Source organism: Streptomyces sp. NPDC007875 (assembly GCF_042868035.1).
GTDB lineage: Bacteria > Actinomycetota > Actinomycetes > Streptomycetales > Streptomycetaceae > Streptomyces > Streptomyces antimycoticus.
This window is the reverse complement of record NZ_JBIADZ010000020.1, coordinates 1-112,277: the sequence shown is the minus strand read 5'-3', so window position 1 is coordinate 112,277 and position 112,277 is coordinate 1. Positions and strand designations below refer to the sequence as shown.

103 protein-coding genes and 22 pseudogenes are annotated in these 112,277 nt (G+C 69.1%); 73 read left to right on the top strand and 52 right to left on the bottom strand.

Translation table 11 applies throughout. The annotated features are described in order from the left end of the window. The first annotated feature begins 108 nt into the window (after positions 1-108). Positions 109-1,152, top strand: coding sequence for a LacI family DNA-binding transcriptional regulator (locus tag ACFYOY_RS33580; RefSeq protein ID WP_351904876.1), 1,044 nt, complete (start codon positions 109-111; stop codon positions 1,150-1,152). A 196-nt stretch (positions 1,153-1,348) separates the two neighbouring features. On the opposite strand, the pseudogene ACFYOY_RS33575 reads toward ACFYOY_RS33580, so the two are convergent. Both ACFYOY_RS33575 and ACFYOY_RS33570 read right to left on the bottom strand, forming a co-directional pair. Next, a pseudogene (locus ACFYOY_RS33575) lies at positions 1,349-1,522 on the bottom strand (helix-turn-helix domain-containing protein); the annotation flags it as partial. A 79-nt stretch (positions 1,523-1,601) separates the two neighbouring features. After that, positions 1,602-2,087 (bottom strand): MSMEG_6728 family protein, encoded by a 486-nt coding sequence (locus ACFYOY_RS33570; protein WP_351904882.1) that lies wholly within the window; start codon positions 2,085-2,087, stop codon positions 1,602-1,604. A gap of 1,580 nt (positions 2,088-3,667) precedes the next feature. Between ACFYOY_RS33570 and ACFYOY_RS33565 the strand changes: the two genes are divergently transcribed. Beyond that, the gene (locus ACFYOY_RS33565; protein ID WP_388591245.1) at positions 3,668-4,099 is read left to right on the top strand and encodes an integrase core domain-containing protein; all 432 of its coding nucleotides are present in this window, start codon (positions 3,668-3,670) and stop codon (positions 4,097-4,099) included. A gap of 695 nt (positions 4,100-4,794) precedes the next feature. On the opposite strand, the gene ACFYOY_RS33560 is transcribed toward ACFYOY_RS33565, so the two are convergent. Continuing rightward, entirely contained in the window at positions 4,795-5,178 is a 384-nt protein-coding gene (locus tag ACFYOY_RS33560) for a MerR family transcriptional regulator (RefSeq protein ID WP_388591243.1), read from the bottom strand. Positions 5,179-5,241: 63 nt separating this feature from the next. On the opposite strand from ACFYOY_RS33560, the gene ACFYOY_RS33555 reads away from it, so the two are divergent. From ACFYOY_RS33555 to ACFYOY_RS33545, 3 genes are all read left to right on the top strand, one after another. Next, a complete protein-coding gene (locus ACFYOY_RS33555) occupies positions 5,242-6,030 on the top strand; it encodes an SDR family NAD(P)-dependent oxidoreductase (RefSeq protein WP_351901173.1) in 789 nt (262 codons plus the stop codon). A gap of 393 nt (positions 6,031-6,423) precedes the next feature. After that, complete coding sequence (locus ACFYOY_RS33550) at positions 6,424-7,533, top strand: MFS transporter (protein WP_388591335.1); 1,110 nt, start codon at positions 6,424-6,426, stop codon at positions 7,531-7,533. 201 nt (positions 7,534-7,734) lie between these two features. Beyond that, positions 7,735-8,601 carry a site-specific integrase gene (locus ACFYOY_RS33545; RefSeq protein ID WP_388591241.1) on the top strand — a complete coding sequence of 289 codons (867 nt, stop codon included), beginning with the start codon at positions 7,735-7,737 and terminating at the stop codon, positions 8,599-8,601. Here the strand turns inward: ACFYOY_RS33545 and ACFYOY_RS33540 are convergent, their stop codons facing one another. Genes ACFYOY_RS33540 through ACFYOY_RS33520 form a run of 5 tightly spaced genes read right to left on the bottom strand, consistent with a single transcriptional unit; the run spans position 8,602 to position 13,874 of the window. After that, positions 8,602-8,886 (bottom strand): hypothetical protein, encoded by a 285-nt coding sequence (locus ACFYOY_RS33540; RefSeq protein WP_388591239.1) that lies wholly within the window; start codon positions 8,884-8,886, stop codon positions 8,602-8,604. 33 nt (positions 8,887-8,919) lie between these two features. After that, positions 8,920-9,252: an ATP-binding protein gene (locus tag ACFYOY_RS33535; RefSeq protein WP_388591237.1), complete on the bottom strand. Its 333-nt coding sequence runs from the start codon at positions 9,250-9,252 to the stop codon at positions 8,920-8,922. 37 nt (positions 9,253-9,289) lie between these two features. Further along, positions 9,290-10,900 carry a D-aminoacylase gene (locus ACFYOY_RS33530; RefSeq protein WP_351901180.1) on the bottom strand — a complete coding sequence of 537 codons (1,611 nt, stop codon included), beginning with the start codon at positions 10,898-10,900 and terminating at the stop codon, positions 9,290-9,292. Positions 10,901-10,950: 50 nt separating this feature from the next. Continuing rightward, entirely contained in the window at positions 10,951-12,372 is a 1,422-nt protein-coding gene (locus ACFYOY_RS33525) for a Na+/H+ antiporter NhaC family protein (RefSeq protein WP_388591235.1), read from the bottom strand. Then, positions 12,369-13,874, bottom strand: a complete 1,506-nt coding sequence (locus tag ACFYOY_RS33520) for a diaminopimelate decarboxylase (RefSeq protein ID WP_388591334.1) — start codon at positions 13,872-13,874, stop codon at positions 12,369-12,371. Before ACFYOY_RS33520 ends, ACFYOY_RS33525 begins: the two co-directional genes overlap by 4 nt. A gap of 145 nt (positions 13,875-14,019) precedes the next feature. On the opposite strand from ACFYOY_RS33520, the gene ACFYOY_RS33515 reads away from it, so the two are divergent. Beyond that, positions 14,020-15,045: an Lrp/AsnC family transcriptional regulator gene (locus tag ACFYOY_RS33515; protein ID WP_351901186.1), complete on the top strand. Its 1,026-nt coding sequence runs from the start codon at positions 14,020-14,022 to the stop codon at positions 15,043-15,045. Positions 15,046-15,327: 282 nt separating this feature from the next. On the opposite strand, the gene ACFYOY_RS33510 is transcribed toward ACFYOY_RS33515, so the two are convergent. Beyond that, positions 15,328-15,738, bottom strand: coding sequence for a winged helix-turn-helix transcriptional regulator (locus ACFYOY_RS33510; protein ID WP_388591233.1), 411 nt, complete (start codon positions 15,736-15,738; stop codon positions 15,328-15,330). A gap of 119 nt (positions 15,739-15,857) precedes the next feature. On the opposite strand from ACFYOY_RS33510, the gene ACFYOY_RS33505 reads away from it, so the two are divergent. The 3 genes from ACFYOY_RS33505 (at position 15,858) to ACFYOY_RS33495 (ending at position 18,774) form a co-directional block, all read left to right on the top strand. Further along, positions 15,858-16,715: an SDR family oxidoreductase gene (locus ACFYOY_RS33505; protein WP_351901188.1), complete on the top strand. Its 858-nt coding sequence runs from the start codon at positions 15,858-15,860 to the stop codon at positions 16,713-16,715. Positions 16,716-16,789: 74 nt separating this feature from the next. Next, entirely contained in the window at positions 16,790-17,773 is a 984-nt protein-coding gene (locus ACFYOY_RS33500) for an SMP-30/gluconolactonase/LRE family protein (RefSeq protein WP_388591231.1), read from the top strand. Between the two features lie 854 nt (positions 17,774-18,627). Continuing rightward, positions 18,628-18,774 (top strand): hypothetical protein, encoded by a 147-nt coding sequence (locus ACFYOY_RS33495; protein WP_351901192.1) that lies wholly within the window; start codon positions 18,628-18,630, stop codon positions 18,772-18,774. 170 nt (positions 18,775-18,944) lie between these two features. Here the strand turns inward: ACFYOY_RS33495 and ACFYOY_RS33490 are convergent, their stop codons facing one another. Further along, complete coding sequence (locus ACFYOY_RS33490) at positions 18,945-20,087, bottom strand: FAD-dependent monooxygenase (protein ID WP_351901194.1); 1,143 nt, start codon at positions 20,085-20,087, stop codon at positions 18,945-18,947. A gap of 170 nt (positions 20,088-20,257) precedes the next feature. Here ACFYOY_RS33490 and ACFYOY_RS33485 point away from each other — a divergent pair, with 170 nt between their 5' ends. Next, positions 20,258-20,593 carry a winged helix-turn-helix domain-containing protein gene (locus tag ACFYOY_RS33485; RefSeq protein WP_351901196.1) on the top strand — a complete coding sequence of 112 codons (336 nt, stop codon included), beginning with the start codon at positions 20,258-20,260 and terminating at the stop codon, positions 20,591-20,593. A gap of 181 nt (positions 20,594-20,774) precedes the next feature. Further along, positions 20,775-22,386 (top strand): annotated as a pseudogene (locus ACFYOY_RS33480) (DUF4158 domain-containing protein); the annotation flags it as partial. A gap of 489 nt (positions 22,387-22,875) precedes the next feature. Here ACFYOY_RS33480 and ACFYOY_RS33475 read toward each other — a convergent pair. Next, the gene (locus ACFYOY_RS33475; RefSeq protein ID WP_388591228.1) at positions 22,876-23,676 is read right to left on the bottom strand and encodes an SDR family NAD(P)-dependent oxidoreductase; all 801 of its coding nucleotides are present in this window, start codon (positions 23,674-23,676) and stop codon (positions 22,876-22,878) included. A 68-nt stretch (positions 23,677-23,744) separates the two neighbouring features. Continuing rightward, the gene (locus tag ACFYOY_RS33470) at positions 23,745-25,202 is read right to left on the bottom strand and encodes an aldehyde dehydrogenase family protein (RefSeq protein WP_351901200.1); all 1,458 of its coding nucleotides are present in this window, start codon (positions 25,200-25,202) and stop codon (positions 23,745-23,747) included. A 98-nt stretch (positions 25,203-25,300) separates the two neighbouring features. On the opposite strand from ACFYOY_RS33470, the gene ACFYOY_RS33465 reads away from it, so the two are divergent. Continuing rightward, entirely contained in the window at positions 25,301-26,125 is an 825-nt protein-coding gene (locus ACFYOY_RS33465) for a helix-turn-helix transcriptional regulator (RefSeq protein ID WP_237510105.1), read from the top strand. A gap of 324 nt (positions 26,126-26,449) precedes the next feature. On the opposite strand, the pseudogene ACFYOY_RS33460 reads toward ACFYOY_RS33465, so the two are convergent. Further along, positions 26,450-26,503: pseudogene (locus tag ACFYOY_RS33460) on the bottom strand (hypothetical protein); the annotation flags it as partial. 118 nt (positions 26,504-26,621) lie between these two features. Between ACFYOY_RS33460 and ACFYOY_RS33455 the strand changes: the two are divergent. Next, positions 26,622-26,834 (top strand): annotated as a pseudogene (locus ACFYOY_RS33455) (transposase); the annotation flags it as partial. Between the two features lie 90 nt (positions 26,835-26,924). On the opposite strand, the gene ACFYOY_RS33450 reads toward ACFYOY_RS33455, so the two are convergent. From ACFYOY_RS33450 to ACFYOY_RS33420, 7 genes are read right to left on the bottom strand one after another with little or no spacing between them, the layout of a single operon-like run. Continuing rightward, positions 26,925-27,341: a PaaI family thioesterase gene (locus ACFYOY_RS33450; RefSeq protein ID WP_351901202.1), complete on the bottom strand. Its 417-nt coding sequence runs from the start codon at positions 27,339-27,341 to the stop codon at positions 26,925-26,927. Next, positions 27,338-27,832, bottom strand: a complete 495-nt coding sequence (locus ACFYOY_RS33445; protein WP_388591225.1) for a MaoC/PaaZ C-terminal domain-containing protein — start codon at positions 27,830-27,832, stop codon at positions 27,338-27,340. Before ACFYOY_RS33445 ends, ACFYOY_RS33450 begins: the two co-directional genes overlap by 4 nt. Further along, complete coding sequence (locus tag ACFYOY_RS33440; RefSeq protein ID WP_388591332.1) at positions 27,829-29,553, bottom strand: AMP-binding protein; 1,725 nt, start codon at positions 29,551-29,553, stop codon at positions 27,829-27,831. The genes ACFYOY_RS33445 and ACFYOY_RS33440 overlap by 4 nt, the downstream gene beginning before the upstream one ends. 2 nt (positions 29,554-29,555) lie before the next feature. Next, on the bottom strand, positions 29,556-30,515 hold the full coding sequence (locus ACFYOY_RS33435) for a 3-hydroxyacyl-CoA dehydrogenase NAD-binding domain-containing protein (RefSeq protein ID WP_351901206.1): 960 nt from the start codon (positions 30,513-30,515) through the stop codon (positions 29,556-29,558). A gap of 33 nt (positions 30,516-30,548) precedes the next feature. Continuing rightward, positions 30,549-32,033, bottom strand: a complete 1,485-nt coding sequence (locus ACFYOY_RS33430) for an aldehyde dehydrogenase family protein (protein ID WP_351901208.1) — start codon at positions 32,031-32,033, stop codon at positions 30,549-30,551. Next, entirely contained in the window at positions 32,030-32,929 is a 900-nt protein-coding gene (locus tag ACFYOY_RS33425) for an alpha/beta fold hydrolase (protein WP_388591222.1), read from the bottom strand. The genes ACFYOY_RS33430 and ACFYOY_RS33425 overlap by 4 nt, the downstream gene beginning before the upstream one ends. Next, a complete protein-coding gene (locus ACFYOY_RS33420) occupies positions 32,926-33,870 on the bottom strand; it encodes a 3-carboxyethylcatechol 2,3-dioxygenase (RefSeq protein ID WP_351901212.1) in 945 nt (314 codons plus the stop codon). The genes ACFYOY_RS33425 and ACFYOY_RS33420 overlap by 4 nt, the downstream gene beginning before the upstream one ends. A gap of 97 nt (positions 33,871-33,967) precedes the next feature. Between ACFYOY_RS33420 and ACFYOY_RS33415 the strand changes: the two genes are divergently transcribed. The 4 genes from ACFYOY_RS33415 (at position 33,968) to ACFYOY_RS33400 (ending at position 38,862) form a co-directional block, all read left to right on the top strand. Beyond that, on the top strand, positions 33,968-34,909 hold the full coding sequence (locus tag ACFYOY_RS33415) for a LysR family transcriptional regulator (protein ID WP_351901214.1): 942 nt from the start codon (positions 33,968-33,970) through the stop codon (positions 34,907-34,909). A gap of 154 nt (positions 34,910-35,063) precedes the next feature. Continuing rightward, the gene (locus ACFYOY_RS33410; protein WP_388591219.1) at positions 35,064-36,335 is read left to right on the top strand and encodes an MFS transporter; all 1,272 of its coding nucleotides are present in this window, start codon (positions 35,064-35,066) and stop codon (positions 36,333-36,335) included. Beyond that, positions 36,332-37,198, top strand: coding sequence for an amidohydrolase family protein (locus ACFYOY_RS33405; protein WP_351901218.1), 867 nt, complete (start codon positions 36,332-36,334; stop codon positions 37,196-37,198). Before ACFYOY_RS33410 ends, ACFYOY_RS33405 begins: the two co-directional genes overlap by 4 nt. Continuing rightward, complete coding sequence (locus tag ACFYOY_RS33400; protein ID WP_351901220.1) at positions 37,198-38,862, top strand: FAD-dependent monooxygenase; 1,665 nt, start codon at positions 37,198-37,200, stop codon at positions 38,860-38,862. Before ACFYOY_RS33405 ends, ACFYOY_RS33400 begins: the two co-directional genes overlap by 1 nt. A gap of 410 nt (positions 38,863-39,272) precedes the next feature. On the opposite strand, the gene ACFYOY_RS33395 is transcribed toward ACFYOY_RS33400, so the two are convergent. Further along, positions 39,273-39,815 (bottom strand): SDR family NAD(P)-dependent oxidoreductase, encoded by a 543-nt coding sequence (locus ACFYOY_RS33395; RefSeq protein ID WP_388591217.1) that lies wholly within the window; start codon positions 39,813-39,815, stop codon positions 39,273-39,275. A 279-nt stretch (positions 39,816-40,094) separates the two neighbouring features. Here ACFYOY_RS33395 and ACFYOY_RS33390 point away from each other — a divergent pair. From ACFYOY_RS33390 to ACFYOY_RS33350, 9 genes and pseudogenes are all read left to right on the top strand, one after another. Further along, positions 40,095-40,713: pseudogene (locus ACFYOY_RS33390) on the top strand (low temperature requirement protein A); the annotation flags it as partial. 685 nt (positions 40,714-41,398) lie between these two features. After that, on the top strand, positions 41,399-44,152 hold the full coding sequence (locus ACFYOY_RS33385) for an ATP-binding protein (protein WP_388591215.1): 2,754 nt from the start codon (positions 41,399-41,401) through the stop codon (positions 44,150-44,152). A gap of 157 nt (positions 44,153-44,309) precedes the next feature. After that, a complete protein-coding gene (locus ACFYOY_RS33380) occupies positions 44,310-45,134 on the top strand; it encodes an alpha/beta hydrolase (protein WP_351901228.1) in 825 nt (274 codons plus the stop codon). Between the two features lie 56 nt (positions 45,135-45,190). Next, positions 45,191-45,514, top strand: a complete 324-nt coding sequence (locus tag ACFYOY_RS33375; protein ID WP_351901229.1) for a putative quinol monooxygenase — start codon at positions 45,191-45,193, stop codon at positions 45,512-45,514. A 98-nt stretch (positions 45,515-45,612) separates the two neighbouring features. Next, positions 45,613-46,305, top strand: coding sequence for an SDR family NAD(P)-dependent oxidoreductase (locus tag ACFYOY_RS33370; RefSeq protein WP_351901230.1), 693 nt, complete (start codon positions 45,613-45,615; stop codon positions 46,303-46,305). A gap of 395 nt (positions 46,306-46,700) precedes the next feature. After that, on the top strand, positions 46,701-46,829 hold the full coding sequence (locus ACFYOY_RS33365; RefSeq protein WP_351901232.1) for a hypothetical protein: 129 nt from the start codon (positions 46,701-46,703) through the stop codon (positions 46,827-46,829). Positions 46,830-47,109: 280 nt separating this feature from the next. Continuing rightward, complete coding sequence (locus ACFYOY_RS33360; protein ID WP_351901234.1) at positions 47,110-48,309, top strand: class I SAM-dependent methyltransferase; 1,200 nt, start codon at positions 47,110-47,112, stop codon at positions 48,307-48,309. Positions 48,310-48,358: 49 nt separating this feature from the next. Beyond that, positions 48,359-48,556 (top strand): annotated as a pseudogene (locus ACFYOY_RS33355) (transposase); the annotation flags it as partial. 196 nt (positions 48,557-48,752) lie between these two features. Continuing rightward, positions 48,753-49,390: pseudogene (locus ACFYOY_RS33350) on the top strand (integrase core domain-containing protein); the annotation flags it as partial. 279 nt (positions 49,391-49,669) lie between these two features. Here ACFYOY_RS33350 and ACFYOY_RS33345 read toward each other — a convergent pair. Continuing rightward, positions 49,670-50,269, bottom strand: coding sequence for a TetR/AcrR family transcriptional regulator (locus ACFYOY_RS33345; protein ID WP_351901238.1), 600 nt, complete (start codon positions 50,267-50,269; stop codon positions 49,670-49,672). A gap of 119 nt (positions 50,270-50,388) precedes the next feature. Between ACFYOY_RS33345 and ACFYOY_RS33340 the strand changes: the two genes are divergently transcribed. Together ACFYOY_RS33340 and ACFYOY_RS33335 are read left to right on the top strand one after the other, a co-directional pair. After that, positions 50,389-51,138 (top strand): SDR family oxidoreductase, encoded by a 750-nt coding sequence (locus ACFYOY_RS33340; RefSeq protein WP_351901240.1) that lies wholly within the window; start codon positions 50,389-50,391, stop codon positions 51,136-51,138. A 14-nt stretch (positions 51,139-51,152) separates the two neighbouring features. Further along, positions 51,153-51,902 (top strand): annotated as a pseudogene (locus ACFYOY_RS33335) (SDR family oxidoreductase). A 90-nt stretch (positions 51,903-51,992) separates the two neighbouring features. On the opposite strand, the gene ACFYOY_RS33330 reads toward ACFYOY_RS33335, so the two are convergent. Next, positions 51,993-52,157 carry a hypothetical protein gene (locus tag ACFYOY_RS33330; RefSeq protein ID WP_351901244.1) on the bottom strand — a complete coding sequence of 55 codons (165 nt, stop codon included), beginning with the start codon at positions 52,155-52,157 and terminating at the stop codon, positions 51,993-51,995. 1,007 nt (positions 52,158-53,164) lie between these two features. Between ACFYOY_RS33330 and ACFYOY_RS33325 the strand changes: the two are divergent. Further along, positions 53,165-54,033 (top strand): annotated as a pseudogene (locus ACFYOY_RS33325) (IS701 family transposase). A 91-nt stretch (positions 54,034-54,124) separates the two neighbouring features. On the opposite strand, the gene ACFYOY_RS33320 reads toward ACFYOY_RS33325, so the two are convergent. The 4 genes from ACFYOY_RS33320 to ACFYOY_RS33305 form a co-directional block, all read right to left on the bottom strand. Next, positions 54,125-54,304: a transposase gene (locus ACFYOY_RS33320; protein ID WP_351901246.1), complete on the bottom strand. Its 180-nt coding sequence runs from the start codon at positions 54,302-54,304 to the stop codon at positions 54,125-54,127. Between the two features lie 194 nt (positions 54,305-54,498). Next, positions 54,499-54,885, bottom strand: coding sequence for a VOC family protein (locus tag ACFYOY_RS33315; RefSeq protein ID WP_351901248.1), 387 nt, complete (start codon positions 54,883-54,885; stop codon positions 54,499-54,501). 10 nt (positions 54,886-54,895) lie between these two features. Further along, a complete protein-coding gene (locus ACFYOY_RS33310; protein WP_351901250.1) occupies positions 54,896-55,804 on the bottom strand; it encodes an LLM class flavin-dependent oxidoreductase in 909 nt (302 codons plus the stop codon). Between the two features lie 141 nt (positions 55,805-55,945). Continuing rightward, positions 55,946-56,683 carry an SDR family NAD(P)-dependent oxidoreductase gene (locus ACFYOY_RS33305; protein ID WP_351901252.1) on the bottom strand — a complete coding sequence of 246 codons (738 nt, stop codon included), beginning with the start codon at positions 56,681-56,683 and terminating at the stop codon, positions 55,946-55,948. Positions 56,684-56,811: 128 nt separating this feature from the next. On the opposite strand from ACFYOY_RS33305, the gene ACFYOY_RS33300 reads away from it, so the two are divergent. From ACFYOY_RS33300 to ACFYOY_RS33290, 3 genes and pseudogenes are all read left to right on the top strand, one after another. Further along, complete coding sequence (locus tag ACFYOY_RS33300; protein ID WP_093468103.1) at positions 56,812-57,276, top strand: MarR family winged helix-turn-helix transcriptional regulator; 465 nt, start codon at positions 56,812-56,814, stop codon at positions 57,274-57,276. A gap of 122 nt (positions 57,277-57,398) precedes the next feature. Continuing rightward, a pseudogene (locus ACFYOY_RS33295) lies at positions 57,399-57,784 on the top strand (IS1380 family transposase); the annotation flags it as partial. A 47-nt stretch (positions 57,785-57,831) separates the two neighbouring features. Next, positions 57,832-58,032 (top strand): annotated as a pseudogene (locus ACFYOY_RS33290) (transposase); the annotation flags it as partial. Positions 58,033-58,426: 394 nt separating this feature from the next. Here ACFYOY_RS33290 and ACFYOY_RS33285 read toward each other — a convergent pair. Together ACFYOY_RS33285 and ACFYOY_RS33280 are read right to left on the bottom strand one after the other, a co-directional pair. Then, positions 58,427-58,681: pseudogene (locus ACFYOY_RS33285) on the bottom strand (transposase); the annotation flags it as partial. A gap of 1 nt (position 58,682) precedes the next feature. After that, positions 58,683-59,399: an SDR family NAD(P)-dependent oxidoreductase gene (locus ACFYOY_RS33280; protein ID WP_388591330.1), complete on the bottom strand. Its 717-nt coding sequence runs from the start codon at positions 59,397-59,399 to the stop codon at positions 58,683-58,685. On the opposite strand from ACFYOY_RS33280, the gene ACFYOY_RS33275 reads away from it, so the two are divergent. The 3 genes and pseudogenes from ACFYOY_RS33275 to ACFYOY_RS33265 form a co-directional block, all read left to right on the top strand. Beyond that, entirely contained in the window at positions 59,313-59,531 is a 219-nt protein-coding gene (locus ACFYOY_RS33275; RefSeq protein WP_388591209.1) for a hypothetical protein, read from the top strand. The two genes, ACFYOY_RS33280 and ACFYOY_RS33275, sit on opposite strands and share 87 nt — an antisense overlap. Beyond that, positions 59,519-59,929 carry an integrase gene (locus ACFYOY_RS33270; RefSeq protein ID WP_388591207.1) on the top strand — a complete coding sequence of 137 codons (411 nt, stop codon included), beginning with the start codon at positions 59,519-59,521 and terminating at the stop codon, positions 59,927-59,929. Before ACFYOY_RS33275 ends, ACFYOY_RS33270 begins: the two co-directional genes overlap by 13 nt. A gap of 627 nt (positions 59,930-60,556) precedes the next feature. Next, positions 60,557-60,652, top strand: a pseudogene (locus tag ACFYOY_RS33265) (transposase); the annotation flags it as partial. 153 nt (positions 60,653-60,805) lie between these two features. Here the strand turns inward: ACFYOY_RS33265 and ACFYOY_RS33260 are convergent. Further along, positions 60,806-61,720 carry an AraC family transcriptional regulator gene (locus tag ACFYOY_RS33260; protein ID WP_351901355.1) on the bottom strand — a complete coding sequence of 305 codons (915 nt, stop codon included), beginning with the start codon at positions 61,718-61,720 and terminating at the stop codon, positions 60,806-60,808. Positions 61,721-61,990: 270 nt separating this feature from the next. Between ACFYOY_RS33260 and ACFYOY_RS33255 the strand changes: the two genes are divergently transcribed. The 4 genes from ACFYOY_RS33255 to ACFYOY_RS33240 all read left to right on the top strand — a co-directional run bounded on the left by ACFYOY_RS33255 (position 61,991) and on the right by ACFYOY_RS33240 (position 65,099). Continuing rightward, positions 61,991-62,752: a nuclear transport factor 2 family protein gene (locus ACFYOY_RS33255; protein WP_388591205.1), complete on the top strand. Its 762-nt coding sequence runs from the start codon at positions 61,991-61,993 to the stop codon at positions 62,750-62,752. A 147-nt stretch (positions 62,753-62,899) separates the two neighbouring features. After that, positions 62,900-63,835 carry a protein-ADP-ribose hydrolase gene (locus tag ACFYOY_RS33250; protein ID WP_351901259.1) on the top strand — a complete coding sequence of 312 codons (936 nt, stop codon included), beginning with the start codon at positions 62,900-62,902 and terminating at the stop codon, positions 63,833-63,835. Then, positions 63,832-64,722 carry an NAD-dependent protein deacetylase of SIR2 family gene (locus ACFYOY_RS33245; protein ID WP_351901260.1) on the top strand — a complete coding sequence of 297 codons (891 nt, stop codon included), beginning with the start codon at positions 63,832-63,834 and terminating at the stop codon, positions 64,720-64,722. The genes ACFYOY_RS33250 and ACFYOY_RS33245 overlap by 4 nt, the downstream gene beginning before the upstream one ends. Further along, positions 64,719-65,099: a nuclear transport factor 2 family protein gene (locus ACFYOY_RS33240; RefSeq protein ID WP_351901262.1), complete on the top strand. Its 381-nt coding sequence runs from the start codon at positions 64,719-64,721 to the stop codon at positions 65,097-65,099. The genes ACFYOY_RS33245 and ACFYOY_RS33240 overlap by 4 nt, the downstream gene beginning before the upstream one ends. A gap of 265 nt (positions 65,100-65,364) precedes the next feature. On the opposite strand, the pseudogene ACFYOY_RS33235 reads toward ACFYOY_RS33240, so the two are convergent. Further along, positions 65,365-66,409: pseudogene (locus ACFYOY_RS33235) on the bottom strand (integrase core domain-containing protein). A gap of 225 nt (positions 66,410-66,634) precedes the next feature. Here ACFYOY_RS33235 and ACFYOY_RS33230 point away from each other — a divergent pair. Both ACFYOY_RS33230 and ACFYOY_RS33225 read left to right on the top strand, forming a co-directional pair. Then, positions 66,635-66,832 carry a hypothetical protein gene (locus ACFYOY_RS33230; RefSeq protein WP_388591343.1) on the top strand — a complete coding sequence of 66 codons (198 nt, stop codon included), beginning with the start codon at positions 66,635-66,637 and terminating at the stop codon, positions 66,830-66,832. Between the two features lie 169 nt (positions 66,833-67,001). Next, the gene (locus tag ACFYOY_RS33225) at positions 67,002-67,364 is read left to right on the top strand and encodes a hypothetical protein (protein ID WP_351901266.1); all 363 of its coding nucleotides are present in this window, start codon (positions 67,002-67,004) and stop codon (positions 67,362-67,364) included. A gap of 140 nt (positions 67,365-67,504) precedes the next feature. Here the strand turns inward: ACFYOY_RS33225 and ACFYOY_RS33220 are convergent, their stop codons facing one another. Further along, positions 67,505-68,494, bottom strand: coding sequence for a CehA/McbA family metallohydrolase (locus tag ACFYOY_RS33220; RefSeq protein WP_388591202.1), 990 nt, complete (start codon positions 68,492-68,494; stop codon positions 67,505-67,507). A 419-nt stretch (positions 68,495-68,913) separates the two neighbouring features. Then, complete coding sequence (locus ACFYOY_RS33215) at positions 68,914-69,462, bottom strand: HAD domain-containing protein (protein WP_388591328.1); 549 nt, start codon at positions 69,460-69,462, stop codon at positions 68,914-68,916. A 668-nt stretch (positions 69,463-70,130) separates the two neighbouring features. Between ACFYOY_RS33215 and ACFYOY_RS33210 the strand changes: the two genes are divergently transcribed. Then, complete coding sequence (locus ACFYOY_RS33210) at positions 70,131-70,865, top strand: DUF4232 domain-containing protein (protein WP_388591200.1); 735 nt, start codon at positions 70,131-70,133, stop codon at positions 70,863-70,865. Between the two features lie 164 nt (positions 70,866-71,029). Here ACFYOY_RS33210 and ACFYOY_RS33205 read toward each other — a convergent pair whose 3' ends face one another. Beyond that, positions 71,030-71,440 carry a hypothetical protein gene (locus tag ACFYOY_RS33205; RefSeq protein ID WP_351901274.1) on the bottom strand — a complete coding sequence of 137 codons (411 nt, stop codon included), beginning with the start codon at positions 71,438-71,440 and terminating at the stop codon, positions 71,030-71,032. Between the two features lie 311 nt (positions 71,441-71,751). Here ACFYOY_RS33205 and ACFYOY_RS33200 point away from each other — a divergent pair, with 311 nt between their 5' ends. The 8 genes and pseudogenes from ACFYOY_RS33200 to ACFYOY_RS33165 form a co-directional block, all read left to right on the top strand. Then, entirely contained in the window at positions 71,752-73,584 is a 1,833-nt protein-coding gene (locus ACFYOY_RS33200; protein ID WP_388591198.1) for a protein kinase, read from the top strand. A 306-nt stretch (positions 73,585-73,890) separates the two neighbouring features. Further along, a pseudogene (locus tag ACFYOY_RS33195) lies at positions 73,891-73,971 on the top strand (XRE family transcriptional regulator); the annotation flags it as partial. A 44-nt stretch (positions 73,972-74,015) separates the two neighbouring features. After that, complete coding sequence (locus ACFYOY_RS33190; protein WP_388591326.1) at positions 74,016-74,243, top strand: carboxymuconolactone decarboxylase family protein; 228 nt, start codon at positions 74,016-74,018, stop codon at positions 74,241-74,243. A 308-nt stretch (positions 74,244-74,551) separates the two neighbouring features. Further along, positions 74,552-75,553 carry an MFS transporter gene (locus ACFYOY_RS33185; RefSeq protein ID WP_388591196.1) on the top strand — a complete coding sequence of 334 codons (1,002 nt, stop codon included), beginning with the start codon at positions 74,552-74,554 and terminating at the stop codon, positions 75,551-75,553. 373 nt (positions 75,554-75,926) lie between these two features. Beyond that, entirely contained in the window at positions 75,927-76,484 is a 558-nt protein-coding gene (locus ACFYOY_RS33180) for a hypothetical protein (RefSeq protein ID WP_351901282.1), read from the top strand. Next, entirely contained in the window at positions 76,481-76,816 is a 336-nt protein-coding gene (locus tag ACFYOY_RS33175; RefSeq protein ID WP_351901284.1) for a carboxymuconolactone decarboxylase family protein, read from the top strand. The genes ACFYOY_RS33180 and ACFYOY_RS33175 overlap by 4 nt, the downstream gene beginning before the upstream one ends. Positions 76,817-77,132: 316 nt before the next feature. Then, positions 77,133-78,107 (top strand): NAD(P)H-quinone oxidoreductase, encoded by a 975-nt coding sequence (locus ACFYOY_RS33170; protein ID WP_388591324.1) that lies wholly within the window; start codon positions 77,133-77,135, stop codon positions 78,105-78,107. 152 nt (positions 78,108-78,259) lie between these two features. Further along, positions 78,260-78,520: pseudogene (locus tag ACFYOY_RS33165) on the top strand (IS5/IS1182 family transposase); the annotation flags it as partial. Positions 78,521-78,543: 23 nt separating this feature from the next. Here ACFYOY_RS33165 and ACFYOY_RS33160 read toward each other — a convergent pair. After that, the gene (locus tag ACFYOY_RS33160; protein ID WP_351901286.1) at positions 78,544-79,056 is read right to left on the bottom strand and encodes an ATP-binding protein; all 513 of its coding nucleotides are present in this window, start codon (positions 79,054-79,056) and stop codon (positions 78,544-78,546) included. Positions 79,057-79,698: 642 nt separating this feature from the next. Between ACFYOY_RS33160 and ACFYOY_RS33155 the strand changes: the two are divergent. After that, positions 79,699-80,457, top strand: a pseudogene (locus tag ACFYOY_RS33155) (integrase); the annotation flags it as partial. Between the two features lie 109 nt (positions 80,458-80,566). On the opposite strand, the gene ACFYOY_RS33150 reads toward ACFYOY_RS33155, so the two are convergent. Continuing rightward, complete coding sequence (locus tag ACFYOY_RS33150) at positions 80,567-80,809, bottom strand: hypothetical protein (protein ID WP_351901288.1); 243 nt, start codon at positions 80,807-80,809, stop codon at positions 80,567-80,569. 97 nt (positions 80,810-80,906) lie between these two features. Then, on the bottom strand, positions 80,907-81,374 hold the full coding sequence (locus tag ACFYOY_RS33145) for a MarR family winged helix-turn-helix transcriptional regulator (RefSeq protein WP_351901290.1): 468 nt from the start codon (positions 81,372-81,374) through the stop codon (positions 80,907-80,909). Between the two features lie 103 nt (positions 81,375-81,477). On the opposite strand from ACFYOY_RS33145, the gene ACFYOY_RS33140 reads away from it, so the two are divergent. The 6 genes and pseudogenes from ACFYOY_RS33140 to ACFYOY_RS33115 form a co-directional block, all read left to right on the top strand. Further along, positions 81,478-82,692: an amidohydrolase family protein gene (locus ACFYOY_RS33140; protein ID WP_351901292.1), complete on the top strand. Its 1,215-nt coding sequence runs from the start codon at positions 81,478-81,480 to the stop codon at positions 82,690-82,692. Positions 82,693-82,774: 82 nt separating this feature from the next. Then, positions 82,775-83,239 carry a hypothetical protein gene (locus ACFYOY_RS33135; RefSeq protein WP_388591192.1) on the top strand — a complete coding sequence of 155 codons (465 nt, stop codon included), beginning with the start codon at positions 82,775-82,777 and terminating at the stop codon, positions 83,237-83,239. A 495-nt stretch (positions 83,240-83,734) separates the two neighbouring features. After that, positions 83,735-83,992, top strand: a pseudogene (locus tag ACFYOY_RS33130) (potassium-transporting ATPase subunit B); the annotation flags it as partial. 62 nt (positions 83,993-84,054) lie between these two features. Next, complete coding sequence (locus tag ACFYOY_RS33125) at positions 84,055-84,387, top strand: potassium-transporting ATPase subunit C (RefSeq protein ID WP_351901296.1); 333 nt, start codon at positions 84,055-84,057, stop codon at positions 84,385-84,387. A gap of 191 nt (positions 84,388-84,578) precedes the next feature. Further along, positions 84,579-85,244 (top strand): lysophospholipid acyltransferase family protein, encoded by a 666-nt coding sequence (locus tag ACFYOY_RS33120; protein ID WP_351901299.1) that lies wholly within the window; start codon positions 84,579-84,581, stop codon positions 85,242-85,244. Positions 85,245-85,514: 270 nt separating this feature from the next. Next, positions 85,515-86,600, top strand: a pseudogene (locus ACFYOY_RS33115) (phosphoribosyltransferase family protein); the annotation flags it as partial. A 122-nt stretch (positions 86,601-86,722) separates the two neighbouring features. On the opposite strand, the gene ACFYOY_RS33110 reads toward ACFYOY_RS33115, so the two are convergent. Next, positions 86,723-86,926 (bottom strand): hypothetical protein, encoded by a 204-nt coding sequence (locus tag ACFYOY_RS33110; protein WP_351901303.1) that lies wholly within the window; start codon positions 86,924-86,926, stop codon positions 86,723-86,725. A gap of 45 nt (positions 86,927-86,971) precedes the next feature. Next, positions 86,972-87,616 (bottom strand): sigma 54 modulation/S30EA ribosomal C-terminal domain-containing protein, encoded by a 645-nt coding sequence (locus tag ACFYOY_RS33105; RefSeq protein WP_388591189.1) that lies wholly within the window; start codon positions 87,614-87,616, stop codon positions 86,972-86,974. Positions 87,617-88,074: 458 nt separating this feature from the next. Here ACFYOY_RS33105 and ACFYOY_RS33100 point away from each other — a divergent pair, with 458 nt between their 5' ends. From ACFYOY_RS33100 to ACFYOY_RS33085, 4 genes are all read left to right on the top strand, one after another. After that, the gene (locus tag ACFYOY_RS33100; protein WP_351901307.1) at positions 88,075-88,230 is read left to right on the top strand and encodes a hypothetical protein; all 156 of its coding nucleotides are present in this window, start codon (positions 88,075-88,077) and stop codon (positions 88,228-88,230) included. Positions 88,231-88,699: 469 nt separating this feature from the next. Continuing rightward, a complete protein-coding gene (locus ACFYOY_RS33095; RefSeq protein ID WP_388591187.1) occupies positions 88,700-89,401 on the top strand; it encodes a rhodanese-like domain-containing protein in 702 nt (233 codons plus the stop codon). 183 nt (positions 89,402-89,584) lie between these two features. Beyond that, positions 89,585-90,949 carry an MBL fold metallo-hydrolase gene (locus ACFYOY_RS33090; RefSeq protein ID WP_351901311.1) on the top strand — a complete coding sequence of 455 codons (1,365 nt, stop codon included), beginning with the start codon at positions 89,585-89,587 and terminating at the stop codon, positions 90,947-90,949. 145 nt (positions 90,950-91,094) lie between these two features. After that, positions 91,095-91,841 carry a sulfite exporter TauE/SafE family protein gene (locus tag ACFYOY_RS33085; RefSeq protein WP_388591185.1) on the top strand — a complete coding sequence of 249 codons (747 nt, stop codon included), beginning with the start codon at positions 91,095-91,097 and terminating at the stop codon, positions 91,839-91,841. A 619-nt stretch (positions 91,842-92,460) separates the two neighbouring features. Here the strand turns inward: ACFYOY_RS33085 and ACFYOY_RS33080 are convergent. The 5 genes and pseudogenes from ACFYOY_RS33080 to ACFYOY_RS33060 all read right to left on the bottom strand — a co-directional run. Continuing rightward, positions 92,461-92,838 (bottom strand): annotated as a pseudogene (locus ACFYOY_RS33080) (TetR family transcriptional regulator C-terminal domain-containing protein); the annotation flags it as partial. A 145-nt stretch (positions 92,839-92,983) separates the two neighbouring features. Then, the gene (locus tag ACFYOY_RS33075) at positions 92,984-93,619 is read right to left on the bottom strand and encodes a hypothetical protein (RefSeq protein WP_388591183.1); all 636 of its coding nucleotides are present in this window, start codon (positions 93,617-93,619) and stop codon (positions 92,984-92,986) included. A gap of 78 nt (positions 93,620-93,697) precedes the next feature. Continuing rightward, positions 93,698-94,564, bottom strand: coding sequence for a rod shape-determining protein (locus tag ACFYOY_RS33070; RefSeq protein WP_388591181.1), 867 nt, complete (start codon positions 94,562-94,564; stop codon positions 93,698-93,700). Next, positions 94,561-94,929: a TraR/DksA C4-type zinc finger protein gene (locus ACFYOY_RS33065; RefSeq protein WP_351901317.1), complete on the bottom strand. Its 369-nt coding sequence runs from the start codon at positions 94,927-94,929 to the stop codon at positions 94,561-94,563. The genes ACFYOY_RS33070 and ACFYOY_RS33065 overlap by 4 nt, the downstream gene beginning before the upstream one ends. A gap of 51 nt (positions 94,930-94,980) precedes the next feature. Then, a complete protein-coding gene (locus ACFYOY_RS33060) occupies positions 94,981-95,310 on the bottom strand; it encodes a TraR/DksA C4-type zinc finger protein (RefSeq protein WP_208522184.1) in 330 nt (109 codons plus the stop codon). A gap of 375 nt (positions 95,311-95,685) precedes the next feature. Here ACFYOY_RS33060 and ACFYOY_RS33055 point away from each other — a divergent pair, with 375 nt between their 5' ends. The 4 genes from ACFYOY_RS33055 (at position 95,686) to ACFYOY_RS33040 (ending at position 100,675) form a co-directional block, all read left to right on the top strand. Then, positions 95,686-96,648: a HAMP domain-containing sensor histidine kinase gene (locus ACFYOY_RS33055; protein WP_388591178.1), complete on the top strand. Its 963-nt coding sequence runs from the start codon at positions 95,686-95,688 to the stop codon at positions 96,646-96,648. Between the two features lie 2 nt (positions 96,649-96,650). Then, a complete protein-coding gene (locus tag ACFYOY_RS33050; protein WP_351901321.1) occupies positions 96,651-97,358 on the top strand; it encodes a response regulator transcription factor in 708 nt (235 codons plus the stop codon). A gap of 621 nt (positions 97,359-97,979) precedes the next feature. Then, positions 97,980-100,340, top strand: coding sequence for a protein translocase subunit SecD (gene secD / locus ACFYOY_RS33045; RefSeq protein ID WP_388591176.1), 2,361 nt, complete (start codon positions 97,980-97,982; stop codon positions 100,338-100,340). Between the two features lie 119 nt (positions 100,341-100,459). Then, a complete protein-coding gene (locus ACFYOY_RS33040) occupies positions 100,460-100,675 on the top strand; it encodes a hypothetical protein (RefSeq protein WP_351901325.1) in 216 nt (71 codons plus the stop codon). A 155-nt stretch (positions 100,676-100,830) separates the two neighbouring features. Here ACFYOY_RS33040 and ACFYOY_RS33035 read toward each other — a convergent pair whose 3' ends face one another. Continuing rightward, on the bottom strand, positions 100,831-101,739 hold the full coding sequence (locus tag ACFYOY_RS33035) for a LysR family transcriptional regulator (protein ID WP_351901327.1): 909 nt from the start codon (positions 101,737-101,739) through the stop codon (positions 100,831-100,833). Positions 101,740-101,871: 132 nt separating this feature from the next. On the opposite strand from ACFYOY_RS33035, the gene ACFYOY_RS33030 reads away from it, so the two are divergent. From ACFYOY_RS33030 to ACFYOY_RS33020, 3 genes are all read left to right on the top strand, one after another. After that, on the top strand, positions 101,872-102,990 hold the full coding sequence (locus ACFYOY_RS33030) for a PrpF domain-containing protein (RefSeq protein WP_351901329.1): 1,119 nt from the start codon (positions 101,872-101,874) through the stop codon (positions 102,988-102,990). Further along, positions 102,987-104,420 carry a C4-dicarboxylate transporter DctA gene (dctA, locus tag ACFYOY_RS33025; RefSeq protein ID WP_351901331.1) on the top strand — a complete coding sequence of 478 codons (1,434 nt, stop codon included), beginning with the start codon at positions 102,987-102,989 and terminating at the stop codon, positions 104,418-104,420. Before ACFYOY_RS33030 ends, dctA begins: the two co-directional genes overlap by 4 nt. A 191-nt stretch (positions 104,421-104,611) precedes the next feature. Continuing rightward, entirely contained in the window at positions 104,612-105,307 is a 696-nt protein-coding gene (locus tag ACFYOY_RS33020) for an FAD-binding protein (RefSeq protein ID WP_388591173.1), read from the top strand. Here ACFYOY_RS33020 and ACFYOY_RS33015 read toward each other — a convergent pair. Then, on the bottom strand, positions 105,243-106,559 hold the full coding sequence (locus ACFYOY_RS33015; RefSeq protein WP_388591171.1) for an MFS transporter: 1,317 nt from the start codon (positions 106,557-106,559) through the stop codon (positions 105,243-105,245). The two genes, ACFYOY_RS33020 and ACFYOY_RS33015, sit on opposite strands and share 65 nt — an antisense overlap. Positions 106,560-106,619: 60 nt before the next feature. On the opposite strand from ACFYOY_RS33015, the gene ACFYOY_RS33010 reads away from it, so the two are divergent. The 3 genes from ACFYOY_RS33010 (at position 106,620) to ACFYOY_RS33000 (ending at position 107,905) form a co-directional block, all read left to right on the top strand. Further along, a complete protein-coding gene (locus ACFYOY_RS33010) occupies positions 106,620-106,985 on the top strand; it encodes a MerR family transcriptional regulator (protein ID WP_351901357.1) in 366 nt (121 codons plus the stop codon). A 54-nt stretch (positions 106,986-107,039) separates the two neighbouring features. Then, positions 107,040-107,486 (top strand): MerR family transcriptional regulator, encoded by a 447-nt coding sequence (locus ACFYOY_RS33005; protein WP_388591169.1) that lies wholly within the window; start codon positions 107,040-107,042, stop codon positions 107,484-107,486. A gap of 86 nt (positions 107,487-107,572) precedes the next feature. Continuing rightward, a complete protein-coding gene (locus ACFYOY_RS33000; protein WP_351901333.1) occupies positions 107,573-107,905 on the top strand; it encodes an NIPSNAP family protein in 333 nt (110 codons plus the stop codon). Between the two features lie 99 nt (positions 107,906-108,004). On the opposite strand, the gene ACFYOY_RS32995 is transcribed toward ACFYOY_RS33000, so the two are convergent. Together ACFYOY_RS32995 and ACFYOY_RS32990 are read right to left on the bottom strand one after the other, a co-directional pair. Then, positions 108,005-108,262, bottom strand: coding sequence for a hypothetical protein (locus ACFYOY_RS32995; protein ID WP_388591167.1), 258 nt, complete (start codon positions 108,260-108,262; stop codon positions 108,005-108,007). A 202-nt stretch (positions 108,263-108,464) separates the two neighbouring features. Beyond that, on the bottom strand, positions 108,465-108,812 hold the full coding sequence (locus ACFYOY_RS32990) for a MarR family transcriptional regulator (RefSeq protein WP_351901337.1): 348 nt from the start codon (positions 108,810-108,812) through the stop codon (positions 108,465-108,467). A 52-nt stretch (positions 108,813-108,864) separates the two neighbouring features. Here ACFYOY_RS32990 and ACFYOY_RS32985 point away from each other — a divergent pair. Further along, positions 108,865-108,966: pseudogene (locus ACFYOY_RS32985) on the top strand (IS5/IS1182 family transposase); the annotation flags it as partial. 70 nt (positions 108,967-109,036) lie between these two features. Here the strand turns inward: ACFYOY_RS32985 and ACFYOY_RS32980 are convergent. The 4 genes and pseudogenes from ACFYOY_RS32980 to ACFYOY_RS32965 form a co-directional block, all read right to left on the bottom strand. Next, positions 109,037-109,465: a hypothetical protein gene (locus ACFYOY_RS32980; RefSeq protein ID WP_351901339.1), complete on the bottom strand. Its 429-nt coding sequence runs from the start codon at positions 109,463-109,465 to the stop codon at positions 109,037-109,039. 230 nt (positions 109,466-109,695) lie between these two features. Beyond that, complete coding sequence (locus tag ACFYOY_RS32975) at positions 109,696-109,983, bottom strand: helix-turn-helix transcriptional regulator (RefSeq protein ID WP_351901341.1); 288 nt, start codon at positions 109,981-109,983, stop codon at positions 109,696-109,698. Between the two features lie 157 nt (positions 109,984-110,140). Continuing rightward, positions 110,141-110,470 (bottom strand): annotated as a pseudogene (locus ACFYOY_RS32970) (IS5 family transposase); the annotation flags it as partial. Between the two features lie 100 nt (positions 110,471-110,570). Continuing rightward, complete coding sequence (locus tag ACFYOY_RS32965; RefSeq protein WP_388591165.1) at positions 110,571-111,098, bottom strand: DapH/DapD/GlmU-related protein; 528 nt, start codon at positions 111,096-111,098, stop codon at positions 110,571-110,573. A gap of 114 nt (positions 111,099-111,212) precedes the next feature. Between ACFYOY_RS32965 and ACFYOY_RS32960 the strand changes: the two genes are divergently transcribed. Continuing rightward, positions 111,213-112,142 carry a LysR family transcriptional regulator gene (locus ACFYOY_RS32960; protein WP_351901345.1) on the top strand — a complete coding sequence of 310 codons (930 nt, stop codon included), beginning with the start codon at positions 111,213-111,215 and terminating at the stop codon, positions 112,140-112,142. Positions 112,143-112,277: the final 135 nt, after the last annotated feature.

The window sequence follows — 112,277 nt, the reverse complement described above, 5'->3', positions numbered from 1 at the left end:
CACGGTGAAGTGTCAACGGTCACAGCCGCTGAAGCGCTGCGAGGTTTCACATGACAGCGCTGTCACCCGCTCGTCCTGGTGCGGCAACCGTTGTGTTAGCGTCCGGGCATGGCCGGTGAAGTCGCAGAAAAGGGCGCCACCTTGGCGGACGTCGCCCAGAGGGCCGGAGTCTCGCCCTCGACCGTCTCCCGCACCCTGCGCGGTCTGTCGACGGTGTCCCCCGAGACCCGAGCGCGCGTGGAAGAGGCGGCGCGCGAGCTGTCGTTCGCGATTTCGCGCAGCGCGTCCAGTCTGGTCACGGGGCGCACGGGCCGGGTCGCCGTGCTCGTACCCAACCTCGACTCCTGGTTCCTGGGCGCGGCGCTCGCCGGCATGGCACCCGCGCTCAACGCGGCCGGCCTGGACATGCTGGTCTACAGCGTCACCACCGCCGAGCAGCGCGCACAGTTCTTCGACCGCCTGCCGGCCCGCCGCAACGCCGACGCCCTGCTCGTCGTCAGCTTCGCGCTCTCCCCCGAGGAACGAGCGCGCCTGGATGACCTGGGCATGCCCCTGGTCTTCGTCAGCCAGCATGAACAGGGCAGGGCCGGCGTCTACGTGGACGACGTGGAGGCCGCCCAGCGCGGCACCCGCTACCTGCTCAACCTCGGCCACCGGCGCATCGCCTATCTGGAGCCCGCGGACGCCTCGGGTTTCGCCTGGAGCAGCAGGGCCCGTCTCGACGGGTACCGCACGGCCCTGGCGGAGGCGGGCATCGACCAGGACGACGACCTCGTCCGCCAGGTCGCCCACTGGCAGGGGCCGAGCCTGGAAGCGGCGGTGGGACGGCTGCTGAGCCTTGCGGAGCCGCCTACGGCGATCTTCGCCGAGACGGACGACATCGCCTTCAGGCTTCTCACGGTGCTGCGCGGCGTCAACGTCCCGGTGCCGCAACGGATGTCGATCCTCGGCTTCGACGGACACGCGATGGCCGAGCCGTGGGACCTGTCCACCATGGCCCAGCCGGCCCGCCGACTGGGCGAGGCGGCAGCGGAGCTGGTCCACCGCGTGATCCACGACCCCGAGGCGCATCGGGAGCGACACGTGGTCCTGCCGGTGGAACTCGTCCCGCGGGGCAGCACTGGCCCGGCGCCGATCCCGCGTCCGCGGTGACGGGGAGGGCGTTCGGGAATGCCGGGCCTGACGCGGGCCGGAGCACGGTGGAGGAGGCCCGGAGACGTCGGGGGCGCCTGCCCCCGGGGCCGGGAAAGTCCATACGGCCGGTACGCCCATCGGCCCTGTGCCCACTGAAATCACCGGGCAAGCCGACGAAGTGCGCGGTTTCAGGGAGATAGCGCCTGGTTCAGTTCTCCTTGCCCGCGAAGGGCCGGTACAGCGTGGCCCGCGTGACCTGTGCCTCAGCGATGATCCGGTCGACGCCGACGGAGTGGGCTCCCTCCGCGTAGAAGATCCTGGTCGCTGTACTGAGCAGCCGTCGTCCTGGCGGACGTTGCCGCTGCTGGACGTGGCACGAGCCAGGCAAAAAGCATGCCAAGCAACAGGCTCCCTGTGCTTCGGCAGGCCCGTAGCCGATCGCCGGCCCATCCCGGGTGCGGGGTGGCTCAGGGGCCGGGCGCGTCCGGGGCCTCCCGGTCCGAGGCCGGCCAGACGTAGGGCAGGTCGTCCGGCACGCCGGGGAAGCGAGGGGCGTACACCCCGGGGTCCTTACGTACGAGAGCCGATTGGTGACTGCGGTGGAAGGCGGCGTTTCCGAGCCACGGCGGCAGTTCTCCGGCTCCTGCCAGTTCGGTCTGGTCGCGGACCGGGAGGCCGGGGCGGTGAGCGGCGAGGCCGGCGACCAGGGAGGCGGCGCAACTGTCCTGATGCCCCAGTTCCCGCCACACCCGGCACATCTCCAGCCCGTACCGGACGAGGGCCTCTTCGTATCCGGTCCACATCCGCACGGCGGGGTGCCGCCGCCAGCCGTACCCGGGCACCGTCAGGCCGCGTAGGACCTGGAGGGCCTCGACGCGCTGCTTGCCCAGCCGCCGCCGGTCGAGCTCACGCGCCGACCACCGGAAGTCGGAATGGGGCAGGAACGTCTGCATCTCGACTGTCCGCATCTCATCTCTTGCGCGGCGCGGACGGCTGGCGCATCGCCGGGCCGGCGCCAGACGCCGCGCCGGGCGGTCTCGCGTGCCAGTGTCGCGCCGATGCCGCGCGCGGCTCGGATCTTTCCCTTGACCGGTGTGGGCTCAGCTCCAGGATGGCGCCCTCCTCGCAGCGGCGGACGACCGTCTCGTGGGGCAGCCGCAGAGGGCCGAGGCGGACCTGATGGCGGAGCTCCGGGCCGGGGCGCGGGCGCTGCCCGTCCAGCGGCTCGACCCCCGAGGGCCTACCACCCACCGCAGGTACTCGTTGCCGTCGGCCAGGGCGGTCCGCACGTCGCTGGGGTTGGCTTTGAGCAGACGATGACGAACGGCCACGTACGCCTCCGTACTCGCGGGAGCGGTTGCCGGACTGGCCTCGCCGAGTGCCCCCGCATCGTCGGTCGAACCGGCCTACAGCGCACCCTGCCCTCACGCCTCGGCACCAGAATCGGCAGGAGTTAGATCATGTGGAGCGCGGTAGCCGGAGAGACCTCCTGTGGAGAGACTGCTGGGCACGTCGTTTCCCTGCTTCGTACGGCTGGGTACGACCTTCGGCTGGGCGTTACGGTGCGGTAGCGGCTGTTGCAGAGAGTTCCCACCGCTGGGGGTCAAGGGGTCGCAGGTTCAAATCCTGTCGTCCCGACCAGCATCATCGCAGGTCGAAGGCCGTTTCCGCGGACAGCGGGGACGGCCTTAACCGTTTCCTGGATGGGAGCAATGGGGAGCCCTCTGGGAGCCCTCGTGCTCCCAACTCGCAGACGGGTCAACGGCACCCGATTCGTCCGTCACCCGATCCGTTAGACGTACAGCGCCGGACCGCGCCCCTGTGCGCCGTCGTCAACCGTAGGCCCCTGCGGTCACCCCATCGATTCGGATGGTCTTCGCATCGAGAGGCATAAGGACCCCTTGTCGGCTCCCGACCCTGAAGGGTGTCTTTATTGCTGTACGGTGGTTGACCTGCGGCTTTGCGGTCGTCTACGTGTGGGCGTGATCAATGATTGTGGGTCTGCGACTGCTCTACCTGAGCTTCTCTCGACTACTGGGCTGCTTCCTCTTGCTGGGCCGGTCGATCGCCGTGAACCATGCTGAGATCCTCGTGCTTCGTCATGAGGTCGCTGTGCTTCGCCGGCAGGTCGAGCGGCCGCGGTTTTCGTGGGCTGATCGCGCCGTGCTCTCCGCTCTCGCGCGGCACCTGCCATCCGCCTTGCGCCGCTATCGGCTGGTCACCCCGGGCGCGCTGCTGACCTGGCACCGGCGTCTGGTGCGTTGGAAGTGGCGCCAGACGGCGGTCGGCCCCGGTCGGCCACCGTTGCCGGAAGAGACGGTCGCGCTCATCCAGCGCTTGGCGCGGGAGAACCCGACCTGGGGGTACGTCAGAGTCCAAGGCGTGCTCCGACGGCTCGGGCATCGGGTCGCCGCTGCCACGATCCGGCGCGTCCTGCGCCGTTCCGGTCTACCGCCCGCGCCGCAGCGCCTCCCAGCGGACCTGGCGCTCATTCCTGCGCTCACAGGCCCACACGCTGCTCGCCTGCGATTTCATGCACGTGGAGACCGTCTTCCTCGAACGACTCTGCGTCTTCTTCGTCATGGAGATCACCACCCGGCGTGTCCATGTCCTGGGCGTCAGCGCACGCCTTACCGGCGCATGGGTCACCCAACTCGCCCGCAATCTGCTCATGGACCTCGGCGACGGGGCCGGGCGCTTCCGATTCCTCATCCGTGACCGGGACAGCAAGTTCACCGCCGCATTCGACGCCGTCTTCGCCGGCAACGGCACGGCCGTCATCCCAACACCGCCGCAGAGCCCATGGTCCAACGCGTTCGCCGAACGATGGATACGCACAGCCCGCACCGAGTGCACCGACCGCCTCCTCAGCACCGGCGAACGACATTTGCGCACCGTCCTCACCACGTATGCCGAGCACTACAACGTGGAGTGCATGTACTTCAGCCCAGGCCGGTGGCGCTGATTCGGCCGCCACGCAAACCGACGGACCGGCACCGTCTGCACCGGGGGCACGGCATCGAGTTCGCGCACCGTACAGAGCACATCCGCCTGGGCCGTCCTCCATGCCGCTGTCCACCGTCGCGACCACTGTGGGCCTGTCTCCAGCCGCCCGGCCGCCTCAGCATTGACGCGGTACGGAACCAGAAGATCATCCAGTCCACAGGTGTGCGACCACACCGGCCCGAGCCCGACCTCGCAGGTACTGACTGATGGCCCCATGGACCCAGCACAGCGCTCACGAAACACGCGGTTGCCGATTTCGCCCGAATCGGGAGCAGAGCCATGGTCCCGGCGCTACCCTGCCCGCCAACTACGGCGCTCGGACGCGCCAACTACGGCGCTCAGTCACACGTTCAGCGATAGTTGGCCATGTGCAGCGATAGTTGGCCATTCGTGTCCTGGGCTGCCGAAGCTGATTGAGTCGAAGCACGATAGTTGTCACCGGCAGCACTTGGTGACCTGCGAGTTTGGCCGAGTGAAGCACGGTGGTGTCACCAGATCGGCACGCTTCCTGTCACCAGTAGCGCGCGAAGCATGACGGGTGTCATCGGCCCCGGCGCTCAGCCGTCTCGCAGTTCGCCGGGATGACGCATCAGTGCCAGGCTTTCCTGGCTTGATCGGAATGACACCAACTGCCTGCGCCAGGTTTCAGTCGCCTCAAGCGGAGCAGTGGGGTTGGCCGCCAAGGCCGGCGGGGGCCGCCGTGCCCGAGAGGTACCGGTCGAGCATCTCGCGGCGCTGAGCGATCTGCTGCTCTTGGCGGGCGAGTTCGTCGCGGACCTGCCGGACGCGGGCCAGGAGTTGTGTGCACTCGCCTGCGGGCGGTGTCGGTGCGGTGCAGGGAAGGATGTCCCGGATGATCTGGGAGGGCAGTCCCGCGCGGTAGAGGTCCTGGATGAAGGCGACCTGGCGTACGGCTTCCTCGCCGTACTCCCGGTATCCGTTGGAGCGGCGGTCGCTGGAGAGCAGCCCTTGGTCCTCGTAGTACCGGAGCGAACGGGTGCTGGCCCCGGTGGCCCTGCTGAGTTCTCCGATGCGCACGCCGTCTCCTCCACCGAGCCACACTTGACATTGACGTTGATGTCAAAGTTTACCGTTCTGAGCATGAAGACGAAAAAAGAGACGAGGCGGCGAACTGCGGTCGTGACTGGCGCCGCGACCGGCATCGGGGCCGCGATCACCGAGCGGCTGGCCCGGCAGGGCATGCACCTGGTCCTGGTCGCACGGGACGGCGCACGCCTGGAGGCGGCGGCCAAGCGGCTGCGCGCCGAGCACGGGGCCCAGGTGTCGACGCTCGCTCTGGACCTGTCGCACCAAGGTGCTCCTTCCCGGCTGGCCGAGTGGCTGGCTGGTGCGGGAACCGAGGTCGACGTGCTGGTCAACAATGCCGGAGCCAGCCTGATGGGGCCGGTCGCCGACGGCGATCCCGTGCGGGTGCGGGGCCTGGTCGACCTCAATGCCGGTGCGGTGGCGGAGCTGACGGCGCTCTTGCTGCCCGCCATGGTCGCGCGGGGGAGGGGGGCGATCGTCAACATCGCGAGCACCGGTGCGTACGCGCCCGCTCCGTATGTGGCCGCCTACGCGGCCTCGAAGGCGTTCGTGCTGTCCTTCACCCAGGCGGTGTGGGCCGAGACGAGGGCGACGGGGGTGCGGGTCGTGGCGGTCAGCCCCGGTCCGACCGACACTGCGATGAACACACGGCGCATGCCGGGCAAGCGCGGGCCCGATTCCGTCGCGGACACCGTCATGTCCGCATTGCGCGGCCGGGGCCCGGCGGTCGTCGACGGCCGTCTCAACACTTTCCAGACCTTCGTCTTCGGTCGCCTGCTGCCCGCGTCAGCGGCTGCCCGGATCGCGGAGCGATCCCTGCGCAAGGCGGCTCTCGGGAACTGAAGTTCCGCGCCCGTCCCGGATCTATGACGCCCCACCAGGAAGCAGCACGGTGGTGGCAGACATCCCTGCCAATAGCACGCTGAGTCTCCGACGCGAAGTGACAGCGAGCCTGCCTTGGCGACACCTATCGTGCCTCGGCTAACTGATGCGACTTTGAAGCTCGATGACTCTTGATCGATCTAGCTTCCGCTGCGTGTCGCGATCCCGAGGGGCCACGCTTGCTGCTCACCCACGTACGCCGGATGAATCCGGTTGCGGTGGGCCCAGTGGGCCCGGTGAGGTACCGCCATGGGTGGTGCCACGGATCAGGAGCAAGGGGCGAGGGCAGGACGAGGCCGCGCGATCACGGGGCAACCGGCTCCATGGCGGAGACTGGCTGTGCTTGTGGCCCTGATGCTGGCCGCCTTCACCTTCAATACTGCGGAGAACCTCCCGGTCGGTCTCCTGGAGCTCATCTCCGAAAGCCTACGGGTGTCGGTGTCGGCGGTGGGTCTCTTGGTTACTGGTTACGGCGTGACGGTGGCCGTGGCGTCTGTGCCGCTCGCCCACGCCGTGCGGGCCGTGCCTCGACGTCATGTGCTCACGGGACTGCTTGCCGCGCTCGTCGTATCCAGCCTGGTCGCGGCCCTGGCCACCTCCTACTGGCTGCTCCTCGTGGCGCGGCTGCTGACCGCGCTCGCCCAGGCGCTGTTCTGGGCCGTGATGGGGCCGGTCGCGGTGGGCCTGTTCCCGCCCGAGGTCCGGGGCCGTGTGGTCGGGGCACTGTCCGTCGCCGGTTCACTCGCCCTGGTGGTCGGTGTTCCCGCTGGGACCTGGCTGGGACAGCAGAGCGACTGGGAGGTGCCCGTCGCCATGCTGGCGGGTCTGGGCCTCTTCTCTCTGGTGACGATTGCCATGCTGCTGCCGACCTCGCGTCCGGAAGAAGAGCCCGCCGCTTACGGAACGCGTCCCGACGCCCGTCGGTTCGGGACGGTGCTGGCGGCCGGCACTCTGTCTGCCACCGGGGCGTTCGCGGGGTACACCTACATCGTGAAGTTCCTGGGCGACGTGAGCGGGTTCTCCCCGAGCACGGTCAGCGCCCTGTTCGTGGTGTTCGGTGTTGCCTGTCTGGCCGGAGTGAGCGTCACCGGGGTGCTGCTGGATCGCTTTCCGCAGTCTGCGCTGGCCACGGCCGTGGCCACGCAGGCGGTGGGCATGCTCGGCTTGTACGCGGCGGGCACCGATCCGGTGGCGGCGGTGGTCTTCCTGGTGTTGATGGGCGGTGCGCTCGGGCCGGTGTTCATGACCACCCAGAACGAGATGCTGCATTGCGCACCGGGTCGCACGGATATCGCACTCGCGGCGAACTCCGGTGCTTACAACGCTGGCATCGCTGCGGGCGCCGCGCTGGGGGGACTCGTCCTGTCGTTCGCCGACGTGCGGGGCACCTTCCTCGCCGGTGGACTGCTGACTGTTGGGTCCTGCGCGGTGCTACTGGGCGGGCGGGCTTCCTCCCGGCCGTGACAACGGAAGAACGTCACCCCAACTGGGAATGTGCGACATCCCGTGAGTTCTCCCGAGCCACGCTGATTCCCCGGGCTGGTGGCCAGGGGCTTCTTCCTCCTTCGTGTGCTCTGCTGGCTTGTGACGTAACTTCGGGATTCTCGAAGCATTCTCATCTCGTCCGACCGATCTACAGTCGGGCCGAAGGCGAGGAGGCTCGGGTTGGCGGCGCTGGCAGTCGTACGGGACCTGCGTGAGCACTGGGCGCCAGCGTCGGCGGAGGAACTGGGACGGTTCGAGACCGACGTGCTGTCCGGGTTCGTCCTGGCGAGAGCCTCGGCAGGGCTGGCGGACGGCACCACCCGCGGGGACATCGGGCACCTGGATCAGATCAGGTCCTGGTTCGGCCGGCCGCTGTGGGACATGGAGCCCGCCGACGCGGACGTGTACGTCGGGAAGGTACTGCGGCACTCGCCCAGCGGCACTCGGCTGGGCCGGTCACAGGCACTGGGCACGTACTTCATGTTCCTGGAGCTGCGGCACAAGGTCGAAGTCCACCGGATGACCGGCCGGGTGGTCGAGTGCCCGATCGAGGAGATGAACCGGCCGCGCGGGGCCAAGGACGCGCAACTGCGGATCCCTCCGAGTGGGTCGGAGATCGGGACGCTGTTCACCGGCTGGGGCAGCGGGTTGGCGACCTGCCGGAAGTTCGCCCCAACCGCCCGGAACTACACCGCCTCGAAGCTGATGTCCCAGGTCGGCCTGCGGGTGAGCGAGGCGTGCGGCCTCGACCTGGGCGACATCAAGTGGGACCTGGGCCGCTTCGGCAAGCTCCCCGTCCGCCACGGCAAGGGCACCCGCGGCTCGGGGCCTCGCGAGCGGATGGTGCCGCTGATCAACGGTGCCGACCGGACGCTGCGGTGGTTCATCGAGGACGTGTGGGGCCAGTTCGACGACGACCACACCCGGCCCGGCGCCCCGCTGTTCCCGAGCGAGCGGAAGAACACCGACGGTTCCGCCCTGATGGGTGTCTTTGTTGCCGTACGGTGGTTGACCTTGGGCTTTGTGATCGCCCGAGTACGGGCATGATCAGCTCGGCTTCCAGCCGGAGTCGGCTGCTGCTCCGTCCCGGAGGGCCACCGCTGCCGCGAGCGTCAGGGCAAGGGGGTTGCCACCGGTGAAGGACAGCAGTGACTGGTGAACTTCCGGCCTCAGGCCACGCGCACGCAGCAGCCGCACGGCATCTTTGGGAGTCAGGTTCCGCAATGACGTGACGTGGAGCAGGTCCGCCCACCCGGGGTCGGACGTCCAGTCGGAGTCCGGCGGTCTGCGCCCGGCAATCACCACGACACTGCCCGCAGGCAGGCCGGGCACGAACTCCTCACGTAGCCAGTGCTCCAGGCCTTGTCAGCGTTCGATGGTGTCCACCAGCGGCACCACGCCCGGTTCCCCGATCACGTTCCCCGCGGCCGCGGTGAATCCCTGAGGCGTCGGGATGAGCGTTCGGCCGTCCACCTCCGCCACCGGACGCCCTTCCCGGTGGGCCTCACACGCGAACCGGCGCAGAAGCGTCGACTTGCCGATTCCTCCTGGACCGTGCAGGTAGTGGACGGGGCGGGATCCGGGGGCGCTGGACAACGCGGTTCGGAAGAGGGCGAGTTCCGCGATCCGGCCTACGAAGGCCCGGTCGCGCGCGGCCTCCAGCAGATCTCTCAGGTAGCCGCCTTCATGTTCACCCATGCTCGCTCCCTCGGAACGCGCGGCTCGGCCACCGTGCTCAGTACGCGGTCGGCCCCGAGGGCTTCTTCCGGAGCACCTTCCCCGGCCGGTTCGCCAAGAACACGCCGTCACGGAGCACTGGACTGCCATTGACGAGGACATTGCGTACACCGTGGGCGTAGGAGAGCGGTGCCTCATAGGTGGCGGTGTCGGCGATCGTGACGGGGTCGAAGGCCGTGATGTCGGCGACCATGCCCTCGGCCAGTGTGCCGCGGTCGGTGAGGCCGAGGCGTGCGGCAGGAAGCGTGCTCATCTTGCGCACGGCCTGTGACAGGGTGAGGACACCGCGGTCGCGGGTGTACTGCGCCAGGGTGCGGGCGAAGGCTCCGAAATGGCGCGGGTGCGGGTGTCCGCCGCCAGTCAGGTCCAGTTCCCACCCGTCGCTGACGACAGCGCTGTTCGGGTGACGCAGAACGGTGTCGACGTCGGCCTCGGACATCGCGTGGTTGACGATCCACACCTGCCCTCCGTGGTCGCGCAGCACGTCGAGTGACACTTCAGCGGGGTGACGACCCTCGGCGGTGGCGATCTCTCGGATGGAGGAGCCCACCCACTCCGAGTAGCGGCCCGGAGCCATGGCGGCGAGGACGGTGCCCTCGGGAAGGAAGGTACGTCCGATCTTGGCGCGCAGCTCGGCGGCGATCGCCTCGCGTGTATCCCGGGCCTCCAGCCGTGTGAGCAGCGCTTCCAGACCGCCGTCCAGCGCCCAGTCGGGCAGCCGGGAGGTGAGCCGGGTGGAGGACGCCGCGTACGGGTAGACGTCGCACGCCACGTCCAGACCTTCCGCGACTGCGGAGTCGATCAGGGTGAGCGCTTCGCGCACCTTGCCGTGATTGGCCGGGCCCATGGCCTTGAGATGTGAGATCTGCAGGCGAACGCCGCTGCGGCGGGCGGTCTCGATGGCCTCGGTGACGGCATCGATGAGGTGATCTCCCTCGTCCCGCATGTGGGTGCTGTAGAGGAGTCCGGCCCGTCGTGCCTCGGTGGTGAGTTTCACGATCTCGTCGGTGCCGGCGAACGATCCGGGGGCGTAGATCAGTCCGGTGGAGAGGCCGAAGACGCCCTGCTCGGCGGCTTCGGCGAGCAGCGTGCCCATGGTGGCCGTCTCATCGGCTGCCGGGGGGCGCAGCTCCGTACCGAGGGCGGCGATGCGGAGGGTTGCGTGGCCGACCAACGCCGCGAGGTTGACGCACGGGGCCGCCGCCTCCACTTCGCGGGCGAAGCCGTCGAAGTCCTCCCACGGCATCTCGGCGCTGAGGCTGCCTACGCGGGCGAGCGTCGTGTCGTGTTCGTGGCGCCGCGCGGGGTTGATCGGGAAGGGAGACGTGCCGCAATTGCCGGTGACGATGGTGGTCACGCCCTGCCGGATGCAGGATTCGGCAGCGGGCGCATCACGTATCGTGAAGTCGGCATGCGAGTGCAGGTCAATGAAGCCCGGTGCGACCACTTGGCCGGCACAGTCGATCGTCTCGCGGGCGGTGGCGCCGGGCGGGGTGTCGCCGACGAACACGATCCTGTCGCCCCGGATGCCGACATCCGCGCGCCGCCCGGGCTCTCCGGTGCCGTCCACGACGGTTCCTCCGACGGCGACCACATCGAACTCGTACAACTCTTCTCCTCTTACATGCGAAGTGTGATGCGGGATTCGGGGCGGGCGTCTCAGACCAGCAGCGTCAGGATCAGGCCGTACATGACCGCTGCGGGGATCAGTACCTGCCAGCCGACCGACAGCAGCGTCTTGAGGCGGGTGGCCTCGGCGAAGCCCAGGGCAGACATCATGTTGGGGTTGGGGAAAGGGCCGTAGGTGTCGGCTTTGGAAGCCCACAGGTAAGTCACGGCCCACGTGGCGGGGGTGAGTCCGATGCTGGTGCCGAGGGGACCGAACACCTTGTTCAGCAGCACCACGTGTGCGGCGGTAGCGCCCGGGACGCCCAGCCAACCGAGCAGCGCCACCGCTACGGCGAACGACAGCACCGGCAGGTCGTGCAGCTGCGGGCCGAACCAGTCCAGGAGGACGTCGTACGGCTTGAGTTCGTTGACCATCTGGAAGAACGCGGCGAGTATCCAGAACAGCAGGAAGGTCTCCACCATGCGTCCCGCGCCGCGGCAGAGCGCGTCGATGGTGCCCCTCACGGACAATCCGCCGGCTGTGGCGGTGACCACGGCCATCACTGGGAGGGCCAACAGGGGAAAGGCGGTGCCTCCCTTGCTCATCGTGGCGTAGGCGACCGAGACCACGAGGACTACCGAGAATGCCCAAGTGGCGCGCACGGTATGGGGCCCGGGGACTTGCTCGTCCGCTCCGGTCAGCTCGTCTTCGTAGAAGTCGTCGCCGCCGAGTGCCGAGCGGCGCTGCACGCGCGGCACGACGACCATCGAGAGCAGCAGGGACAGGAGGGCGAGGGGGCCCGCGGCAACGAGGACATAGGTCCCGTACTCCACTCCGGAGGCGTCCAGGATCGCGATGTTCGACCCGGCGAAGGGGGCCAGCGCCAGCCCCGCACAGCCGCCCAGGAACATCATGCTGGCCGTCGCTGAGCGTGTGAAGCCGGCACGTGCCGTAATGGGGATGAGGATCGGCGCCGCGATCGCCAGCGCACCGGCGAGCGTGCCGAGCGCGAAGACCAGGAGCAGGCAGGACATCATCACGCCGAGCTGGACCGCCAGTTGGCTGTCCCGCCGGACCACGCGCATGACGCCGCGGACCAGGAGGTCCGCGGCTCCTGTCTGCCGCAGTACCTCCCCCAGGCCGGAGCCCAGCAGGCAGATGACACCGATGACGGTCACCGTGTCACCGAGCGCGCTCCCAAGGAGGATGCCGACATCGGTGGGCGGACGCTGCGCGAGGACGACCCCGGCCAGCAGGGAGATCACGGTGGCCAGCAGGAGATTCATGCCGCACAGCGAGAGCACAGCATAAAGGACGATCGGGAGCAGACCCCAGATCGTGGGGGTGTGCACCAGGAAGCCGAGCACGAGCGCGGCGATCAGACCGGCCCCCGCGATGGCGTACTGCGTGACGGTCCGCAGCGAGCGGCCGTGCCGGGGCGCGGCCGCGACAGCGGGGGGCTTCTCGGTCATCGACATGGCGCGCTCCAGACCTCGTGGTCATCGCGGTCGTTGGTCGTGGTATCTGGCGGGCTGGGCGGACCGGTCAAGGAGACGGGGGGGCCGAAGGCCGGTGTCGTGGCGTCCGGCCGGCCAAGGGAGAGAAGGGCGTCCGCCTGGCCGACGCCGCTCTCGGCAAGGATCTCCTCAAGGGACTGCTCCGGGCGGACCGTGGCGAACCGTACGGCCGGTCCCTGCGTGGTGAAGCCGTGCACGGCGGGTCGGGCGAGGCTGTTGTACGACCATGGCGTGGAGAAGTAGTAGCCGCCGGTGTCGTGGAGCACCACTACATCCCCCGGTTCCAGTTCGGGCAGTTCGCCTCCGCGGACCACGAGATCACCGGCGAAGCAACACGGTCCCGCAACGTCTTGCACACGCGGCGTCCCGCGTTTGGGCCGCCCCTCGGCGTCGTACACCCCGACCCGCAGCGGCCACGCCTGAGGCATGAAGACGGTGCGGGTCGCGATGTGGGCTCCTGCGTGGGTCAACGCGATCCGGCGGCCGCCGGTGTCCTTGGTGTACTCCACGACCGCAGCGATGAAGCCGTTCTTGGCCACGAGCGAGCGCCCGAACTCCGTCACCAGCGAATACCGTCCGTCGAAGAGCCCCGGCACACTGGTCCTCAGCTGCTCGACATAGTCCGCGTAGGACGGGCGGATCTCGTCGTCGTCGAAGTTGACCGGCAGGCCGCCGCCGATGTCCAGGCTGGTGACCTGCCGCCGGCCCGCAGCGGTGTTGATCTCTTCCGCGAGTTCGTACGCGGCGCGCACCCCTTCGGCGATCAGTTCCAGGGAACATCCCTGCGAACCTACGTGCACATGCACTCGGGTGAGCCAGGAGTGTGCGGCGAACGCGCCGAGGATGCGTTGCCGGGCGCCGGTGTCCTTCAGCGGAACACCGAACTTGGAGTTCAGTGACGCGGTGCTCATGGCGTCGATCGACCCGGTGCCGACCTGCGGGTTGATCCGCAAACCGCACACCGAGGAGCTGTTACCTGCCGAGAGCAGCGTCTCGATCCGGTCCAGCTCGGCGAAGTTGTCGGCGTTGACCGCTACGCCCAGGGAGAGGGCGTGCGTCAGCTCGGCTTGTGTCTTGGCCGGTGAATCCAGGACGATGCGCTCCGGCGAGAAACCCGCAGCAAGGGCTTGCGCCAGCTCACCGGGGCTGGCGACCTCGCATCCCATGCCGGACCGGGCGAGCAGCCGCAGCACCGGGACCAAGGACGCAGCCTTGGCGGCGAAGGTATGCAGGACCGGGGCATCGCCGAACGCCTCCCGCAGGTCACGCACGGACTCCCGGACGCCGTCAGCGTCGAAGAAGCCCGTGACCAGGTGGTCGGCGCCGATCAGACCTGTGCGGACCGCCTCACGGACGACCCCGTCGCGTCGGCCGGGATCGATCCGGCGGTACGTCCCGGACACGCCCGTGCCGCTGACGCGTCCCTCCCCGCTGTTCTCGTCGTTGTGCGCATACATGTCGATCGCGACCTCCTCCGAAGCACCCGTGGCGTGCACCAGAGTCGAGGAACTCCGCGAGAAGTCGTCACATACGCTCGAAATCGTCACGTCTGCACATTGAACGCGGGTAGGCGCGCACGCAACCATGTGATAGAGACGGGGAATGGCGCAGGATATCGTCGACGAAAGAGACCTGGCGCTGATCAACGCGCTGCAGGTCACCCCGCGCGCGTCCTGGGCTCAACTGGGGCAGGCCCTGGACTTGGACCCCATGACGGTCGCGCGCCGCTGGGCGCGCCTTTGCGACAGCGGACTGGCCTGGGTCACCTGCGTCGCCGGGCCGGCGCTGCACAGTGATTTCTGCATGGCTTACATCGAGATCGAGTGCGGTCCGGGGCGGCTGGAAGCGGTGGCGGCGGCGCTCAGCGCCGAGCGTCCCGTCCGCTATGTCCACCACCTCACGGGCCCCTACGGTCTACTGGTCGTGATCGCGTTGCGGACGCCTGCGGCGGTGTCCGCCTACGTGCGCCACACGATCGACCGCCTGCCCGGTGTGCGGTCGTCCCGAGTGGAGATGCGGACCGTGGGATACAGCGAGGCGAGCCGGTGGAGGCTGCGCAGTCTGGAGCGGTCGCAGCAGCACGTGCTCGAGTCGCTCGAGGCGCGGCCCGCGGCAGTGGGCGGGGCGCGGGTGGATGTCACGGATCAGGAGCTGTACCGGCTGCTGCACGAGGACGGCCGCATGCCGTTCACCGTGCTGGCCGACCGTGCCGGGATCAGCGAGCCCACCGCGCGCCGCCGCGTCAAACGGCTGCTCGCGAGTCGGCTGCTGCGGCTGCGCTGTGAGGTGGCGCAGTCCATATCGGGCTGGCCGGTGACCGCGGTGTGCTGGGCGAGCGTCCCGCCGCAGCATCTGGAGTCGACGGCGCGCTCGCTGACCGCGCTACAGGACGTCCGGCTATGTTGCGGCTTGACAGGGGGCCGGAACCTGCTGTTGATGGTGTGGTTGCGGACGCTCGGCGACCTGCCGCGGCTGGAGGCGGCTATCACTGAACGCTCCTCCCATGTGACCATCGTCGATCGGGCCACCGTCCTTCATACCGTCAAGCAGATGGGCCGGCTGCTGGATGCTGAGGGACGAAGCATCGGTAACGTGGCGCCTAATGTCGAGGTGCTGGCGGAGTCCTGACAGGCGGATCGTGCTGGCCGGTTGCCCGGCCCAGTCGGCAGCGGAGCCATGGCGCACCGGCAGAGTCCTCGGCTGCGTCCTCTGCGGGCGTCATCTTGCGGCCGATGTCATCCTGTGCCGCTCGAAAAGTCCTCGCTGCAAGCGGCACAGGGAGACAGCCGCCGAATCTGCAGACGGGGTGTGGACGATGGTGTCGTGATGAACACCGATGACGGGCGTGTGAAGCGGTGAGTGTCGAGCCGCCGGTCATTCCCGTCCATCACAACAGAAGTCGTTGCAGTACTAGCGTTTTCCGGCGCGGCCGTCGTACTCCTCGCGAGCGGTGAGGACTTCCTCGATGTGCCGCACCGACCATTCCGTGAGCGCTCTCAGGGGGCCTCGCAGCGTCTGGCCGAGCGGGGTCAGCTCGTACTCCACGCGGGTCGGCACCTCCGGGTACACCGTCCGCAGGACCAGTCCGTCGCGTTCGAGGGTGCGCAGCGTCTGGGTGAGCATCTTCTCGCTCACTCCCGCCAGCCGCTGCCGCAGTTGGGTGAACCGGCACGTTCCGTGCTTGCCGAGTTCGCCCAGTACGAGAACCGCCCACTTGCTGCCGATCTGGTCGAGCACGTCACGCGATGGGCAGCCACGCGCGTACGGGTCCCATGACGGTATGGGCTCGATCACATCCTCGGCGGTCGCCACACTGCTCACCTCGATACTTTCTTCCAGGTTGCTACCTTACCGCAAAGTGGTTCCTTACCAGAAGAGAGTGAGCAGGTCACCCTGGGGTTCGTGCCGCGGAAGGGTCCGCGGCAGGAAGGGGAGACCTCATGTCGCTCGTTGTCACCGGAGCCTCCGGTCAGCTGGGCAGGCTCACTGTCGAAGCACTGCTGGCGCGCGGAGTGCCGGCTGCGGACGTCATCGCGACCAGTAGGGACATCGCCGGGATCAAGGACTTCGCCGACCGCGGCGTCGTGGTGCGCCGGGCCGACTTTGCGGAGCCGGACAGTCTCGCGGCGGCCTTCGAGGGCGCGGACAAGCTGCTGCTGATATCGACCACGACCGTGGACGAGCGGGTCGCCAACCACCGCCGCGCCATCGACGCCGCGGTGACGGCAGGCGTGTCGTTGGTGGCGTACACGAGCATGTCGCACGCGGACACGGCCACCACGGTCCTCGCCTCCACCCATCGCGCCACAGAGGAGTACCTGCGGGAGCGCGCCATCCCCAGCGTGATGCTGCGCAACAGCTGGTACCTGGAGAACTACACCGCCCAACTCCCGCTGATACTCCGCAACGGAGTCGTCGTCGGGGCAGCCGGCCAGGGCAGGATCAGCGCCGCGGCCCGCGCCGACTACGCCGACGCCGCAGCGGTCGTGCTGACCACCGAGGGCCATGCCGGCGGAGTGTACGAGCTGGGCGGCGACGAGGCGTTCACCCTGGCCGAGCTCGCCGCGGCGATCTCGGCCGCCGCCGGGAAGCAGATCACATACATCGACCTCACGGCCGATGCCCTCGCCCAGGTGCTGACCGACGCCGGCCTGCCCGCCGAGCTGGCGCACGTCCTCGTCGACGCCGACCTCGGCATGAGCCGCGGCGAGCTGTTCACCGCCTCCGGTGACCTGCGGTGCCTGATCGGACGGCCGACCACACCGCCGGCCGACGCGATCACCGACGCACTGCGCTGACAGGCCGCCGGCCACCGACTCGCTTCTCCCACTTGTCCACATCCCTTCGGTCACCCGGGGAAAGGTCCTTCACGATGTCCACCCGCACCACCGCCCACGCCACTTGGCGGCGTTCGTTCCTTACTCTCACCACGGCGTCCGCTGCTCTGGCGGCCCTCGCACTTCCCGCTGCCGCGTTCGCCCAAGACTGCGGGGGCAACGGCCACACGATCACGGTCAACGGCAGCCGGGCCTTCCCCGAGAGCGTCGCGGCCGACCGCCACTACGTCTACACCACCAGCACCGCCGACGGCACCGTCTACCGCGGGCGCCCTGGAGCGACGACGCTCCAACCCTTCCTGCCGGGCGGCCAGGACGACCGTACCCAGGCCACCGGGATCAAGACCACCGGCAACCGCCTGCTGGTCGCCGGCGCCTTCACCGGGCGCTTCTTCGTGTACACGAACACCGGGAAGCTTGTCTCCTCCTACACCGTCCCCGACACGGGCGAGTCGACCCTCGTCAACGACGCGACCGTCACCCCCGACGGGGACGTCTACATCACGGACTCCTTCCGCGCCGTCGTCTACCGGATCCCGGCCGCCGAGGTGAACACCTCCGCCACCGGCGCCCATCGGACCCTGGAGGTGGCCTACCGCCTGCCGGACTACGTGGCCGGCCAGTCCAACGGCAACGGCGTCGTCACCACCCCCGACGGCAAGTCGCTGATCATCGGCTACTGGTACAGCGGCGCGCTCTACCGCCTCACCCTCGCCACCGGCGAGATCCGCAAGCTCGCCGCACCGGCCCTGACCGGCGCCGACGGCATAGCACGACGAGGGAACACCCTCTACATCGCCCGATCCGCGGACAACGAGATCGACACCGTGCGGCTGTCCCGCGACGGCACCCGGGCCACCGTCGTCTCCACCCTCACCTACCCCGGGGCCGACACCACCACCAGCGTCGCGGTGAGCGGAAACCGGCTGCTGGTGACCAACTCCCAGATGGACACCTTCCTGTACGGCGATCCGCAGACCAGCCCGGCCTTCACCCTCGAAAGCCTGCCGCTGCGCTGACCCAGGACGCGGGCAAGCACTGGCGGATCTCGCCGGTCAGACCACCTCAGGAGCGTCCGAGGCCGGTGCTGCAGAGCCCCCTTTCGGACTCCGGCAGCATGCTGGTGGGCTCGCACGACGCTGGAGTCAACCCACACCGGCCAGCCGATACTGCTGGCCGCATCTGCCCGAGCCTGGGCCGCCCGGAGCATCCGCTCGAAGGTGCCGTCCAGAGCCCACCGGCGAAACCAGGTGTGCAAAGTGGCCCACGGCCATACCGCTCGGGCACATCCCGCCTGGCGTGCCCGTGTGGAACTTGGACACGATCCCGTTCAGCACGGTTCGGTCGTCCAACAGCTTCGCCTCCGCAAGGACTCAGGCAGCACCGGCCGGGCCCGGCGGCCGGTGAGGAACAGCGAGCCGCAGGTGCGCCGGGCGCCGAGGCGGGGCAGGAACTGGGCGGTGTCGGACTGCCAGTGAACCCACTCGGTTCGGTTGTCCGCCCTTGGCGGTAATCCTGCCGCGTTTGTCCTGCGGGTACGGGTCTTCCACGTTCAGGCAAACGCCCGACCGCCCCGAAACGTCCGAGGACCGGCGGGTACTGGACGCGCTCGCGCACGCCCAGCGGCACCGACACGCCCGCGGCGAGTATCGGCCTGTGCGAGGAGGGCGAGACCACCGCGTTCGATGCGGTTTCCTTCCGCCGGCAGCTTGAGGACAAGCTCGCCGCGGCCGCTGCGGCGGCGGATGCTGGGTACCCGGACAACGAGGGCCTGGTCATCGACCCCGAGACCGGCATCCCGTCGCTGAAGCCGCACCGCTCGGAGGGCCAGCGCCCCTCGGCGAAGCGCCTGGAGCAGGAGATCAAGGCCAGGATGCCGGAGCGCTCGCTGATGGGGATCGGGGTGGATTGGTGGCAGCGCTTCGGCCCGGCGTCCGGCAACGACCCGAAGCTCGACGTCGACTTCACTCAGCTCCGCGACCAGGACCTGACCGCCGTCGGCCTCGGCCAAGCTGCCTGACCCGGGCCGCGAGCGGGTCGGCAACATGAGGCCATGGAGGGAAATCACCGGCCCGCATCGGCGATGACCTACCACGCGGAGCCGGGCTCGTCGGACATGGCGGCGCCGACCCGGCTGAGAGCTGCCGCGGAGCTGCGCACCGACCGATGACCGGTCAGTGCGGACCCGGTCTACCGGTTCGCGGCTTCGCGAGAGGTGATCCGGCTCATGCGACCGACCGCGCGGCCCACCGTGTTGCGCACCGCGAGGCCCGGCCGAGTGCGGGGCACCATGAGCCTGGAGAGCAGACCGACGCGTCGCTGCCGCGGGCCTACCTCACGGCGGTGCCGCGACTCGTAGGCGGCGAAGGCGCGGGCGTGATCACCGGGATGGGCGGCGAGCTCTTCTGCGAGGGCGTACGCGCCCGCCATCGCCATGCTGGACCCGTCGCCCAGCAGGGCTGTCGCCGCCGCCGCGTCCCCGAGCAGTACGACCCGTCCGCTGGACCACGAGGGCATCCGGACGGTGGTCAGGGGGTCGAAGAACGGAGCCGGGTGGTCGAGGAACGCCGCCACGAGTTCCGGTGCCCGCCACCGGACGTCGGCGTAGGCGTCGGCCACGGTCTGCTTGTGAAGGGCGATGTTCTTGCGGTCGTGGGACGCCGGCTGTGCGGCCCGGAAGGTGAAGATCGCGAGCGGGGTGGTCCGCGAGGGGTGGACGACCAGCATCCGGTTCGGCACGGTCAGCATCGTCATCTCGCTCGGGTCCTCGATGGCGTCGGGTTCCAGCGGGACGGTCGCGCCGTACAGGCCCAGGTCGCTCACGAACTGCCGCTCGGGTCCGAATACCAGGCGCCGTACGGTGGAGTGCATCCCGTCGGCACCGACGACCAAGTCAAAGCGCCGTGGCGCGGACCGCCGGAAGGTGACGTCGACCCCACCTCCGTCCTGGTCGAGAGCGGTGACCGTGTCGTCGAACAAGAACTCGGCCTCGGTCTGCGCCGACCGGTGGAGCACCTCGGACAGGTCGGCTCGGGTCACCTCGACCGTCGGAGCCTTGTCCGAGGTGAGCGGGAGTTGCAGGATTCGCCTGCCGCCGGGGTCGAGCAGGGTCAGCGACCGATTGCGGGTGGCGAGCCCGCGGAGCTGCGGGAGGATGCCCATGCGCTGGGCGACCGGGATGGCGGGCCCTTTCACGACGATCGCGCTACCACCGGAGCGCAGCTGCCGGGCATGTTCGATGACCGTCGGCCGGTATCCATTCCGGGAGAGCCAGTACGCGAGTGCGGGCCCTGCAATTCCGGCACCGACTATCAGCACTTCGGGCTTCTTCACGACGATGACCTCTCGGAGTGTCGATGACCAGGTCCCCGGCGAGTGCCGGGCCGGGTCTCAGGGGGCGGCGGCACGGGGCAGCACAACCGGACCAAGGTACGAACGATTTCGTACCTCAGTGGAGCACATCCTTCAGGTACGATTCAAGTCGTACCTGAAGGGGGTGCCACGTGGCCGGGAGGAACCGGATGGGCCCGGAGGCCGATGCGCTCGATCTGGGTGCGGTGTTTCGCGCCCTCGCCGACGAGCACCGTCGTTCGGTGATGACGGAGTTGGCCTCCGACCGCAGCGACAGCGAGCGGGGCTGCAACTCGTTCGATCTTCCGATCTCGAAGCAGACCCAGACCCACCACTTCCGGGTCCTGCGCGAGGCAGGTCTCATTGACGAGATCGACTACGGCAACCGCAAGGGCATCCGACTACGACGCGCGGACATCGAGAAGAGGTTTCCCGGGCTGCTCGCGCTCCTGGGAACAGAGCCCCCGGGCGGTACCGCCCCTCGCTGAGTACACCGGAGGGGAGTCCGAGTCGGCCCTGAGCCGCGAGCTCGACTGCGGGTGTGAGTAGTTGGCGTGCAGGAAATCCCGGCGAGATTGATCATGGTCGGCTAGCACACCGTCCCGCGGCCTCGCCGAGGTTCACGGAAAGACCGTCGAGCGGGTGCCGGCGCTGGCTACGGTCCGCCTCGTGCCGGTGGAGTTTCTGACTGATGAGCAGGCCGAGGCGTACGGGACGTTCTCCGAGGTGCCCACGCGCCCGGAGCTGGAGCGGTTCTTCTTCCTCGACGATGACGACCGTGATCTGATCGCGCTGCGTCGTACGGACGCGCACCGGCTGGGCATGGCGGTGCAGATCTGCACGGTCCGCTACGTCGGCCGGTTCCTGGGCGAGGACCCGCTCGCGGTGCCGTGGGAGGCCGTGGAGTACCTGGCCGGGCAGCTCGGCATCGCGGACGCCTCGTGCGTGAAGCGGTACGCCGAGCGGCGCTCGACGGTGTACGAGCACGCGGACGAGATCCAGAGGCGGTTCAAGCACCGGGACTTCACCGACCGGAAGTGGGGGCGGGAGTTCCGCAGCTTCCTGTACGGGCGGGCGTGGACGCACGCCGAGCGGCCGGTGGCGCTGTTCAACCACGCGGTGACGTGGCTGCGGAAGAACCGGCTGCTGCTGCCGGGTGTCTCGGTGCTGGCCCGGCAGGTGTCGGAGGCCCGTACGGCGGCCGAGCGGCGCCTGTACGAGGCGGTGGCCAGGGCGACGGTCCGGGCGGATGCGGCGCTCGCGCCGGCCTTGGCGGAGCTGCTGGTGGTGCCCGAGGGCAGGCGGGTCTCGGAGCTGGAGCGGTTGCGCACTCCGCCGGTGAAGTCGACGGGCACGGCGATGGCGCGGGCGATGGAGCGGGTGGAGGAGATCTCCGCGTTCGCGCTGGGCCGGGTGAACCTGTCGCGCGTGCCGGTGAACCGGCTGTCCGCGCTGGCCCGGTACGGGCAGCTGAGCAAGGCGCAGACGATCGAGCGGGCGCCGGATCCGCGGCGGACCGCGCTGCTGACGGCGGTGGTGCGGCAGCTGGAGGCGCAGGCGGTGGACGACGCGCTGGATCTGTTCGCGGTGCTGATGGTGAACCGGTTGATCAGCCCCGCGCGGTGGGCGTCGGACCGGGCGTCTGGCGATGCTTCCGCGGCTGGAGAAGGCGGCCCGGATCCTGGCGAAGGCGTCGAAGATCCTCGTCGAGGAGCTGGACCTGGTCGCCGAGCACGAGGCGGACCTGGACGTCGCCGCGCTGTGGGCGGCGGTCGAGGAGGCCGTGCCGCGTACGGCGGTGGCCGGCGCGGTGGCGACCGTCGAGGCCCTGGTGCCCGAGGACGACGGGTCGGCGGAGGCGGCGATGCGCGAGAAACTGGCCCTGCGCTACAATACCGTGCGCCCGTTCCTGTCCCTGCTGGGCGAGTCGGACGCGCTGGGCGCTGCCCCGGCCGGGCGGCGCATCCTCAAGGCGGTGCGCGGCCTGCCCGCGCTGTCCTGGCGCCGGGTCAAGGACCGGCCGCTGCTGCCCCGCGAAGTCGACGCCGAGCTGGTGCCAGCGATGTGGAAGCGCGCGGTGTTCTCCAACGCCAAGCTGCCGCGGGGCGCGGTCGACCGCGACGCGTACGTGGTGTGCGTCATGGAGCGGCTGCACCGCGCCCTGAACCGGCGCGATGTGCTCGCCTCCCCGTCGAACCGGTGGGCGGACCCGCGCGCCCGGCTGCTGGACGGGCCGCGGTGGGAGGCGATGCGCGCGGACGCGCTCGCGGGCCTGTCCCTGGGCCGCTGCACCCGCTGGTGAAGACGTGCGGGAAATACGCGGTGTCCGGGCCCTGTGGCGACCTGCTGAACGCGTTCGTCGCACCTAGGTAAGCCAGTCGCAGCAGCACGACCGATCATCATGACGCGTGGCCCACCGACTACGCGAGAGAGCCGACTCAAGCGACCGAGGCCGGTGACTGTGGAGCGCGGTGCAGGCCTCCGACCAGGGCGGATGACATTCTCGGCAGGCGCAGAGCCCAGGCCGGTGGCCGGGTGGTGACACCACCACACCGCAAGTTCAAGAAGAACGCCCCGGACTGGGACGAGCAGATACACGAGCGCCAGCGCAAGCCACACCCATCACGCCGTATCCGTGTCGAGCACGGATATTGCCGCGCAGATCATTCCGAACGCAGGTCGCTGAGTTGAAGAACGACGGTCCCAAGGACCGCTGGCCTCATCTCTCCTTGACATCCTCTCCGTACCTGTCCCGGACGCGGAGAGGAAGTCATACCCCGGCCGACGTCAGCAGGTGCTGGGTCAGGTCGGTGAGTCGGCGGCGATACTCTGGGGCGAGCGTCCATTCATGGGACGGCTGCTTCTCCTCTCCCTTGAAGTAGTAGCGGCCACTTACTTCGGCCAGTTCGGGTGCCTCGATCAGGCGCCGGGTCGCTGCGATCCCGGATTCCAGCGTGTCCTGAGCCTCAGCGCCGGAGTTCCTCTGAATCGAAGTTGGCATGAATGTCGCTGGGTGCACACTGTTCGCGGTGACACCGGTGCCAGCCAGCTCCTCGGCCAGATCGGCCGTCCAGTTGATCATCGCCAGTTTCGATCGGCTGTAGGCACGCACCTCGGTGAATTCCTTGAGCATCTGCGGGTCGTCGAAGTCGATCGGTTCCTGCGCGGCCGAGGCGATGTTGACAATGCGCGATGGGCTGCCCGCGCGCAACAGTGGCAGTAGTTCCCGGGTGAGTAGCACAGGGCTCAGATAGTTCACCGCCAGCCGCTGCTCGTATCCGTCTGCTGACATGCTTCGGGTGGTGCCGTTCCAAGTGAAGCCCACGCCCGCGTTGTTGACCAGCACATCGAGGCGGGCGTGCCGAGCTGCCACCTCGGCCGCGAGTCGTTGGGTCTCGGCCAGAGCGGACAGGTCGGCGATATATTCCTCGGCCCCGAGACGCTGCGCGATCGGCGCCAATCGCTGCGGGTCACGACCATGCAGAAGCAACTGGTGCCCGGCCTCTGCGAGCTCCTCGGCCAGAGCGAGACCAAGACCGTTCGTCGCTCCAGTGATCAGAATCGACGCCATGGTGCCACCTTTCCTTGCAGGGGGAAGGCCCGGCGCCCAGGTGGGCGCTGGGCCAGGTCATGATCTGATCAGTGAGCGGACTGGGTGTGGTCCTGCTCCACATACACCTTGAGGGCCTGGAACTCCTCAATCGCTCGCGGGCCGCACAGATAGCCGTAACCGCTGCCCTTGATGCCGCCCTCCTCGAAGTCCTCGCTGATGGCTCCCCAGGTGTTGATCCATACGGTGCCGGTGCGGATGCGCCGGGCGATCCGGCGGGCCTTCATCGAGTCCGAGCTGAACACCGAGGCGGCCAGACCGTAGATGGTGGCGTTCGCCTTGGTCACGGCGTCGTCCTCGTCGTCGAAGATCTCGAACGTCTGCACCGGACCGAAAACTTCTTCCTGCACGATCCGGACATCGGTGCGGTCCACCTCGATCAGGCTCGGCCGGTAGAACGCACCGGCGGCCAAGGGACCGTCGGTGACCACACCGCCGCGCAGCAGTACCGTGCCGTACGAGGTAGCTTCCTCGACGATCGCGTCCACCCGCTGGGCGGACGCCCGGTCGATCACCGGGCCGAGCTGGGCCTTCTCGTCGTCGCCCGAGCCGAGCCGCACCTGCGCGAGCGCGCTGGTAAGCCGAGTGCGCACCTGGTCGGCGATGTCCCGGTGAACCAGTACGCGGGAGCCGGTGCAGCAGAACTGCCCGTTCATCAGCACCAGCGACTGCACCACGGTCGGGATCACCATGTCCAGATCGGCGTCGGGAAAGATCACCATCGGAGCCTTGCCGCCCAGTTCCAGACCGAGCCGCTTGAGCGTGGTGGCGGCTGCGGCCGCGATCTGGCGCCCGACCGGCGTACTGCCGGTGTAGTTGATCACGTCGACCTTGTCCGAGGAGACCAGGAACGGGGCCCCGGTGTTGCCGGACTCGGTGAACACGTTGACCACGCCCGCCGGAATTTCGGCGACCGAGGCCAGAACCTGTGCGAAAAGCTCATTGGTCAGCGCCGTCTGAGCCGGAAGTTTGACCACGGCGGTGCAGCCGGCGGCCAGCGCCGGGCCCAGTGCCCGCACGGTCAGCATGATGGGGGAGTTCCAGGGAGAAATGATCCCGGCGACACCGAGTGGCTCGGGCACCGAGTGGGTGTACTGGCCGGGTGCCGTCTCGGCGGCGCGCCCGGCGCTCTGGGTGCGCGCAGACGCCGCCGCGTACCGCAGCCACCCGACCGCACCGCCGACCTCCCACATGGTCTCTCCCAGCAGCTTGCCGTTCTCCCGGGACAACATGGCCGCAACCTCGGGTACCCGGCCCTCGAGGGCGTCGGCCAGCCGGCTGAGTGCGGTCGCCCGAAGCGAGGGAGTGCGCGCCCATTCGGTGGTCGCGAACGCGGCGGCGGCGGCGTCCACGGCGACCGAAGCCTCTGCCTCGCCACCGTCGTAGAACGAGCCGACGACTGTGCCGTCGGCCGGGTTGATTGATTCCAGAACCGAGCCGGAGCCGGTCCACTGTCCGTTGATCCAGTGCTGCGCGATGGTGTTCATGACGTCGATCCTGCAATCGCGGTGAGCTTGCAGGAAGGCACAGATCTTCGTCGTACCGCCAGTACGACCCTGAGACGAGTTTGAGGGAACATGGAGACATGAACGAACTCGGGCAAGTCCTGCGCGCGTGGCGCGAACGCCTGACTCCGGAAGCCGCCGGAATCCCTCACAACTCTCCCCGCCGCGTCGCCGGTCTGCGCCGCGGCGAGTTGGCGATGCTGGCCGGAATCTCCGCTGAGTACGTGGAACGCCTGGAACAGGGTCGCTCCCTTACCCCCTCTCCTCAGGTCTGCACGGCCATCGCCCGCGTGCTTCAGCTGTCCGACGACGAACAAGCACACCTCATGCGCCTGGCCGGCCACGCCGCGGGACCGGACCGGATTCCTCAGCTGATCCCGGCGAGCCTGCACCGGCTGATGGAACAACTCGCCGTCAACCCGCTGGCTGTCTACAGCGCTGCCTGGCAGTTGTTGCACTGGAACCCACTTTTCGCGGCGACCTTCGGTGACCCGAGCTCTTCCGGCGACGACGGCCGCAACCTCATGCTGTCCCAGTTCGGGCCGGGACCCGGACGACTGCGGCTGACCAAGGCCGAACGGGACGCGTTCGAGAGTTCTCTCGTCTCCGACCTGCGCGCAACCACCAGCCGTTACCCGTACGACCCTTCCCTGGCGGCGCTCGTCACGAAGCTGCGTCGTCTCCCCCGCTTCCTGTCGTTGTGGGCCCAACCGACCGTGGGCGACCTCCAGAGTGCGCGCAAGATCGTCGTGCACCCTCAGGTCGGCGAGATCGCCCTCGAGTCCAGCGTCCTGACAATCCAGCCCGCAGACCTGCGCCTCGTGGTCTTTCTGCCGCGCCCCGACACGGACGCCCGCAGTAAGCTGGACCTGGCGGCCACCATAGGCCTTCAGCAGTGGGTCTAGGCCGGGTCTAGGCCGTGTCCTGTGAATGTCGCTGATCGGTCGACGACAGAGGTGCAATCGCGAGACACAGGGGCCCCGCTTCCCGAGGTCGTTAGGCTGAGAGGCGATGGACGAACTTATCGCCCCGCTCTTGAAGCATCTGGACCGAGAGAATCCAGGGGGCCTCGTCGGCCGGCCCCTGCCCGGGATACCCGGCGAGCTTCTCCAGACAGCGCGGCGACAGGCGACACCGGCCCCCGCTCGGCCCTCGCGAAAGCAGCGCGTCGGTAGCCACAACTGCTGCCACTGGTAAGCCGACTTCACACTCATACGCAGCTGCCGGGCCACCTCGGGCGGTTTGACCTGCTGAGCGAACAGCTCCGCCGCCTGTATCCGCACCGCTTCCCGACGCCGTCGTCCTTCTGGCCACTACTCACTCGGCGTGCCGAGTGCTGCGTGGCCCCGCGTTCGGTGACGTTGTCACCTCTGTCCCGTCCGAGCTGCTCTCAACGAACTCATCGACGAGCGGTGGGCGTTGATCGAACCATTCCTGCCCTCCTCCGGACGGGGTGGACAGTGGCGGGACCACCGGCAGGTCGTCAACGGCATCCTCTGGCAACTGCGCACCGGCGCGCCCTGGAGGGATGCGCCCGAACGCCACGGGCCATGGAAGACTCTGCACGAGCGCCTTCGCAGATGGACCGCTGATGGCGCCTGGGACCGCATCCTGTGCCGTGGCTGCGTTCGGACGCGGCCTGCTCGCCGGAGCGGCTGTTCTGCCACGTCCACGGTCGTTCCCGGTCGGCGAGCTCGCCGACGGTCACCGCGACGGTGGGTTGCGGAACACCGCGCTCGCCGTGAGGACCGTTTGCCCTTCGCTGTGCAGCCGAGCGGACACGAACGTGACCGTCCGTGTCGACCGATCGACCCTCGCCTCGCCGAACAGCAACTCACCGCCGCGAGCGGGAGCCAGGAGCGAACAGGACAACTGGAGTGTCACAGGATGGCGTTCGGGATCCGTCCCGAGGAAGGACTCGACCGTGGCGCCCAGCGTGATGTCGAGGACGGTCATGAGGAAACCGCCGTGCGCGGTGCCGTTGGGGTTGAGGTGGTGCGGCGCAAGTGGCACGCAGATGTCGGTCCGGTCGGTGGTCCTGCGCCAGGTCAGGCCGCCGACGTGGCCGAGGAACGTGCCCTCCTGGCCGAGTGGGACGAAGCCCTCGGGGATCCCGGTCATGTTCCTGCCTCCTCCACGAGGACGATCCACCTCGTCACCATCGCGGACCGTCGGTCGTCCGCCCGCCGCTCCAGCAGGCACCCCAGAGTGAGCCTTGTGGTCGCGGCCGGGCCCGGTGCCAGGGAGTCCAGAGTCAGGCGCAGGCGGAACTCGTCGCCGGGAAGGACCGGTGCGGTGAATCGGGTGTGCTCCAGTCCGTAGTTCGTCCACCTGGTGGCCCCGGCGATGGTGAAGCACTGGTTGGTCAGCGCCGTGAGCGCGGAGAGCACCAGGTACCCGTGGGCGAGGACATCGTCCAAGCCGGCCTCCGCACGGGCACGTACCGGATCGGTGTGGATCCAGTGCCGGTCATGAGTGAGCGCGGCGAAGCCGAGCACGTCGTCCTGTTCGAGCGTGGTCCAGCCGCTGACACCGATCTCGGTGTTCACATGTGCGTGCAGGTCGGCGGCGCTGTTCGCGGCCAGGGTCCTGACCGGGTTCCCGATCCTCACGATTGTGTCCTCCGTCGGTCGTAGAGCTGGTCGACGAGTGGTTGGCGGCGTTCCAGGACGACGCCGCGCACGAGTTGTCCTTTGTTGCCGACCTCGTCGCCCTCCGGCTCGGGACGCAGGAGCGCCCCGTCGAGGAGCCGGGTGCTCGGCCGGGTGTTTTCCCGGTTGTAGGTGTCCAGCAGCAGCCGCAGGTCGTCCTCCCCGAACGGTTCGGCGGCACGGCTGTCCGCCCAGACGAGCACACAGGGCGCGGACCGGTCGGCGCCGACCACGACGACGTCGCGCAGCCGGCCCCCGCCGCGGGCGAGGAGACCGGCCCGGATACCGCTCGCGTCGACCCAGGTGCCGTTGGCCAGTTTGAAGTCGTCGGCGATCCGGCCGGTGAAGCGCAGCCCGCGTTCGGGTGCCGCCGGGTCGACGAGTTCCCCCGCGTCGCCCGAGCAGTACCAGCCCTCCGCGGTGAACGCCTGGCGGCTCTGCTCGGGCTGTCCCCAGTATCCGGCCGCGACACAGGGTCCGCGTACCAGGAGTTCATGCTTGCCCGCGACGGGCCGGAGCGCAATCTCCACCCCGGGCAGCGGCGTCCCGATGCAGTCCGGGCCGACTCCGTGCGCGTGCACCATGGTCGCTCCGGGGCCCACCTCCGTCGACCCCCAACCGGTGACGATGGGGACCGGAGTTCCACGCACTGTCGCCGAGAGGTCCGACAGCCGTCTGAACACGCTCGGGTGCATGGCGGCACCGGCGCTGAACATGACGTCGAGGCGGCCGAAGAACGCGGCGCGAAAGCTCGGGCCGGCCTCCAGCGTGGGCAGGAGCGCCGCGAACCCGGCGGGAACCGCACCGTGGAAGGTGGGCCGGTGACGGCGGAGATTCTCGATCGTGACGCCGAGGCGATCGGGCCGGCCTGCGGCCTCGTCGATGTGCAGCGTTCCGCCCTGGGACAGCACGAGATTGACGTTGGCGTTGCCGCCGAAGGCGTGGTTCCACGGCAGCCAGTCGACCAGCACGGGGCGATGACTGGTCAGGAAGGGCCAGACGTCGACCGTCATCCGGATGTTCGTGGTCATCATCGTCTGGGTGTAGGCCACCGGCTTCGGCTTACCGGTCGAACCCGAGGTGAAGAGGATCTTCGCCGGGACCGAGGGGTCGATGTCCTCGGGTGCCGGACGCGCCGTGTCGTCGCGGGTCGCCTGCCGCAGCTCCTGCACAGCCGGACGGCCGACCAGGATGCGGGCCCTGGGCGCGCCGCCGGGCAGCGTCTTCGCCAGGAGCGACGCGCGCTCCTGGTCGGAAGCCCAGACCAGGGCCGGCCGGAGCAGGGCGAGGAGGTCTGTCAGCTTGCGGCGATCGGCCTCCGGGCCGGCGTACTGCGGCGCGACGGGTACGGCCACGGCGCCCGCCAGCATCACGGCCAGCTGCATGGTCAGGTGCTCGATGGAGTTCGGGCCCAGCACCACCACCCGGTCCCCGCCGCGCAGACCGCCCCGCATCAGCGAGGCGGCGACCCGGGTCACGTCCTCCCATGCCTGCGCGTACGACCATGCCGTGCGGTCCGCGGCGGCCGCCACCGTGAGCAGGGCGGCGTCGGGTGTCTCGCCGGCGAACCGGCGTAGCCAGTGAAGGACGGTCGGTGTCGGCGTACCCGCGGGGACACGGGAGCGCAGGACGAGCGAACCGTCCCGCTCGCGGTGGCAGTCGACCGCGGGTGTCACGAACATGCTCACGACGGGTCCGTGTGGCGGCCCTGGGAGTGCTGCAGCAGCGCCAGTACGTCGACGGCGGCTGCGTCCCGGGCGGTCAGGACGTCGCCGATCGGCCGGTTGCCGAGTACCTCGTCGGCGGCGGCGATCAGCTGGGCCCGGACGTCCTCGTCAAGGTGAGGCGTGCCCAGGTCGGACCACCATTCCTCGATGGTCTGTGCGAACGAGCGCATCGCGCCGCGCATCCCGTCGGGGCCGCCGGCCAGCGCCAGCGAGGCGAGCGGGCCGCCGATCAGCAGACGCGGTGTGATGCCGTGCACCACGGCGTCCTCGATGCCGCGTGCGTCCACGACGCCCTCGGCGAGCAGGTGCGCCACCTCCCGCAGCATCGCGAAGGTCAGCCGGTTGGTCAGATAGCCGGGGATCTCGCGGTGCAGCAGCACCGGGCGCTTGCCCAGGCCGATCAGTTGGGTGAGCACCACGCTCACGACGTCGGGCGAGGTCGCCCGGCCAGCCAGGACCTCCACGAGCGGGAGCGCGTAGACGGGGCTCTGCGGATGGGCGATGACCAGGCGCTCGGGGTGGGCCATGGAGGCCTGCAGTTCGGTGGGCATCAGCCCGCCGCTGCTCGACAGAACGGGGATCTCGGGCGTCACCTCGGCCTCGATGCTCCGGTAGGCGTCCTGCTTGGCTGCGACGGATTCGGGGACGTTCTCGTGCACGAGGGCCGCGGCGGCGAGCCCGTCGAACGGGACCAGCCGGAGCAGGTCGAGGGGCGGCGTTGCGGGTGCGTCGGGAACGGTGCGGCGGACCTGGGACCACACCCTCTCGAGGTACGCGGTCAGCCTCCCGGACGCACCGGGTGCCGGGTCCACCACCAGCACCGGACGGCGCCGGGCGAGATACGTGGCGGCCCATCCGCCGCCGATCGTCCCCGCGCCGACCAGACCGATCGGCGCGTCACTTCTGTCCTGGGGCATGCCCGACCTCCTTGTCGTGCGTGTCATTGCCGGTCAGCGTCCGGGAGCCGCGTCCTCGCGCAGCGACTCCATGTCGGGCACCGGACCGGAGCGGGTGAGCAGAGCCTTGCGGCGCAGGAAGCGGAGCATGCCATTGGGGCCCATGCGGGAGCCACCCAGCCCGGAGGAGTTGTAGGAGGTCTTCTCGACGTCACGCATGATGGTGATGGTCAGGGAGGTGTCCATCAGGCTCACCGCACCGGCGTCGATGCGCCGCCCGATCGCCCGGGCCTCCTCCTCGTCGCCGGCGATCACCGCGGCGGACAGGCCGTACTCGCTGTCGTTGGCGAGCCGGACCGCCTCGTCGACGTCGTCGTAGGCATGCACGGGGACGACCGGTCCGAACGTCTCCTCACGCATGATCTTCATCTTGTGGTCGACGCCGGTCAGCACGGTGGCGTGCATGTAGCGGCCGCCGTCCAGCGTCTGGCTGGGGCCGCCGCAGCGCAGGACGGCGCCTTGGGCCAGCGCGTCGGCGAGGTGATCATCGACGGTGTCGGCCTGTCGGCCGAGGATGAAGGGGCCGATGTGGCCGCGTTCGATGTCCGGATGGTTCAGTTCCAGGCGCAGGGCCTGGGCGGTCAGCTCCTCGATGAACGGGTCGTGCACGGTGCGGTCGACGTACACCCGCTCGGTCGCGAAGCACACCTGTCCCGCGTTGTGTACCGCCCCTTTGAGGACCGCGGCGGCGGCCTGCCGCAGGTCGGCCGAGGCGGTGACGATCGCCGCGTCCTTGCCGCCCAGTTCGAGGAAGGCCGGGATGAAGCGGCGGGCACATGTCTCTGCCAGCGCCCGGCCGGTGGGGACGCTGCCGGTGAAGCACAGCGCGTCCACCTCGTCGACCATCGCCCGGCCCGTCTGCGGGCCGCCGGTGACGAAGCTCAGTACGGCGTCCAGTTCGGGCACCTCGGCGATGGCAGCGGCGACCGGCTCGACGAAACGGGGGGTCACCTCGCTCGGTTTGACGATCACGGCGCAGCCCGCGAGCAGCGCGGGCACCGTGTCCAGCGTCGCCAGCAGGAACGGGTGGTTCCACGGGCTAATCACACCGAGCAGGGGGTACGGGTCCAGTTCGGTGTCGTAGCTCACCGTGCCGGTCGTACTGGAGACGCCGTGCAGCCGGGCGTTCTCCAGAATGAAGGGGGCGTTGTCGCACCAGCCGCGGATCGAGGCCGCGACCATGTGCGGCACTTCGTGGGAGACGCGGCTGCGGCCGGTGTCGACCGTCTCCGCGTCCCCGATCGCGTCGGCATGCGTCTCGACAGCGTCCGCCCAGCGCCGCAGCACCGCCACGCGGTGGCCGATCCCGGCCGCGGACCAGGCCGGCTGAGCCGCACGGAGGCCGGCGCACACGCGGGCCAGCTCGGCCGGCTCGGGCGGGTGGATGTGGTGGTCGACGCGTCCGGTGCGGGGATTGGTGACGGGCAGGGCGCCGGCGTCTTCCCGGGGGTGGCCTTTCCGGGGCAGGGTCGAGGTCACAGCAGTACATCCTCTCGCTGGCCGAGAAAGTCCAGGACAAGTTCGTTGAACCGGCGGTGCCGCTCCCACTGGGGCCAGTGGCCCGCGCCCTTGACCAGCTCGAAACGCCCGTTCGGGAGCCTTTCCGCCATACGCAGGCCGACGGCGGCGGGTCCCGAGGGGTCGTCGCTGGTCCAGACGACGAGGGCGGGCTGGGTGATGGCGGCCAGCTCCTCGTCGGTGATCATGTTGCGCGCCCGGACGTCTCCGTCCTGCAGACACATGATGTGGCGCATTGACTCGGCGAACGGCGGCTGCGCGTACAGGGTCCGCCGGACGTCGACCAGTTCCTGGGTGACGCTCTCCGGGTCGGCCATCAGCCAGCTCACGCGGGCGCGGATGCGCTCGTCGCTGGGGTCGTCGGCTGCGCCCTGGGACAGGGTGCGGATCCGCTCGCGGACAGCCGGGTCGGAGAGCGCACCGCCGGGGGTGTTCAGCACGATTCGGCTCACCCGCTCGGGGTGCGCGTGCGCGGCCTTCACTGCGATCCAGCCGCCGAGGGACTCCCCGTTCAGATGCGCCTGTTGCACACTGAGTGCGTCAAGGAGACCCATGAGGTGGGCGACGTAGTCCGGCAATTCGAGCGGCCGGGTCGTCGGGGTGGTCAGCCCGTGGCCCGGATAGTCGTAGGCGATGACGCGGTACCGCGCGGCGAGGGCGGGAATGTTGCGGGCGTAGGCCTCCAGATGTCCGCCGACTCCATGGAGCAGGACCACGGTCTGTGGTCCCGAGCCCGCCTCCAGCACGCGGGTGTTCCATTCGCCGACCTGTACGTGCCGGATCGCCAGGTCCTGCCCGAGCAGGGCGGTCCAGATGCTCGGCTCTTCGGTGACAGGTGCAGGTACGGGGACGGTCACAGATTCCTCCGAGGCTGTGCGGTGGTGATGCCGAAGCCGGCGATCCACTCCGGGATCGGGCGGTAGAAGCTGCTACGCACGGTGTAGGGGCCGGCTGCGGCCAACGCCGCGTAGCAGGTCAGCCAGGTGCGGACCTCGTGGGCGGAATTGCCCGCCTCGGAGGTGATCCAGCCGTTGGTCCAGGTGTCGGTGGCGGCGAGTCGCCCGTCGGCCAGCAGATCCAAGAACGCGCGGTCCCAGTCCGGGTTCAGCCGCGGTGCCGGTTCGCCGGCCGCGACGGCCAGTCCCGCGTCACGGACCCGTTTTTCGCGCGCGGCCCGCTCCTCGGGCGTCGGCCGACGGCCTGCGATCAGCCGCGCGGCGACCTCGGGCGGCGCGCCTTCCAGGGTGGGTAGTGGCGGATCGTGGGACAGACCGCCGGAACCGAGCAGCAGTACCCGGCGATCGAGCGCGAGCAGGGCACGACCAAGCGCCTGTCCGAGCAGACGGGTGCGCTGAACGGGCCCGAAAGGCACTGCCACGGAATTGATGAAGACGGGCACCACCGGAACGGAATCGATCGCGCCGAACAGCAGCTCCAGGGGCTGCGCGAAACCGTGGTCGACGACCATGCGCTCGGACAGGGCCAGATCGATGCCCGCCCCCAGGACCTCCCGGACGACATGCCGCGCGGCGTCCCGGTCGACGTCGAGCGGTCCCGAACAGGTTCCGTAGTCGCCGACGGCCTCGGCCGCGGTGCCCACGCAGAACGGCGGCATCAGGTCGTAGAACATGCCGTTGTAGTGGTCCGGCGCGACCACGACGACCAGGTCGGGCCGGAAGTCCGCGGCGAAGGCACGGGCCTGCGCGAATGCCGAGTCGACCGCGGCCCGAGTGTCGCCACGCGGCTCGACGGTGTGCATGAGTGGCGAGTGCGACGCCGTAACGAGGGCCAGCGGCATTACGGACCTCCTCATCCTTGGGGATGATCCGACGCTACGCTCGGCCGATCAGATAGGTCTATATGAAAATTCAGCACCAGGACTTAGTGTTTTCGCTATGAGTTCGTCGTCGGTACCGGACAACAGGATCTCGCTGCACAAGCTCGAGGTGTTCTGCAGCGTCGTGGAGCGGGGCGGCGTTCGACTCGCGGCAGAAGACCTGTTCGTCTCCCAGCCTGTGGTCAGCGCCCACCTGCGCTCACTGGAGGAACGCCTGAAGGTCAAGCTCTTCCGGCGCGACGGCCGTGGCATGAAGCTGACCGAAGCCGGTGTCGAAGTGCACCAGTGGGCCACCGAGGTGCTGCGCGGACGCACCGAGCTCGACCGAAGCCTGCGTGACATCTCCCGAGGTGTGGCCGGCCGGGCGTCGATCGGGTCGAGCATGTCCGTGGGCAACTACGTGCTGCCGCACATCCTGGTGGACTTCCGCCAAAAGCACCCGCACGCGTCGATCTCCCTGCACCAGTCGTCCGTGGAGGTCGCCCTGGAGCGCACACTCGACGGCCGCCACGACTTCGCCGCCGTCGCCACGGATGCCGTGCTCGACGCCAACTCCTTCGAGGCCGAGCTGATTGCCCAGCCACCCTTCTGTCTGGTCACGGCGCCTGACGACGAGGAGATCGGTGGCTCGGTGTCGGTCGACGAACTCGGCATGCTCTCTTTCATCTGCCCACCGGCCGGCATGGCGATCCGCCGCAGCCAGGATTCTGCGCTGGCCTCGATCGGTGTCTGGGATCGACGGGTGGAAATGGAACTGGGCAGCGCCGAGTCCATGAAGGTCGCCGTGCGGGGAGGGCTCGGTGTGGCACTCCTGTGGCGGCAATCGGTGCTCCGCGAGCTTGAGGCCGGGCTCCTTCGGGAGGTACGTATCGACGGGCACACACTTCACGACAAGCTCTATCTCGTACAGCGCCGCGGCAAGAAGCTCACTGCCTTCCAGTCCACGCTTATCGCCGTGCTCAAGGAGGGTATTCACAAGCAACTGGACCAGCACCTATAGCTTTCCTCCTCATGGATGGCGCGGAAAATTGTCATAGTGCTATCGCCGGGGCGAGCCTACCTTCAGCCCTATGACTGACCTCACACCCTCTACGCCGGCCACTGTCGCCCGGCCGGGTGACTCAGCGGCCGCCCCGCCCCTCAGGTTGCACCGCTTGGTCTTCGCCGCCGTACTGGCCCAGGCTGTCGAGTACTTCGACTTCTTCGTCTACGCCGCCGCGTCCGCCCTCTACCTCGGCCCGCTGTTCTTCTCGGAACTCGGTGAGGCCGCCGCCACCTTGGCGTCGTTCTTGACCTTCGCGGTCGGCTTCTTCGCCCGCCCGGTCGGCGGCGCGGTGGCAGGCCACTACGGCGACCGCTACGGCCGCAAGCCGGTACTCGTCGCCTCGACGGTGCTGATGGGCGTGGCCACCTTCCTGCTGGGTCTGCTGCCCACGACGGCGACCATCGGCTGGAGCGCCGCGGTTCTGCTCGTGTTCCTGCGCCTCGTGCAGGGCTTCGCGCTCGGCGGCCAGTGGGGCGGCGCGTCACTGCTGCTCACCGAGAGCGCACCACCGGGACGGCGCGGATTCATCGGCAGCTTCGTGCAGGTCGGCTCGCAACTGGGGCTGATGAGCGGGATCAGCGCGTTCCTCGTGCTCTCGTTCGTCTTCTCCGACGACCAGATGATGGCGTGGGGATGGCGGATCCCGTTCCTGTCCGGACTGCTCATGGTCGGCATCGGGCTCTACATTCACCGCGCACTGGAGGACACGCCCAAGTTCAAGGAACTGCAGGCGATGCGTCCAGAGCCGAACAAGGCGCAGCAGCCGCCCCTCATGAAGGTAGTGCGCGAGAACTGGCGCACCATCCTGCTCGCGGGCGGCGCCTTCGTACTGCCGAACGCCGTTGCCTTCATCGTGGTGTCCGGCATCCTCAACTACGGCGTCACCTCGCTGCACCTGGAGCGGGACTCCCTGCTCGGCGTGATCCTGGCCTCCTGCGTGTCGCCGCTGCTCTTCCTCCCGTACTTCGCGCACCTCTCGGACCGTGTGGGGCGGGCCCGACTGTTCATCATCGGCGCCGTGGGCGTCACCGTCTGGGGCTGGCCGATGTTCGAGATGATCGACACCGCCAACCTGTGGCTGATCTTCGTCGCGCTGTTCATCTGCTTCACCATCCACTCGATGATGTTCGGCCCCCAAGTGGCGCTCTATTCAGAACTGTTCAGCACGGACGTGCGCTACTCCGGAGCATCGCTGGGCTACCAGGTCGGATCCGTCTTCGGCGGCGGATTCGCACCGCTGATCACGGCCGCGCTGCTCGACTCCACCAAGGCGAGCTGGTCCGTCGCCGCCTATATGACCGGCCTCGGAGCCATCAGCCTGCTGTCCATCCTGGCCCTGCGCCGGCACGCGAACTCCGCCGGCCACGGAGACCTCGCGTGAGCGGCCGCACGGTGAGGCACATCGTCGACACCCACCACCACGTCGGCTCACTCTCCATCGGCGCCGCACCGGAGCGGGACGCGGCCCGGACCTCGAGCGACCCCGTCGACACCCACCACAGCATGCTCGACCGCTTCGGCATGACGGCGTGCGCGGTGCTGCCGGGCCTGCAGTACGAGCGCCCGTACGGAATCGTCAACACCCGGGAGGTCAACGACGCGATCGCCGCCTACCGGGATCGCTCGCCGCGTTTCCTCGCCGCGCTCGGCACCGTGGAGCCACTGCACGGCCTCGCCCTGTGCCGTGAGGAACTGGACCGGATGGCCGGCCCGCTCGGGCTCGACGGAGTCGTCTGGCACACCCGGTACCAGGGTGTCGCCGTCTCCGACCGGCGCATGCACGAACTGATCGACGAGGCCGCCTCGCGCGGGCTGCCTTGCTACGTGCACATGTTCGCCGAGTCCAATCTCGAGGCGCCGTGGATGTTCGCGGACCTCGCCCGCAGCCATCCCGAAGCGACGATCGTCGCGCTTGACGGATTCTCGGCGTCCACCCAGATCCAGTACGTCATGGATCTGGCGGACCGCTTCGACAACATTCTGTTCGACACGGCGGTCTGTTTCCCGCTGCTGCGTCCGCTCGACGCCTTCGTCGCCCGGTTCGGATCCGAGCGGCTGATGTTCGGCACCGATTCGTACGCCGATCCCGTCAGCTACAACGTGCCCGCCGTGATGCATGAGTTGCTGGCGTCCGAGATGGACGCCGAACACCTCGAAAACATCTTCTGGCGCACGTTCTGCCGGGTCTTTCCCGCCGCGGACAAGGCGCTGCGGGCACTCGAAACCCCCGAGGAGAACCTCTGATGCCCACCCCCAGCGGACACCGCGCCATCATCGTCGTCGGCGCGGGCCCGGTCGGCCTGACGCTCGCCGCAGAACTCGGCGCCCGCGGCATCGACACACTCGTACTGGAAAAGCAGGCCACCACCACCGACAACCCCCGCTGCAACACGACCAACGCCCGGTCCATGGAGTACTTCCGCCGACTCGGCGTCGCCGACCGGATCCGCCGCGCCGGACTGCCCCTGGGCCACGCCACGGACGTCGTGTACTGCACAAGCCTGACGGGCTGGGAGCTCACCCGCTTCCGGTTCTCCTCGGCCCGCGAGATCCTGGACCGCACCGCGCCCGAACTCGACGAATGGCCCACCCCGGAGCCTCAGCACCGGATCTCGCAGATCTTCCTCGAGCCGATCCTGGAGGAGCACGTCCGCGGCTGCGCCTCGGTCGAGATCGCCCGCGAGCACGAGGTCATCGGCGTCGTGCAGCGTGGCGATACGGTCGAGGTGCGTGTCCTGGCCGAAGGTACCGAGCAGGTACTGACCGCCGATTACGTCGTCGGCTGCGACGGCGGCGCCAGCATCACCCGCAAGGCGATCGGCGCCCGGCTGCAAGGAGACTCCCGCGCCGCGGAAAACCGGCTCTCGGTCTACTTCCGATCGGCCGAGCTCGCGCGCCATTTTGAGTCGGCGGAGCGGCCCGGCTGGATGTACTGGTGGTACGGGCAGCGCCTCAAGGGCTCGTTCGTGCAGCTCGACGGTCAGGGCCTGTTCCTGTGCCACGCACGCGTACCCGAAGGCACCGCGCCGGAGGACCTCGACGAGGACGAGGTGCTGCGCGCCGCGCTCGGCCGGGACATGGAACTCGAGAAGATTCAGGTCGTGCGGTGGACCCCGCGCCGGCTCGTGGCGGACCGGTTCATCGATGGACGGATCATGCTGGCCGGCGACGCCGCGCACCTCTGGCTTCCGCTGGGCGGCTTCGGTATGAACACCGGCATCGCCGACGCCGTCGGGCTGGGCTGGCGCCTCGCGGCGCTCGAGTGCGGCTGGGGCGGGCCCGACCTTCTCGAGGCGTACGAGGTGGAACGACGCTCGGTGGGGGAGGCCACCTCGCGCGCGGCGCTGAAGATCGACCGGGATATGGCGTCCATCGCCCGCGATCCCGTCCTGCACATCGACGACGACGAGGGCGCCCGGCTGCGCGCGGAGGTCGGCTCGCTGATCGCGGAGATCGACCGGCAGCAATGGCACAGCCAGGGCGTGCAGTTCGGGTCCCGTTACATGGACTCGCCGGGAATAGCGACAGACGGGAGGGCGACGGACGATGCGATCACTCGGATTGACACATACCGGCCCAGCCTCGCTCCGGGCGCTCGCTTCCCGCATGCCTGGCTGCCCGGCGGGCGCTCGGTGTTCGATCTCCTCGGCAGGGACTTCACGCTGGTCTGTGCCGGGGGAGACCCTGCACCCTTCATCCGGGCCGCTTCCGACCTCGGCATCCCGCTCTCGGTGGTGCGCGTTGAGGAAATCGCCGACGAAACCGGCACGCGGTCGCTGGTACTTGTCCGTCCCGACCTGTTCATCGGCTGGAGCGGCGTGGTGCCTCCTGCCGATGCCATCGGTTTGCTCCGGCAACTCGCCGGCCTCGGTTCGGCCATGGCCGATCTTTCGACAAGCGCGTCCTGAACCAGTGTGTGCTGGGGCGCCGCGAACTCCATCCGTGTTCTGGCCTCTGTGTATCTATGTCCCCACTGCATGAGCGGCGGGTTGTCACGGGGCCGATTTCCGCCGCGGCAGTCTGAGCTCTGCGGACCTTCGCCGTGGGTGAAGTGGACGGCGCCTTCCAGCCGCGCCTTTCTATCAGGGACGTACCCGATCCCGCGCCGCTGCCATGCACCTCGTCCCCAGCCGCCCAGGCGGAGTGCACACCGGCAGCAATGGCCCGCCTCGCCTGCGCGAGAGCACTCACAGCATGGCGTCCCCTGGTCGCATGTTCCGATGCGCCGTCAGCTGCTCACCTCGATGACCTTCGGCAAAGTCAAGCTGATGCCGGGCCGAGCGACGCCGCTCGGCCCGGCATCAGCGTTCGCTCCTCGTCAGCGCAGGACGAACAGCGGCTGGTCGCGCCGGGTGTGCATCTGCCACAGTTCGTCGGCAACCGCGTCCGGTTCGTGGCGGGCACCTGGGCCGATGGGTCCGACCACCGTGAGCTGCGCGGCGTACACCCCCTCGTTGCCGAGTGCGTCGTAGAGCATGCGAACGTAGGCCGACTCGGCCGTGTAGGCCCTCCCGGACACCGCGCGATCGCGGTGCGGTTCAATGGCAGCGCCGCCGGTGGTGTACAACAGCGTGCCGCGGCCACGACCGCGCATGTCCGCGACCACCGTCTGCATCGCCGCCGTGGCGGCGACGACGCTGAGGGCCAGCGCGTTAGCGACGTCCTGCGGCCCGGTGTCCAGTACTGGTTTGAGCCACTCCAGACTCGGTCGGGGGCTGAACAGCACCACTTCGATGGGCCCGAGCCGCTCGCGCAGCGTGCCGAGCGCGGCGGCCAGCGCATCAGCGTCGGTCACGTCCGCGGTCGCGGTGGCCGGGGCTGCAAACGTTGCCGGGAGCTTGGAGGCCGGGTCGGCCGCCATCTCGTTCCAGGCGCCCGGCGTCGCGTGCGATCAGCCCGACCGGATGCCCTTTGTGGCCGAATCGGCGCGCCGCCGCGGCGCCCAGCCCGGGGCCGGCACCGATCACCACGAACGCCTTCTTGGGACCAGCGGCGTTCTCACCCACGGTCTCGCTGCCGCTGTTCATGCCTGCTCCAGGTCCACGCTTGTGTCAGTGTCTCGTTGGCATCGATCTCACCGTGCAGCCGGTCCAGTCGAGCGCGGACACCAGCGAGGCGTCCGAGCCAAGCAGGAGTCCGCCCCACGTCCTGGCACCCGCACCACATCGCCGAACGGTACGGGCTGTTCACGATCATCGTGCTCGGCGAGACCATCGCGGCGGCGACCGGCGCCGTGAAGTCGGGCATCGACGAGCACGACGCCCTGGGCGAGTTGCTGCCCATCGCCGCGGGCGGACTGCTGATCATCTTCGCCGCCTGGTGGGTGTACTTCGCGGTCCCCATCCACGGGCACCTGCGCTCCAACCGGCAGTCCTTCCTCTGGGGCTACGGCCACTACCTGATCTTCGCCTCGGGGCCGCGATCGGGGTGGGCCTGGAGGTGGCGGTGGAGCAGGCGGTGGGCAAGGCGCACCTCTCGGCGCTGCCGCGTCGGCGGCGGTGACGCTGCCGACGGCGCTGTTCCTGCTCACGGTGTGGGCGCTGCACTCCCGCTTCTACAAGGTGGGCATCGCCCAGCAGTCGGTGCTGCCGGCCACGGCGCTGCTGGTGATCGTCTGCACGTTCCTGGGTCACTGGGCGGTGCTCGCGGCGGGGCTGGTGGCGGCGCTGGCGGTGGCGGCCGGGGTGACGCTGACGGCGCTCGGGGCGGGCCGGGAGCGCGGGACGGGCGAGGAGAGCGTCACGACGCCAGTTCTGTGAGGGGACCCTCGGCACCGCGGGCCGGGCGAGACTGATCCCATGACGTCCTGCGCAGGCATGAGCACCGAGCCGGTCCGCGCGCCGTTTTCCTGCCGTCTACCTCGCGCCGGCGCCCCAGGCGCCACCGGCCACACAGCGTCCCCGAGCCGCATCGGTGGAACCTGCACCGACCTCAGCGACCGCCGTATCGACCACGCCGGCCCCGCGGGGGCGTCACGTGGCCCCGGGACCCACAGATTGCACGATCCCCATCGCCCACTCGACAATCGCCAGGATCCGTCGCGGACCACCTGCGCGAGCGCGCATGACCGCGGCCGAAGCTCAGTCGGCCCCTCGGCAGGGAGGCGAAAGAACCAGATCGTAGCGGTATCGAGGCCACGGCAGCGGACTCGCCGCTGGCCACGGCTGACATATCCGCTTGGCCCCCTCGGCAGCCGCCACAGGACTCTCTCGGCACCCGCCGGTGATGCGGACACGACCATCCATGCTCCGCCGACTCGCCGGCCCGCAAGGCGACCCAACCCTCGGTAACGGCCCGAGAGCCCTGTCGCTGGCGGCAGTACCCTTTTGGCACGTCCTGTCGGACAGTGAGAGAGTTGCTGGTCAAATGCGCGGCGCGCGTTTGACCAGCGCGGAGGGGCGAGGGGGAGCAGCGGATGCGGGACGGGCGGAAACAGTGACGGGTGTGGGCTTCGACCTGACCGGACTAGTCGGCCGGAACCGCGAGTTGGGCGAACTCGCGACGTTCCTGGACGCCGTCGCGTCGGACGGAGCCGCCCTCCTGCTCACCGGCGATCCTGGGGTGGGCAAGACAGCTCTCCTGGACGCGGCAGCCGAGCTGGCCATGGTCAAGGGCACCAGGGTCATCCGCGGGAGCGGCGCCGAGTACGAGACGGACATCAGCTTCGCGGGGCTCCACCAGCTCGTCACGTCGCTGTCGCGCGAACTAGGCCGTATGCCGCATTCCATGAGACAGGCCATCGAGGTGGCACTCGGTCTCGGCGTAGGTCCCGCGCCAAGCCGGATCGCCGTCCTGAACGCGGTGCTGTCGCTGTTCGGCGAGGTCGCGAAGGAACAACCGTTGCTACTGGTGGTCGACGATCTCCATGTCCTCGATGAGGCGAGCCGGTCTGCGGTGGGTTTCGTCGCCAGAAGACTGGGCGGTCGCCGCATCGGGCTGCTCGGAGCCCAGCGGGCGGAGTCCGGCGTACCCTTCCGGGTCACCGGACTGGCAGAGCTGGAGATCGCGCCGCTCAACGACGCGGACGCACTGCGTCTGCTGTCCCGCCGTTTCGTACATCTCCCTCGTCGCATCCTTTCGACCGTCGCACAAGACGCACAGGGAAACCCCCTGGCTCTGCTGGAGTTCGCCGGGACCGCCAGTGTCTCCGGTAATGGCAAAGGGGCGGGGTGGGGGAGCGGCCCAGGACGCGACGTCCGCGCTCTGTACGGCGCCCGCGTCGAACGGCTGCCACAGGACACGCGTGAGCTGCTGCTGCTCGCGGCCCTTGAGGGCTCCGGCGACATCCGCGTCCTCGAGGCGGCCGGCGGACCGGACGGGCTCGACCGGCTTGCTCCCGCGGAGCGCGACCACCTGGTCAAGGTCGCGGAGAACGGCCTCGCCGTTCGCTTCAGGCATCCGTTGGTCAGGTCCGCGGTGGTCGACGGCTCCACCGGCGAGCAGCGGCGCAGCGCCCACCGCCGGTTGGCAGACGCGCTGGTCGATCAACCGGAACGCCGGGGTGATCACCTTGCCAGGGCTGTGACGGTGCCCGACGAGGCGGTCGCCACCGTCATCGAGTCGGCGGCCCGGAGCAGTCTGAGGCGTGGCGACGCCGACGGCGCGGTCGCGAGACTGCGGCGCGCGGCCGAGGTCAGCTCTGATCAGGCGGCCCGCAGGCGCCGCCTGTCGCAGGCCGCCTACGTTGCCGCTTGGGTCGCAGGCCACCTGGAGGTCTCGCATGAGATCCTGCGCGAAGTACACGGCGACCAAGCGACCCCATCGCTTTCGGGAGCCGCGGCCGTCGGCTTCCTGGTGCTCGTCACGGAAGGTGACGCCGACACGGCGCATGCACTGCTGATCAAGGCGTTCGAGTACGCACCGCTCCCGTCCGGCCCACCGTACGACGAGTGGGAGACCGCGCTGTTCACCCTCACCCTCGCCTGTCAGTACTCGGGTCGGCAGGAGCATTGGCAGTCCCTGGTCGACGTGCTCGCCCAGCTTCCCGAAGCGCCGCCCGCCGCGGCGGCGTCACTGGCGCGCATTCACTACGATCCCGGTTCTGTCAGCGACCGCCTGCTGCGCCGCCTTGATAAGGAGATCTCGCAGCTGAGGGCGCAGACCGACAGCGATGTGGTCATACACACCGCCCTGACCGCCTCGTACCTCGATCGGCTCCCGAGCTGCCGAGAGGCCGTCTCCCGGTTCATACGCGACGGCGGCGCGGTGGGAGCCAGCATGCCGGGTCTGATGTATATCGCCCTGGACGACCTGTACGTCGGCCGGTGGCAGGCGTCTGCCGACGCCGCGGCCGAGCTCATCGCGCTGTGCCAGGAGATGCGGTATCCCCTCTTTGCCCAGGTGGGACACTACATCGCCGCGATGACCGCGGCACAGCGCGGCGAACTGGACGCATGCCGTGACCACTGCGAGAACATCTGGGGCTGGTCGGGGCCCAGAGGCCTTCGGCGGATGGAGAACTGCGCCCATCAGGCGGCGGCTCGGGCCGCGCTCGGCGACGCCGACTTCGAGACGGCCTACCGGCACGCCACGGCGATCTGCGAACCCGGTGTGCTATCGCCCTTCAATCCCGAAGCGCTGTGGTCCGCACCGGACCTCGTCGAGGCGGCCATGCGCTCCGGGCGGCACGCGGAAGCACGACGGCATGCGCACGCGATGCGTCGCGCCGGCGTCGATCGTCTGTCCTCGCGGTATGCGCTGAGTGTGGCCACGGTCACGGCGATGACGTCGACGCCCGAGACCATGGCTCAACACTTCGAGGAGGCGCTCGCACTGCCGGGTATCGAACAGTGGCCCTTCGAGGTCGGCCGGGCCCACCTGGCATACGGCGAGAGGCTGCGCCGCCGAGGGCTCAACCGCGAAGCCCGGGTACAGCTGGCTGCCGCCCTCAGCCGCTTCGAGGAGCTCGTGGCCCCTACTTGGAAGGCCCGGGCCTCGGCGGAACTCCGCGCCACCGGCATGACGCGCACGGCCCGGGGCAAAGTCGGCACGGCTCTCACCCCGCAGGAGCTCGAGGTCGCCAGGCTGGCGGCGACAGGGTTGTCGAACCCGCAGATCGCGTCGCGTCTGTTCCTTTCACCGCGGACCGTGTCGTCCCACCTCTACCGGGTGTTCCCGAAGCTGGGAATCGCCTCGCGTGCGGCGCTTCGCAATGCTCTCGAAGCGCGGACCCCTGAGCCACCGGCAGACCGGTCCTGAGCACCGACGGCCCGGTCTCAGTACTGCTGGGCATACGTAGGCAACCCGTCGGCCGGATGTCAGTCAACCGACGGAGGCTGCCGGCGCGGTGACTGAGCCATTCTCGTGGAGACAGCGAATCCGCCCGCTACCTGGGCGAGACCACGAGGAGCAGGCCATGCCCTTCGTCACCAGCGGCGACGGAGTCGAGATCTTCTACAAAGACTGGGGCTCGGGCCAGCCGGTCATGTTCCACCACGGCTGGCCGCTGAGCTCGGACGACTGGGATGCCCAGCTGCTGTTCCTCGCCCAGCGTGGCTACCGGGTCATCGCCCACGACCGCCGCGGGCACGGGCGCTCCGCCCAGGTAGGGCACGGACACGACATGGACCACTACGCGGCCGACGCCGCGACGGTGGTAACCCACCTCGACCTGCACGACGTCGTTCACGTCGGCCACTGCGCCGGCGGCGGAGAGGTCGCCCGGTACGTCGCCAGATACGGTGCAGGACGGGTCGCCAAGGCTGTCCTCATCGGGGCCGTCACGCCGCTCATGGCCCAAACGGAGTCGAGCCCCGGAGGGCTGCCGCTCGAGGTCTTCGACGGCTTCCGCGAGGGCGTGGCCACCGACCGCTCCCAGTACTACTTCGACATCGCCTCCGGCCCGTTCTACGGGTTCAACCGTCCGGGCGCGGACGTCTCCCAGGGCGTCATCTGGAACTGGTGGCGCCAGGGGATGGCCGGCAGTACGAAGGCGCACTACGAGGGGATCAAAGCATTCTCGGAGACCGACTTCACCGACGACCTCCAAGCGATTGACGTGCCCACGTTCATCATGCACGGCGACGACGATCAGATCGTTCCGGTCGCCGAATCCGCCGAGCTGACCGCCACGCTGGTCGGGAACGCGGTGCTGAAGGTCTACCCAGGCCTGTCGCACGGCATGGGCACCGTAAACGCCGACCTCATCAACGCCGACCTCCTCGACTTCATCAACCGCTGACGCCGGCTTCGTACCGGCAGTCAGCTCCTCAGCACACAAGAGAAACAGGGATCAACATGACCGCGACATCGAACGGCTACGTAACCGTCATCTGGGACGCGAAGGCGAAGGCCGGCAGAGAGGCCGACCTCAAAGCGTTCATCACCGCAGCCGTCACCCCCTCCCGCAACGACCCGGGCAACATCGACTACGAGGCCCACGAAGTTGAGGGGCGGCCCGGCTCGTTCGTCATCTACGAACGCTGGGAAACACACGCCCACCTCGACTCCCACCTCGCCGCGCCCCGGATGCAGGAACTCGTCCCACAGATGCTCGAACTGATCGACGGATCCATCGAGGACGGCATCCGTCTGCTGCGTCCGTTCCGTCCCGCCCACTAGGTGAAACCGGCCGCCCACCACGAACCGACCCCGCGGGCGTCCCGGGAACCGCCTCACGCGGGACAACTGCACAGATCTCACGCGCAAGGGAACAGAAAATGACGACCACATTGATCACCGGCGCCAACCGGGGACTCGGACACGAGGTGGCGCGCCGACTCGTCGAGGCAGGCCAGAAGGTCTGGATCGGAGCCCGGGACGCCGAGATGGGCCGTAAGGCCGCCGACCGGCTCGGTGCCGACTTCGTCCAGCTGGACGTGACCGACAACGCGTCGGTCAAGGCAGCGGTTGAGACGCTGCGGACCCAGGCCGGCCATCTGGACATCCTCATCAACAACGCCGGGATCCTCGGTGAGGTGACTGCCCCGGAGGACATGACGGCCGACCGGATACGGCACGTCTACGAGACCAACGTCTTCGGACTGGTTCGCGTCACGCACGCGTTCCTGCCCCTGCTGCGCACAGCGACCGCCCCGTCCGTCATCAACATCACCAGCGGCCTCGGGTCGTTCACGCTGACCCAGGACCCGGAGCGTATCGAGTCGCAGTATCCACTCGCCGCCTACGGCTCCTCGAAGAGCGCGGTCACCATGCTGACCATGCAGTACGCCAAGACGATTCCCGATGTCCGCTTCAACGCAGTGGACCCTGGCCAGACCGCGACCGAGTTCACCGGCCGCCTCGGGCACAGTGTCGAGGAGGGTGCCGAGGCAGCTGTGCGCGTCGCCACCCTGGGGCCCGACACCCCCACCGGCACCGTGACCGACCGCACCGGCGTGCTCCCGTGGTGATATGTGCCGCAGGCTGGCGCCGCGACGGCCCTGAGCCCCGCAGCACCGCCCCGTACCCCCTACGCCCGGTCAGGCTGCCCGATTTCCCCGACAACTCTGATCCGCGCCCCCATCTCTGCCGAGCGCCCGAGTGCAGCGGACCGTCATGGCCTTCTCCGGTCGCGAGACGGGGTTGGTCGTCCTGACCGTCCGCAAGCGCACCCGATCCCGTCCAAGTCCTTACCGGCGGCGCGCACGCGAGACCTTCTGTCCGCGCGGCTCCCCGGCGCAGACGCGGGGACAAAGGGTTCCTCCCCATGCCTGCGCGGTGGGATACGACATCATCAAAGAGCGAGCAGTAAACATGTGCACCGCCAGTCGCTACACCGAGCGACTGACCGCGGACAACGCGGGCGATGGTCCTGATCGACCACCGGACCGGCACCATGCTTCTGGGCTTCCACGGTGTTCCGCCGCTGCAGATGCGTGACAACGCCATGTCCTCGGCCGTAGCCGCGAAACCGCACAACACGCCGCTGTGCTGACGGACTCCGCCGCGAACGGGCCCAACGGACCGCTGAAGTCGGAGATCACGGAGCTGCTGCCGGACGTTCGGTCATCCGTCGCCAGGGTGGTTCGCCGACGACCTGCCGAAGGGGCGGCACCCGCACACCGCCCGCGCCGCCAGGGGAGAAACCTCCGCGTCGGCGATCGTCGTCGCCTGTGCGCTGATGTACGCGGTGTGCTGGCCTTGATTCCCTGCGTCGCCGGGGTGCCGATCGCGAAAGTCGCGCCTGCGGCCCGATCGGCAGCGTACCGGCCCGTGTGACGGCGCCGGACTCTCCGGCGCCGCCGGTTTCGGGTAAGCGCTCCGGCGGCTCGACCACCATCTACCGCGCCGTGAGGAACTTCTTACACCCATCCGCACCGGGTCGACGCTTCGCGACCAAGAATAACGAAGACGTCGTGCCCGGAAACACGTGGCCGACCAAAACGAACGAGAGGATCATGGTGAATCAAACCAACTCAGAGCTCGAGGCCCTGCAGGCAGCCCTCGGCACCCGCGCCCGCCTTCGGCAGTGGGCGGAGGGCGCCCAGGTGCTCGACCTACTGCGTGCGGCGGCTGCGACAGGATGGCTGGAGGCGCTGACCCGACCCGTCACCGTCGAGAACCTCGCCGGTATCGACGGCATTTCCACCGAGCGCGCTCGCCGGGTCGTCGAGGTGTTCCTTGCCGCCGGAGTGGTCCGTGAGGCTGAGGCAGTGACACCCGCCTTCGTGTTGGCCGAAGGGTTCGCCGCACTCCAGGCCGGGCCCTCCGGGATACGGACAGACGTCGCGCTGGATGCCGTCGGCGCGGCACGGGACCGGGTCTGCTCAGCGTTGTCATCGAGCACACTGTACGACTGGCAGGAGGACGCTCTCGTCGTCGCCCGGGACTGGGGCATGCTGCCCTCCGACGCGTCGCGCGCCCTGTTCGGGATGGCCTATGCGGAGGTGCCGGACTACCGCGACCGGCTAGCCGCGGGCGGCCCTCTCCTGGATGTCGGCAGCGGGATCGGTGGGGCCCTGCTTAGCACTCTGACGACATACCCGGCACTGCGCGCGGTCGGCGTCGAGCGGGCCGGCGATGTCGTCAAGGAACTGAGGGAACGAGCAGAAGACGCCGGCGTTCTCTCCCGTTTGGAGATCCGGCACACCGACGCCCAAGAACTCGACGACGAAGCCGTCTACGGTGTCTGCTACTGGGCACAGGCGTTCTTTCCGCAGCACACCCGTGAGACCACCCTGGCCGCCATCCGCCGCGCACTCGCCCCAGGCGGCCTGCTCCTCGTGCAGGAACTTGCCGCACCGGCAGACGATCTGGGCTCATTCCTCGACGCGCTTGTCGCCGACTGCCGCGGGGTCCCACCCGTCGTGCGTGCGGAGGACCTGGCCGCGGAACTGCGGGCTGGCGGCTTCACCGACGTGGAGGTGGTGTCCACGCCAGTCGGCCGCCTCGTCCTCGGCCGGCGCGGGCAGTGACCCTCCCCTCGTAGCGTAGAGACCGTGACTGCAGGGGAAGTTGGGAGTCATGGCGGACAAGAGGCGGAAGTTCGACGCGGAGTTCCGTGAGGGGGCCGTGCGGATCGTCACCGAGACCGGCAAGCCGATCGCGCAGGTGGCGGAGGACCTGGGAATCAACGAGACCACGCTGGCCAGCTGGGTATCCCGGGCCCGTAGGGCCGGCGGGGCCGGGCCGGTGGGTGAGAGTGAGGAACTCGCGCGGCTGCGGCGGGAGAACGCCCTGTGGGGCTCGGTTATTTATCGCGGCTGGTCAAATGCCCTGCCCCGGCGCGTAGAGGGCTGCAACCATGATGGGATGATCGTGTCGCTTCTGTACCAGGTGACTCGACGTCTTCTCTCCGTCCCGTCGGTGCTTGTACGGCGGGACACCTCGAAGGAGGCTGAGCTTCTCGTCCTGCGTCATCGCCGCCTCGACCGTCTGGCAGATCCTCCACGCCGCAGGAGTCGATCCCGCACCGCGCCGCGCTGGCCTGACCTGGCGCGAGTTCCTCTCTGGGCAGGCCACCGGGCTGATCGCCTGCGACTTCGTCCACATCGACACCATCGGCCTGCGACGCCCTGGTCTTCCTCGAGCACCACACCCGACGCCTGCACATCGCCGGCGACCGCGGCCTGGGCCACCCAGCAAGCCCGCAATCTCGCCACCGACCTCGGGGCGCGAATGGACTCGCTGCGCTTCCTCATCCGAGACCGCGACAGCAAGTACACCGATTCCTTCGACGCCGTGTTCCAGGCCGAGGACATCGAGATCATCAAGACGCCGGTCCGCGCCCCCAAAGCCAACGCCCACTGCGAGCGAGTGATCGGCACCCTCCGTCGAGAAGTCCCGGACCACATCCTCATCCTCGGCGAAGCTCACGCGCGCCAAGTCCTGGCCGAATACCAGAGGCACTACAACACGCACCGCCCCCACCAGGCCCGATGCCAACTACCTCCCCAGGCTCACGAACCACCACCGGCCCTTGAGGCGGCCAGCGGCAGAGTCCTGCGCACCCGCGTCCTCGACGGTGTGATCAACGAGTACAGATATGCCGCTTGACTCGGAGTGACGATTATTCGAGCCCCACACCGTCACCTCCGCCACCTGCAGCGACGGACTTTTCGAGCGGCACAGGGAGCCCGCGGCCTGTGGTGAGGAAGGATGGCTGTGCGCATGACTACGGAAGCCGTTTCGACATGACTGCGGGAGTCACCGCCTGACCAAGTTTGCGATGTCAGTTTGTTTTGATGTCACCCGAGGTCTTGCGGTGGGACCGTGAGGTGTGCCACTGCCGCTGGGGGCCTCTGGAGCAAACCGGTCGCGTGTGGAAGGGCCCGGTCACGCCCGCAATCCGTCCACCGCCGTGTCGATCGCCGTCAGCGCCGAGCTCTGGTCGAGCCCCGCCCTCGATACGAGTGACAGGCCCTGGACGATGTAGAGCAGGAGCTGCGCCTGGGCCTCGGGGGAGGAGTTGGTCGTGACCTCTCCGGCGGCCTGTGCGCGGCGGAGTGCGCCGGCGACGATGTCGGTGAAGCGGCGGTACGAGCGGGTGACGATCTCCGTGGCTTCGCTGTCCTGGGGGACGAGCTCGGCGGTCGTGTTGCCGACCAGGCAGCCCTGCGGCACACCCCTGTCGGAGATCAGTTCGTCCAGCCGCGCCGGATGGGTCAGGATCTCGCGCAGTGCCGGCAGGAGCGGGGCCGTGTCGAGCGCGGCGGTCAGGTGCCGCTCGTACACCTCCCAGTAGAGCCTGACGGCGTCCAGGTAGAAGCGGCGCTTGTCCCCGAACGCGCCGTAGAGGCTGCCGCGCTCGACGGCCAGCGCGTCGACCAGGTCCTGGATCGACGTCGCCCCGTATCCCCGGGACCAGAACAGTTCGAGTGCGCGCTCCAGCGTCTGTTCCTTGTTGAACTCGCGGGGGCGTCCGGTTCGTGCCACGTGCCCAAGACTACGACTTCTTGACTCGACGTTCAAGAAGTCGTAGCTTTCCGTCGCGACACTTCTTGAACGAACGCACAGAAGTCGGTCGCTCACTGACCGGCACGAAGGGCGAAACAATGGAATTTGCGGGCAAGACGGCGCTTGTCACCGGGTCCGGCGCGATCGGCGGACTCGGGCACGCGACGGCCAGGGTGCTGGTCGCGGGCGGAGCCGACCTGATCCTGACCGGCACCGATCCGCAGCGCGGCGCCCAGGTCGTGGAAGACCTCCGCGCGGCCGGTGGAGAGTCCTCCGGGACGGTGCGCTTCGTCGCGGCGGACGTGTCCGACCCGGCGGGCGTGCGGCATCTGGTCGAGGAGGCCGGAGACGTCGACATCCTGATCAACAACGCGAGCGTGATGACGTTCTCCCCGACCACCGGGCAGGACCTCGCGGGCTACGACGCCGCCTTCGCGGTCAACGTGCGCGCTCCGTTCCTGCTCACCGCCCTGCTCGCGGAGAAGATGGCCGCGGGCGGCGGCGGCAGCATCGTCAACGTCAGCTCCACCGCGGCCGGCCTCGGCATGCCGGGCATGGCCGTCTACGGCGCCACCAAGGCCGCGCTCGAATCACTGACCCGCACCTGGGCGGCGGAGTTCGCCGCCTCGAACGTGCGGGTCAACGCCGTCTCACCGGGCCCGATGCGCACCTCCAAGGTGGTCGCGGCAATGGGTCCGGACATGGGCGGCATGGGCCTGACCACCGCGCTCAAGCGCACCTCCGACCCGGCCGAGGTGGCTCACGTGATCGCCTTTCTCGCCAGTGACCGGGCCAGCTACATGACCGGGGCGATCGTCGCCGCCGACGGCGGCCGCACCGCAATCTGAGGAGAGACAGAACAATGGACCGTCTTGCGGGAAAGCACGCACTGATCACCGGAGGGACGAGCGGCATCGGCCTGGAAACGGCCCGCCAGTTCCTCGCCGAAGGAGCGACCGTCGCCATCACCGGCCGGTCACAGGAGAAGCTCGACGAGGCAGCCCGGCAGTTGGAGGGCCCGCTGCTGACCATCGCCAGCGACGCCGGCGACGTACCCGGCCAGGCGGCGCTCGCGACGCGGCTGCGTCAGGAATGGCCGAAGCTCGACATCCTGATGAGCAACGCCGCCGACATCACCCACCTCCCCATCGAGGCATGAACCGAGGAGGCGTTCGACAGGCTCCTCGCGACCAACCTCAAGTCGCCGTTCTTCCTGATCAAGGACCTGCTGCCGCTCTTCTCACAGCAGTCCTCCGTCATCCTCGTCGGCTCGGTCTCCGCCTACATCGGACACGAGAACGCGACGGTCTACGGCGCGGCCAAAGCGGGCCTGCTCTCCTACACCCGCGGGCTGACCTACGAGCTGAAGGACCGGGGCATCCGCGTCAACGGACTGAGCCCGGGCCCGACCATCACCAACGCGTTCGCGCCCCTGGGCCCCGAGCGCCAGGGCGCCCTCTACGAGGAACTCCGGCAGACCGTGCCACTCCACCGCCTGGGAACCACCACCGAGCTGGCCAAGGCGGCGGTCTACCTCGCCTCGGACGAGTCCGCCTACACCGCTGGGACGGTGCTGCGCGTCGACGGAGGCATCGGACAGCTCGCGTACTAACAGGACAATCCGGCCTGCCTGATGCTACAGACCGTCAGCGCTACGCGTCGCTGAACACCAACCGCCAGTCAAACGCCCCCCCGGGGCAGGTCACGCCGCCGCGACGAGTTCGGCGGGCCGGGGCGGCGCTGCGGTGGGGTAGCAGCAGAGCCGGGTCAGGCGGAGGGTCCTCGGCGTGATGACGGCCGTGTTGAGCATCGCTTCCGCATGGGCGGGGTTGCGTTCGTAGCCTCCGACCAGCCGCCGGGCATGCATCCACCAGCCTAGCCGGGCACGACCATCTGCCCGCAGGCAAGACCGCCCGTGCCGCGTGGGATCCCCCGGGCAGGTCCAGTCCGCAGGAATCGGAACAGGCAAGGGACTGGAGCTGTTGCAGATCCTGTAAGGAGTCCGAGCTGGGCTGGGGCCAACCGAAGCGCTGTTTTCTCAGGCGCTTCCGGGGCACGCTGGGGGGAACCTGCTGATCAATGCGGGTGGCGAGTCCGGCAGCGTACTCGCTGCGTGCGGCAGCCAGCAGCGCGTGGATGCTGCTGGTTCGTTGAGGATGTTCTAGCGACCAGGACTCGTTCGCAATGGCCCTGAGATGTGGTGACCGGCGATTCCGCAGGTCTCGCAAGACCGGTGCATAGAGACGTTCTCCACCAGTGACGTGCGTCCAGACGAAGACCGCGGCCGCGAGGCGGCGCGTGTGCAGCCATTTCGTCAGGGGGCGGCCCGTGGGGGTCTGCCGTCGTCGTACCGATTCGGTGATCACGTCCCAGTCTTCTTCGGATATGACCCACTGGCTGAGGTCATCCCTGCGCCATCGGTAGTCGATCAGGCGGGGGGTGGTTGTGATGTGGTCGGCAAGGCGGGCGAGGGCTTGTTGGTAGTGCCGTGCATGGTCGTCCGAAGCCTGCCACTGCCTGAGTCTCATGCTTGTGTTATGGGCTGTGCAGGCGTCGAAGCCGAGAGAGATGGCTGCCTCACGACGGGTGCCGCCGTGCGCCATCTGGACGAGACGGATCGCGGCGTCCCTGCGAAGGTGCGGTCCATGCATCGGGACTCCGAGGCCGTGGAGCTGTGCGGTCCATGTGTCCGGGAGGCGTTGAGGGATGTCAGTGGCTGCCAACTTTGTCTGGTGGGTCGTTGGTTGGGGGAACGTGGTCCGTATCCCGGGTCGGCGGATCCGGATGGCGTTTAGTCGTGTTGCCGCGACGGCGCGGAAGCCGGCCGAGCGGTGAGGCTCCATCTGGAGGATCTTCGTCCGCCCCGGCCAGTGAATGCCGCACCGGGCCAGGAGGCCGTCGAGGTATTCGACGGCTTCGGGAGCCGTGAGCGCCTGGGAAGCCAGAGAGATCAAACCCGCGCAGGGGCCGGCTTCCGGCGGCGGGCTGTCGAGCGCACGAATGGTGAAGGCGAGACGTCCGTGCTGCTTGCGGGTGCTCGCCTTCGCCACGAAGGTGGCCATGGCCAAGGCGATGATCCGCCGAGCGATCAGGGACAAGGTCCCGTTCGGATGGGTGACGGCGGATGCCGCCTACGGCTTCAGCAAGGGCTGGCGCCCCGAACTCGAGCAGGCCGATGTCTTCCACGTCATGGCCACCACCCGGCACGACACCGTCGTCACCCGCTGGGCCATCGACCACCCCGTCCACGACCTGTTCCCCGGCCTCCCACGGCAGAAGTGGAAACGCCGCTCGTGCGGCGAGGGGGCACATGGCCCGCGGATCTATGACTGGGCCCGCGTCGAGGTCCGGCCCTGGCACCGCGATGACCGCCGGCACTGGGTCATCGCCCGCCGCAGCGTCAGCAGGCCCGAGGAGATCTCCTACTGCATCGCCTACTGCCCGGCCCAGACCACCCTGGACGAGCTGATCCGCATCGCGGGCAGCCGATGGGCCGTGGAGGAATGCTTCCAGACCGCGAAGCAGGAATGCGGCCTGGACGACTACCAAGTCCACCGCTACCCCGGCTGGCACCGCCACATGACCCTGGCCATGGCCGCCCACGCCTGCCTCACCATCCTGCGCGCCCGCGAACTCGATACGGGAAGGCAGAAACGGATCGCCGGACGGCGTCGTGGCCAGTGGCCAGGATCCTGGTCTTGGGCTGGGTGGGGTTCTTGCCCAGACGGACCGGCCGGCCGTAGCGGCGCCCCCAGTCCTCATCGACCAGATCGTCCAGCAGATGACCAGCGGTGCATGCGACTTCTTCCAGCGCCGCGCGGACCGCCTCGGTGATCAGTTCCAGCGGGTCAGGTCGCGGACCGCCTCGGCGGCCTGCCGGTCCGACGGACCGAGCAGGAACTGCAGCACGCAGACGGTGGCCAGCTGGGCGGGCGAGAGGCCGGGGCGCCCGTCGCGCGGGTACCAGTCGGCGAAGTCCTCGTCACACCACAACCCATCCAGCCGGTCGCGCACCCATATCGCCGTCGTGCCATCCGGGTTGCTCGCCCGCGCGATCTGCGCGGTCAGAGGCGGAACTTGCTCACCGGAACGAGGACGGAGGGCCAGCAGGCACCTCGACGGCTGGATCGCTCATCGGAACCACCCGAGCATGCCCGTTGATCACACTGTCGCGCCGCGAAACTCCAAGATCCCCGACAGAGTCGAGCTTAGCTGTAGGGCGTGGTGATGAACTCGGCCAGGACCGTGCCGCCGGGGTCGAGTGTGTACAGGCCGCGCCCGCCGAATAGGTGGTTGATCTCGCCTTCGCGGATCTTGACCGGGTTCGGCCAGAAGGGGACGGAGTTCTTCTTGAGGCGGGCCAGGATCGCGTCGAACTCTTCGTCGGTTACGAGGAATGCGATGTGGCTTTCGTTGATGCGGTCGGCGGGGACCAAGTCGTCGGCGAAGTCGATGCCGACGTTGTTTGATGTGTTGACCTGCGTGAATCGGCCGTAGTCGAAGGGGGCGGGGGCGGCCATCAGGTCGGCCAGGAACGCAGCGGACTCTCGCCGGTTACGGGAGTGGACGATGAAGTGGTTCAACTCGTTCGGCATCCTGGTTCCTTCAATGTGAGCGGTCCGGCACCCTGGTTGTGCTGTTCGGGGAGGTGAGTTTGTCCCCGAGGATGTCGGCGAGCAGGTCGATCTGGTTCGGGTCGGTGTCGTTGCCCACGAAGACGAGTTCGTCGAGTCCGGCTGCTTCGTGGGCGGTGACGGTTGCGTGGATCACGTCGGCGGTGGTGGCCGCTGTGTCGATGACGGTCCGGACGTAGTCGGGGCCGGCGAAGGCGTAGTAGTCGTTGACGGCGCGGGCGAGGGATCGGTGTGCGTGGCCGCCGAGGGCGAACATCGCCGTGGCCCTGGTGCGCGGACGTCCTTGCCTGCCGGCCTCCTTCCAGCGGCTGTGGAGGCGGGTGGCGAATGTGATGAACTCGTCGATGTCTCCGCCGGTTCCGGCGATCCATCCGGTGCCGTGGGAGGCGATACGCCGCAGCGTCGCCTGCGATGCGCCGCCGAACCACAGTGGCGGTCCTCCGGGGGTGACCGGGGCCGGACCCACCTCCTCTTCACCCCGCCAGATGGCGGTGACGCGTTCCACCAGTGTGTCCAGGGCACGCCCTCGCGTACTGAAGTCCAGGTGGCTCGCCCGGTAGTCGTCTTCGCGGGCTCCGGGAGCGAGACCGAGATGCAGCCGTCCGGCGCCCGCGATCCGGTCCAAGGTCGCCGCGGCCTTGGCGAACAATGCGGGGTTGGTGTGCAGCGGGGCCAGCAGCACGCTGGTGACCAATCGGATGCGTTCGGTGGCCCCGGCTGCCGCGGCCAGTGTGATCAGGGGTTCCGGAGTGGACCAGGCCAGGCGGTCGCTGGCGATCAGCGAGGCGAATCCCCGCTCCTCGGCCCGCCGCGCCCACGTCACCAACGTACGCTCCTCAACTCCGGTGACATGACCCGGCAGCCCTACGCCTATCTCCATTTGCCGTGTCTCTTCCTCGATAACGGACCGGGTGGTGCGTGTCCTTCCACCGCTGCCGCCTTGTGCTTCGTCGACAGCAGCGGAAGGCGTTGTCCGCTCGGCCTCATGACGTGCGTCGGGGTATTTTCAGTTTTCGGTGGCTCAGCTTTTGAGTGTGCCGCCGTACTCCTCCGGGACGAGGTCGGCCTGCTCGGCGCCGCTCCTGATCAGATCGAGGATTGTGTCGGCGGCGCCCTCGGGCGACTGGGGTACCAAGCCGCTGGAGCCCTCCATTTTCAGCGCGCCTGCGACGTCGCCGCGAACCGTCCTGACGAACTCGGTCTCGGTGATCGACGGGAACATCATCGACACGGCGATGTTGTCGTCGGCGAGCTCGACGCGGGCGATAGCCGAGAGCTTGGCGAGGGCGGCCTTGGAGGCGGAGTATGCGCCGGATCCGGGCAGCGACGACCAGATGATCCCGGAGCCCACGTTCACGATGGCCCCGGCTCCCTGCTTGCGCATCTGCGGAAGGACGGCCTGCGTCGCGGTCAGGGGTGCGACGAGGTTGAGTTCGAGGACGGCCCGGAAGTCCTCGGGGTCGATGGCGTCGACGGTCGCCTGCAGCCCCTGGCCTGCGTTGTTCACCAGGACGTCGATCCGCCCGAACTTCTCGATCGCGGCTTCTACGGCCGCCGCGACCTGGACCCGGTCCGTCACATCGCATGGCACGGCCAGGGCCACGGACTCGCCGAGTTCCTTGGCGAGCTGTCGGATGCGTTCCTCGCGGCGAGCGAGGAGCACCACGCGCGCACCGGCGCGGGAGGCGGCGCGTGCGGTGGCCCCTCCGATGCCTGACGACGCTCCGGTCACGAGTACTACGGCTCCGCTGATGTCCATAGGGGATTCCTCATCCATGAGTTGGTGGATTGCCTGAGCAGCGCCACGGCCTTCGAGGCGCGGGGGGCGTCCGCCATTCAATGCTATCAATTGACAGCTATCGAGTAATAGGAAGGTATCCTCGTGGCATGAGCGACGTCAAAGCCGCCAGTCTCCACGAGCTGGCCGACCTGGTCTTCGCCGTGGGGCGGCAGCTTCGGCCCCCGGCGGACCCCGCCTTCGAGCCGTGCACGCCGATCGAGATCAGCGTCATGCGGTTCATCCACCACCACCCCGGCACGTCCGCGCGAGCCGCGTCGGAGGCGACCCTGCTTCCGTCGAGCAACTTCAGCCGGGTACTGCGCGGCCTGGAGAAGAGGGGGCTCGTGGATCGCGTCGTGGACGACCGCAACGCCCGAGGCGTGCGCCTGTACCCCACCGACAAGGCCCACCAGAATCACCAGATCCTCCGCGACAACTGGGACCGGACCCTCCGGGGCATCATCGACGACCCCGCCACCATCGAGATCGTCAATGCCACGCTTCGGCGCATCGAGGATGAACTCATAGCCCGGCGCAGCGGCACGGACGCCGATGGCGCTCAATCCGACTAGCCTCGGGCTTTCGCGAGGTGGGTTGTCCGAAGCTTGATCACAAACGCGAGAAGTGCTCCTGACCTGCAACGATAGGGCTTGTCGAGAGTCCTTTTGGCTGCGAGGAAAGAAGCACTTCCCAGGTGACCGAGCGTATCGGGTCCTACCCGCGTGTCCGTGCTGAGGGCGGTGGCCGGGGAGTGGTTTCACAGGCCGGGGCCAGCGCGATGTCGGCGGCGTTGGCGCCGTGGCGCAAGGCGCGTGCGGTGCATGATCCGGGCAAGATCCTGCTGGACGTGGCGCTCGCGGTCGCGCTGGGCGGGGACTGCCTGGCAGATGTCGAGGTGATGCGGGCTGAGCCGGGCGTATTCGAGCCGGTGGCCTTAGACCCGACGGCCTCCTGGCTGGTCGACCCGCTCGCCCGCGGTGGGAAGCGCGCGCTGACCGCGATCCGCCGGGCTCGTGCCCAGGTCCGCGAGCGTGTCTGGGCCCTGGCCGGGGACGCGCTCCCGACCAGGGCGGACAGGTCTTCCGGGCTTGCCGATGGCCTTGGTCTGCGAACTCATGCTGCCGCTCATCGCTCCGACGGCCTGGGTGATCGACGACGTGTCGGTGCCCAAGGACGGACGAATGTCGGTCGCTGTGGCCCCGCAGTACTGCGGGGCCCTGGGCAAGCGCGCCAACTGCCAGGTCGCGGTCAGCGTCCACGCCGCGACCGACACCACCTCCTGCCCGCTGCGGTGGCGGCTGTTCCTGCCTGGGGAATGGGAGGGGGACCGGTCCTCACCAGCTACGCCGAGCACTACAAGACGGGACGGGCCCACCGAAGCCTTGGCCTGCGAGCACCCGACGACGATCCGAACGTCATCCCCCTGCCCGCTGCCGCGGTCAGGCGCCGCCGGGTACGTGGCGGACTGCTCAACGAGTACCACACCACGCCACCCCGGCTGCCTCACCACCCACAGGAAAGGCCCAGCTCAGCAGCCTAAATGGAATATTGGCACCCTTCACCCACCGCTGACCGTCGGACATCGGACACCCGGGGCAGTGTCGGAGTGGCTTCGCGATCTTGTGGGGTCCTGGTCGGGAACGGGTACGGCCACCGCGTGATCACCGGGGGTTGTGTGGACTCCTGAAGATCGTGCGGTGGCCGCGGGCCTTACTGATCATTTCAGAACGAGACTCGGAGTCGTCTCAAGCAGATGATGCTGCAGGCGAGTCGGAGGAGGCCGCGGTGGAGGTCGGCGCGTATCTCGTAGCGGGTCCGGAGCCGCTTGAATTGGTGGAGCCAGGCGAAGGTGCGTTCTACGACCCAGCGGGTCTTGCCCAGGCCGGAACCGTGGCTGGTTCCCTTGCGGGCGATCTTCGGTGTGATACCTCGGGCCCGGAGGAGACGGCGGTACTTGTCGTAGTCGTAGCCCCGGTCGTTAGCGGGCGGCGGTCATGGATCCCATGAGAAGGACCGCGCGGCGTCTGGTGACTGCCCGGCCCAGGCTCGCCATCATGCGGTTGAGCCGGCCGGAGATGACGCTCGGTGGTGGCGTGCGGCGGTCGAGCGTCCGCAGTGCCGTCGTCACGACCTCCTGGGGGGACTGGCGTTTGGTGCCGCCGTCCGCGGAGTCCGTGCCGATGACGTCGAAGAACTCGGTGCTGGTCGCGCCGGGGGACAGGGCGACCACGCGCAGCCCGGTTTCGAGGGACTCCTGCCACAAGGCTTCGGTGAAGCTCAGCACGAACGCCTTGGCTGCCGCGTAGACGGCCATGTTCGGGGTGGGAAAGTACGCGGCCATGCTCGCGACATTGATCAGCACCCCGGTGCCGGAGGTCCGCAGCGGCTCGATGAACGCCCGGCTGATGTCGACCACACCTGCAACGTCGACGGAGATCTCCTCCCGCAGGCGCTGCGGGTCCTCGGTGTGGAACGGGCCGAAGGTGCCGAAGCCTGCGTTGTTCACGACGCTCGTCACGGTCAGGTCGCGCCGTGCCACTTCCTCAGCGAGGGTCTGGCCTGCCGCAGGCCGGCTGAGGTCGAGAGAGATGGCCGTGGCTTGGACGCCGTGAGCCACCGTGAGTTCGGCGGCCAGTTTGTCGAGCCGTTCCCGGCGTCGGGCGACGAGGATGACGTGGGAGCCACGCGCAGCGATCTGGCGGGCGAACTCTGCTCCGATGCCGGCGCTGGCACCGGTGATGAGGGTGGTCTGGCCTGTGCCGCTCGAAAAGTCGTCGCCGCAGGTGAGGGGGATGCGGTCAGCCGGCTGGGGTCATGCTCTCCGTGATCGTGTCCTTGTTGTACAAGGTGACCCGGAAGCTGCTGACGGTTCCATCGGTGCTCGTGCGTCACGGGACGGCGAAGGACGCGGAACTGCTGGTGCTGCGGCACGAGAACGCGGTCCTGCGTCGCCAGTTGCCCGGACCGGTCCGCTACGAGCCTGCCGACCGGTTCTGGTTCGCCGCCCTGTCCGGGCTGATACCCCGGCGCCACTGGCTCAAGGTCTTCCCTGTCACCCCCGGCACCCTGCTTGCCTGGCACCGCAGGTTCATCGCCGTGAAATGGGACGACACCGCGCGCCGGGGCACCGGTCGCCCACCCACCCCGGCAGCGATCAAGAAACTCGTCCTGCGGCTGGCGAGGGAGAACCCGACGTGGGGGTACCGGCGGATCCAAGGGAACTGACCCGACTCGGGTATCGGATCGCAGCTTCGACGGTCTGGTAGATCCTCAACGCGGCCGGCGTCGACCCCGCGCCACGTCGCTCGGGCCCCACCTGGCGCGAGTTCCTGACCACGCAAGCCGAGGGCATCATCGCGGCAGACTTCTTCCACCTCGACACCGCCCTCGGCAGGCGGTTGTACGCGCCGGTGTTCCTCGAGCACGCCACCCGGCGACCGCACATCACCGGGGTCACCGCCCACCCGACCAGGGACTGGGCGGTGCAGAAGGCGCGGAATCTCCGCCTTGAATCAGGCGGTCTGGCAGGAGGGTGACGGGACGAGCGTGGCCGAGCGCCTGGAACCGTTCAAGGTGGAGTTCCTAGCCGTCGTACGCCGCAGCCTGAGCTGACATCTCAGGTCACAGCCACTCGTTGATCGCGGCAATCAGCACGGTCGCTTCGTAGCGCACGGCCAGCTTGTCATATCTCGTGGCCACCGCCCTATGCCTCTTGAGGCGGTTGATACCGCACTCGACCGCGTGGCGCTCGCGGTAGTCGAACGGGTCGAACTTCGGCGGTCGGCCCCCTCGGGAACCGCGTCTTGCGGGTGCGGGCCTGGTCGGCCTTGTCCGGGATGGTGCAGCGGATCCCACGGGATACGGTTTCGCACCCGGACAGGTGTTCCGTGGCGGGACGTGCCGGAGCGGTACGGACCGTGGGGTCGGGTGTACGACCTGTTCCGCCGCTGATGAGCTGCCGCTTCGTCCACGTCGCCGGACGCCCCGGCTTCTTGCCTTGGGCAACAACGTCTCCAGGACGGCCCACTGCCCATCCGTCAGATCTCCACGCGCCACGAACCGAGATCATCTCACGTCCAAGATCCACTTCCGAAACACGCCCTAGGGCTGCTCGCGGCGTACGGCTGCCCAGTCCCCGCGGACCGTGTTGCGGAAGGTGATCGGGGTGTGGCCGGTGCGGTGGTGGAAGTACTTGCTGAAGTGGGTCGCGCTGGAGAAGCCGAGGCGGTCGGCGATGCGGGCGGCGGCCTGGTCGCTGTGGGCAAGGAGGCGCTTGGCTTCCAGGACGACACGGCGGTCGATGAACTCCTTGGCGCCGAGGCCGGCGGCGGCGAGCGTGGCGCGGGAGAGCGTGCGGACTGAGTAGCCGAGCGTTTCGGCGTAGTCCTCCACCCGGCGGGTGCGCGCGAAGTCCCGTTCCACGGCATCGCGGAAGCGCAGGTAGGTGGCGTCGGGTTCGGGGGCGGGGCTGCCGGCGGGTGCGGTGAGGTGGGCCAGCCGCAGGACGAGGACCGCGAGCAGGTGGCGGAGGGCTGCGGTGTGGATCTCAAGGGGCAGGTGTCCGAGGGCGTGGAACTCGGTGGTGAGGTGGCCGGCGGCCAGCCGCAGGGCCGCTTCGTCGTCGGGGAGGGGGCGGCGCAGGATCGGGGCGTGCGGGTCTTCTGTGCGAGCGCCGTGTGTGGTGGCCGGGTCGAGGAAGTCCTGGCCAAAGAGGACCAGGGTGCCGTCGGCGTTGGTGAGGTCGCCCCACTGCTGGACCTGCCCAGGGCGTACCCAGAGCCAGGAGCCGGGGTCGAGGGCGTAGGCGGTGAAGTCCACCGTGTGCCACAGGGTCCCGCCGGTGAGGGTGATCAGGTGGTGGAAGCCCGGGCGCTGGGGGGCCACGAGCCGCTCTGCGGGGACCCGGTGGCGCAGGTCTGCGAGGGACAGCACCTCTACGCCGGCGGGGGTGCCGGCGGGCGCGGCGAAGGAGATCTCCGGGATGCCGCGATCGGCATCGTGTCGCTTTTTGACCATGGTGAGTCGCCAGCGTATCCGATTCGACCTGTTCATCGCCCATAACGTGAAGGTGTCAGCCCGTCCGGAGCCGAGCCGATGTCGGAAAGAAGTAAGAGAGGAGGAGTGTGGCGCCTTCGGCGGAGCGTGTCGCCGAGGACAACGCCCACGGGGCCGGACAGCGGCCGGCCGGATGACGCGCCCACGCCTGCTTCCGTGCGTTGAGCCGCCTGCGCCCGACCACAACCTGCCAAGCCTCCACTACGACCTGACCTTGCAAGGAGAACCGTCATGAGCAACGCCAAGAACACCGTCCTGACCGCAGCCGGCGAGCTGTTCGGAAAGAAGGACCCGAGCGCGGTGGACCGCTGGGCCGCCGCCGACTACCGCCAGCACAGCGCCCTGGCCGCCGACGGCCCCGAGGCTCTGCGCCAGCTGGTCGCCGGCCTGCCGGAGGGCTTCCGGTACGAGGGCGCCCGTGTGATCGCCGACGGCGATCTGGTCGTCCTGCACGGCACATACCACGGCTTCGGTCCCGTCCCGCTGGTTGCCTTCGACATCTTCCGCGTCGACGCCGACGGCAAGCTCGGCGAGCACTGGGACGCCCTGACTCCGCTGGTCGAGGACACGACCTCCGGTCGCTCCCAGACCGACGGCCCCACCGAGCCGGGCGACCAGGACAAGACCGAGGCCAACCGTGCCTTGGTGGGGGAGTTTGCCGAGAAGGTCCTCAAGGGTGCCGACTACTCGGTACTGACCGACTACATCTCGACCGAGACCTACCACCAGCACAACCCGGAAGCGGCCGACGGCCTCGACGGCTTCGGCGCCGCCGCCGCGAAGTGGGCCGAGCAAGGCAAGAACCTCGTCTACAAGACCGTCCACAAGGTCATCGCCGACGGTGACTTCGTCCTGCTCCAGTCCGAGGGCGAGTTCGGCGTTCCCGTCGCGTACTACGACCTCTTCCGCGTCCAAGACGGCAAGATCGTCGAGCACTGGGACGTCGTCGTCCCCGTGCCCGCCGAACTCCCGCACTCCAACGGCCTGTTCTGACACCGGACCGGCACTCCCGCCGAGGTGGCCCCCGGCCTGACCACGCCCCCGTGCTCCACCAGCGAACGGGTGAGGGCACTACGGCGTGCCGTGCGGCGGACGTATTCCCTACGACCCGTCACGTGCCCCACTGCCCGGAGGACAACCGTGTACGCGACCGCACTGCCGATCGCCGCCTACCGCGCCGCCGTCGCCCTGGACGAGCCGTTCCGGCCCGCCATCTGCCATGATCTGGACCAGCGGTCCGCCGGCCTGGTCCGCGAGGCGCTCGGCCTGCTGGGCCATGACCCGGTGGCAGTGAGGGCCGGGCTGCGCCCCGGCGCGGCGGACCGGCTCGACGATGCCGCCGCCCGGCGACTCCTGCGCGCTGTGCTGACCGTCCGGGAGGCAGGCCCTCTGCCCAGCGGGACCGCCCGGGTGCTGGATGCGCTCCTGTCCAGCGAACGCCTGGCGCGCGGCACCACCGACGCCGCCTCGCTGCCCACCATCCGCAACACACTTCCCCACACCACGTACCGGGCCGCCGACCGTACGGCGCTCTGGCAGGGCGACATCACCACCCTCGGCGCCGATGCCGTCGTGAACGCCGCCAACAGCGCCCTGCTCGGCTGCTTCGCCCCGATGCACCCGTGTATCGACAACGCCATCCACGCCGCGGCCGGCCCCCGCCTGCGCGCCGACTGCCACACGATCATGACCCGGCAGGGCCATCCGGAACCGACCGGCACCGCCAAGATCACCCGCGGTTACCATCTGCCCGCCCGCTACGTCCTGCACACCGTCGGCCCCATCGTCGACGGCCCTCTGCGCCCGGTGCACGATCGGGCGCTGGCGGCCTCGTACCGTGCTTGTCTCGACCTCGCCGTTGAGGTCGACGGCCTACGCACCGTCGCGTTCTGCGGCATCAGCACCGGCGTCTTCGGCTACCCCCGGAAGCCCGCTGCCCGCGTCGCCCTGGACACCGTGGCCGACTGGCTCGGGACCCACCCCGGACGCCTCGACCGCGTGATCTTCAACGTGTACGCGGACGACGACCACGCCGCCTACACCCACGCACTGACCGAAGGGACCCCGTCCCGATGAACCAGCCCATCTTCGACCTGCCAGCCGCCGTCGGCACGATACGTACCTGGCTCACGGAGGCCGACCGCGTCCTGATCACCGCCGGGGCCGGCCTGAGCGCCGCCGCCGGGTACGACTACGGTGACGAGGACCGCTTTCAGCAGCTCTTCCCCGCCCTGCACCGCCGCGGCCTGCGCTCCCGCTACATGGTCGGTGTGCCCCTGCCGCCGGCCCTGCTGTGGGGCTACTGGGCCGTCCATATCGACGACGTTCGCTTCTCCACCGCCCCCAACCCCCTTTACCAGCGGCTGCGCGCACTGGTCGACGGCAAGGACCACTGGGTGATGACGTCCAACGTGGACGGTCTCTTCGCCCGGGGTGGCTTCGCTCCCGACCGGATCTTCACCCCGCAGGGTGACTACGGCCGTTACCAGTGCAGCGCCCCCTGCACCCCCGCCACGTGGGACAGCCGCCCTCTCGTCGGACAGCTCCTCGCCGCCTACGACCCGGCCACCGGCGCCGTCACCGACCCCGATGCCCTGCCCCGATGCCCGAACTGCGGAGGCGAGGCCGAGATCAACGTCCGCATCGGCCCCCAGTTCGTCGACACCCCGTACCTCCCCGCGGGCCACCGCCTCCAGGAGTGGCTGGACACGGCACCCGCCGACACCCGCCTGCTGATCCTGGAGTTCGGCGCCGGATTCAACACCCCCGGCGTAATCCGACGGCCTGACGAACACCTCGCCCGCCACTTCCCCGCCGCACGCCTCGTCCGTGTCAACCCCGACCGTCCCGAAACCCCCGCCGACCTCGCCGATCGGGCCCTGCCGGTCCCCGTCGGCGCGGACCACCTGCTGGACATACTCACCGCGCCGCACCCGGCGCCCGACCCTACGGTGACACCATGAGCGCCCCGGAAAAGAACAAGGCCGCGGCCAAAGCGTTCTACGACCTGATGTTCAACCAGTGCCGCCCGGCCGAGGCCATCGACCAGTTCGTCGGTGACACCTACATCCAACACAACCCGCACGTCGCCGATGGTAAGCAGGCGTTCATCGACTACTTCGAACGCATGGCCGCCGAATATCCCGGCAAGCGCGTTGAATTCAAGCGCGCCTTTGCCGAAGGCGACCACGTCATCCTGCACTGCCACCAGATCTGGCCCGACGAGGAGTACGCGGGCATCGACATCTTCCGCTTTGATGCTGGCGGCAAGATCGTCGAACATTGGGATGTCCTCCAGATCATCCCGCCCACCTCCAAGAACGACAACACAATGTTCTGAGACCTGCTCCGCGACGAGCTCGACGCCAGCATCGAAGGCGCCCTGTGGGGCTCGAATATTCATCGCGCACCTCAGGTGGCATACGGGTGCTCATCGGGTATCGAGCCGGGATCGTGTTCGCGCGGTGTTGACGCGTTGTTTTGTGCGGGAGGCGTTCGCCTCCGGGCTTTGGATGGTGCCTGGTGCCCGCGGTGAGACTACGCGATGCGGGCGCACGGTGTTCCGCTGCAGGCCCTGTAGGTGCCGAGAAGTACGTCCGTGCAGGTCATGCGACGTGGTGGTACTCGTGGAGGATGCCGCTGAGGCGGTCGCGTCGGTGGATGTCGAGGTGCGCGAGCCTGTCCGGTTGGACGACCGGCGCGGGCAGCGGGCGGAGAGGCGCGGCGCCCTTGAGAGTGCGGTGGGGTCTGTGATCGCTGTAGAACTGCTCGTACTCGCGTAGTGCGTGGAGCAGGTGGGTCTTGTTCCATATGAGGGTGCGGTCGAGGAGCTCGGCCCGGCATGACCGCACCCACCGTTCTGTGATGGCGTTCATGCGGGGTATCCGGATGCCGGTCTGGATGACCTTGATGTCCTCGGCCTGCAGGACTGCGTCGAAGGCAGTTGGGTAGCGGACGTCCCGGTCCCGGATCGGGTATTTCGCCCTGGCGTTTGCGTGGTGGAGGTCGATGACCATGTTCCGGGCGAGTTGGGTCACCCGTGCCGCGGTCGGGTGGGCGGTTGCGCCGGGGATGCGGATGCGTCGGCTGGCGTGTTCGATGACGGCGAGGACGTACAGCGTCGCCCCGGTCAGGGTCTTGGTTTCGAAGAAGTCGGCGGCGAGGATGGCGTCGGGCTGCGAGGGTAAGAAGGCCGCCCGGGTTGTGTGTTCCGGCTCGGGTGCGGGCGGGATGCCGTGTTCTTTGATGATGCTCCATACCGTGGAGGCGGTGACCTTGATACCGAGGGCGGAGAGCTCGCCGTGCACGCGCCGGTAGCCCCAGCTCGGATTCTCCCGTACGAGGCGCAGAACCAGGATCCGGACGGAGCGGACGGTACGTGCTCGGCCACGGCGTTTGAGACGGGAGGCCTTTGCGTGGCGGCGGCGGAGCAGGTCGCGGTGCCGGCGCAGGAGAGTGTCCGGAGAGACGATCAGGCGGAGCCCGGCGGAGCCGTGCTCGCGAAAAGCGGTGTAGCAGGGCCGCGAGGAGTGTCCGGTCGGGCCAGGTCAGCTGCGGGCGGTCTACCGTGCGCTGCAGCACGGCGACTTGGTGGCGCAGCGTCAGGATCTCCAGATCTTTCTCGCGATCGCTCATCGGCACGAGCCGCATGAACGTGAGCAGTCAAGCATCTCGCGGTCGGTGCGGATGGGCTACACCCGGTCTTGGCCCAGGGGAGGGGAGAAGCGATCGCGTTGACCTTTCTCCAAGCTCACCGACGGCGCGACCTGCACGGAGGTAATGTCCGGCACCTACAGGGTCCGGGCGCCGCCCGCCGGGGTGTAGGGACGTGCGGTGGTGCGTTGCCGGGCGCTAGCTCGGAGCTGGTTGACGCCGGTGGAGATCGTCGCCGGTCTGACCGACGCCCTCACCCGTGCCCGCTCCGCCCACACTCCCAACGTCTGGGCGCCCCTGGGGCCGGACCTCCCTTACTTCCGGCTGCGGTTCACCGATGGATCCTGGCTTGGCCTGCGCTTTCTCGAATCGGAGGACGCCGCCGGACGAGCCCTCGATGCCTGCCGCGGATTCTCTTGAGTCACCTTTACGGCCACCGGTGCCTCCGCTGCGGTTTTTCATAAATTGGCACGCTCTCGTCATCTGCGACGCCGGGCGCAGCGAGCTGAATTTGAGTACCCGTACTCAGGCCGCCGTCACTGTTTCGTGAAACTGTGGTGACGTGGCGAGAAGCAGGACTGCCCGCGGAGTGAAGGGCACGCTCGTGTCGGCTGCGGCGGCCATCGTCTGTTACTGGGTGTGGGCCTCCTTGCTGGAGTGGGCGGACGACGTAGCCGAGGCCAGTGGGCGCGTGATGGGCGCCGGGTGGTTCGAGGGCCTTATCGCATTGATCACGGGCTTCCTGTCGATGCCGGTTCTGTTGTGGGCGGGGATGCGGCTGCTGGGTGAGCGGGGCAACCATCTGCTCGTCCTGGTCGGGGCCGTGGCATGGTTGATCATTGGTGGTCACGTGGCCGACGGCTTCGTCAGCGTCACGACCACTGCCGCGCTCCTCGCCCTCTTTGCGGTGCTCGGCGGTCTGCTGTCTCTGGTCGAACTTCCGGGAGAGTGATCGGCCGGGAGCAGTCCTCCTGAAGAGCGCCGGGGCACGTCTCCTCTGCCAGCGCGAAGAGGGCGGAACCGCGACCTGCCGTGCAGTCAGCTGTACGGCTAACTCCGCCTGCGCGGAGGATCGCCCGAGCAATCCGGAGGTCAAGTCAGCACGATCGGGTTGGTGAGAGCGGCCATATAGCCACGGGGATGGCGTACCTCGATCCTGACAAACGCCGAGTCTTCCGAGGTGGTGTGCCACTCTGCGGTACCCACGCCGGAGTCTGGCAGCGATTCGCGGTGGACTTTGCCCCGGTCGGTGTGGAAGCTGACCGTCGCCGATGGGACACCGCGTATGTGCGCGCGGACTATGACGGGTTCCCCGTGGGTTGCCAGGCGTTCGCCGATCCCCGCGTTGTGGTCGGCGGCGACGGCCGTGAGCGACAGATCGACGGCAGCTGATTCGGTGATCCAACTGCGGCCCACACGGATTCCCGCGAGGACGGCCGGCGTGCTCAGATCCTCGGCGAACACGACGGTGTGCGGGATGCCGATCTGACCTTCAAGGTGGGTGTCGCTGTTGCCCATGGCCGACTGCCAGCGCCCCGCGTGTATTCCCTCCGCCAGTCCTCGCCCCCACTCGGCGAGGGCGGCCTCGTTGTCGGCGTTCCACGGCCGGTCCGACGTCCACAGCCCGTTCCATACCTCGACCACATCGAGGTCTTGGTAGGGGTACATGAAGCTGCCTGAAGGATAGGGCGCGTGCGGGTGCGCGGCCACGCACAGTCCACCGGATTCGCGGACCTTGTCCAGGCATCGGCCGATGAGTTTGTCCCCCACGCGATAGTCCCAGTCGATCACCTGGCCCGGGGCGATGCCGAGAGCGAGCCAGTGCCCGGTCTTGGTGGTCACCTCCTCACCCAGGAGCACCAAGAAATCATCTGCGGCATGGCGCCCCCAGGCACTATGCGCGCTCGAGGAGTTGTGCTCCGTGGTGGCGATGAAGTCGAGTCCCACTGTGCGAGCGTCGGCTGCCAGCTGCTCAGGAGTGAGCTCACCGTCCGAGTACACGGAGTGGATGTGGCAATCTCCGCGATACCAGCTGGCTCCTCGGCCACGCGCTTGCCTAGGTGGGAATCCCGAGTCCGGCATCGCTCTCCTCGTCTACGACGGCCCAACCGCCAGACGAACGAGCCCAGTCGACACAGTGTTCCCAGCGCCGACTTGGCGCGCATACGCATCGAGCACACCCGCTCGGCCGCATTCTGACTCCGCCAAGGCCCGCCAGGACATGGCCGCCCGAGAGTCATTCATCAATTCCGACTGGAACAACCTGCCCGAGTGCCGGAAGACTCACCGCCGTCGCCGTCATCATCCCCGGAGTCGTCGGCCAGGTTGCCCACCTCGCGCAGGAAGCCGATGAGCGGGATGGCGGCCGCCTCAGCTCGCCCGCAGAGCCGGGGGGAAAGCAGGCTCCGCCGGTGCTCCGCCCAGGGGCTCACCTCCGCTTGCGCGGAGAGTCGATCACCCGGGTTCCCGCTCGACGGCGCCGCCGTGCGGGCGCCGGGCCGTCACCATGCATCGCCGCCGGACCTCCTTCGCCCCGACGGCTGTCGCAGCCACGAGTCGAGAGCTGCGTAGTCGCCATCGGTGAGGCCGAGGCGGGGATCGACTCGGTGGAGCAGGGCGTGTCCCGGATGGTGGGCGGCGACCCAGGCCTGATCAGTGTCAGTGACCTCGTCATCGACCCAGACGAACGACCGCCCCGCCGCCCATTCGACGAGGGCGCGGGTCTTCCAGTGCAATCCGTTGCGTACGTCCTGGTCATCGATGTCGGACGGCCCTGGCCAGGCCACCACGGCCAGCTGCGGGAGGCCGATCAGCGGAGCGATGTACTCGTTGGCGTCATCCATCCATGTCGTGGCCCAGACCACCTCGCACGGAAGCGCAGCCAGCTTGGGCCCGTGCTTGGGATTGATCCTGGTCAGGAGCGGATTCGCGTCGTGTTCACGCGGATCGCCTGTCGCATAGGTCGGATACTGCTGCGGCTCCGCGCCGAATGGGATGAGCGGTCCGTCGACATCAAGGAACATCAGCGGAAGCCGCACAGAGCCAGTCACAGCAGCACAGGATAGCGACGGCACCACCATCGGTCGCCTCGATGAGGAGGGGCTGACCTCCGCCCCTGTTGCCTGCCGACTCAGGCGAGATCACAGAACCTCGTCGGAGACCGTGCCGCTATGGTGAACATCCACGGGCCTCAAGATCCGCAACTGCTGCCCAAAACAGCAATGGAAGTCATCGTGGACGGCTATCCGTACCTTCCCCTCGAGGGACCCAGTCCTGAGCGGGCTCCTGGCGCTACCGGCAGGCCAGGGTCTGAGACTGAACTTTACGGAACAGACAGCCTGGGACCGCGCTCGCGGCCGCCGTGGTGACCGCTGCCTGACCGTCCCGCATCTGGCGAAGCGCTGGCAGTGTGCCGAGGCGGAGGCGCGGCGGGCGTATGCGACCGAGCAGAACGTCGCTGGTCCGGCGTGATGGACCGGTTCCATTCCGTGCCGATGGCACGGTGGGCGGTGTCCTTCGGGCACACCGGCGCCAGCTCCCTGATCGGCCTGCCCTGCTCGCCGCCATGGTGGGGACGGGCCTGCCCTTGGCGTCTTTTCCCTGGTCACATCCGTGTTAGCCGGATGTTAGCGGGGCGGCACGATTGCGGTAGTGGCTCCGGTCAGAGTTGTTGTCGTACCGAGCAGACCACGACACCGACCGCTCTGGGGGACCCGAAATGCGCTCCAACACCACTGCCCGCATCGCCCGCCGCCGCACCCGCCGCGTCGCCGCCGCGGTCCTGACCGCAGCCGCCGCCCTGACCCTGACGGCCTGCAACGGCTCGGACAGCGGTGACACGAAGTCCGCGGGCCAGGCCGACACGGCCCCGGCCGGGTCCAGCGGCTCCTCTGGTTCTTCCGGCGGTGCGCAGGGTTCCGACGCCAAGGCCAAGGGGGGCTCGGAGGCGGGCACCGCGGAGGATCAGTCGGGTGGCGGGCAGGCCGCCACCGAAGGCGGCGGCAGGGCGCACGCGGGCGTCGAGCGCTGCCGCACCGAAAACCTGGAAGCCGCGTTCGCCACGGGTGAGGACGCGCTCCCGGTCCCGAACGAGGACGGGGAAGGCGGGACGACCGCCACCATCGTCCTGATGAACAAGGGCTCCTACTCCTGCAAGCTCGGCGGTTTCCCCGGTGTGGACCTGACCTCGATCAACGGCGGCGAGCGCTGGTCCCTGGTCCGCTCCTCGCAGAAGTGGAGCTCTGTGGAGGTGGCGGCCGGCCAGAGCACCGAGTTCACTCTCAACCTCGCCTTCACCAAGGAGGAAGAGGGCTTCTACCAGCCGGCCTGGGTCGAGATCACCCCGCCCAACGAGACCAAGGCCCTCAAGATCGAGTGGCCCTGGGAGACCGACACCCTCGTCGACCAGCGCAGCGCCACCCACCCCGGCACCTTCGTCAACCCCATCGGCTGACCAGCTCACAGACTGTGCCAGGAAGGCCCACTACACCGCTGCCCTGGTGTGTGACGCACCAGGGCAGCGGACTTTCCGTTGTCAGAGGCTCGCGCTGAGCCAGCCGTTCCCGCGTACACGTGAGCCCCGGACCACCGGTCCGGGGCTCACCTGCGTTTGAGCTCTTACGCCGTGCCGTTCCTCCAGGGACCGCAACGCCAGTAGGTTCCTTCGTCACGGTCGCCGATGCATGCCCTGACGTGGACGATGGTCCCTTCGGGGACGTTGTAATCCCGCCCATTTGCAGAGCCGGACTGCTTATCGGACCACACCACGACTTCCGGAGCGGAGTCTCCTCGCACGTCGCCGAGCAGGACACCGTGCCGGTTGTCCAAGCCGCACACCTTGCGGATGCTGAAGTGGTCGTTGGTATGCGTGAAGCGTCCTTGCGCACCGATGGGGCAGTGCTCGTAATCGGATCCGGACATCGAATAGCTGCTGTTCGTTCCCGCCAAGGCGGGGGATGTCAGCAGGCCGAACGCAAGAAGACCTGCTGCGCCTACGGTGAATAAACGAGCTGGCCAGCGATGGTTCATTGAAACCCTCCCCCTTTTGATCCGTCACTTTGCATACTCCCGCAAAGTCAAGACATAGTAAAGTGCGTGTTTTGGGCGTCAAGCGTGGATCGCCGCGGGCCTGACGACGTCGCCATGGGGCTGCTCCTTCACCCTGTGCGGCTCCCGACCGGGCCGACCGCCTCCGCCCGTGGGGAAGCCAGGCCGATGAGGACGTGACCCCGGCAGCTGATGGGGCTGAGTGCCTGTTTCGAACTAGGCGGTCAGGCTTTGATGGTTGGGTAGGTCTCGAACTGGTTGTTCGTGTGTGTTGTTCCGGTGGAGGGGGCGCCATGGAGCCGCTGGCGGCTGGGGATCCGGTGCGTGTGAGCGATTTCGTGTTGCGTGGCCGGCTGGGCGCCGGGGGGATGGGGACGGTATATCTGGGCCGGTCGCCGGGTGGGCGGGCGGTGGCGGTGAAGATCGTGCATCCGCATCTGGCGGTGCAGGCGGAGTTCCGGCGTCGTTTCCGGGTGGAGGTCACCGCCGCGCGGGCGGTCAGCGGCGCGTTCACCGCGCCGGTCGTGGCGGCGGGCCCGGAGGACGATCCGCCGTGGATCGCGACGGTCTACATTCCGGGGCCGTCCCTGGCCGAGGCCGTAGCCACAGCCGGCCCGTTGCCGGAGGACGCGCTGTGGCCGCTGGCGGCGGGGCTGGTCGAGGCATTGCAGGCCATCCACCGCGAGGGCCTGCTCCACCGCGATCTCAAGCCGTCGAACGTGCTGCTGGCCGCGGATGGCCCACGCGTGATCGACTTCGGGATCTCCCGGGCGATGGACAGCACCGCGCTGACCGGGGCCGGCACGACGATCGGCACTCCGGGGTTCATGCCGCCGGAGCAGGTGGAGGACCACCCGGTGGGTCTGGCCGGCGACGTCTTCTCCCTCGGAGCCGTGCTCGCCTTCGCCGCCAGCGGCAGCGAACCTTTCGGCCAGGGCCCGCCGCTGGCCATCCTGCACCGCGTCGTCACCGGAGAGCCACGGCTGGACGGGCTGCCGGACCCGGTACGCGCCCTGGTCATCGCGTGCCTGGCGAAGAAGCCGGCCGACCGGCCCACCCCCGCGCAACTCCTCGAACGGATCGCCGCACACTGGGATGCGCCCGACGACTTCCCTTTCACCCCGCTCTGGCCGGAGGCCGTGACCACCCTCATCGACACACACGCCACTCCCGCCACCGCGCGGTACACCGAGCCCGTCATCACACCGCCCCTGCTCCATTCCGCGCCCACGATCACCGCACGCCAACGGGACGCCCCCGAACCAACAGGCCACACGGCCGGCCCCACCGGGGACTCCGCGCGCGTGCCCCAGCCCGCCCGTCCCCGCGCGCTGCGCCGCCGCCGCCGACACGCCTTGAAGCTCGGGGAAGCGGGGGAGCACGAGGAGGCCGCGCGTCTGCTGGCCGAACTCGTCGCGGACTGCATGCGCCTGCGGGGACCCGATCACCGCGACACCCTTTACCTCCGAGTCGAGCATGCAGGCCACCTCGGGGACGCGGGAGAGCATGCGGAGGCCGCGCGGCTGTTGGCCGAACTCATCCCGGGCTTCACGCGCCTGCGGGGACCCGACCACCGCCTGACCCTTAACCTCCGCCACCTCCACGCCCATCACCTCGGGGAAGCGGGGGAGCACGCGGAGGTCGTGCCGCTGTTGGCCGAACTCGTCGCGGACCAAACACGCGTGCGGGGACCCGGCCACCCCCACACTCTTCATGTCCGCTTCCGGCACGCCCTGCATCTCGGACAGACGGGGGAACACGCGGAAGCGGCCCGCCTTCTGACCGGCCTCATCGCCGACCGGACCCGCGTGCAGGGACCCGACTCCCGTCAAACCCTGGACACCCGCCTCCTCCACGCCTACTGCCTCGGAGTAGCGGGGGAGCATGCGGAGGCCGCACGCCTGCTGGCCGAGCTCATCGCGGACAACGCGCGTGTACGGGGGTCCGACGACCCCGAGACCCTGGGCACCCGCTTCCTTCACGCCTGCTGCCTCGAAGAAGCGGGGGATCACGCGGAGGCCGCACGCCTGCTGGCCGAGGTCGTGGCCGACTCGGCACGCGTCCTGGGTCCCGATCACCCCGACACCCTGAGCGCTCGGTCGTTTTCAGACCGCTGGAGCGAGTGAGGAGGCCTCACGGCTGGCTGTGGTAAGCGGCCGCCGCGGGTGATGCACGGACCATGCCTCCGCTTGGGCGGCGATTGTCATCGCCCGACCTCACGCCGGGCGAGCTCCTTGAGCTCCATGCGCGCGGCCGGTGTGGCCGATGGCCCATACCAGTACGGGTGTCCGGCGATCTGTCTCGACAGGTCCTGTCGCCGATCGGCACCTGTCGTTGGCGGTCGCCGACAGCAGGTGCCCTCTGTGCGGGTGGGATGTCGTGCGCGGCGAGGCCGGGCCAGCACGTTGGCCCGGTGAAGTCGAGCTGGCCCTTTCCAGGACAACGGCCGCCGCGCCGGCCAGCTGGAAGAGGTCCGCTTCACCGACATCGAGCACATCGAGTTCGACCTGTAGCAGCCGCATCGGTAAGCAGCGCCCCGGGCGCCGACAAGGCGCTCATCGCCCGGTCGGCGGAGGTCGAAGAGACCGCCGCCGCGGCGGGCCTTGACTCGCTCCTGATCGAGCTGTTGAAGATCCGCATCTCCCAGATCAACGGCTGCGTGTTCTGCCTGTGCATGCACACCCGCGACGCTCTGAAGAAGGGCGAAAACCACGACAGGATCGCCGTGCTGCCCGGGTGGGAGGAGACCGGCTACTTCTCCGAGGACGAAGGCTCGCACGAGTGAGGCCACCGCGGACGCGGTGACGTCCTTCGTCCACCGGCCGGTGTGCCACCCGCTGCACTCCAGCTCGAACCGGTGCACGCCGTGCGCGTGCTCCACCTCGCGCGCTACGGCTGCTGGTTGCCAGCGCCTTAGAGCGCGTGTCCTATGTGGTGATGGGTCATTGGACTCAACATGGGGCGGGGCGGGGTACGTGGAGTTGGATTGTTCCGGACGGGTTGTGGGAGATCGCGGAGCCGCTGATCCCGTCTTCCAAGGTGCGGGCGCAGGGCGGCGGGAGTCAGGACACCCCTGGAGTCAGGACGCTGCCGATGATCACCATGGTGGGCTACGCGGCAGGGCTGCTCCTCGTGGTGCCCGTCCTGGGAAAGGCCGGGCTGCATCGGCTGATGCGCTGGCTGGACTCGGGCAGGCTGATCGCCCTGGCGCTGGCAGCATCTGCGACCGGCTACCCGGTGTTCGCAACGGCATCGGTGCTGCTGGGAGCAACGAGCGTGCTGGCGCAGATCCTGATGCCCGCAGCCGCGTCGCTGGCGCCGCGGGAGGCCGTGGGACGCACAACTGCGCGCATCACGGCTGGCCTTTTCGGCGGCATCGTAGGTGCCCGCGTCATCGCTGGGGTGCTCGACGGTGTCCTCGGCTGGCGTTCGGTGTATGTGCTGTCGGCGCTGATGACGCTAGTCGTGCACCTCGCGCTGCGCCGGTTGCCCGAGCCGCCCGTGCGCAACGGGCTGGGCTACCGGGTCCTTCTGGCGTCGCTTCTTCCGCTCCTTCGAAGTGAGCCCGGTCTGCGACGGGCGGCGCTCACCGCGGCTGCCGGTTTCGCCGCCTTCAATGTCTTCTGGACGGCGGTGACGTTGTATGCGATCGGTCCGGCGCACAGCTGGTCGACGACCAGCGCGGGGCTGCTTGGCTTGGTGGGCGTCGTAGGCACCGCCACGGTGCTGGCCATCAGCCGGTTCCTCGACCGGAGAATGCAACGGGGCCTCGCCGTGGGCGCCGCCAGTGTGTTGGCTCTCGGCCTCCTCATCGCTGGCCTGTGGGGCTTGTCGGCCGGCGCGCTCATCGTCGGGGCGCTGCTGCTGGACTCCGGTGCACGCGTGAGCAATGTCGCCAATCAGACGCAGGCCCTCAGGCAGCGTCCCGAGGCGCGCGCACGCCTCAACACCCTCTACATGACCGCCTACTTCGCAGCCGGATCCGTCGGTTCCGCGGCGGGGGCGCTGCTGTTCGCGCACGTCGGCTGGACCTTCACCGCCCTGGTCGCCGCGGCCCTGGCCGCGCTCGGTGCCGCGCTCGCAGCCAGGACATAGCGAGTGGTTCGACAGCCTCCTCGATGCCGAATAGTCCCATCGGCCCGCCCGCCTGCACAGCAGGCTCGTGCCTGCAATCTAAGATCACGGTGCTCAATGCACAATGCGGGCACATCGACGGTGCGCTGGTGGGAATGCGACACCGGTTCAACAGTTCTAAACTGGTTCATCAGGGGAGGCGAGCAGGGGTGCCGCGGCACCGGTGATCCCCGTGCTCGCACCCACGGCGGCATCTGGCCTGTTCCACCTCTTCACCCCGCCCCCGTCGAAGCCCGCGAGCCGGTCGACGGGTTACCAAGGGCGGTCGAACCAGCGTCGGCCCCGCACAAGCCGACCCGGCTCCAGCCGTGGCCCTCACTAAAGGAAGCAAGCAATGAGTGATTCGAAGAAGGTCCTGTCCGATCTGGTCCTGTCCACCTCGACGGAACACGCGCCGCTCGACGCGCCTTGGGACGCAATCGACATCGCCGACTGGCTGTTGAACCTTCCGGACAAGGAATACCAGCGGTGCTGTCCGCCCGACCACAAGGCGGCCGGTTACACCACGACCGACGACGGTCGGCCGATGTCGATCAACGTGGAGATGATCGGCACCGGGCTCGTGGTCCAGCACTACGTGGCCGAGACCACCGAGAAGCACCACTGCCACATGGTGTCCCTGTCCGATGTGCTCACTCCGCATGGCTGGACGACGGTCCAGGTGATCTGGGACCTGTCGGCCAAGGACAACGGCGACGGCACCCTCACCTACACCAACCAGGTCACCAGCTACCCGACCCAGGAGTTCATGGAGTTCAACGAGAAGAACGGGGTCACCTTCGAGGAGGCCGCGGCCGCACGGCAGGCCGCCTCCGGTGATCACAACAGGCGGGAAACTCCGCTGTTCGCCGCGAGCATCGCGCGCCACGCCCTGGAACGGAGCTCACGGTGACCGATCAGCCCGGCGTGCATGCCCCACCCCCGTCGCCCCGCGAAATGGCCCGTGCCTTCACCCCGGCCCTCACCGAGTTGGTGGAAGACCCCCTGTACAGCGAGGTGTGGGCAGATCCCACTCTCAGTCCCCGGGACCGCAGCATCGCCACCGTCGCCGCGGTCGTGGCGCTCTACCGCCCCGAAGAGCTGCCCGCGCAGCTGCGGCGCGCCGTCGACAACGGCGTGACACCGGCCGAACTCGGGGCGATCATCACGCACATCGCGTTCTACGCAGGCTTTCCCGCAGCCATCAGCGCCTCGGCCATCGCGGCCCGCACGCTCCTTGACTGAGAACGCACACACCGCGTCCCACGGACACCCCCATTGCCGTCCTTCCACGGTCGTCGAGAACCGTATCTGCGCCTCCCGCGCAGCAGGAGTCCCGATGGCGACAGACGATGGCCGGATGGTTCGCCGCGGTCGCGGCAGCCCGCTTCCTGGCAGGCGTTCTGCCTCTTCGGCTTCGCGCCTGCCGTCCTCGCCTGCTGCATCTCGTTTGTATGCCTGATTACCAACAACGTTCGGGGACCGGCGCATGCGAGATACGCGCCGTGTGAGCGCTCATGAGTCAGCACACAAATCAGCGAGTGAGGGAATGAACCGAATGATGAAGGCCATAGTGATGCGCACCCCGGGACCTCCGGACGTTCTGGAGTGGGCCACCATCGAGGCGCCGCAACCCGGACCCGGCGAGGTCGTCATCGACGTCAGGGCCAGCGGCGTCAACAACGCCGATCTCCTGCAGCGCCAAGGAATGTACCCGGTACCGGCGGACGACTCACCACTGCTGGGGCTCGAATGTTCGGGATCCATCAGCGCGGTCGGTGAAGACGTCGACGGCTGGGCCGTGGGGGATGAGGTATGCGCACTGCTCAACGGCGGAGGCTACGCACAAGCCGTTTCCGTCCCCGCGGCCCAGGTCCTGCCCAAACCGGCGAACCTCTCCTTCGAGGAGGCCGCGTCCCTGCCCGAAGCGGCCTGTACGGTCTACTCGAACATCGCCATGCTGGCCCGGCTGAAGCCGGGCGAGACGTTGCTCGTCCACGGCGGCACCAGCGGCATCGGCAGTCTGGCCATCCAATGGGCCAAGGCACTGGGTGCCCGGGTTCTGGCCACTACCGGAACACAACACAAAGCGGCCAGAAGCATCGAACTCGGAGCCGACCTCGCGATCAACTACCGCGAGGAGGACTTCGCCACCGCGGTCTGGGAGGGCACGCACGGGCACGGCGCAGACGTCATTCTCGACATCGTCGGAGCGCCCTACCTCACCCGCAACATCCGCGCCCTGGCCCCTGACGGACGTCTCGTGATAATCGGGGGCGACGTCTCCCCCACGCCTCTCGGCATCGGTGAACTGATGGCGAAGCGCGGGTCGGTGGCGGCCACGACTCTTCGGTCACGCAGTCACCGCCAGAAAGCGGAGATCGTCGACGCAGTCCGCGTGAACCTGTGGCCCATGGTGACCGGCGGCCGCGTCCGGCCGGTCGTGGACAGTGTCGTCCCCATGGACAGCGCAGCACGGGCCCATCAACTCCTCGCGGACGGCAAGGTGGTCGGCAAAGTGGTGCTGACCGTTTAGCCTCCTGCGGGCGCTCCCCTGTCCGTCGGCAGCACCGACCGGACAGCCAACCTCACCGAGATGGATTGCCGATCGCGGTTCAGCTCGCCCCCCTGGCACTCCGAGTCCACTGCCCTGTACCTCGCCTCGCTGCTGGATTTCACGGGGTGCCGCGCACCATCAAGGCCGTCATCCCGGAGAAGAGGGACCAGGCCGCCAACCGGAGGAAGAAGGGCAGCAAGGGGGGTAGGCCCGTCAGCCACGACGCCGATCTCTCCAAGGAACGGAACACCGTCGAGCGGCTGATCAACAAGCTGAAGGCCTGGAGAGGCATCGCCACCCGGTACGACAAGACCCCGGAGAGCTACCTCGCCGGCCTCCACCTGCGCGCATCGATGATCTGGGTCAAAGATCTCACCCGCACAACCCATTGATCACTTTCCGAAACGCGCCCTGGCTAGCTGTCGGTGCACGAGGGCCATTTGTCCACCGCCCACTCCGGCCAGCTCGGCCAGCCCGCCGGTGGGGTGGGGATCTCGCCGCCGTCGAGTTCGGCGGCGTCAGGCACCTGGAACTGCTCCCGCCAGGCATCCAGGTCGGCCTCGCTCATCGGGAACGTCTGATGCGGTGTTGTTTCCTGGCGGTGCACGATGCGGGCGAGCTGGACGTCCTTGTCCACGGGCAGGTAGACCACCTGGCATGATGCCCCGACCGACCGGGCAAGCCAGCGCAGTGCCGACCGTTCATCGCGGCTCCAGAGCCCGTAGTCGAGTACGACGCTGGTCCCCAGCCGCAGCGCCTGTAGGGCGACCGAGATGAGCCGCCCTTCGAGCACCCAGCGTTTGCCGTCGGCCATCGAATCGCCGAACAGCGGGATCATCCAGTGATCTGGGGTCAGCCGCAGCGCCCGGTGGGTTGCGGCGAGCTCTTTGGCACGGGTGGTTTTCCCAGCCCCGGGGAGCCCGACCATCAGGAGCAGGGTGGCGGCACGCGGGTGCTGCGTAGCGCTGGGTCCGGCTGCATACGGGTGCTGTGAATCGAAACGCTGCGACTGAGACATGACTTCCCTGATCAGGCAGGACGACCCGGCATCACAGGAATACGAGTGACTGCCGGCAGGACACTGATCCGGCGGTACGTCCTGGCACTGCCCCATGCGGGGGCAGGCAATGGCCGCGGTTACAGTAACCGCGGTACCGCCGCTAAGCGGCGGTTGTAGTCATGGGAGCGCAGCAGCACATGTCTTGACTATAGCCGACGGCGTCGGCGGAGTCGGCAGCCGACCCTGCGAGGGACGGATATCGGTTCTGCGCGAGGCTGTCAGCACCGGAACCAGCGTTCGTATTCAGCGGGCTTAGGGGACTCCCGCACTGACCGGCTGGCGGTGCTGCCCGCCGTAGGGGATGGAACACATTGGGCATGGGGTAGCAGGCGCTTCTCTATCTCCAGCCGGAGCGTGACGTATGGGTTGGTGTCGGACCAGAACCCTGCGCTTGCCGAGAATGTCATCCGTCCTGGTCGGAGGCCTGCACCCGGGCTGGCGGTGGTCGGCCTCGTCGCTCGAGTCGGCGGTCTCGCGCAGATGGCAGTCGACGCGTCATGACGATCGACCGTGCTGCTGCGACTGGCCTATCCGGGAGTGACCAACGCGTTCGCGCTGCTGCGTCTGCTGCCGAAGAGCGACCGGGACAAGGATGCGGAGATCCTGACCCTCCGCCATCAGGTCACAGTGCTCGAGCGCCAACTCGGTGGTGATCGAGCACGGTTCACGCCGAGCGATCGGGCGTTCCTGGCGGCGCTGCTGCACCGGCTGCCGTTGCCGGTTCTGAGGCGTGTGCGGCTGCTCGTGCGTCCTGACACGGTGCTGCGCTGGCATCGCGACCTCACCAGGCGCCGTCATGCCGCCTTGCCGCGTCCCAAGCGACCCGGTCGACCTCGTACAGCGCGGTCCATCCGGATTCTGGTGCTGCGTCTGGCGAGGGAGAATCCGCAGTGGGGGTACAGACGGCAGCACGGCGAGTTGCTCGTGCTGGGGGTGAAGGTGGCCGCCTCGACCGTCTGGAAGATCCTGAAGGATGCCGGCGTCGATCCGGCGCCCGACCGGAGCTCCAGCACGTGGGCCGACTTCCTGCGCCTCCAAGCCGACGCCCTCCTGGCCTGTGACTTCTTTGAGGCGGTCACCTTGTCCGGCGCGCGGATGTACGTACTCGTGGTGATCGAACACAGCAGTCGCCGCATCCGGATCCTTGGCGCCACCGCGCACCCGACCGCATCCTGGGTCACACAGGCGGCGAAGAACCTGGTCATGGACCTCGAGGACGTCGGCTGCCGGGCACGATTCATGATCAGAGACAGGGACGGGAAGTTCCCCGTCCGGACAAGATCATCCGTCAGCGGTTGATCTCGAGGTTTGTCAGGACGAGCAGAGTGCGCGGGAGTTTGGTGGCGCACTCGTCCGCCCTTACACGTAGGACACCGCCTTAGCGGCGGCGGGCCAGGAGCGTCGTGCCGACAATGACGCATCCGATGGCCATGATCTTGCCGGCCCCGTAGTAGCGGGACCAGTCGTTGTCAGCTGTGCCTCCGTGCAGGATCAGCCACGAGAGCAGCGCTGTCCCGCTCACAGCGAGGACCACTCCTCCGGTCAGCCTGAGCCCGGCCCACCAGGAAGCGTCTCCGGTGGGCGCGGGTTCGGTGTCCTGACCTCGCTCGCGGTCACTCACCTTGCGTCCTCTCCTATGACCATGATCTTCTGCAGAGAAGACGTGGCCCACCACGGAGGGGTTCCACGCCATGATGCAGTGTCGGGGCACCGCTCGTTCAGTCGCGGTCGGCTACCTGTTTCCCGGACCACGCGGTGGCGTCAGCTCCGTATCGAGCCAAGAGGCGTGCGAACTGGATCCGCTCCTCCGGTGACCAGGCGGCGGTGATCTCCTGGAACGCTTTGCGCTGTTCGGCGGCGAAGCGGTTGCGTTCGGCCTCGCCGTGTTCGGTGAGTTCGAGCACGGTGCGGCGTCCGTCGGACTGGGACGCCGTCCGGCGCAGCAGACCGTCCGCGATGCAGGCGGCGACGGTCCGGCTGGCCACCGGCTGGGCGACGCCCATCTCGGCAGCAAGGCCACCGACGGTCGTCTCGCCCGGCGCATCGGCGATCACATTGAGTACGAGGTTGCGGGACAGGTCCTTGCTCGATGCCGGTACACGGCGGCGCAACCGTGACAGCGCCGGGCCGATCTGATCCAGCGCCAGGTCGTCGGAAGACTGCTCGGAGAAGGACGCGCTGCTCATGTGACCGAGTCTAGGCCCGGTCCGCACATTTGCATACCACCAGGCAATTGCATAGCATCAGGTATGTAAATCATGGACGAGCGAAGGAACGAAGCGGACCGCTATGGCACTCACCGCGATCACAGGCGCGCAGATCTTCGACGGGGAGAAGACGACAGGCGTGCGGACCGTGGTCATCGACGGCGGGCGGATCGCCCGTGTCGGTGGCGACGCTCCTCAGGGCAGCGAGATCGTCGACGGCAGCGGCGCTACGCTGCTGCCGGGGCTCATCGACGCCCATGTCCACTCCGCCCCGGGTTCCCTGGCTCTCGCCCTGAGGTTCGGGGTGACGACCGAACTGGAGATGCAGGGGATGAACACCCGGGAGAACCGGGGACCCATCGCCGACGACGACACCCTGGCTGACGTGCGCTCTTCAGGCTTCGCCATCACACCGCCCGGTGGCCACCCGAGCGAGCTGATGCCCGAAGGCTTCCGGCCGAAGTGGGATCTCCCCCCGGTGATGCCCCTGATGCCGTTCTCCACCACGCCCGGGGAAGCGGCCGCCTTCGTGCCTCAGCTCCTCGCCCGCGGCTCCGACTTCATCAAGTTCATGATCGACGACGGCAGCGTGGAGGGACACCCCGGGCTGCCCTCGCTCGACCAGGCCACCGTGAACGCCGGCGTCGCCGAAGCCAAGAAGTACGGCGCCCTCACCGTGGCCCACGCGCTGACCGTGGAGGCCACCAGGATGGCCGCCAGAGCCGGCATCGACGGCGTCACCCACGTGTTCATGGACCAGCCGCACACCGCCGAGATCATCAGCATCGTCAAGGACGCAGGCATGTTCGTCATTCCCTGCATCACCCTCAATGCATCGATGATGGGGATCACCGGCAGCGACCTCGCCGACGACCCCCGAGTTGCCGCACGCCTCGACAGCGAGTGGGACCGGACCCTGCGCTCCAGCTACAACCGCTACCCGCAGGGCAAGCTCGACGACGTGTACGCCACCGTGCGCGCCCTGGACGCCGCCGGCGTCGACGTGCTGGCCGGCACCGACGTCTCCATGCCCGAGACGTTCTTCGGGGGCCTGGCACACGGAGCGAGCCTGCACCACGAACTGCAGTATCTGGTGGCCGCCGGACTCACGCCCTCCCGGGCCCTGCGGGCGGCCACGGCGACCACGGCCCGCCGCTTCCACCTCAGCGACCGGGGCCGCATCGCCGAGGGACTCCGCGCCGACCTCCTGCTGGTCGACGGCGACCCGACCCACAACATCAGCGACACCCTCAACACCCGCGCCGTCTGGCGCCGCGGCACCCGCCTGGCGGCATGACCGCAGCACTTCCCCTTGAAGGAAGGAGTCAACTGTCCGGTTCTTGCTCGCCGCGGTACGGCGACCTTCTACGATCCGCTGCATGCTGGATCCCGAGCCGCTGGAACGGATTACCGCGCGGCGCGCGGAACTGGACGAACTCGAGGAACAACTGGTTAAGCAGCTGGCGGAGGTACGGGCGGAGCGGGATGAACTCGCTGTTGCTGAGCGTGTCCTTGAGCGGGTGAGCGAGCAGCTCGCCGACGAGCGCGCCTCGGCTATGCCGGCGCCCGGGCAGGTGGGTGGACGGGCCGTGATGCTGATCCCGCACCGCGCGCCGGACGTGGAGGAGAACATGCTCCCGTCGGACTACCAGCGCATCCTCGCCGTCGTGCGGCAGGCCGCCGGGCCGGTCATGGCCCGTCAGGCCGGCGAGATGCTGGGGGTGGACATCAGTGTGCGGGCCAAGCTGGAGCCGTTGCGCGGGGCCGGTCAGGCTGGTCGACCGCGGCTGGCTGCGGAAACTCCCCGACGGCAGGTTCACCACACGCCTGTGATGCGCGCGTAACCGCGGCCATCGCCATCGTGACCTTGTAGAGGTCGGTCGTGGTCGCGTCGGACATCTCCCTCACAGCCTCGTCTGCGGACCCGCCCTCCCATGATGGGACGGGTGGGAACGGACACGCCATGGGCCCGAAGGCCCCGCCGACCGGGCCACCAGGCGGGACTTCGGTGGCCCGCGTCTCGGTCCCCCGGGGGGCACGCTGCCCGATCCCCTGGCCCCCTCTGAACGAGTGAGCAGGGCCGCCGCGTCGGCCAGGACATGGGGAAGCTGTTCCGGCAGCCGAGGGGCGACGGTGTGGCCGCTGGTGCCGAGGTCGTCGAGGTCGGTGGGTCGCAGGTACAGGTCCAGGGCTCCGGTGTGCAGTCGGTTGAGGTCTTCGAGGCCGGTGACGAGCTGAGTGGCGCGGTGCACCGCCGACCGGGCGGAGGCGAGGAGGCGGGTCTGCTCGGTCGGCAGGGGGTGCAGGCGCACGACCGCCAGTTCCTGCCGGTCACCGGGGTGGACGTCGGCAAACAGCTGCTGATTACACGGGGCGCGCTGACCGCCTTCTCCATCGCCAACGACGTGGCGAAGTACTTCGTGCTCATCCCCGCGATGTTCACCGTGGCGTATCCGGGTCTGGAGAGGCTCAACGTCATGCGGTTGCACCGCCCGACCTCGGCCATTGCCTCCGCGATCATCTTCAACCCGCTGGTCATCGTCGCGCTGATCCGGCTCGCCCTGCGCGGCGTCCGCTACCGGCCTTCCTCCGCCGAGGCCCGCTCAGGCCCGGCCCGGGATGGTTCCAGCCAGCCCCGTCCGCCGACGGATACGATCCCGTGGCCTCCGGTGCCTCCAAACTCGGCCCCAGCAATCCCGAGCTGGTCAGGACGGTCAGGCGGCGTCGGGCCGCCGTCGCCGCGTTCGACGGGGGCACCCCCGGGGGACGTGTCGGCGGACGCCGTCATCGCCTCCGGGTCCGGCTCGATCCGCACGTCTCCCCGGACTACGCGTACCAGCAGGTGAACCGTGTCGCCAAGACCCGCGGTCCGAAGCCCGCGACCGTACGCTGCCGCGTCGCCGGCCACGTCAGGGACCGCGTCCTCGGCTTCCTCGGCCAGGAACGTGTGACCGTCGTCGAGCTCAACTCCGCACTGGCCGACCGCACGTGAGGTGTCAGCCCTGCCCGGCGGCCCCGGGCAGGTGCGCCTGGGGGGTGGTGTCGTCGGCCGCGCTCCGATGAGAGGCCACGGCCCGGAAGATCCTCCTGGCGGCGCGCGCGGCATAGGCTGATCGTCAAACGCTCGCCGCCGTGGCAACGAGGAGGGCGACTACCGGTTGTCATCACACTGGGGATGGTGTCGTGCTCAGTCGCATCGCAGGCGTCGTGGTGCCCGTCTTCGGCCGCCTGAACATCACCACGGACACCGGTTCCGCACCGCCCGCGGGCAGCATCATCATCGCCAACCACACCTCCCTGACCGATCCTGCGATCGTCCTCGCCGCACTGCGCCGCCTCGGCACCGAACCCGCCGTCCTGGCGGCCGCGGGACTGTGGCGGATCCCCCTGCTCGGTCAGCTCCTCACTCGAGAGGGGCACATCCCGGTGCGCCGTCACGACCCGCGCGCCGCGCAAGCACTGCGGGACGCCAGGGCTGCGCTGGCCGCGGGCCGGTCCGTCCTGCTCTACCCGGAAGGCGGGCTCCCGCGCCGCGAGGGCGTGCGCGAAGCCCCGCCCCGGCCCTTCCACCCAGGTCTCTTCCATCTCGCACGCCGGACCGGCGCCCAGGTCGTGCCCCTCGGCCAGGCCGGAGCCCGGGCACTGGCATCGGGCGGCACCGTCGAACTGCTGGCCAGGCTGGTCAGCGCTCCACTGCGGCGCCCGAGGCTACGGGTGCACGTCGGCGCACCCCTGCGCATCGAAGGTGAACAGGTCCAGGCCCTGGCCCAGGCCCACAGTGCCCTGACCCGGGTTTGGTACACCGCTGCCCGACGACTAGGCGAGCCGGTGATCCCCGTCGCGTCGTGAGGCCGGTTCGCCGACAGCCGTCGGCATTGTGGACGGCGAAAGGGCTCTTCGTCGGCGTGGCGGCGCCCGTACCGACGAGGTCCGGGAGATGCCCCCTTGAGCAGCAGCGCTCTCTCGCTCAGGTGCGGACGTGCCGACCAGGGCACGGCATCCGAGGCGACGGAAGAGCGCGTCCCGCAGCGATGCGCGTCCGGTGCCTGCCGGGGCGAGGATGAAAGTCCAGGGCGTCACGCTGCCCGCCGTGTTCCTCCGGGATGAGGAGGTCGGATCGTGCTCTTCATCGATCGTCGTGATGCCGGCCGGCAGATGGCTGCCCGGCTGCGGCATGTCAAGGGTGCCGAGGTGGTGGTGCTGGGGCTGCCCCGCGGAGGGGTTCCAGTCGCCGCGGAGGTCGCCGGGGCGCTGGGCGCGCCGCTGGATGTCTGCCTGGTGCGGAAGCTGGGCGTGCCGTTCCAGCCGGAGCTGGGGATGGGAGCGATCGGCGAGGGCGGCGTCCGCGTGATCAACGACGAGGTGGTGTGCACCGCGCGCATCACGCCTGAGGAGCTGGCTCGGGTCGAGGCCCGTGAGCGGGAGGTGCTGGAGAGCCGTGCCCGGCACTACCGGGGCGGGCGGAAGCCGGTCGGGCTGGAGGGCCGCACGGTGCTGGTTGTCGATGACGGGGTGGCCACGGGGTCGACGGCGCGCGCGGCCTGCCAGATCGCCCGCGCCCGCGGAGCCGCACGGATCGTGCTGGCCGTCCCCGTGGCACCGCACGGCTGGACCGCGCGGCTGGGCGACGACGCCGACGAACTGGTCTGCCTGCACACCCCGTGGAACTTCTATGCGATCGGGCAGTTCTACTCCGACTTCTCCCAGACCGACGACGATGAGGTCGTCGCCTGTCTGGAAGAGGCGGTCGCCCGCCCGGTGAGCACCCGCCGGACCGAGTCGCGTCACGCCGGGCCCGAGGACCGGGAGGTGGACGTACGGACAGCTGCGATGGTGCTGCACGGGCAGTTGACCGTGCCCGGGGGCGCGACCGGGGTCGTGGCGTTCGCGCATGGCAGTGGCAGCAGTCGGCACAGCCCGCGCAACCGGTTCGTGGCGGCCGGACTGAACCGGGCCGGGCTGGGCACCCTGCTGTTCGATCTGCTCACCGAGGAGGAGGAGACCGACCGGGCCAACGTCTTCGACACCGGCCTGCTGGCCCGGCGTCTGGCGGATGCCACCGGCTGGCTGCGCGGACAGCCCGAGACGGAAGGGCTTGCAGTCGGGTACTTCGGCGCCAGCACCGGCGCGGGCGCCAGCACCGGCGCGGGCGCCGCACTGTGGGCGGCTGCCGAACCGGGCGCGCGGATCGCCGCGGTCGTCTCCGATCCGGCTCCTCACGCGGCGGCCCGATTCTGAACGCGGCGGTACCCGGCTGTGGGTGGTTCTTCGGCCGGTCCGCCTGCCCGATGCCCCGCCGAGTGTCGTCTTGCGGCGCGACGGCGCGTCTACAGTCCCTGGGAGAGCAGGAGCTCGTGGGCGAGTCGTGCGCCGTGTGCCGCTTCCTCGGGCGGAGTGTCCTGGGACGGGATGTTCTCCAATCCGCGGGCGAGCGCCCGCACGGCCTCGGCCAGCGTTGCCGTCTGTGCCTCCAGCCGGCTCAGGCGGGCTTCCAGCCCAGGAGCGGCTTCGGGGGTGTGGTTCTGTGCCATGTCGTGGCTCCTTACGGGGTCGGCGGGGCGGTTACCCCGGGACCGCTACTCGGCGGGGACTATCAGGCCGTAATGGCCGTCGTAGCGGTGGTACAGGACGTTTCCCCGCCCGGTGGTGTCGTCGGTGAAGAACACGAACGGGAGTCCGGTCATGTCCAGCCGCTGCTTTGCCTCGCCCATGTTCATCCGGGGGGCGGGAATGTCGCTGAAGGTGAGCGGTACGGCCACCCGGCCGGCCAGGTGCGGGTGGGGGTGCACCTGGGCGAGGCGGTAGCCGGTCGGGCCGGACCGGTACAGCACGGTGTCCTCGCCGGTGCCGATGTCGGTGAACAGGTGGAAGCCGTAATCCATCATTTCCATCTCGAAGGCGGCCTCGTCAGGTGACTCGCGGACCAGGGAGAAGGACTTGTGCCGCACGACCTGGCGTTCCTCGACCGGACGTGGGAAGTAGTCGGGGCGGTGGGCGGGCTCGCTGCCGTGCCGCCACTCGTGCGGGCCCGGCGAGGGTCTGCGGCCTCGGCGGGCCTCCCCGTGCTCCTCCAGGCGCTCCAACCGTGCGGCGAGCCGGTCCTGGAGCAGGTCGACGGCCTCGGTCAGGGTTCCGGCGGCGACGTGTGCGCGGGCGGGCTGCCCGTTGACGTCCAGGTTGGCCTGGGCGAGCGCCGGTCGTTCCACGGCCGGGTTGGCCATGTGGGTCAGCTTGACGCGGGCGAACAGGACCGGCCCCCGAGTCCGGCCGATGAGTGCTCCTACCTTCTCCCGTGCGTATTCGACGGCGCCGGGAGGAACCTGCCCCCGGGCCTCCACTTGGATCTCAGGAGCGTGTAGTGGTGCCGATCGCTTCATGGCAGCCTCCTCGCGCCGAGATACTCCACTTTCCACACTTACGCCTTCGGGCTCTTCGCGCACGGCCAGCGCCCCCGCTCCCTCGCGGACCAGCTCCCTTGACCCAGTGGTGCTCCCGGCGTGGGGCAGAACCTCACGTCCGTTCAGTGCCGCAACGGCTATGAGCCGCTCGATCATGGGCTGGCGCCCCCGCCGACCACGACGACGTCCCAGGTGCGGCCTTCGGCGCTCTTCAGCTCATTGGTATCCATATCGGCACCGTCACCCCGCAACACCTCTCACAGCAAACTGACTTGCTATGGGTGACGCGGGCCGCACCTGGGGCGGTCACCGCCTACGCAGTCACCTTCCGTGGCCTGCTCGTGCTCGGCGGCCACTTCGCCCCCGTCGAACAGCCCCGCCTCCTCGTCGCGGACCTGCGCAGCTTCTTCGGACAGCTCAGCCACGCGCCCGCCTGACGACAACCTGCACCCTGTCCCCGCTTCCGCCGTTTGCTGGACCAGCAATGCGGCTTGCCTACTGAGCGGCGGGTGAGGACTTTGGCCACGGGGGCCGCCTTCCGCGCCTGTAAGGAGATCTTGATGACCACACCCGACAGCGTCGAGCCGGCCCGGTTCTGGGGCCAACAGCTCCACGTTCGCCAGTGCTGATCACGGACACGTCTGTGTTTGCGACAGACGCAGCGCCCCCGGCTGCGCCAGTGGTGGCTACCCGAATCCGCCGACGGTGTATCGATCGCACCGACCGACTTGCCAGTTCAGCAAGGCTATTTGCCTCTCATAGGCATGTGCGCGCAGGCTGCATCCAGAAAGTGCTGGCTCACAAGCCAAAGCCGGTACCTCTCGGACTCGGCCGTGTTCCCTCAGCCGCCGGGAACCTCTCCGGCTCGAACGGCACGCCAGAAGTCGTAATTGCCTTGCAGGACAGATGGGGTTGCAGATGGAAAATCGCCACGTTGTGATCATTCCGATCGAGATCGACGAGGAGAAGGAAAGCTCGTATCTCGACGCCTGGCAGGACGCTGCGGACGTGATGGCAGCTCAGCCCGGTTTCATTCGGACGTACATGTTCCGCACGATCGTTCCGGGGAGCAAATTCCCTCTCGTCAACGTGGCGGAATGGGAGTCCACCGCTCACTGGGAAGAGGCAATGAATGTCTGCCCGATGATGGGACAGCAGATAGCCGTCGCCCATGCCTCGAACTACGAAGCGATCCGGACGGTCCTGCCCGCGCAGAGCCCGGGCTCCGGCGACGGTCACACGCCCGCTGGCCTGTCTCCGGTCGAGGCGCGTCGCCGCGTCGTGGACGGGGAGCTCACGCTGGTCGATGTCCGCGAAGACGATGAATGGGCAGCGGGTCACCCGGCGGGCGCCGTCCACGCCGCGCTCAGCACATTGCCGGCCTCGCTGTCAGATTTGCCTGACGGCCCACTGGCCTTCGTTTGCCGCACGGGCAATCGCAGCATGCAGGGCGGAGCGCAGGCGATCCGCGTGGGCCGGTCCTCCGTCTACAGCGTGACAGGCGGCCTTGAGGCATGGGAAGCGGCAGGGCTGCCGGTCGCCCTTCCCGACCGCGAGGACTCGGTGAACAACGGCGACCGTGCCAAAGCTGCGGTACGTGAGGACTGACGAAAGCAGAAGGATAACCGTCGCATACGTCCGCCGGCATGAGGCCGGCCGGGCGCGCCATCCGCCTCGCACCCTTCGGGAAATTCCCTACCGCCATTTCAGGCGGTGATCGTTTGTGCAAATGGCGATGGTTTCCCGAGACGGGAATCGCCCGGGTACGCCATCTCAGAAACGAGTCATACCATGTTTTTTGTCGACACCCTGGAGTTCGAGGGGCTGGGCAACCGCAGTTACCTGGCCGGCGGTCCGAGAGCAGGGGTCGTGGTCGATCCGCCGCGGGACGTCGACCAGGTGGTCGTCGCCGCCGCCCGGCGAGGGGTGCGCATCGCCTACGTGGCGGAGACGCACGTGCACAACGACTACGTCACCGGCGGGCTGGAACTGGCACGCCTCACCGGTGCCCGCTACCTGGTCCCGGCCGACGCCAACGTCTCCTTCGCCCGCACTCCCGTCACGGATGGCGACACGTTCGAGGTGGACGGGCACCTGGTGCTGCGTGCGATAACCACCCCGGGCCACACCCCGCACCACACCTCATATGCACTGGAGGAGGACGGCCGCGCGGTGGCGGCCTTCACCGGCGGCTCGCTGCTGATCGGCACCGTGGGGCGTCCGGACCTGGTGGACCCGCGGCTGACCGAGCGCCTGGCCCGCGCGCAGCACACCTCCGCCCACCGGCTGGCGGCAACGCTCGACGACGAGGTGCCTGTGCTGCCCACGCACGGCTTCGGCAGCTTCTGCTCCTCCTCCCAGGCCGAGGGCGATGCGACCACGATCGGCAAAGAACGCACCAGCAACGACGCTTTCACCCTGGACGTGGACACCTTCGTGAAGCGGGTCCTGGCCGGACTGGAAGACGTGCCCGCCTACTACACGCACATGGGCCCGGCCAACGCCGCCGGCCCCGCGCCCGTCGACCTGACCCCGCCCGAGCCCGCCGACGCCGCACAGATCGCGAAGCGGCTGGCGGCGGGTGAGTGGGTGGTGGACCTGCGCAGCCGGGTCGCCTTCGCCGACGGCCATGTGGCCGGCTCCTTCAACTTCGAGGGCACCGGCAAGCTGGCCACCTATCTGGCCTGGCTGATCCCGTGGGGCAAGCCGGTCACCCTGCTCGGTGACACCTGGGCGCAGATTGCCGACGCGCAGCGGGAGCTGACCCGGGTCGGCATCGACCGCCCGGCCGCCGCCGCCACCGGAGATCCAGCCACCTGGGTCCGTGAGGGGGAACGGCTCGCCTCCTTCCCCCGCGCCCGCTTCGCCGACCTCGCCGATGTACACGAGCGCAGCGAGGACGTGGTGGTACTGGATGTGCGCCGGGATTCCGAACGTGCGAACGGCTTCATCAAGGGCTCCGTGCACATTCCGATCCACGAGCTGCGCGGCCGAGTCGGCGAGGTGCCGGACGGCACGGTGTGGGTGCACTGCGCCGGCGGGATGCGCGCGGCGATCGCCGCTTCCCTCCTCGACGCGTCCGGACGAAAGGTCATCGCCATCGATGACGGCTTCGAGGCAGCCGCCGACACGGGCCTGAGCGTCACCCGGCCCTGAATCCCTTGCTCCACCTGCACAGAAGGCACACGATGTTCCTCTCCCGCCACGATCCTGGCCGCCTCGGCCCCGATCAGGCCCACCCCCGCGCCACCGGGGACGGGCTGCCGGTGGCCGGCGACAGCGGACACAGTGGGCGGATAGCATGACCGTCCTGATCCTGGCCCTGATCGCAGGAGCCGTCGTCGGCCTGACGCTCGGCGCCCTCGGCGGCGGCAGCGTTCTGGCGGTGCCCGCGCTGATCTACCTGCTCGGCTTCACCCCCGCCGCGGCCACCACCGCCAGCCTGATCATCGTCACCGCCACATCTCTGACCGCCCTGTACGCGCACGCCCGGGCCGGGCACGTGCGGTGGAAGGCCGGAGCGGCATTCGCAGCCGCCGGGATTCTTCCGGCGGCTGCCGCTGGAGCCGGCGCCACCCACATGCCCCAAGCCGTCCTCACCGTCGCCTTCGCCACTACAGCCGTCTTCTCCGCGATCAAAATGCTCCGGCCCGCTGACACCGCCCATCCCGGAAGCGGCGGCGTACGGCCGGGCAAGGCAGCCGGGGCCGGTGCCGGCCTGGGCACGCTGACCGGACTGCTCGGTGTGGGCGGCGGATTTCTCGCTGTCCCCGCCCTGGTCACCGTCCTGGCCTTCGAGATGGAGGCCGCAGTCGGCACCAGCCTGCTGGTCATCACGGCCAACTCGCTGGCTTCCCTGGCCACTCGCTCCGGCGCCGCCGCCTCGCTCGACTGGGCGCTGATCGGCCCGTTCATCGGAACCGCGATCCTGGGCGCCTGGGACGGCAAGCGCATGGCCGCGAAGGTCGCCGGGCACCGCCTGCAGCACATTTTCGCAATGGTCCTGCTGGTCGTGGCCGCCTTCATGCTTGCCGACGCCGTGACGTGATGGCGGCTCGGGCCCGCGACAACTTCGACGGCCCGCATCCGCTCGGTATCCCCGGCCGCCTACCCGTGTCCCGGGATCCTGTAGACACCCCGGTTTTGATGTCATCTACTACCTACGACACGTCGTCAGCGGTTCACTCGCGTTCGTCTTCCCGGTCGGTGCAGATCTTTTGAGGGTCTGGCACACCTGCGGTTTTGTACGGATCGAGTCCCTCGTCGCCACGGAGCCCAGCGCGGCCGACCTGCCCGTCTGTCTCTCATGGCACCCGTTCGTCCGCGCCGGCGCCGAACGGCCGGGCGTAACTGACACGGCGTAGCGGTGCTGGATCACGAACCCGCAGGTCACGATCACGGGGAAACTTCATCACGGTGCGAGGTCTGGGGATGTGCAAGATGTGAGCGCATGGCTGGTTTCCGCAGCAGGAGACGGTCGCAAGAAGACTCGCTGTCAGTAGTCGTGCCTAGCCTGATGTCACGGATCGGCTTCTGCGCAGGGGGCGTTGCGAGGCGTTCGATGGTGGACGGGTTGCTGCTCGGGGTTCGGTACCAGTACCTGCGCACGGTGCAGGCGCTGCTGGTTAGGCACCGTCCGGCGGACATGTGGCCGTGATGGCACCAAGTTAGTTCTCGCGGGCCGGACTGCGCCCGGTTGCGAGGCGTTTCTGCCCCTCGGGCATGGGCAGGACGGCCAGTGCGGTGTCTGCAAGGTTCCGCAGCGTCTCCGGGTCCAGGCCGGCCTTGCCTACCGCCTCGATACCGCGGACCACCGTCAACAGCAGTGCCGCCAACCGCTCCGGATCCGCAGCGCTATCGATGTCGCCGTGGCGCTGGGCGGCGCTGATCTCCGTCCGCAGCAGGGTCAGCAGTGCCCTCATGGTCTCGGCCGACCGTCCGGCGACCGTCGGATCATGCGGGGCCAGTTCCGCCGCGCCCTTGGCCAACAGGCATCCGCGGCGCTCGGTGTCGGAGGCGGTGTTCTCCGCCATGAGGCGCACGTAGCGGCCGCGGCCCGGTGGCCGCGGCCGCTGTCGGCTCGGCGGCCCGTCGACGACCTGCCCGGCCGTCCGCCCCGCGGGGACGACATGGCTCGGCCGCGCTCGTCCAGGGTGGTCGGTCCGGGCGGGCGTGAGCGTTTGCGCAGGCTCAGGGGGACGTGGTCCAGCGTGGCGCTGTCTCGGCCCACTTGGCGTCCCACTGGGCGAGATTGCGCCGACGCAGGACCACGGCGACGCCGCGGTAGGCGGCGGCACCGGCGAGGGTCACGGTCAGGAAGCCGACGAGCGCCCAGCCCATGGTCCGGCTGCGGATCTGCTCGGCGGGCATGGGCGGCTCGGCGATCGCCCCGTCCGCGTCGACCCACACGTCGACGGAGCTGCCCGCGCTGAGCCCGGGCAGGACGTCGGTCTCGGCGGTGCGGATCCGTCCGTCCGGGTCGGTGTAGCGGACCGTGGCCGGATAGCGGTTCTCTCTCGCCTCCGCCGATCCGGGCTCCGGATGGTCCGGGGCGTCGTGGGTGAGGACGGCGGTGGTGAGGCGCAGGGTCTGCCTCTGGTGCTCGGCGGCCGCGCGGTAGTGCCGGTGGGCGGCGTCACCGATGGCGAACATGGCACCGAGCCCCAGGACCGGTACGAGCAGCAACATCGCCAGGGCGATCCGGCCCTGGAGGCGGTCGGTGCGCCGGTACAGCGGATTGTGCCGCCAGCGCCACAGCGACAGGGGGTGCACGAGCCCGTGGTGCGGGGGATCCGGGGGCTGTGCGGGTGGTGGTACGCCGGACACAGGTTCTCCTTTCCGGGGCAGGGGGTGGCGTACAGCAGACCCCGGCCGGTGAGGTGGCGGGGCCAGGGGGCAGCGAGGTCAGCGAGGCCAGCGGAAGAGCGGGCCAGGCCCGGGTGGGGACGTGCCCCTGGCCGACGGATGTCCGTGCGCGGCCCGCAACATCGTGGCGGCGCCGCGGATCGCCGCGGTATGCGGTGTGGGAACCGCCCGCAGGGGCGCGTGCGTGCCGCCGGCGAGCCGGTGAGTGAGGTCGGGGCGCAGTGCGCCGCCACCGGCCAGGAGGGCACCCCGGCTCAGGGCCTCGGCGGTGAGGGACGTGCGGTCCTGCCGGAGCATGGAGGTGAACATGGTGCTGATGGCTTCGGTGATCTCCGCCGTGGCGTCGGCGTCCGCGAGGTCGGTGGTGCCGGCGAGGTCGGTGGTGCCCAGGGCGGTGCGGCGGGCGTCGAAGACCAGGCCGTCGACGAGGAGGACCACCTCGGTGAGATGGGCGCCGATGTCCACCACGAGCAGCGGCAGGGAGAGGTCGGCGCCCGCGGCCAGGGCGATGGCGCGCGCGGTGGGGACGGTCAGGACCGCGCGGGGGCGGAGCACTTCCACGGCGGCGCGGGCCTGTTCCCGGTAGGCGGGGCCGTCCAGCACCGGCGCGGTGACCACCACCAGCGGGCGGGTGAGGCGGGGCAGGCGGTGGCTGAGGAGCCGGTCGAGCATCCGGGCCGTTCCCGGAACGTCGACGATGGCGCCGCGCTGGACCGGATACACCGCCCCAGCACCGGGGAAGGTGATGGTGGGTACGTCGAGGACCATCCCGCGGCCCGCTATCCAGGCGCGGGTGCGGGCGCTGCCCAGGTCCAGGGCGAGGCCGCAGCAGTGCCGGCACAACGGCCAGGGCCGGTGCCGGTGCCCGGCGGGGGAGCCGGGCTGGAATCGGCGGCGGACGGTCATCGTCCGGCCTCCCGTACCTGCTGGCACCGTGCGCAGTAGCGGGCCTGTGGAACGATCATCAGCCGGTCGCGCTCGACAGGGCGACGGCACAGGTGGCACGTGCCGTAGCGGCCCTCGGCGATGCGTCGCAGCGCCGCCTCCACGTCGGCGAGGACCATGCGCGCGGAGGCGGCGACTTTGACGTGCACTTCGGCCTGTGCCGCGGAGCGGCGCCGGAGCAGGTCCTCGGCGCGGGGCGGCGCGGCGATCTGCCGCAGCTGTTCCTGGCGGAACAGGCGCTGTTCGTGGAGGTTCTCCCGCAGCGCGGCGAGGTCCTCGGGCGACAGGTGCGCGGCACGGTCGCCGATGGTCTGGTGGTTCACCACTTCACCCCTTTGAGCAGGGCGGAGACGAAAACAGGAGGCGGACGGGGCGGGTCAGGCGGTGGCGCGGCCCTGGCAGGCGACGCAGTACCGGGTGTAGGGGAGGATCTCCAGGCGTTCGGCGGGGACGGGCTTGGCGCAGCCCTGGCAGATGCCGTAGGTGTCGTCCTCCACGCGGGCGAACGCCTCGTCGATCTCGGTGAGGACTCGCTGGATCGCCTCCGTCTGCGCGGACACCAGATGGGCGTCCGTGCTCTGGGCGCTCTCGTCGAGGGCACGCAGCTGAGCCAGGCGGCTGTTGCGGGCGTGTTCGAGGCGCTGACGGGTTTCATGAGAGGTCAGCCGCCCGGGGCGGGGGCCGGTCTGGGCGGTGTCGAGCGGCACGATGAGGTCCTTTCGTGAAAGCGCGCCAGGCGCGGCAGTAGCCGCCCGGTTCCGCCGGCCGCGGTCTCCACGACCGCGCGCACTGGCCGTACCGGACGGCTCGAGCACCTTCGACTCTGCTCGACCCGGCGTCGGAAGCCCATCGGGCGCGGACCCCATTTGCCCGGGGCAGCGGTGACCACGGGGCGATGGTGGGGAAGGGCGCGTGGGTACCCGATGACCTCGGATATGGGTGACGGGCCCCATCGACCGCGCGCGGTGCGGGAGGCAGGCTGTGTCAGGCTCGGTCGTGATCAGTTGTGACGGCTCCGCCGGGGTGCGATGGGCGACAGTAGAGCTGATCACACGCGGAGCGCAGAAGGAGGAACTTCCCCGGTGTCGCTGTTCTGGCGGATCTTCGGGCTCAACGCCCTGGTGCTGGGCACCGCTACCGCCCTGCTGCTGTGGGCGCCGGTGACCGTCTCCGTGCCGGTGCTGCTGACCGAGGCGATCATCCTGGTCGGCGGTCTCGCCGTCATGCTGGTCGCCAACGGCACCCTGCTGCGCTGGGGCCTGGCCCCGCTGGACCGGCTGACCAGGCTGATGACCACCGTCGACCTGCTGCGCCCGGGCCAGCGGCTGCCCGTGCCCGGCGCCGGCGGCGGTAGCGAGGTGTCCGAGCTGATCCGCACCTTCAACGCCATGCTCGACCGGCTGGAGCACGAACGCGCCACGTCCAGCGCCTGGGCGCTGCTGGCCCAGGAGGCGGAACGCCGCCGCATCGCCCAGGAACTGCACGACGAGGTCGGGCAGAGCATGACCGCGATCCTGCTGGTGCTCAAGCGCGCCGCGGACGACGCCCCCGAACCGCTGCGCGAGGACCTCCAGCAGGCCCAGGAGATCACCAGGGAGAGCCTGGACGAGGTCCGCCGCCTGGTGCGCCGCCTGCGGCCCGGCGTCCTGGACGACCTGGGCCTGGTCAGCGCACTGACCTCGCTCACGCAGGACTTCGCCACCCACACCGGGCTGCGGGTCGTGCGCCGTCTCGATTCCGATCCGCCCACCCTCGACCGGGAGAGCGAGCTCGTGCTGTACCGGGTGACTCAGGAGAGCCTGACCAACGCGGCCCGCCATGCGGACGCGCGGCAGGTCGAGGTGAGCCTGCACCGGGCGGGCGAGGCGGTGGTGCTGGAGATCGCCGACGACGGCCGCGGCATCGAGGCCGCCTGCGAAGGCGCCGGGATCCGCGGCATGCGCGAACGGGCCCTGCTCGCCGGGGCCACCCTCGACATCACCTCGACGCCTGGCACCGGTACCCGGATCCGCCTCATCACACCCGCCCCCAGGAAGCAGCTCTGACCATGCCCGATCCGACCCCGCCCGGACCCACCACGGCCTCGGCACCGTCCGCCACGGCCGGGAAGCCGATCCGCATCCTGCTCGCCGACGACCACGCTCTCGTACGCCGCGGCGTACGCCTGATCCTCGACAGGGAACCCGACCTGGAGGTCGTCGCCGAGGCCGGGGACGGTGCCGAGGCCATCGAGGCGGCCCGGAGCCAGGAGATCGACCTGGCCGTGCTGGACATCGCCATGCCGCGCCTGACCGGTCTTCAGGCCACCCGGGAGCTGGTGGCGCTCAAGCCGGGGCTGCGCATCCTGATGCTGACGATGCACGACAACGAGCAGTACCTGTTCCAGGCACTCAAGGCCGGGGCCTGTGGCTATGTGCTGAAGTCGGTTGCCGACCGCGACCTGGTCGCCGCCTGCCGGGCCGCGATGCGCAACGAGCCGTTCCTCTACCCCGGCGCGGTCACCGCCCTCATCCGCAACTACCTGGAGCGCGTCCGCCACGGCGAGGAAGACCCCGACCAGTTCCTCACCCCTCGTGAGGAGGAGGTGCTCAAACTCGTCGCCGAAGGGCACTCCTCCAAGGGGATCGCCGAGATCCTGTTCATCAGCGTCAAGACCGTGCACCGCCACCGGGCCAACCTCCTGCACAAGCTCGGTCTGCACGACCGGCTGGAGCTGACCCGCTACGCCATCCGCGCAGGTCTCATCGAACCCTGACGCCCGCCCCGCACCGACGTCCGGGACTCTGGTCGTCCACTCCCTGGCCGGAGCCCCGGACCGGCACCCCACGCCGAGCACACGGCAGGAGTCGAGCACCCCGCAGGAAGGGGACGGTGCATGCGCCCAGCACCCCGCAGCACCCCGACCGCAGTTCACCCGCTCGCGGGGACGCTCATCGCGCTCCTCGCCGTCCTGCTGGCGTTGGTTCCCGCCGATGCCGCGCGCGCGGCTTCCGTTCCGGTGCCCGCGGCTTCCGTTCCGGTGCTCGATCCGGCCCCGGCGGCCACGGGCGCCGAGCGCCCCGACACCGGTCCCCACGCGGACGGCCCGTGTGCCGTCGGCTGCGCGACCCAGGCCAGGGTCCGCCACGACCACCTCGGCGAGCGCCCGTTCCCACCGGATCACCACGCCACCGACCCCCCTGACGCGGATGCCGGCCCGGCTGTCGGTACCCGTGCTTCAGCGCCTTCCGCGTGCGCACCCGCCTCTCCCGGCCGGTCGGCCCACGACCGCGGCCGGGCCCCTCCGGCACCCGCAGGTACCTGACGCGACCCATCACCCTTTCCTCCGTCGCGGCCGCGCGGGCCGCTGCCGCGGCGTGCCTGCCGGAGGCTCGTGTTGAAACGCCGGAACAACCGCCAGAACAACCGCCGGAACGACCGCACCAAGTCCTTGCGCGTGCGTGCGCTACTCGCCCTCGCCGTGATCGCCGGATCGCTGGCCATCACCCTCACCACGCCCGTCCGCCTCGGCCTCGACCTGCGCGGCGGCACCCAGATCATGCTGGAAACCCGCTCCACCCCCACCACCGACGCCGACGCCGCGGCCACCGACCGCACCGTGGAAGTGCTGCGCGGCCGCATCGACGCGCTCGGCGTCGCCGAACCGACCCTCGTCCGCTCCGGCGACCACCGCATCCTCGTCGAGCTGCCCGGCGTGTCTGACCCGAAGAAAGCCGCCGACGTGCTGGGCCGCACCGCGCAGCTCACCGTCCACGCGGTCCTCGGCCCGGCCCGGACCGCCGACGGCGCCACCGCCCCGGCGACCGATCCGGCCAAGGAGCGCGTTCTGCCGGACGAGTCCGGACAGCCCCTGCGCCTGCGGGCCGCCGATCTGACCGGACGGGACGTCGAAGGCGCCGACGCCCGCTTCGACCAGCAGGGCGGTGCCGGATGGCACGTCGCGGTCGACTTCTCCAAGACCGGCCAGGACCAATGGCGGCAGATCACCGCACGGGCCGCCTGTCACCCGGCCGGTGACCCGCAGCGCCGGGTCGCCATCGTCCTCGACAACAAGATCATCTCCTCGCCGCAGGTCGAGCCCTCCGTACCGTGCGGGACCGGCATCCCGGGCGGCACCACCCAGATCACCGGCTCCTTCGACGACACCGAAGCCCGCGAACTGGCCCTGCTCATCTCCGGCGGAGCCCTGCCCGTACCGGTCGAGACCGTGGAACAGCGCACCATCGGCGCCACGCTCGGCGATGCGGCCATCGAGGCCGCGGCCTGGGCCGCCGGCATCGGCACCGCGCTGACCGCGCTGTTCATCATCGCCGTCTACCGGCTCATGGGCCTGCTCGCGACCGCGGCCCTGGCCTGCTACGCCCTCGTCTCCTACGCCGCCCTGGCCGCGCTCGGCGCCACACTGACCCTGCCGGGCCTCGCCGGGTTCGTCCTGGCGATCGGCATGGCCGTGGACGCCAACGTCCTGGTCTTCGAACGGACCCGCGAAGAGTACGCGGCCCGCGGCCGCCCCACCCCCCGATCGGCACTGACGGCCGGGTTCCGCGGAGCCCTCAGCGCGATCGCCGACTCCAACATCACCACATTGATCGCCGCGGCTCTCCTGTTCGCCTTCGCCTCCGGCCCGGTGCGCGGCTTCGGCATCACCCTCGCCGTCGGCGTCCTCGCCTCGATGGTCAGCGCCCTGGTGATCAGCCGGGTGCTCGCCGAGTACGCGGCCAACCGCCCCGCGGTCTTCCGCCGACCCCGCGTCACCGGCATCGCGAGCACCGGCTGGGTCCGCGACCGGCTGCTGCGCCGCGACCCGTTCCTGATGCGCCGTCCGCGCCGCTGGCTGGCCGCCTCCGCCGCACTCGCCGTCATGGCCGCGTCGGGCATCCTCGTCCGCGGCCTGGACTTCGGCATCGAGTTCACCGGCGGCCGGCTGATCGAGTACGCCACCAGCACCTCAGTCGATCCCGACCGGGCCCGCACCGCCCTCACCGACGCCGGGTTCCCCCGCGCGGTGGTGCAGTCCTCCGGTGACACCGGGCTCACGGTGCGCGCCGAGAACCTGACCAACGCCGACGAGGCCACCGTCACCGAAACCATCAGCAACCTCGGCGGCGAGACGAAGAAGATCCGCGACGAGCTGATCGGCCCCAGCATGGGCGACGAACTGCGCCGCAACGCCCTCATCGCGCTCTCCCTCGCACTGGGCGCCCAACTGCTGTACCTCGCGGTGCGCTTCCGCTGGTTCTTCGGGACCGCGGCCGTCGTCGCGCTCGCCCACGACGTGGTGATCGTCATCGGCGCCTTCGCCTGGCTCGGCAAGCCCATCGACGGGGTCTTCCTGGCCGCCCTGCTGACCGTCATCGGGTACTCGGTCAACGACTCCGTCGTCCTCTTCGACCGCGTCCGCGAACTGCTCGACCGCGACCGCACCACACCGCTTCCCCGCCTGACGAACCGGGCGATCCTGCAGACCCTGCCCCGTACCGTCAACACGGGCATGGGCGCGGCACTCATCCTCACCGCCCTCGCCGTCCTCGCCGACGACACCCTCGCCGACTTCGCCCTCGCCCTGCTCATCGGCCTGGCGGCCGGCACCTACTCCTCCGTCTTCACCGCCGCCTCACTCACCATCGAACTGCACCCGCCCCGGAAGGCGTCGCGGCCGCGGCCGTCGCGGTTCACCCGGCGGCACTCCTCCTCGGGGCAGAACGTGGTGTCGACTTCCGAGGAAACCCCTCGATAGGGTCACCGTCGTTTCCGAGCTCACGTCCTTCCCCACGACGCTTCCCCACGACGCCCGCCGCACCGACCACGTGCCACACCTTCGCGTCCTACCCCACACCCGTCGAAACCCCGGTCCTGGTGACCAGCGGTGACTGGTCCGGAGACGCCGACGGGCTCGTGTTCCAGAACACCGGGTCCCGCGCCGTCGACGTGGAATACACCACGTACACGAACGACGGGACCGTCCCGGTGGACGGCACGGTGTGCGTCACGACGAGCAAGGCGAGCAGACAGTTCTTCTACAACCCGACCACCGTGCACACGGTCACCTGGCGCACCGACAACACGGGCTGACATGACCGCACCGCGGGCGCTTCCGGACCGGAGGCGCCCGCCTTTCCGTCAGCCCCGGCCGTCCGGCCACTGTGGTGCCTCATCGATTTCCGCCGCTCACGGGGCCGGGCTGAGTTCTGGAACCCCACAGGCCTCGGGCACCGGCTCGGCCTATGTCATGACGACGTGCCGGTCGTAGCGCTGTCGCGCAGGAAGCCCGCGAAGGCCCCAGCGGCGGGGGTGAGGGCGTGGTCGGCCATGCGGACCAGGAGGATGCGGCGTACCGGGGCGGGGGATTGCAGCGGCAGGACGCTGACGCCGCCTCGGGTGCCTTCCAGCGCCAGGGTGGGGGCGAGGGCGACGCCGATGCCGGCGGCGACCATGGCCTGTGCCTCCTGGTAGTCGTGGGCCTCGTAGGCGATCTGCGGCTCGAAACCGGCTGTGTGGCAGCTGCGGGCGAGAGCCTCGGCCACCGGATGGTTCTCGGCGCGGGTGATCCAGGGGTCGTTCGCGAAGTCGGCGAGGGCGGCCGAAGGGCGGCCGGCGAGGGGGTGGTCCTTGCTGACGAGGAGGGCCGGGGGGTCGTCGACGAGTGAGGTGACGACGATGTCCTCGCGGTCAATGCGGTTCCAGTCGTAGTCCCACATCAGGGACATCTCGATTTCCCGGTTCTCCAGCATCGCCCACAGGCCCGCGATGCGGGCGCTGCGCACCGTCAGCCGTACGTCGGGGTGGGCTTTCCGGAAGGCGATCACGGCCCGGGGGAGGAGGGAAGCGCCGACGGTGGGGAAGGTTCCGATGCGGAGGATGCCCGCGCGTAGTCCCGCGAAGTCGGCGAGCTCGTTCTCGGCGGCCGTCAGTTCTCGCTCGATCCGCTCCCCGCGCTCGGCCAGGGCGCGTCCCGCGTCAGTGAGCGTGACACCCCGCGCATGGCGCTCCAACAGCGGCTGCCCAGCCTCCGCCTCCAAGCGGCTGACCTGCTGGGACACCGCTGAAGGCGTGTAGCTGAGAGCCCGCGCGGTCGCGGTGACCGAGCCCCGGCGGGCGACCTCGGTGAAGAGCAGGATGCGTCGCACATCGAGCACCGCGCCACCTCCGGCATTAATTTCAACTTAATACCCATGCAGATTTCCGAGATTGTACTTCATGCTCTCCGCGCCCACCGTGGATCACACCACGTACGGAAGTGCCGGCGGGGTTTCCACGAGGAGTCTGTTGTGTTGCGTCTGCAGGGCGAGATGATCCGCGGAGGAACCAGCAAGTGCTGGATCTTCGACCACCACGATGTGGTCGCGACCGGCGTGGACGCCGACACCCTGCTGCTCGCCGCCTACAACGCCGCCGACCCCCGCCAGATCGACGGCGTCGGCGGTGCCTCCTCCACCACCTCCAAGGCCGCGATCGTCCGGACACCGGCCGAGCCGGGCATCGACGTCGAGTACGCCTTCGCGCAGGTCGGCATCGGTGACGAGCGCGTGGAATGGACCAGCAACTGCGGCAACTGCGCCACCGCCGTCGCCCTGTACGCCGTCCACAACGGCCTGGTACCGATCACATCGGACTTCACCAGGGTGCGGATGCTCAACGTCAACACCGGGGCCCGCCTCACCGGCACCATCCCCACCCCGGGCGGTACGGCCCCCGACGAGGGCACGGCCGCGGTGCCCGGCACCGCGGCGCTCGGAGTGCCGGTCCTTCTCGGCTTCGAGGACCCGGCGGGTACGACCACGGGGCGCGCCCTGCCGACCGGCCGCGCCCTGGACACCCTGATCGGGCCCGCCGGTCCGGCCGAGGTGTCCCTGGTCGATGCCGGCGCCCCGGCCGCGCTGTTCGAGGCCAAGGCGTTCGGCCTCGACGGCACCGAGTCGCTCACCGAGTTCGCCGAGGCGGTGCCCGCGCTCACCGTGCTGCGCCGCGAGGCCGCCCTGGCCATGGGCCTGGCCGACCGGAACGACCCGGTCAGCCATGCTGTGCCGAAAGTCGGCGTCGTTGCCCGGGCCGCCTCATATCGCACCACTCATGGCACTCTGGTCAGTCAGGACGAGTACGACCTGGCCGTACGCATGGTCTCCATGCACGCACCCCACCCGGCGATCGGCCTCACCTCGGCCGTCGCCCTGGCCACCGCGGCCGCCATCCCCGGCACGCTCGCCCACCGCGTCGCCCGGCAGACCGCCGACGGCACGCTGCGCCTGGGCACCCCGGCAGGTGTCCTCACCGCCCAAGCCGTCCCCGCACCGGACGGCGCGTCCCCCACGGTGCTGCTGCACCGCGCCGCCCGCCGCATCGCCCGAGCCGAACTTCTCGTTCCCGTCCTGGAAGGACGCCCCGCATGAGCCGCAACGATGCCGCCCCGGGTACCGTCACCGCTCCACCACGCCGCACCCGTCGGCTGCTGTCCCTGCTCTACGTCCAATGCCTGATCGGTGTTCTCGCCGGTGCCGTCGTCGGCTGGCTGTGGCCTTCCTTCGGCGCCGAGTTGAAGCCCCTGGGCGACGGCTTCATCGCGCTGGTGCGCATGATGATCGCGCCGGTCATCTTCTGTACCGTCGTCCACGGCATCGCCTCCATGGGCAACGCGCGTGCCGTCGGCAGGGTCAGCCTCAAGGCGCTGCTCTACTTCGAGGTGCTGACCACCGTCGCCATGGTGATCGGCCTGGTCGTCGTCAACGTCGTCCAGCCCGGCAGCGGACTGCACGTCGATCCCTCCACCCTCTCCACCAAGGGGTTGCCGCCCGAGGCGACCGCGAGCCACGAGAGCTTCTCCGCCTTCGTCCTCGCCATGATTCCGGACACCCTGCTCAGCGCCATGACCGGCCACGAGATCCTGCCGGTGCTGGTGGTCTCGGTGTTGTTCGGCTTCGGCCTCAACGCCGGCGGCGAGGCGGGCGCGGGGATCGCCCAGGGCATCGAGAAGCTGTCCAGGATCCTGTTCACACTCATCCGCTGGATCATGCGGCTGGCCCCGATCGGCGCCTTCGGCTCCATGGCCTTCACCATCGGCAACTACGGCCTGGACACCCTGCGGCACCTCTTCCTGCTGGTCGGCTCCTTCTGGCTCACCGCCCTGTTCTTCGTCCTGGTCGTCCTCGGTACGGTCATGCGCGTCAACGGCCTGCGCCTGCTGCCCTTCCTCCGCTACATCAAGGAAGAGCTGCTGATCGTCCTGGGCACCTCGTCCAGCGAGCCAGTGCTGCCGCGCATGATGGCCAAGCTCGAGCACGTGGGCGCCTCCAAACCGGTCGTCGGTATCACGCTGCCCGCCGGGTACTCCTTCAACCTCGACGGCACCGCGATCTACCTCACCATGGGCTCGGTCTTCCTCGCCCAGGCCCTCGGCATCGACCTCAGCCTCACCCAGCAGCTGTCGATGCTCGCCATCATGCTGCTCACCTCCAAGGGCGCCGCCGGGGTCACCGGGTCCGGCTTCGTAGCGCTGGCCGCCACCCTCAGCGCCGTTCCCCACGTACCCGTCGCCGCCCTGGCGCTCATCTTCGGCATCGACCGCTTCATGTCCGAGGCCCGCGCCCTGACCAGCGTGGTCGGCAACGGCGTCGCCACTCTGGCGGTGGCCAAATGGGAGGGACAGCTCGACGAGGACCGTGCCAAGGCCGTCCTCCGTGGCGATATCCCGTACACCTCCGCTCCCGAGGCCGGCCACACCCCCGAGCCGCAGGTCGATCCCGCACCTGGCGAGAAGCCCGCGGAAGCCGACCCGAAAGCAGCGGCCGGAGCGGACCGTGACCCCGTGCCCGCCGTCGGCTGACGCACCGCGCACAGCCGGTCCGGAGCCCGTGCTCCGGACCGGCCCTTCTCGTGATCAGGAGCACCCGCACTCATGGCAGCACCCTGGGACGTCATCGTGGTCGGCGGCGGAAACGCCGGCTTCTGCGCAGCGCAGTCCGCCTGGGAAGCGGGCGCCCGAGTCCCTCGTACTGGAAAAGGCGCCACGGCAGGATGCGCGCCGCGCATCTCGGCCCCGGCTGGGACCTGGCCCTGGTCCGCGGCACCCCGTACAACACCGGCGATGGCATCCGCACGGCTCTTGACGCCGGTGCTCAGCCGTACGGCCACTGGAGCGGCTGCCACGCCGTCGCCTGGGACGCCGGGGCACGGCCTGTCGGCGACCGCGGGCTGACCAACCAGCTCACCCGCGGCGGATACCCGTTCGGCATCGTGGTCAACACCGACGGCCGCCGCTTCCTCGACGAGGGCGCGGACTTCCGCAACTACACCTACGCCAAGTACGGCGCCGAGATCCTCCGACAGCCCGGATCCACCGCCGTCCAGATCTTCGACGCCAGGACCGCGCCGCTGCTGCTTCCCGAGGAGTACGCCTCCGAGGACGCCACCAGTGTCACATCCGGCAGCGTGCGGGGGCTGGCCCGGGAACTCGGCATCGACGAGAGTCAGCTCGCTGCGACGGTCGAGGAGTTCAACGCCGCCCTCACCGGCGCCCCGTTCGACCCGACGGCCAAGGACGGCAGCCGCACCGAGGGGATCACACCGCCCAAGTCCAACTGGGCCCAGCCCCTCGACACACCTCCCTCCACCGCCTACCCGGTCACCTGCGGCATCACCTTCACGTTCACCTTCGGCAGTCGGTTGAAGAGGCACCCGATTGGTCAGCGTCAGCGGGTGGCCGGGCGGTGAGTGACGCGTCGCATGCGTCGCGGGGCATGCTGTCGCCGCTGTCCTGTTCCGGTCGTGCGGCAGCGTTGGTGACCGGACGTCGGGGGAAGGCGTGTCGGCGGGCGCCGGCGATGATGAACCACGACGCGGCCGCGGACGCGGCGGCGAAAAGCGGCAAGGCTGCCGCTCCCAGACGGTCCAGTACCTGCCCGCCTGCGATGGAGCCGCCGCCGATGCTGAAGTTGACGCCGATGACGTACAGCGCGGAGACGGCGGCCTGGGCCTGCGGTGCGGCCGTGAGCGCGGCGGACTGCAGGAGGGTGGGCAGACCCGCGAAGAGCAGGCCCCATATGACGACCAGGACGAGGCTCACGGCCGTGGCCCTGCCCGTCGCGGCCAGCGCGGCGAATACCAGTGCCATCCCGCCGGTGAAGACCAGGGTCGCGCCGCGGGGGCGGCGGTCGACCAGCACGCCGGTCGTCCACACTCCGACGACTCCCGCGAGGCCGAAGGCGAGCAGCACCGGGCCGGCCCCTGCCTCGCTGATGCCGATGTGCCGCAAGTAGGGCGATATGTAGGAGTAGATGCTGAAGTGGCCGAGCATGACCAAGGCCGTGGCGAGGGTGATGGTGAGCACGCCCGGGAGTTTGAACGCGGCCAGGGCCGTGCCCCGCGTTGCCGGTGAGCCGGACGTCTTTGGCAGCAGGACCGGCGCGGCGACCAGGACGAGTGCGGCCACCACAGCGAGCAGGACGAACGCGCTGCGCCAGCTCAGCGCGTTGCCGACCGCGGTTCCCAGCGGCACGCCGAAGGTCAGCGCGGCGGTGTTGCTCGCGAACACCACGGCAACGGCGCGGCCCGTCCGCTCCGCGGGAACGAGACGGGTGGCGTAAGCGGGCAGGACCGACCAGAGAACCCCGTGCACCGTAGCGGCGATCAGGCGGGCGACGACAGCCACGGCGTAGGACGGGGCCGCGGCGAGCAGCAGATTGCTCAGCACGAACACGGCCACGATGACGAGGAGCAGGCGCCGCTGCGGCCAGTGCGCGGTTCGGGCCGTGATCGGCAGCGTCACCACCATGATGACGAAGGCGTACAGGGCCACCAGCAGGCCGGCTCGCGACTCCGAGACACCCAGGCCGCCGCTCACCTGGGGCAGCAACCCCATGGGCAGGGTCTCCGTCGTGATCGACATGAAGCCGGCCAGGAACAGGACGGCCAGGCCGGCCGTCCCGGACCGGAGAGAGGACGTGGTTTTGACAACGTTATTCACGGCTGGGACGGTAAACCTGCACACCGATGTCAAGGTCAACGATGGAGAACAGGGCGCGGATTGAAGATCAGTGAGCTGTCTCAGCACACCGGGATCAGCAGCCGCTCGCTGCGCTACTACGAGCAGCAGGGCCTGCTTCACCCCCGTCGCCTCCCCAACGGCTACCGGGACTACTCCGAGGAGTCCGTCGTATGCGCCGAGCGGGTTCGCGATCTGCTCCGGTCCGGCCTCGGCACCGAGGCCATCAAAGACATCGGATGCTGCTTCACCGGGTCGGGAGCGTCGCTGCGGGCGACGGTGGACTCGGAGCTCGCCGCCGGCCTGGCCCGCGAGCTCGCGAACATCCAGAGCCGGATCGACACTCTCACCCGGCACCGCGACGCCATCCAGACCTACTTGGCCGAAGCACGTCTCACGGCGGACTGAGCCCGCGCACACCCAAACGCGACGAACATCACCGACTGGGCATTAGTATCTATTATGCGTTTTCCTGCCTCGAATGGCCCATCTTGTGATAGCGGTGCAGCGTCCCTACGGGCCGTCTCCCCATCCCCGGACAGTCCCGCACCCAGCCCCGAGTCGCTGTCCATCAGCGAACTCGCTCACCGGTGCCAAGTGAGCACGCGGTCACTGCGGTATTACGAGGAGCAAGGTCTCCTGCTCCCCGCACGCAACGCTGCGGGGCACCGCCGGTACGAGGCCAAGGACGCCGACTGCGTCGGCTTCATCCAGCGTTTGTACGGCGCGGGCCTGCCGAGCGAACTGATCCGTACGGTGGTCCAGGAGTGGAAACTCCCTGACTCCGCGCCCCGGATCGAGGCTCTTCTGCGCACCCGACACGCCGAACTCTCCCTTGAGGCGGAAGAACTGCACGCCAAGCTGACCGGCCTGGAAGCCGTGCTGAACGCGGTGACCGGCAACAGCTGACTTGCCCTTCACACCAGCGTGAACGTCTACCTTCCTGGTGAAGGCCCCGGACAGAAGAAGAGGGCCGGCACAGGAAAGGCGGACAGGTGAGCAGCTACATGCTGGCGCAGCTCCAGCTCAAGTATGGTTTCGCGAATCTGGCGCGCTACGAAGCCGCCATGGTGACAATCCGCGAACTCTTCGAATCCCAGGGCATCACGCTCGTTGCGGGCACGGTGACCCAGGTCGGGCCGCTGTACGAGGCATTCAATTTGTGGGAGATCGAGGACCAGGGCCACCTGGAACGCGCGCTCCGTGCCATGACGCTCGGCGATCCCCGTGCCCTGGAGGCCATGGGCGAGCTGGACGCCACGGTGGAACACGAACAGACGCGATTCCTCGGATCACTTGCGTTCGCGGGGAGCCCGAACACTGCGTGAGGCTCTCGGGCAGGTCAGCTCTCAGCGACCAGAGTGCCTGACTCTGCCCAGCGCCGGTCATCCGGCGCCCGGCCTACCGACCCTGCGGGTGCCGATAAATCATCCGGGCAGTTCAGACCGCTCGTCGGTATTCGTGGAGGGTTCCGCCGAGTCGGTCTCGTCTGCGGACTTCGAGGTGGGTGAGCTGGGCTTGTCGCGTGATGGGTGCGGGTAGTGGGCGGCGTGGAGCGGCTTGTCGGACATCAGGGCATTGAAGGCGGTAGTGAACTTCGAGTCGCGGTCGCGGATCAGGAGCTTCGCCCTGCTGCCCGCGTCCTTGAGGTCCTCGATGCCTATGCCCAGCATGACAACGGTCATCGCCCCCGCCAGGCTTGCGGGCAGCTCCCGCCTCTCGCCCAGGAGCACCCGACGCCTATAGTCGGCCCGTCCACTCACCGAATTCTACGCACTCAAATACTCGGCGGCCTGATCAACGAGTACAGATACGCCGCCTGACCAGGAACGATGAGTTTCCGAACGGTACACGGTACGCCCGGGCAACGACGAGTTCATCTCGCCTTCAGCCCGCCTTTGAACCTTCGGGTCGGCGGTAGGACGCGTTGTAGTCCGCGAGCCGCTGCAGGAGCTCACCGGCTTCGAACAGGAGGCGGCGTTCGCGCTCGTTCAGCACGTTCTCCACTGCTTCGTGCAGCCAAGCGTGACGACCGTACGAGGTTTGCTCGACGATGTCGTGACCGTACGCCGTCACGTCGACGAACACTTTGCGCCCGTCACTGGGATCGGGACGACGCTTGACCATCCCGGCGTCTTCCAGTGCGCGAAGCGCGGCTGTCATGTTCGGCGTAGTCATCTGCAGTTCCGCCGCCAACTCGCCTGGCCTCGTTGTCTCGCTGGTTCGTGCAGCCATGGTGAGCACCACCAGGGCTGAAGTCGCCAGTTCTTCGACAGCGGGCTTCTCAATCGCACCGAAGATCGCCGGGAAGGGAACCAGCCACGGTTCCGGCCTGGGCAAGACCCGCTGGGTCGTAGAACGCACCTCCGCCTGGATCCACCCGTTCAAGATGTCCACGACCAGCTCGCCACAGCAAAACGGCCCGCCGAAAACCGACGGACCGTCATGCAAGATCGAGGCTACCTCGCGTTCGGAGGGCTCTGAGCCGCCTTCTTGGCGGGGCGGCCACGCTTCTTGGCGGGGGGCTCCTCTGCGGGCCGGGATGCCGCGGTGAAGGGCTCCAGCGCCTTTTGCAGGGCCTTCAGTCCGTCCGGGCCCAGGTCCACGGTCCGGCGCTCATTCCTCAGGGCCTGCCGCACGGCAATGGTGTTGCTGCCGTCCTCGTTCTGCTCCCCGGTTTCGTATTCCTCTTCGACCCAGGTGGGCACGGATATGTCCACCGAGTGCACGTCCGCGGTGATATCGGGTTCGAGATCGCAGTGAATAACCGTACGTCCGTAGATTCGCGTTTCCACCGTCTGTCCGTTGACGACGACGGTCGTGACGGTTTCCTGAACCCCTTCCTTGTCCTTCTCGGTTTCCGCAACCTGCACAAAGCGAACTGCCACTGCTTCCCCTTTTTTTTGGAACCGCTCAAATCTTAGCGGGACAGCGGCTGTTGGCGCCAATCCAGAAAGTCCGAAAGCCCTTTCCGGTCGGAAGGGGCTTTTCCGGGGCGCACGGCGGGAAATGCGTGCGCGGGACCTCAGGTGCAGCCGTTGCGGGCGGTGCTCACGGCGACGTCGTACACGCCGCCCGTGGGTCGGGCGACAAAGTCGCACACGCGCAGGGCCTGTGGTCAGGCGGCGTGGCCGATGGTGATGTGGAGAGGCTGGCCCAGGGCGGTTGCCACGCGCAGCAGGGTTCGGGTAGAGGGGAGGGTGAGGCTGGTCTCCAGGCGGGCGATGGCAGGCTGGGTGATCCCGGCGCGGCGGGCGAGTTCGGTCTGGGACCAGCCCAGTTCGGTGCGACGCTGGTGGACGGTGCGGCCGTTTTCGACGGCCAGCCCGGTTTCGTCGCGGTGAACGCTGAGGAGCCACCGCCGCGGTGCGCCTGGCCAGGGGCACCGCAGTAGAGAGAATCCCAAGCGGGAGCTGGGCGGACGAGAGGTTCAGGCCGCCCGTGTTCTGACGCTCCGCCAGGATCGCCGGTGGCGTGTTTGCGGCCGGCGCGTTCCAGGGCTGTGCCGATGGCGGTAACGGCGTGGGTCGCGGCTCGGCACTTCTCAGGGCGCTGGTATTGGTGGCGTGCTGGTGGGCCCTGCTGATCGTGGAGTCCACCGCGACCCGCCAGTCGATCTGCCCGGCCTCGTCCGCGGCAGCGAGCAGCGCCCCGAGCACGCGGTCCCAGGTCCCGTCACCGGACCACCGGCGGTGGCGGGCCCACACGGTCTTCCAGGACCCGAACCTGCTCGGGAGGTCCCGCCAGGGGATGCCAGTGCGGTACCGGTAGACGATCGCCTCCACGATCCTGCGGTGGTCAGCCCAAGGTCTGCCACGGCGCCCGTCGCTGGTGGGCAGCAGGGGGTGGATGCGGCCCCACTGCTGGTCGGTCAGCCGGGCGTGACGGGGCATCGGGAACAGACCGCTGAGCACGTCTCCGGCCTCCTCAGCCGCGCCGCGCGAGAACGCCGGAGACGTACTTGCTGGCCCCGGGCCGCTGGCCCGCCCGGACTCAGTCGATCGCCTTGATCACCCGGGCGGGGACTCCCGCGACCAAAGCGCGGGCAGGAACGTCACGAGTGACCACCGCGCCGGCAGCGACCACCGCGCCGGCACCGATGGTCACTCCCTGCGTGATCACGGCAGCTGCTCCGATCCAGACGTCGTCCTCGATGACGATCGGGGCGAAGGAGAGGTACTCGCGGCGCTCGGCGAGGGGCAGAGGGTGCCCCCCGGTGATGAGGCTGACCTTCGGAGCGATCATGACGCCGTTGCCGATATGGATGCCGCCCTTGTCCATGAACGTGCATCCCTGGTTGACGAAGACGTTCTCCCCGAACGTCGTGTTCAGCCCGTACTCGGTGAAGAACGGCGGGTAGATCATCACCGACTTCGGGAGCGGGCCGCCAAACACAACGGAAAGTAGTTTCGCACGGCCTTCGCCGTCGCTGAACGGCAGCACGTTCAACCGAGACGTCGCGTCGGTCACCTCCACGATTCGCTCCGCATGACGTGCAAACTCGGGTGTCTGGACATACATGACCTGGTCTGTGCGAGTAGACATGCGCTGATCCCAGCACCTTGAAGAACGCACGATCAAACAACCTCACGACCAACCTGTCACAACCTATTGTTGTGACCCTAGGGTGGGATCGTGGATGTTGAAGCGCTACGCACCTTCGTGGCCGTCGCCGAGGCCGGCCAGTTCCAGGCAGCGGCGGACGAGCTCGGGATCAGCCAGCAGGCGGTCTCCAAGCGGGTCGCGGGCCTGGAGAAGCACCTCGAGGTCGCGCTCCTGGTGCGAACCTCCCGGGGGTCCCGGCTCAGCCTGGACGGGCAGGTCTTCCTGCCCCGCGCCAAGAAGGTCCTCACGGCTCTCGAGCAGGCTGAGCAGGCCGTGCGCCCCGGCAGCCGACCTCTGCGTGTCGACGTCCTCAACCAGCGCATCGCACCGGCCCAGGCCGTCTATCGGTTCTACCGCTCGCACCCCGAGATAAACCTGGACGCGGTCACGCTGAGCAACGAGAACGCCGCCCAGGCCACCCAGGCTGTGCTCGACGGAACCGTCGACGCGTCCTTCCGCGCCCTGCCGGCAGATCAGGTCCCGCCCGGGATCAGTGCCGAACGGCTCCTGGACACCCCCCTGGAGCTCCTGGTCGGGCCCGGCCACCCGCTGTCGGGCGCAGCCTGGGTCAGGCCTGCGGACCTGGCCGGCCACCGCATCTGGATCCCCGGGATCAGGCCCGGCACGGAGTGGGCGGACTTCTACCAGGCGCTGTCCGAGGCCTTCGGCCTGAGCATCGACGCGCTCGGCCCCAACTTCGGCGACGAGGCCCTGATGGACGCGCTGGCCGAGTCGACCTCACTGGCCACCCTCGTCGGCGGCGGGGACCGGTACCTGTGGCCCCAGACCCACGACCTGCGACGCATCCCGTTGCACGAACCGACCCCGGTCTACCCGCACGTGCTGCTGTCTCGCACCGGAGACCAGCACCCCGTGCTGACCGCGTTGCGCGACCATCTACGAACCTCAGGACCGCGACCTACTGATGAAATGTGGGTGCCAGGCTGGGTAGACCTCTGACCGGACGCCCCGAATTAACCGACACGCCCTAGGGCGTGTTTCGAAAGTGCTGGTCACAGCCATTCGTTGATGGCCGCGACCAGCACGGTCGCCTCATAGCGGACGGCGAGCTTGTCGTACCTCGTCGCCACCGCG

Coding starts and splice junctions, on each gene's coding strand:
- ACFYOY_RS33580 (WP_351904876.1), top strand. CDS start 109: ATGGCCGGTGAAGTCGCAGAAAAGGGCGCCACCTTGGCGGACGTCGCC.
- ACFYOY_RS33570 (WP_351904882.1), bottom strand. CDS start 2,087: ATGCAGACGTTCCTGCCCCATTCCGACTTCCGGTGGTCGGCGCGTGAG.
- ACFYOY_RS33565 (WP_388591245.1), top strand. CDS start 3,668: ATGCACGTGGAGACCGTCTTCCTCGAACGACTCTGCGTCTTCTTCGTC.
- ACFYOY_RS33555 (WP_351901173.1), top strand. CDS start 5,242: ATGAAGACGAAAAAAGAGACGAGGCGGCGAACTGCGGTCGTGACTGGC.
- ACFYOY_RS33550 (WP_388591335.1), top strand. CDS start 6,424: ATGCTGGCCGCCTTCACCTTCAATACTGCGGAGAACCTCCCGGTCGGT.
- ACFYOY_RS33535 (WP_388591237.1), bottom strand. CDS start 9,252: ATGGGTGAACATGAAGGCGGCTACCTGAGAGATCTGCTGGAGGCCGCG.
- ACFYOY_RS33525 (WP_388591235.1), bottom strand. CDS start 12,372: ATGACCGAGAAGCCCCCCGCTGTCGCGGCCGCGCCCCGGCACGGCCGC.
- ACFYOY_RS33520 (WP_388591334.1), bottom strand. CDS start 13,874: ATGTATGCGCACAACGACGAGAACAGCGGGGAGGGACGCGTCAGCGGC.
- ACFYOY_RS33515 (WP_351901186.1), top strand. CDS start 14,020: ATGGCGCAGGATATCGTCGACGAAAGAGACCTGGCGCTGATCAACGCG.
- ACFYOY_RS33505 (WP_351901188.1), top strand. CDS start 15,858: ATGTCGCTCGTTGTCACCGGAGCCTCCGGTCAGCTGGGCAGGCTCACT.
- ACFYOY_RS33500 (WP_388591231.1), top strand. CDS start 16,790: ATGTCCACCCGCACCACCGCCCACGCCACTTGGCGGCGTTCGTTCCTT.
- ACFYOY_RS33495 (WP_351901192.1), top strand. CDS start 18,628: ATGCCGGAGCGCTCGCTGATGGGGATCGGGGTGGATTGGTGGCAGCGC.
- ACFYOY_RS33475 (WP_388591228.1), bottom strand. CDS start 23,676: ATGGCGTCGATTCTGATCACTGGAGCGACGAACGGTCTTGGTCTCGCT.
- ACFYOY_RS33470 (WP_351901200.1), bottom strand. CDS start 25,202: ATGAACACCATCGCGCAGCACTGGATCAACGGACAGTGGACCGGCTCC.
- ACFYOY_RS33465 (WP_237510105.1), top strand. CDS start 25,301: ATGAACGAACTCGGGCAAGTCCTGCGCGCGTGGCGCGAACGCCTGACT.
- ACFYOY_RS33450 (WP_351901202.1), bottom strand. CDS start 27,341: ATGACCGGGATCCCCGAGGGCTTCGTCCCACTCGGCCAGGAGGGCACG.
- ACFYOY_RS33440 (WP_388591332.1), bottom strand. CDS start 29,553: ATGTTCGTGACACCCGCGGTCGACTGCCACCGCGAGCGGGACGGTTCG.
- ACFYOY_RS33435 (WP_351901206.1), bottom strand. CDS start 30,515: ATGCCCCAGGACAGAAGTGACGCGCCGATCGGTCTGGTCGGCGCGGGG.
- ACFYOY_RS33420 (WP_351901212.1), bottom strand. CDS start 33,870: ATGCCGCTGGCCCTCGTTACGGCGTCGCACTCGCCACTCATGCACACC.
- ACFYOY_RS33415 (WP_351901214.1), top strand. CDS start 33,968: ATGAGTTCGTCGTCGGTACCGGACAACAGGATCTCGCTGCACAAGCTC.
- ACFYOY_RS33400 (WP_351901220.1), top strand. CDS start 37,198: ATGCCCACCCCCAGCGGACACCGCGCCATCATCGTCGTCGGCGCGGGC.
- ACFYOY_RS33395 (WP_388591217.1), bottom strand. CDS start 39,815: ATGGCGGCCGACCCGGCCTCCAAGCTCCCGGCAACGTTTGCAGCCCCG.
- ACFYOY_RS33380 (WP_351901228.1), top strand. CDS start 44,310: ATGCCCTTCGTCACCAGCGGCGACGGAGTCGAGATCTTCTACAAAGAC.
- ACFYOY_RS33375 (WP_351901229.1), top strand. CDS start 45,191: ATGACCGCGACATCGAACGGCTACGTAACCGTCATCTGGGACGCGAAG.
- ACFYOY_RS33370 (WP_351901230.1), top strand. CDS start 45,613: ATGACGACCACATTGATCACCGGCGCCAACCGGGGACTCGGACACGAG.
- ACFYOY_RS33365 (WP_351901232.1), top strand. CDS start 46,701: ATGGTCCTGATCGACCACCGGACCGGCACCATGCTTCTGGGCTTCCAC.
- ACFYOY_RS33340 (WP_351901240.1), top strand. CDS start 50,389: ATGGAATTTGCGGGCAAGACGGCGCTTGTCACCGGGTCCGGCGCGATC.
- ACFYOY_RS33330 (WP_351901244.1), bottom strand. CDS start 52,157: ATGCATGCCCGGCGGCTGGTCGGAGGCTACGAACGCAACCCCGCCCAT.
- ACFYOY_RS33315 (WP_351901248.1), bottom strand. CDS start 54,885: ATGCCGAACGAGTTGAACCACTTCATCGTCCACTCCCGTAACCGGCGA.
- ACFYOY_RS33310 (WP_351901250.1), bottom strand. CDS start 55,804: ATGGAGATAGGCGTAGGGCTGCCGGGTCATGTCACCGGAGTTGAGGAG.
- ACFYOY_RS33305 (WP_351901252.1), bottom strand. CDS start 56,683: ATGGACATCAGCGGAGCCGTAGTACTCGTGACCGGAGCGTCGTCAGGC.
- ACFYOY_RS33300 (WP_093468103.1), top strand. CDS start 56,812: ATGAGCGACGTCAAAGCCGCCAGTCTCCACGAGCTGGCCGACCTGGTC.
- ACFYOY_RS33270 (WP_388591207.1), top strand. CDS start 59,519: ATGCTCTCCGTGATCGTGTCCTTGTTGTACAAGGTGACCCGGAAGCTG.
- ACFYOY_RS33260 (WP_351901355.1), bottom strand. CDS start 61,720: ATGGTCAAAAAGCGACACGATGCCGATCGCGGCATCCCGGAGATCTCC.
- ACFYOY_RS33255 (WP_388591205.1), top strand. CDS start 61,991: ATGAGCAACGCCAAGAACACCGTCCTGACCGCAGCCGGCGAGCTGTTC.
- ACFYOY_RS33245 (WP_351901260.1), top strand. CDS start 63,832: ATGAACCAGCCCATCTTCGACCTGCCAGCCGCCGTCGGCACGATACGT.
- ACFYOY_RS33240 (WP_351901262.1), top strand. CDS start 64,719: ATGAGCGCCCCGGAAAAGAACAAGGCCGCGGCCAAAGCGTTCTACGAC.
- ACFYOY_RS33220 (WP_388591202.1), bottom strand. CDS start 68,494: ATGCCGGACTCGGGATTCCCACCTAGGCAAGCGCGTGGCCGAGGAGCC.
- ACFYOY_RS33210 (WP_388591200.1), top strand. CDS start 70,131: ATGCGCTCCAACACCACTGCCCGCATCGCCCGCCGCCGCACCCGCCGC.
- ACFYOY_RS33205 (WP_351901274.1), bottom strand. CDS start 71,440: ATGAACCATCGCTGGCCAGCTCGTTTATTCACCGTAGGCGCAGCAGGT.
- ACFYOY_RS33200 (WP_388591198.1), top strand. CDS start 71,752: ATGGAGCCGCTGGCGGCTGGGGATCCGGTGCGTGTGAGCGATTTCGTG.
- ACFYOY_RS33185 (WP_388591196.1), top strand. CDS start 74,552: ATGATCACCATGGTGGGCTACGCGGCAGGGCTGCTCCTCGTGGTGCCC.
- ACFYOY_RS33180 (WP_351901282.1), top strand. CDS start 75,927: ATGAGTGATTCGAAGAAGGTCCTGTCCGATCTGGTCCTGTCCACCTCG.
- ACFYOY_RS33170 (WP_388591324.1), top strand. CDS start 77,133: ATGAAGGCCATAGTGATGCGCACCCCGGGACCTCCGGACGTTCTGGAG.
- ACFYOY_RS33160 (WP_351901286.1), bottom strand. CDS start 79,056: ATGGTCGGGCTCCCCGGGGCTGGGAAAACCACCCGTGCCAAAGAGCTC.
- ACFYOY_RS33145 (WP_351901290.1), bottom strand. CDS start 81,374: ATGAGCAGCGCGTCCTTCTCCGAGCAGTCTTCCGACGACCTGGCGCTG.
- ACFYOY_RS33140 (WP_351901292.1), top strand. CDS start 81,478: ATGGCACTCACCGCGATCACAGGCGCGCAGATCTTCGACGGGGAGAAG.
- ACFYOY_RS33135 (WP_388591192.1), top strand. CDS start 82,775: ATGCTGGATCCCGAGCCGCTGGAACGGATTACCGCGCGGCGCGCGGAA.
- ACFYOY_RS33110 (WP_351901303.1), bottom strand. CDS start 86,926: ATGGCACAGAACCACACCCCCGAAGCCGCTCCTGGGCTGGAAGCCCGC.
- ACFYOY_RS33105 (WP_388591189.1), bottom strand. CDS start 87,616: ATGGCCAACCCGGCCGTGGAACGACCGGCGCTCGCCCAGGCCAACCTG.
- ACFYOY_RS33095 (WP_388591187.1), top strand. CDS start 88,700: ATGGGGTTGCAGATGGAAAATCGCCACGTTGTGATCATTCCGATCGAG.
- ACFYOY_RS33090 (WP_351901311.1), top strand. CDS start 89,585: ATGTTTTTTGTCGACACCCTGGAGTTCGAGGGGCTGGGCAACCGCAGT.
- ACFYOY_RS33085 (WP_388591185.1), top strand. CDS start 91,095: ATGACCGTCCTGATCCTGGCCCTGATCGCAGGAGCCGTCGTCGGCCTG.
- ACFYOY_RS33070 (WP_388591181.1), bottom strand. CDS start 94,564: ATGACCGTCCGCCGCCGATTCCAGCCCGGCTCCCCCGCCGGGCACCGG.
- ACFYOY_RS33050 (WP_351901321.1), top strand. CDS start 96,651: ATGCCCGATCCGACCCCGCCCGGACCCACCACGGCCTCGGCACCGTCC.
- dctA (WP_351901331.1), top strand. CDS start 102,987: ATGAGCCGCAACGATGCCGCCCCGGGTACCGTCACCGCTCCACCACGC.
- ACFYOY_RS33020 (WP_388591173.1), top strand. CDS start 104,612: ATGCGCGCCGCGCATCTCGGCCCCGGCTGGGACCTGGCCCTGGTCCGC.
- ACFYOY_RS33005 (WP_388591169.1), top strand. CDS start 107,040: ATGCGTTTTCCTGCCTCGAATGGCCCATCTTGTGATAGCGGTGCAGCG.
- ACFYOY_RS32995 (WP_388591167.1), bottom strand. CDS start 108,262: ATGACCGTTGTCATGCTGGGCATAGGCATCGAGGACCTCAAGGACGCG.
- ACFYOY_RS32990 (WP_351901337.1), bottom strand. CDS start 108,812: ATGGCTGCACGAACCAGCGAGACAACGAGGCCAGGCGAGTTGGCGGCG.
- ACFYOY_RS32965 (WP_388591165.1), bottom strand. CDS start 111,098: ATGTATGTCCAGACACCCGAGTTTGCACGTCATGCGGAGCGAATCGTG.